The following is a 95,646-nucleotide window of genomic DNA, read 5'->3' as shown; positions in this document are numbered from 1 at the left end:
GAAACCGGCGGTTGAGGTGCGCCGGGCGCGTGGGGGCGCGAGGTTTGGGCATTGTGCACGCGGTTCGTTGTGGTCGGCGGTCGTCCTGTAGACCGGTGATCAGGCGCGGACGCGGCGGCCGTGCGAACGCGAGCCGGGCCGCGAACGGCGCATGCTCGGTCTCGCTTCGCTCGAAACCGGGAGTTGAGGTGCGCCGGGTGCGTTGGTGACGGGCCTCGGGACATAGTGCGCGCGGGGCGGGGCGGCGGCTGCCATGGCCGACCGCGGCGTGGTTTTCACCGCAGGCGTGGCCCGGATGTGAGCGGAGCTGTGGGTCGCTAGATGGCTTGCACGGCGAAGTTGTCGCCGGAAGGCGGGCCGTGTGGCTGGGCGGATATCGAGAGGGTTGCGCCGACCGGGAAGTCGCGCGGCACTGCTCGATCGAGCGGTGGTGTGCCCACTTCAGCCGTCGCCACCGGGTAGATGCCTGTTCATCGAGTTGGGATCGGACGCGCACGGCATCACTGAAACCGCTCGATCCGCACTATCCCAGCCCCGCCCGGGTGCGAGTCTTACGAGCGCCGTTCGCGGCCCGGCTCGTGTCCGGGCAGGCGAAGCGCATGCGACGTAGTCGCGAGTCTCGCCCGCCCGGACACGAGCCATCAAGGGGCCGCGAACACGCAGCGACGAAGTCGCTGCAAATCGAACACAGTCGCTGCGATTCGACTCAGTGACCGCCGGTGTGCTCGGCTTCGGCCGGTCCGGACTTGTCGGACTCGTGGCGCTCGGTGTGCAGGCCCGCATCGACCGGGACCTGGACCTGGACGGTGCCGTTCTGCTTGAAGTTGAACGAGACGTTGTAGGTGAGGCCGGGGGTGACGTCCCTGGTCAGGCCGGTGATCTCGATCAGGATCGGGTTGGCCTCGGGGTCGGTGGCGGCGGGCTGGGAGCCGTGCTCGCCCGCGCCGTGCGAATCGGCGGCGGTGGTCGGCGCGGCGGAGTGCGGCACGGAGGTGGGGGCCGCGGCGCTCGTGGTGGCCGCGGCGCTGCTGCTGGGCGTGGACTCGTGCTTGACCGGCTGGTTCGCCGCGACGACGGTCTGCTGCGGCGCGAGCTCGACGACGGACTTGCCGGAGGCCGGGGTGATCTTGACGGTGCCCAGGTCGGTGGTGATGCTGGTCAGCTCGTCGGGGACGGACTCGCCGTTGTTGATGATGGACAGGGCGATGAGCGCCTTGCCGCCCTTGGCATTGTTGTAGGCGGTGCCTTCGCCCGGGTACACGATGTGCACGTTGCGCAGGGCGATGCGGCCGACGTCGGCGTGGTTGCCGTTCACGGCGGCGACCTGCTCCGCGGTCTGCGAGATCTGGCCCGCGCCGCAGCCGGACAGCGCGATCGCCGCTCCGGCGGCGAGTGCGGCAACCGTCACCATGCGACGTCGCGCCCCCTTCGGGGCGGTCACAGCTTTCAGGGCAGTCACGGGTTGTCCCTCCATGTCGACCGGGCTCTGCTCCGCGCGGGAGCGTAGTAACTAGGCAGCGTAGTAGTTCCCTCGGCGGACCGGGCGCGGGGGCTGGGACAAACGCGGAGTCCGCGCGTCACGCGCACGCGCGGTGTGAAGCGGGCCACGACACGTCCGTGCCGACACTCGGCGCTTCGGTAACGGTTCGATGGAGGTTCGGATGGTTGCCGCGAAGGTGCCGGCGCGCGGGAGGCGAGCGGCGCCGAACGAGCCGGGAGATAACCCCTTCTGGCACAACGTAATGCACACCACCTGGCATCTGTCAAGCCCCACGGTCGCCTCGTTGTGGCCCTGACCTGCACAGTTGATCGCGCCGTTATCGAGTCGCATGTTAAACTGTGAACATCGAAAGGGGCACGGGACACATGATTTTTAAGGTCGGAGACACCGTCGTTTACCCCCACCACGGAGCGGCGTTGATCGAAGCAATCGAGACTCGCACCATCAAGGGTGAGCAAAAAGAGTATCTGGTCCTGAAGGTCGCCCAAGGCGATCTCACTGTTCGGGTTCCCGCGGAGAACGCCGAATACGTCGGCGTGCGTGACGTCGTGGGTCAGGAGGGTCTCGATCGGGTCTTCCAGGTGCTTCGTGCGCCGCATACGGAGGAGCCGACCAACTGGTCCCGCCGCTACAAGGCCAACCTCGAGAAGCTCGCCTCCGGCGATGTGAACAAGGTGGCCGAGGTCGTCCGCGATCTGTGGCGCCGGGAGCAGGACCGCGGGCTGTCCGCGGGTGAGAAGCGCATGCTCGCCAAGGCTCGGCAGATTCTTGTCGGTGAGCTCGCGCTGGCCGAAGGAACCGATGACGGCAAGGCCGAGACCCTGCTCGATGAGGTCCTCGCCGCGGCTTCCTGACCGTGAACACACCTGACAACGGTGTCCGTCCCACCGACGGACCCGTCGTTGCTCTGGTGCCTGCCGCCGGCCGTGGCGTGCGTCTGGGTGAATCGACACCCAAGGCGTTCGTCCCGGTCGGCGGCACACCTATGGTCCGGCTCGCCGTCGAAGGCTTGATCGCCTCCGGCGCGGTCGACCGGATCATCGTGATGGTTCCCACCGAACTCGTCGACAGCGCCGTTGCCCTGCTGCCGCCCACGGGTTCGGTTCAGGTGGTCGTCGGCGGCGCCGAACGCATCGACTCGGTGCGGGCGGGTATCACCGCGGCGCCCGACGCCGCCTACTTCCTGGTCCATGACGCCGCCCGAGCGCTGACGCCGCCCGAGCTCATCGCCCGGGTCACGGCGGAACTGCGCGCGGGCCGTCCCGCCGTGGTTCCCGGACTTCCGGTGACCGACACCATCAAGTCCGTCGACGCGGCGGGCGCGGTGACCGGCACTCCCGAGCGCGCCGGGTTGCGCGCCATCCAGACGCCGCAGGGTTTCGCGGCCGACCTGTTGCGCTCCGCCTACGCCACCGAGGGCATCCAGGCGACCGACGACGCGGGGCTGGTCGAGCGGCTCGGCGTCGGCGTGCACACCATTCCCGGCGATCCGCTGGCGTTCAAGATCACCACTCCGCTCGATCTCCGGCTCGCCGACGCGGTACTCGACGGCGCGGGCATCGGACGGGCGGTGGCGCCGTGACCATGCGCGTCGGCATCGGCAGCGACGTCCATCCGATCGAAGCGGGCAGGCCGTGCTGGATGGCCGGTCTGCTGTTCGACGGTGACGACGGCTGCGCGGGTCACTCCGACGGCGACGTCGCCGCGCACGCGCTGTGCGACGCGCTGCTGTCCGCGGCTGGCCTCGGCGATGTCGGCGCGGTCTTCGGCACCGGACGCCCGGAATGGGCGGGTGTCTCCGGTGCGGCCATGCTGAAGGAAGTGCGCAGGCTGCTGGACGAAGCGGGCTTCGAAGTGGTCAACGCCGCGGTGCAGGTGATCGGCAATCGCCCGAAGATCGGGCCGCGGCGCGCCGAGGCGCAGCAGGTGCTCGGCGAGTTGCTCGACGCCCCCGTGTCGGTGTCCGGCACCACCACCGACGGACTCGGCCTGACCGGTCGCGGCGAGGGAGTCGCCGCCGTGGCGACGGCCTTGCTGCAAGCTTGTCGTTGATCCTGCTCCGGCGGACCCGAGCCGGTCCGTGAACGACCTTATACACCAGCTAGGATCGACTGCCGTGACCCTGCGCCTCTTTGACACCGACACGCGGACCATGCGCGATTTCGCGCCCCTGGTCCCCGGCCGTGCTTCGGTGTACCTCTGTGGCGCCACCGTGCAAGGTGAGCCGCACATCGGCCATGTGCGCAGCGGAGTCGCGTTCGACGTACTGCGACGCTGGTTGCTGGCGCACGACTTCGACGTCTGGTTCATCCGCAACGTCACCGATATCGAGGACAAGATCCTGACCAAGGCCGCCGAGGCGGGCAGGCCGTGGTGGGAGTGGGCCGCCACGCACGAGCGTGCCTTCGACCGCGCCTACGAACGGCTCGGTGTGCTGCCGCCGTCCGCGGAGCCCCGCGCCACCGGCCACATCACCCAGATGGTCGACATGATGCAGCGGTTGATCGACCGCGGTCACGCCTACGCCTCGGCGGGCAACGTCTACTTCGACGTGGTCAGCTATCCCGACTACGGCAAGCTGTCCGGCCACAAGCTCGACGACGTGCACCAGGGTGAGAGCGCGGGCGAGGGCAAACGCGACCCGCGCGACTTCACCCTGTGGAAGGCGGCCAAGCCCGGCGAGCCGACCTGGCCGTCGCCGTGGGGGCCCGGCCGTCCCGGTTGGCACCTGGAGTGCTCGGCGATGGCCGGGTTCTACCTCGGCCCGGAATTCGACATCCATTGCGGCGGTATGGATCTGGTGTTCCCGCACCACGAGAACGAGATCGCCCAGTCGAAGGCGGCCGGTGACGGCTTCGCCAGGTACTGGCTGCACAACGGCTGGGTGACCATGGGCGGGGAGAAGATGTCCAAGTCGCTGGGCAACGTGCTGTCCGTGCCGAACGTCCTCAAACAGGTGCGTGCCGTCGAACTGCGGTTCTACCTGGGCAGCGCGCACTACCGCTCGATGCTGGAGTACTCGGAGAAAGCGCTGCACGACGCGGCGCAGTCCTATCAGCGCATCGAGGCCTTCGTGACCCGGGTGGTGGACCGGGCCGGTGAGATTCCGGTGGGCAAGTGGACCGACGCGTTCGCCGCCGCCCTCGACGACGATCTCGCGGTGCCGAAGGCGCTGGCGGAGATCCACCGGTCGGTGCACGAGGGCAACAAGGCGCTGGAGGTCGGCGCGATCGACTCCGCGCGCGACCTGGCGAGCCAGGTGCGTGCCATGCTCGGTGTGCTCGGCGTCGACCCGCTCGACCCGCACTGGTATGCCCCGAGCGATTCCTCCGCCGCGCTCGGCGCTCTCGACGTGCTGGTGCGTGCCGAACTCGACCGCCGCCAAGAGGCGCGGGCCACGAAGGACTGGGCGACCGCCGACGGCGTGCGCGACCGTCTGCAGGCCGCGGGCATCGAGGTCACCGACACCGCCGATGGTCCCGAATGGGCGCTCGGCGAACCGCAATCCGGAAAGGCCGAGTAATGGCAGGCAATTCGCAGCGTCGGGGTGCGGTTCGCAAGGGCGGCAGCAAGAAGGGCGCCGTCGTCGGCTCGGGCGGCAAGCGCAGGCGCGGGCTCGAGGGTCGCGGCGCGACCCCGCCCGCCGAGATGCGGACCAAGCATCCCGCCGCCAAGCGGGCCGCCGCGAAAGCCAAGGCGGCGCAGGGGCGTTCGTCCTCGTCGGGCCGGCCCGCCGGACGCAAGAGCGACGACGGCCCGGAATTGGTGCTCGGGCGCAATCCGGTGGTCGAGTGTCTGCGTGCGGGTGTGCCGGCGACGGCGCTGTACGTCGCCGTCGGTACCGAGAACGACGACCGGTTGACCGAGAGTGTGCGGATGGCCGCCGACACGGGCATCTCCATCCTCGAGGTACCGCGCACCGACTTGGATCGGTTGAGCGCCAATGGGTTGCACCAGGGTGTCGCCCTCCAGGTGCCGCCGTACCGTTACGCCCATCCCGACGACCTGCTCGACCGGGCACGCGGCGCCGCTGAGCCCGCGCTGCTGGTCGCGCTGGACAACATCTCCGATCCGCGCAATCTGGGCGCGGTCATCCGTTCCGTGGCGGCCTTCGGTGGCCACGGCGTGCTGATCCCGCAGCGGCGCAGCGCGAGCGTCACCGCGGTGGCCTGGCGTACCAGCGCGGGCGCCGCCGCTCGGCTTCCGGTCGCGCGCGCGACGAATCTCACCCGCACGCTGAAGGATTGGGCGTCGCAGGGTGTTCAGATCGTCGGCTTGGATGCCGGGGGCGACACCACGCTCGACGACTTCGACGGCGGTGAGCCGACCGTGATCGTGGTCGGCTCGGAGGGCAAGGGCCTCTCGCGCCTGGTCCGGGAATCCTGTGACGCGATCTTGTCGATCCCGATGGCAGGCCCGGTGGAATCGCTGAACGCGTCGGTCGCCGCCGGCGTGGTGCTCTCCGAAGTCGCCCGGCAGCGCCGCGCCTGAGGAGTCGTTTCCGCCGGTCGCTCGATCACTCGGGCGTCCGCGTGCCGGGGCTGTATCTCGCCGGCCCCGACGCGTACGGCTTTAGAACACGGAGAGGCGGCGCGGCACAGTAGAATTCGGCTGGTGGTGATACCCAATCAGCCCATCGGTCAGCCGGTCGAGCATCCGAACGCGACGGCGGTGTTGTTTCTCGGCGCGGCGAGCGTCCTCTGCTGCGGGGTGCTGGGGCCGGTGGCGTGGGCGCTGGGGCGGCGCGCGCTCGACCAGATCGAGGAATCCGGTGGCGCGTACGGTGGCCGCACCCAGGTGCTGGTCGGCTATGTCCTCGGCGTCGTCGGCACCGTCTTCATGATCATCTTCGCGGTGCTGTTCCTGTTCATCCTGCTCGGCGGTAACGCTTGAGCGGTGCCGCCGGACGGAGCCTGTCCACCTCGCCGGGTATGGGTTGGTACGCAGGCCTGCGGAGCGTCCGAAGCGCTGTCCTCGGCGGACCTAATCCAAACTGGGGCGTTCGCGCCCCGCGGCGTCCCACGCGGGCCATTCCGTGCTGACGCTGCCCGACCAGCTGGGCTGCCTGCGGTCTCGGAACGCGGCCATGGCCTCGCCGCCGTCGATGCTCTTGGTCGCGTGCTGGTTGAGGTCGGTTTCCAGTTGACCGACCACGGCCGGGCTCATCCCGAGCCCTTCCCAGAGCAGCCGCTTGGACAGGGCCACCGGTAGCGGCGCCGAGCCGTTCGCGATGTCGTGCGCGACGGCCAGCGCGGTGGGTAGCACCTCGCCCCCGGGAAGTGAGCTGTTGGCCAGGCCCATCGCCTTCGCCTCGTCACCGTCGAACGTGCGCCCGGTCAGCATGATGTCGGCGGCGTTGGCCATGCCGACCAGCCTGGGTAGTGTCCAGTGCGCGTAGCCGTCGGCCAGGACGCCGCGGCGCACCTGGTTCAGCCCGTACACCGCGTCGCGCGCCATGTACCGCAGGTCGCATTGCAGGGCCAAGGCGAGGCCGATGCCGACCGCGTGACCGTTCACGGCCGCGATCACCGGTTTGCGCACTCGCCACGGCGGCGGATCGATGGTGGCGCTGACCTCGCCCACCCGGTTGGATAGGTCCGCGCCCGCGCAGAACGCGGGCGGGGTGCCGGTGACGATCACGGCACGGATGGCGTCTTCCGAATCGCAGCGCCGCAACGCGGCGCCCAATTCGGCGGCCATCGTGGGGGTGAAGGCATTCTGCTGGGCGGGCCGGTTGAGCGTGAGCACGGCGACGCCCTGAGAGACGTCGACGTGCAGTTCCGAACTCATGCCACAGGATGTTAGCCGACGGACGCGGAGCTGACCCGGGGCCGAAAGTCCTCGGCTATCCGCGCAGCACCTTGCGCCCGATGGCGTACTTGTGCACCTCGGTCGGGCCGTCGTAGAGCCGGAAGGCACGCATGTCCCGGAAGATCATCTCGACCACGGTCTCGTCGCTGATGCCGATGCCGCCGAGCACCTGCACGCACCGGTCGGCGACCTTGAACAGCTCCTCGGACACGAACGACTTCGCGATCGAACTCTCGTGCCGCGCCTTCTCGCCTTTGTCCATCAGCCAGCACGCGTGCCAGATGGTCAGCCTGCACTGGTGCAGCGCGATCTCATTGTCGGCCAGCATGAACGACACGCCCTCGTGTTCGCCGATCGGCTTGCCGAACGCGGTGCGGGTGCGCGCGTGCTCCACCGCGATGCTCTGGGCGCGTTCGGCGGCGCCGAGCCACCGCATGCAATGGGTCAGCCGGGCCGGGGCGAGCCGGAGTTGGGCGTAGCGCAGCGCCTGGCCCGCCTCGCCGAGCAATGCCTCCCTGGGCAGGACCAGGTTGTCGAAGCGGACCACACCGTGCCCGGCGACGTAATTGCGGTCCATCGTGTTCATCGTGCGTTCGATGACGATGCCGGGCTCGTCGCCGTCGGCCAGGAACAGGGTGGGGCCCTCGGGCAGGTGCGGGTTGGAGGCGAGCCGCGCCATGATGATCCAGGTCTTCGCGCCGTTCGCCCCGGTGATCAGCCACTTGCGGCCGTTGATGGTGAAGTTCTCGCCGTCGAAGGTGGCCGCGGTGGACAGCTGGGCCGGGTCGGAGCCCGCCCCGTCGGGCTCGGTCATGGCGAAGACCGAACGCTGGTGGCCCGCGACCACGGGGGCCAGGAAACGCTGGACCTGGTCGGGGTCGGCCACCTTGGACAGCAGGAACATGTTGCCCTCGTCGGGCGCCGCGCAGTTCATCGCGACCGGGCCGAGCGTGGACCAGCCCGCCGCCTCGTAGATCACCGCCTGCTCGATGTGGGTCAGACCGCGCCCGCCGAGCGACTCGGGCGCCTGCACGGTGAGCAACTTCTCGGCACGGGCGAGTTCGACGAGTTCCTGCCGCAGCTCATCGGTCGGACCGTGCGCGGTCAGGCGCGGGTCCCGCTCGTACGGGACGATCTTGTCGATGACGAACCGGCGTACGCGGTCGCGTTCGGCGGCGAGGTCGGCGGGAATCGCGAAGTCGATCATCGTTGGTCACCATTCGTTCGGGGTCGCGGTGCCTCGAGCATACGAAAGCGCCCCGGAACGACTGAAGGCGGTTGCCATCAAGAAAGTTCTCGGTGGTAGTGCTCTGGGCTGCACCGTTGATTGCTGGATCCCGGCGTCGACGCCGCACACGTTCAGCGGCGGGCAGGCGCGGTTTCGCGGTGTCTCAGCGGGCGCGGGCGAGCCTGCGGTCGCGGGCGCCGAGCAGGCGGCAGGCGAGGTAGATCAGAAACGAGATGGTGGTGACGAAGGTGGAGACGGGTACGCCCGGCGCGAGCGACAGCAGGATGCCGCCCACCGCGGCGATCTCCGCGAACAGCACGGCGAGCACCGTCGCCCGGATCGGGTCCGCGGTGAGCTGGGCGGCCGCGGCGGCCGGAGTGATCAGCAGGGCCAGCACCAGCAGCGCACCGACGATCTGCACGCCGAACGCCGCCGTGATGCCGAGCAGCACCGCGAACACGATGGACAGCGCCCGCACCGGAACTCCGCGCGCAACCGCCACCTCCGGATCGGAACTGGCGAACAGCAGCGGCCGGTAGACGAACGCGAGCACCGCGATCACCCCGACGGTGCAGACGGCGAGCAGGCCGAGGCCGTTGTTGCCGACGCTGACCACCTGACCGGTCAGCAGCGAGAACTTCGATCCCGCGCGATCGGGCCCCAGCCACAGGAAAAGCACCGAGAGACCCAGGCCGAACGAAAGCACCACCGCGATCACCGAATCGCGCTCACGCGCCCGGGTGCCGAGCAGGCCGAACAACACCGCCGCGACCACCGACCCCGCGATGGCCCCCAGGCCGACCCCCACACCGGCCAGCAGCGCGGCGGCGGCGCCGGTCAGGGACAGCTCACTGGTGCCGTGCACGGCGAACGACATCTGCCTGCTGATGATCAGCGGGCCGATCACTCCGGACAGCAGGCCGAGCAGGGCCGCGGCGAGCAGCGCCTGCTGGACGAATCCGTAGGACAGCAGGTTCGCCGTGGTGCCGAAGTCCAGCATCTTGCCGAGGACGCTGGACAGCTTGTCGGTCACGAGCGCACTCCACTCTCGTCGGGGTCCGCGACCGACCAGTCGCCGTTGCCGTTCACGAGGTCCGGTGGCACGGAGGGTGCAGAGGACGGAGCGACCGAACTCTTGCCGTTGCCGGAAATGGTGCGGCTGGACGCCGAGTCGTTCGCGTCGTTCGTCGCCGTTGACCCATCTTGCGCGGAGCCGCCGGGTGCGAACTCGTCGCCCGCGGGTCCGTGACAGTGACCGCCCGCGGTGCCCAGCGCGTCCATGGTGTCGCCGGTGCCGACGACCACCAGGCGACCGCGGACCCGCAGCACGTCCACCTGGGTGCGGTACAGCTCCGACAGCACCGGCGAGGTCATCACTTCCTCCGGCGTCCCGATCCGGAACCGTCCGTCGACCAGGTACAGCACCCGGTCCACCAAGGGCAGGATCGGATTGATCTCGTGCGTCACGAAAAGCACCGAGGTGTCGTGGGTGCGCCGACGGCGATCGATCAGCTCGGCGACCAGACGCTGGTTCGCCAGGTCGAGGCTGAGCAACGGCTCGTCGCACAGCAGCACCTTCGGATCACCGACCAGCGCCTGCGCCACCCGCAGGCGCTGCTGCTCACCGCCGGACATGGATTCCAGCGGCGCGTGGGCGAAGTGCTCCGCTCCGACGTCGGCGACGGCCGCGGCCACTTTGCGTCTGCGTTCGGCGCGGGAGCGCAGACCGAGTCCCCAGCGATGCCCGTCGACGCCGAGTCCGACGAGGTCGACGCCGCGCAACTGCACCCCGGCGTCGATCGTCTTCTGTTGCGGCACATAGCCGATGTCGGGGTTGCCGGTACGCGCGGGAGAGCCCGCGATCCGGGCCGTGCCGGAGCTGAGGCCGACCTGGCCCAGCAACACTTTCAGCAGTGAGGTCTTGCCGGAGCCGTTCGGTCCGAGCACCGCGACGAATTCACCCCGTGCGACGGTGAGATCCAGCCCCTCCCAGAGGGTCCGGTCCCCGAACGACAAGCGGGCGGCCTCCAGCCGCACCGCGGCCGAGTCCGCACCGATGTTCGATCGCCGCCGCTCCGCCGCGGCGGTGTGCTCGGTCAGCGCGGCTCCCTCGTTCATCTGCTCAGCCCAGCGCGGCGGCCAGCGCCTGCGCGTTCTTCGTCTGCCACTGAATGTAATCCACGCCCTCGGGCAGGGTCTCGGTCACCTCGACGACGGCGACGCCCGCGTTCCGCGCGGTGCCGCGCAGGTCCTTGGTGATCTTGTCCTCGGTCTGCACGTTGTAGATCAGCGCGCGGACCCGCTTACCGTTGAGCAGGTCCTGGGTCGCCGCGACGGCGGCGGGCGCCGGGTCGGTCTCCTGCTCGATGGCTTCCTGGAACTCGTGCGGTGTCAGGTCATCCGCCCCGGCGGCGGCCACGAGGTAGTGCGCGAGGGGCTCGGTCTGCAACACCGGAGTTCTCGGGTGTTCGGCGGCGAGTTTGCCGGTGATGGCGGTGACCGCCGCGAGCCCGTTCTCGAACGTCCTCGCGCGCTCGGCATAGGCCGCGGCCTTGTCCGGATCCAGTTCGCCGAGCTGGGCGGCGATCCGGTGGGCGACCACGCCGACGGTGCGCACGTCGTACCAGACGTGCTCGTTCTCGTCGCTCTGGTCCACCCGCGAGGCGAACGCGTCCACCGTGCGCTTGTTCGTGCCCGCCACCGCCTTCTCGGCGAACTCGTCGTAGCCGCCGCCGTTGTAGACCACGAGGTCGGCATCGCTGAGTTCGGCCGACTCGACGGCGGAGGTCTCGTGCGAGTGCGGGTCGGCGGACGGATCGGTGATCAGCGACCGGACGGCGGCGTCGGGGCCCGCGATGGCGGCGGCGATATCGCCCCACACGTCGGTGGAGGCTACGACGGACGGCCGTCCGTCGCCGGTCGAGCTACCGCAGGCGGTCAGCGTCAGCGCGGAGGCGACCCCCACGGCGAGGCCTGCGCAGGTGATGGCAAATCCGGTTCTCACGTGGGGGTGCTCCTGGCAGTGCTCTAGATCATAATGGAAATCGTTCCCGTTTAACTCTAGCAGGGATCGCCGCAGGCTAGGATGCGAAGCCCTCGAAAAAGGCGAAATACGAAGGGCCCGTGAACGATTCCTCGTTCGCGGGCCCTCGGCGCGATGCGCGGGTCAGACCAGCGCGGCCTCCACCGGCTGGCCGAGCAGCTGCGCACAGCGCAACAGGCCCAAATGGCTGTACGCCTGCGGGTGGTTACCCAGCGAGCGTTCGGCCACCGGGTCGTACTCCTCGCTGAGCAACCCCGTCGGGCCCGCGACGTCGACCAGCTGGGCGAACAGCGCCTCGGCGTCGGAGCGCTTCCCGATCAGCAGGTACGCCTCGACCAGCCAGGCCGCGCACAGGTGGAAGCCACCCTCGCCGCCGGGCAGGCCGTCGTCGTGGTGGTACCGGTACACGGTCGACCCGCTGCGCAGCTCGGCCTCGGTCGCCACGACGGTCGCCGCGAAGCGCGGGTCGGACGGGTCGATCAGGCCGCTCAACCCGATGTGCAGGGTCGCCGCGTCCAGGTCGGTGCCGTCGTAGGCCGCGGTGTAGGACTGCACCTCGTCGTTCCAGCCCTTCGCCTTCACCTCGTCGGCGATGGTGTCGCGCAGCACCGGCCAGGCCGGGTCGATCTCGCGGTCGAATTTCTGCGCCAGGGTCAGCGCCCGATCGACGGTCAGCCAGCCCATCACCTTCGAGTACACGTGGTGGCGGGGGTTGCCGCGGATCTCCCAGATGCCGTGGTCGGGCTCCTGCCAGCGCCGCTGCACCGCCGCGACCATGGCGCACACCAGGTCCCAGTCGGCGTCCGGCAGCACGTCCGCCGCAGCGGTGACGCCCCGCAGCTCCCTGGCGTGCGCCAGGGTGGCGATGAGGTCGACGATCGGGCCGAAGACGTCCAGCTGCACCTGCATGTTGGCCGCGTTGCCGACGCGCACCGGGCGCGAGCCCGCGTAGCCGGGCAGCTGGTCGATCGAGGCCTCCGGCGGCAGCGTCTCGCCGTAGAGCGTGTACAGCGGATGCAGGCGCTCGGGGCCGGGCAACGTCTCCAGCACCCGGTGCACCCAGCCGAGGTAGCCCTCGGCCTCGGTGAGCGAGCCGAGCGAGACCAGCGCCTGCGCGGTGAGCGCCGCGTCGCGCAGCCAGCAGTAGCGGTAGTCCCAGTTGCGCACGCCGCCGATGTCCTCCGGCAGCGAGGTGGTCGCGGCCGCGAGGATCGAACCGGACGGGGCGTGCACCAGGCCGCGCAGGGTCAGCGCGGAACGCTTCATCAGGTCGGGCTTCAGCGGCGGCAGCGTGAGTTTCGAGGCCCACTCCGACCAGTACCGCTCGGCTTCCCGTCGCCGCTCCGTCTCACCCGCGGCGGCGGGATCGAGATCAGTGGTGCCGCAACGTAGTTCGAGCACGATCGGGCCCTTGGACGGGTCGACCACGGCCCGTGCCGATTCGTGGGTGCCGTCCGAGACGATCTCCCACCGCACGCCGGGGGAGCGCAGCACGATCGGATCGTTCGTGCCGTGCACGCGCAGCCCGCCCTCCTGCGCTTCGAGGTTCACCGGTACCTGGCCGAACTCGGGGCGGGGGGCGAAGGTGACCACAGCCTTCGCGTCGCCGGTGATCACCCGGGTGAGGTCGGTGCGGTTGGACGCCACGTCGTGCGGCAGGTAGTCGGTGACCTGCAACTTCGCCCAGCGGGTTTCGACGGTCATCGTGCCGTCGACGTAGCGCTGCGAGAGCGGCAGGCCGGGGCGCTCGGGCTCGATGGTGAAGTGACCGCCCTGCGGGCCGCCGAGCAGGTGGGCGAACACCGCGGCGGAATCCGGCTCCGGGTGGCAGAACCAGGTGACCGTGGCGTCCGGGGTGAGCAGCGCGACCGAACGCGGGCTGGCCAGCATGGTCAGCCGCTCGATGCGCGGCGCGCTCGCGCCCGCCAGCCAGGTCCGGCGCTCCTCCAGCAGGTAGGCTAGCGCCCAGGCGACGGCCTCGGTGCTGTCCACCCGGAACTTGGCCAGGCTGTCGCCCTCGCCGACCTTGATGCCGACGTCGGGACCCGACAGCACCCGGAACGCCTTCTCGTCGGTGACGTCGTCACCGAAGAACACCGCGGCCGAGGCCCCCGCCTGATGCCGCACCGTGTCCAGCGCCGTGCCCTTGTCGGTCTGCACCACGGCCAGCTCGATCACCGACTTGCCCTCGGTGACCTGCACGCCGAACCAGCACGCCGGACCGAGCCGGACCTGCGACAGCGCGCGATGACCGATCTCCGGGCTGGCGTTGCGCACATGCAACGCGACGCTGGCCGGCTTGATCTCGACGGTGACCCCCGGATTGTCCGAGGCGACCTGGTTCAGCGCCGTCTGCACCTCTTGGAGCAGATGCTTGGCGTCGTTGTCGATCGCGTGCACGAAGCCCACGTCGAATTCCGAGCCGTGGCTGCCGATCAGTTGCACCTCGACGGGCAGTCTGGACAGCGCCGCGAGATCTCGCAGCGCGCGACCGGAGATCACGGCGGCCGTGGTCCCGGTCAGGCCGGCGAGGGCTCGTAACGCGCTCACCGATTCCCGATGGGGAAAGGCTTTGGCCGGGTCGGACACGATGGGCGCGAGTGTCCCGTCGTAGTCCGATGCGACCAGCAGCCGTGGCACGCGCGCGACCGTCGACAGTGCACGGCGAAGTTCCAGTGGCAGATCCTGTGCGCTCACGCATCCAACCTAGTGATCGGAGGATTTTTTCAGGGGGCGGGCAAAACAATACTGTGTTGAATTTGCCGCACAGAAGCGCGCCGGTCCGCGTGCGCACGATAACGCAGGTGCTGAACCGGTGTCCGGTGGATCTGCCCAGCTAACGGCGACGGGATCGGAGCGGGTGAGCTTCGTCCCAGCACAGGGGAGGTCTTCGGGCCCGGCGGGTGGCCGGGGCCGAATTCGCTCGATGTGCGCTGAGAGATCCCGACAGAGCTTACTGGTTGCGTTCGCCGAGCAGGAGGTCGACGGTCAGTTCGAGTCGTTCGGTGACGTCGGTGGCCGAGGCGCGCCGAGTCAGCCAAGCGACCAGATTCGACAACCACACATCGCTGATCACCCGTGCGATGGCCAGCTGCCGTTCGGTGGGCTCGCCGTCGTTCATGGCCCGCGCGAAGACACGGTCCATCACCTTGCCCACGCGGTCCACCTCGGCCGCGGCGGAGGCGTCGGCGAACATGAACGCCCGGGTCATGGCCTCGGTGAGCAGGGGGTCGCGCTGCATCATCCGGGTGATCTGGGTGAGCAGCAGGTGCATGCGCTCCTGCGGGGACTGCCCGGCAAGCGGCTTGCGTTTGCCTTCGATCTGCTCGAATTCGCGCGACAGCGCCGAGACCAGCAGGTGCACCTTGGACGGGAAGTAGCGGTACAGCGTGCCGACGGCGACGTCGGCGCGCTCGGCCACCGCGCGCATCTGGACCGCGTCGTAACCGCCTTTGGACGCGAGTGCCAAGGTCGCGTCCAGGATCCGCTTGCGCCGTTCACGCTGCGCCGCCGAACTCAGCTCGTCCTCGCTGAGCGTGGTGACCGTGGCCGCGGGCCGGGCCGCGCTCGAGTCGGCTGGCTGCGATCGGGACGGACTGGCCATTGATGAAAGTCCTTTCCGGAAACGTCGTTTCGTCGGCTGCGTGCGCGGTGTCGCCGCGGCGTGATGGTCTCTTGACTTCCGCCCGGCTAGGATATTAGAACATGTTCTAGGTGTGGGAGTCACGCCGGAAAGGCGGTATGGAGTGTGACCATCGCCACCACTGACGAGCATAAAGCCGTTCAGGAGTCGATGCGCGGATGGGCGGCATCGGTCCGTCCAATTGCAACAATGCGGACCGGCGCGGCCGACTTCTGGCGCGCCTACTGGCCCGCCCTGGCCGAGATCGGGATCTTCCGGGTCGCGGTGGCCGAGGACGCGGGCGGTGCGGGCGGGTCGGTCTCCGATCTGGCCGTGCTGGTGGAGCAGGCGGCCCACGACCTGGTCGGCGGCCCCGTGCTCGCAACGGCTTTGGCCAATCTGATCACCGCGGGCCGGCTCGACGAGGACCTGCCCTGCGGGGTCGCGCTCGACTTCGTCGTCGGTTCGACGGTGAGCGTACCTGCCGCAAGCGACGGCGTGTTGCTCACGGGTACCTGGGATTCCGTGCTCGGCGCCGCCCCCGGCACCGCCGTGCTGCTGCCGATCGATCAGCCGCAGGGGCAGCGGTGGTGCCTGGTCCGGCCCGATGCCGCCGGCCTGCGCGTGGAGGCGCTCGCGCCGCTGGATCCGAGCACGCCGCTGGCCCGGGTGCACTGCGCCGATCTGCGCGTGCCCGCCGAACACGTGTTCGTCGCGCCACACGCCGCCGGGGATCTGCTGGTCGCGCTGGTCGCCGCCGAACTGTCCGGCCTGGCGGGCTGGTGCCTGGAGACCGCGGTCGAGTACGCCAAGGTGCGCGAGCAGTTCGGCCGCAAGATCGGTTCGTTCCAGGCGGTCAAGCACATCTGCGCCTGGATGCTGTGCCGCACCGAGCTCATCCGCGCCGTAGCGGCCGACACCGCGGCCGCCGTGGACGACGGCGGCGCCGAGCTGCCGATCGCCGCCGCCATCGCGGCCGCGATCGCCCTGGACGCCGCGGTCGAGACCGCCAAGGACTGCATTCAGGTGCTCGGCGGCATCGGCTTCACCTGGGAGCACGACGCGCACCTGTACCTGCGCCGGGCGACGGCACTGCGGCAACTGCTCGGCGGCTCGGCGCGCTGGCGGGCGCGGGTCACCGAGTTGACCCGTCAGGGCCTGCGGCGCACCACCGGCGCCGACCGGGTCTTCGCCGAGGAGGGCGTGGCCGTGGACGGCGACAGCGCGCAGGAGCTGTCCGCCGAAGTCGCGCGGATCGCCGCCCTGCCCGCAGATCGGCAGCGCGACGCATTGGTCGAGGCGGGTCTGGTCATGCCGCATTGGCCGCGGCCGTATGGACGCGCCGCGGACCCGATGACCGGTCTGGTGATCTCCGAGGAGCTGCGCCGCGCCGGGCTCACCGCGCCGGATCTGACCATCGGCGGCTGGGCGATTCCGACGCTGTTGCAGCACGGGACTCCGGAGCAGATCGAGCGCTTCGCCTGGGCGACCTTGCGCGGCGAGGTGGTCTGGTGCCAGCTGTTCAGCGAACCCGAAGCGGGCTCCGATCTGGCGGCGTTGCGCACCACCGCGAAGAAGGCGGACGGCGGCTGGGTGCTGCGCGGCCAAAAGGTGTGGACTTCGCTGGGGGATAAAGCGAACTGGGCGATCTGCTTGGCGCGGACAGATCCGGATGCGCCCAAACACCGTGGCATCACCTACTTCTTGGTCGATATGAACAGCGCCGGACTCGAAGTGCGGCCGCTGGTGCAGATCACCGGGGAGGCGCGTTTCAGTGAGGTGTTCCTCGACGATGTGTTCGTGCCCGATGATTGCGTGGTCGGCGCGTTGAACAATGGATGGAAAATAGCCCGTTCCACCTTGGCGACCGAGCGGGTCGCCATGGGTGGGAACGGAATCGGTCCGGTGCTCGAAGAACTGATCGCGAAATCGCTCGCCACCGGCCCAGGCGCCGAAATGGTGAACGACCGGCTCGGCGGATTCGTCGCCGAAGCCGTCGCCGGGCTTCTGCTCGAACAACGCGCCGCAGTGAAGTTGCTGGTGGGGGGTGACCCCGGTGCGCAAAGTAGTGTTCGCAAATTGGTCGGGGTGCGCCACCGCCAAGCGGTCGCGGAATTCGCTGTCGAGACGACAGGGCCTTCCGGCGCGCAGGATTCCGAAGCAGCGAAGGAATTCCTGCTGACGCGCTGTCTGTCGATCGCTGGTGGAACCGAGCAGATCTTGCTCACCGTGGCTGGTGAGCGGATTCTCGGGCTGCCTCGCGACGTGAACAGCTAGTCGCCGACAACCGGGAGAAAACGTGGATTTCACCAGGGACGAGGGCCAGGACGCGGTGGCCGAGGTCGTCGTGAGTTTGCTGGAGCGGGAAACCGCTCGCGATATGGAACTGTGGCCGAAATTGGTCGACTCCGGACTGCTTGTCGTCGCGGTACCGGAGCGGCACGGCGGTGACGGCATGGGGCTGCTCGAGGTGGCGGCTCTCCTGACCGAGCTGGCGACGGACGCGGTCGCGGTGCCCGCCCTTCCGACGCTGGGCTTCGGCGTGCTGCCGCTGGTGGCGAGCGCGCCGGAGAGCGTCGGGGCGCGGGTGCTGCCCGACATCGCCAAGGGAACGGTGGTCACGGCAGCGCTGAGCGAAGCCGCGGCACCTTTCACCGTCGAACCGAAGACCATCGCGGTCACCAGCGGGAACATCGTGCGCATCAGCGGGCGCAAGGTCGCCGTGCCCTACGCCGAGCAGGCGAGCTGGCTGCTCGTGCCGACCGATTCCGGGATCGCCCTCGTCGACACGCGGGCCGAAGGCCTCACGCTGACGCCGACTCCCGTCTCCGGCGGCATCCCCGAATACACCGTGCAGCTGGACCGAGTGGAGATACCCGCCGAACAGTTGTGGCCGAACGGCCTGGCGGAGCTGCACCGGTTGGCGCTCGCTTCCATCGGCTCGGTGGCCGATGGGTTGCTCAGGGGGGCGATCACGCTCACCGCGGAACATCTGCGCACCCGTCACCAGTTCGGCAGGCCGCTGGCCGAGTTCCAAGCGGTGGCCCAGCAGATCGCGGACCTGTACGTCGTCTCGCGGACCCTGCACGTCGCCGCGGTCTCGGCGAACTGGGCGCTCGCACAGGACGACACGAGCCAGGAGCACCGCGAACGCACCGACGACGACCTGGCGGTCTTGGCCTACACCGTCGCCGAACAACTGCCCGCGGCCATGCAGAAGTGCCATCACCTGCACGGCGGCCTCGGCGTGGACGTGACCCACCCGATGCACCGCTACTACTCACAAGCCAAGGACATCGCCCGCTGGCTGGGCGGCGCGTCGTTCCGGCTGGATCGATTGGGGGCCGGATGTTCATCGACCTGACCAGTGAGCAACGCCGGCTGCGCGACGAACTGCGCGCCTACTTCGCCGATCTCGTGACTCCCGAGGAGGAGGCCGAGATGGCGGTGAACCGGCACGGCGACGCCTACCGCGCCGTGGTGCGCCGGATGGGGAGCGACGGGTGGCTCGGCGTCGGCTGGCCCAAGGAATACGGCGGCCAGGGTTTCGGGCCGGTCGAGCAGCAGATCTTCTTCAACGAGGCGGTCCGGGCCGACGTCCCGCTGCCGCTGGTGACGCTGCTGACCGTCGGACCCACCTTGCAGCAGTTCGGCACGGACGAGCAGAAGCAGCGATTCCTGCCCGGGATCCTGTCCGGCGATATCCATTTCGCGATCGGCTACTCCGAGCCGGAGGCGGGCACCGACCTGGCCTCGCTGCGCACGTCGGCGGTGCGCGACGAGTCCGGGGACTGGGTCGTCAACGGGCAGAAGATCTTCACCACGGGCGCGCACGAGGCCGACTTCGTCTGGCTGGCCTGCCGCACCGGTTCGACCGAGTCACGCCACCGCGGCATCACGATCCTGATCGTGGACACCACCGATCCCGGCTACTCGTGGACGCCCATCATCACCTGCGACGGCGCGCACCACACCAACGCGACCTATTTCGACAATGTGCGCGTCCCAGCGAACATGCTGGTCGGCGAGGAGAACCGGGGCTGGAAGCTGATCACGACGCAGCTCAACCACGAGCGGGTGAGCCTGGGGCCGTCCGGCAAGATCGAGCAGCTCTACGACCGGGTACGCGACTGGGCGCAACCGCGCGGCGTGCTCGGCGAACCGGACGTGCGGCGCGCGCTGGGCCGCATCCACGCCATGGTGCGGCTGAACGAACTGCTGAACTGGCAGGTGGCCGCTGCGTCCGATGGGCGGCGTTCGCGGGGCCCTGCGTGGTCACGCTCCGCTACCGCCTCCGGGCCCGGCGCGACCGCCGCCGGCGTGGATGGTGACCAAGCCCAGGTGATCGCCGACGCGTCCGCCACCAAGATCTACTCGACCGAATCGCTCCAGGAGGCGGGCAGGCTCGCCGAGGAGATCATCGGCCGCTACGGCGACCCGGCCGACCCGGCCACCGGCGAACTGCTGACCTGGCTGGACCGCAGGACCAAGCAGAACCTGGTGGTCACCTTCGGCGGTGGCGTCAACGAGGTGATGCGCGAACTGGTCGCCTCGTCCGGACTGCGGTTGCCGCGAGTACCCCGATAACGAGTGAAGGAGCCGCGCGTGCCGGAAACCACTACTCCGGAAGCGATCATCGCCGCAGCCGAAGCCATTCGGGCGGCGGGTGAGTGCGCGCCCCGTTTCGGGCGTGATCCGGTGAACCAGCCGATGATCAACAACTGGGTCGAGGCGCTCGGCGACGCCAACCCGATCTATGTCGACGAGGAGGCGGCGCGTGCGGCGGGTCATCCCGGCGTCGTCGCGCCGCCCGCCATGGCCCAGGTGTGGACCATGTTCGGACTCAACGGCTCCCGCCCCGCCGACGACCCGATGGGCGCGGCCACCGAGCTGCTCGACGCGGCGGGTTACACCTCCGTGGTCGCCACGGATTGTCAGCAGACCTACCACCGCTACCTCGAAGTCGGCGAGCAGGTCTCGGTCACCAGCACGCTGTCGGATATCCGCGGCCCGAAGCGCACCGCGCTGGGCGAGGGATGGTTCGTCACCTTCCGGACCAGTTGGCGGGTGGGTGACGAGGTGGTCGCCGAGATGCTGTTCCGCCTGCTGAAATTCGCCCCCGGCACCGCGGCGCCGAAACCCGCCGCGGGTGAGCGGGTCAAGCCGCTGGTCTCCTGGGACACCGAATTCTTCTGGGAGGGAACGAAAGCGGGCGAGCTGCGCATCCAGCGGCTGCCGGACGGATCATTGCGGCATCCGCCCATTCCGGCCATCTGGCAGGACAAGTCGAAGCCGACCGACTACGTCGTCGCCTCCGGGCGCGGCACCGTGTTCAGTTACGTCGTGCACCACGCGCCGAAGGTGCCGGGGCGGCAGCTGCCGTTCGTGGTGGCGCTGGTCGAATTGGAGGAAGGCGTGCGCATGCTCGGTGAACTGCGCGGCATCGACCCCGCCGAGGTGCGGGTCGGCCTGCCGGTCGAGGTGGGCTTCGAGAAGCTCGACGACGAGGCGAGCCTGCCGGTCTGGCAGGTGGTCGCATGACCGCCGCCGTGGCACCGGGCGCCGTGCGCGTCGGCACGGTGCTGCCCGAGTCGGTGATCCACGCCGACCCGACGTTCGTGATCAGCACCGCCTTGGCCACCAGGGACTTCCAGGACGTGCACCACGACCGGGACAAGGCTGTCGCTCGCGGCTCGAAGGACATCTTCGTCAACATCCTGACCGACACCGGTTTGGTGCAGCGTTTCGTCACCGACTGGGCGGGCCCGCGCGCCGTCGTCAAGTCGATCGCGCTGCGCCTGGGCGTGCCGTTGTACGCCGGGGACACGCTGACGCTCACCGGCACCGTGACCGCGCTGGAGGGCGACGACATCCATATCGACGTGGTCGGCAAGGACAGTCTCGGCGACCACATCACGGCCACGGCCGTCATCGCGTTGCGGAGGGCCGATGTCTGAGCAGAGCATTTCCGGCCGCGCCGCCATCGTCGGCATCGGGGCCACCGACTTCTCCAAGGACTCCGGCCGCAGCGAACTGCGCCTGGCCGCCGAGGCGGTCACCGCCGCGCTGGCCGACGCGGGCCTGACGCCCGCCGACGTGGACGGCCTGACCACGTTCACCATGGACACCAACACCCAGGCCGCCGTCGCCAGGGCGGTCGGCATTCCGCAGCTGAAGTTCTTCAGCCACATCGGCTACGGCGGCGGCGCGGCCTGCGCCACCATCCAGCAGGCCGCCATGGCGGTGGCCACCGGAATCGCCGATGTGGTGGTGGCCTATCGCGCGTTCAACGAGCGGTCGGTGTCGCGCTTCGGGCAGTTCTCCACGGCGCTGGCCACCGCGCCCACCTCGTCGGGCATCGACGCGGGGTGGTCCTACCCGCAGGGGCTCGGCACGCCGGCCGCGCAGGTCGCGATGGTCGCCCGGCGCTACATGCATGTCTACGGGGCCACCAGCGAGGACTTCGGCCGAGTGGCCGTGGCCGACCGCAAGCATGCCGCGGTGAACCCGGCCGCCTTCTTCTACGGCAAGCCGATCACGCTGGAGGAGCACCAGAATTCCCGCTGGATCGCCGAGCCGCTGCATCTGCTGGACTGCTGCCAGGAGTCCGACGGCGGCGTCGCGATCGTGGTCACCAGCGCCGAGCGGGCCCGCGATCTGCCGCAGCGTCCGGCCGTGATCGCCGCTGCCGCCCAGGGGTCCGGAGCCGACCAATACGTGATGACCAGCTACTACCGCGACGCCATGACCGGTCTTCCGGAGATGGGCCTGGTCGGTGACCAGCTGTGGGCGCAGAGCGGATTGCGCCCGGAGGACATGCAGGCCGCGATCCTCTACGACCACTTCACCCCGTTCGTCCTCATGCAGCTGGAGGAGCTCGGGTTCTGCGGACGGGGCGAGGCGAAGGACTTCATCGCGGGCGGCGCCATCGAGGCAGGCGGCCGCCTGCCGCTCAACACCCACGGTGGCCAGCTCGGCGAGGCGTACATCCACGGTATGAACGGCATCGCCGAGGCCGTGCGCCAGATTCGCGGCACCTCGGTCAACCCGGTCTCCGACCTGACCAACATCGTGGTCACCGCGGGCACCGGCGTCCCCACCTCCGGCCTGGTCCTCACCACCGGCTGAGCCTCGCTTCGCGTACTCGGGTCTCGCTTCGCACCCGCTACGGCGGGTGCGAAGTGCTGACCGAGTGTCGGTACCGCCTCGGGTGAATCGCGGCGCGCGTAGGTTGGGGCCGGTGGTGGTCCGGCATGTAGTGGACGTGCATGTGCTGTTGCTGCGCGACACGGAGTTGTTGCTGAGCAGGCGGCGCAGCGCGGACGAGTTCGACGGGTTGTGGCACCTGCCCGCCGGGAAGTTGGAGGCGGGGGAGTCCGCGCTCGCCGCGGTGGTCCGCGAGGCGAGCGAGGAGGTGGGCGTGCTGATCGACCCGGCGGATCTGCGGCACGTCCATTCCGCGCATGTCGTCGATACCGGGCGAGAAGCCCGGATCGGGTTGTTCTTCGAGACTCGCCGCTGGGCGGGTGAGCCGGTCAACCGCGAGCCCGACAAGTCCTACGAATTGCGGTGGTTTCCGCTCGCGAAGCTGCCGGAGGATCTCATCCCGTATCCGGCCGCCGGTATCCGCGGCTACCTCACCGGCGAGACCTACAGTCAGCGGGGCTGGCCGCGCTGAGCGGCGGCGGTCACGCGCTCAGGTGTGCGGCGAGGATGCGGGCGAGCTGCCGCACGCTTTCCGGTGTGTCCGGGCGCAGGGCGGTGCGGTTGCCCGCGAAGCGGTCGAAGACGGCTCCCTCGACGACGGCGACGAAGTCGTCCGCCCGGGTGTCCGGGTCGGCCGCACCTATCGCGCGGAAGAGGTCTCGGGCCCGGTCGGTGGAGAACAGGCTGCGTACGAGCCGGGGATGCAGGTCCCGATCGTCCAGCAAATCGATGAGCAGAGCGTGCCGGGCGATCAGGTGCGCGCGCCGTTCGGCCAGTAGCCGGTCCAGCCAAGCGGCGATGGCCACGGCGATCGCTTCCGGCGCCATGGCACCGGTCGGCGCCAGTGCGGCCGTGGCGAAATCGTCGTGGGATCGGGTGGTGATCCGGTCCACGATGGCTTCGATGAGCGCGCGTTTGCTGCGGAAGTAGTAGGAAGCCGATCCGGCGGGCAGGCCCAGCTTCACGTCCAGCGCGCGGTGCGTGAGCGCGCGCAGGCCCCTCGCCGCGATCAGTTCGATAGCCGTGTCGACGAGGAGCGCGCGCCGGTCGCCTGTGGACATGATCACCCTTCCTGCCGCGGAGCGGCGTCGTCCTCTACAAATGTAGAGGACGAGGAGGTGTCATGGAACCCGAGATCATCCAGTGGGATTCCGATCAGGCGCGGGCGGCGGCGCGGTTGCGCGAACTTCTGGATCGGCACGGCCGGCCGGTGCGGCGCCGCCGCGGCGTCTATCTCCACGGCAGACCCGGTCGCGGCAAGACCATGCTGATGAATCGGTTCTTCGCCGAGGTCGCCTCGGAACGTAAGCGGCGCTATCACTTTCACCAGTTCTTCGCCGGTCTGCACGCCGCGGCGCACACGTCCGGCTCGATCGACGCCGCGGTGGACGCGCTGCTCGGCGATGCGTTGCTGGTCTGCTTCGACGAATTCCACGTGCACGATATCGGTGACGCGATGCTGATCGCGCGACTGCTCGACGCGCTGTTCGCCCGCCGGATCGCACTGGTGGTGACCTCGAACTATCCGCCGGGCGAGCTGTTGCCGAATCCGCTGTTCCACCACCGGTTCGTGCCGACGATCGAGCGGATCCTCGCGAGCATGGACGTGGTGGCCGTCGACGGCGCGATCGACTATCGCTCCTTGGACTTCCGTGGCTCCCGCACCGGATTCGCCGCCGGTCGATATCTCGTGGATCCGGCGGCTCGGAAGACGCTGTCGACAGTGGCCACCGGCGTCTGGAAACGCGATGTGGCACAACGCGTCGATGAATCACCGGTCGAGATTTCCATCGGCCCGCGGAGATTGCGCGCCATTGCCGTAGCCGGCGGCGCTCTGGTCATCGACTTCGCCGAATTGTGCGGTGTCCCAACATCCGCGGCGGATTATGTGGCGCTGGCCCAACGATTTCCGCACTGGGAAATACGAGATGTACCCCCGCTGCGCGAAGTTCCGCCCGCCTGGTCGATGCGTTTCGTGAACCTCGTCGACGTTCTCTACGACACCGATTGCGAACTCGTCGTCGTCGCGTCTTCGGTGCTCGATGAGCTGGTGCGGGACGTCCGGGAAGTGCCGGATATCTCACGTTTGGCGAGCCGACTTTGTGAATTGTCCCAGTCCTCGACCGAAATCGCCCGGTAGCCGCCGCCACTCCGGAGTGCCCACCGGAGCCCCACACAGGTGCGGTTTAAGAGGAGGGACTCCGAAGTATTCCATTCCATCCCGAGCGGACCGCTCGGCATGTAACTATGTGGCTGTTTTGTGCAGTACTCAGATTTGGTGGTAGCCAGTGGCCCGGGCGCGAGCGCCGATATCGCGCGTGATCGTCCTGATCACGCTGCTGGCTTTTGCCGCCATCGCTCTGCACGGATACATCCCAGGAATTACCGAAGCCGGGCCGCGCAGGCACGTACCGTCCGCTTTGTCGGTCGCGCTCATGCCGGTGCTGCTGAGCGTGTCGATCGTGATCCTGTTGGCGGGGGTGATCGCCAGTCAGCACCGGTTGCCGCTGGCCATGCCCGAGCCGGAACGGGAGGACGAGCGCAGGCAGTGGCGTCTCGGGCGGACCGGCCTGGTGGTGCTAGGCGCGCTCGCGCTGCTCGGGGTGCTGCTCGCGGCGGCGTCGGCGATCTACTTCATCGGCGCGAGCAGGCCGAGCGAGCCCGCGCGCCCGGCGGCGCCCGCCACCACCACGGGCGCCGCCCCGGAGCCGGGGACATCGGCGCCGCCCACCGAATACGACCCGAGGTCGGCGGAGCTGACCGGGACGGCGCTGGTGCTGGCCGGAATCGCGGCGGCGGGCTTGGTGACGGTGGCGATGAGCGGTTTGGTCGTGGTCGCGGTGTCGTCGCGGCGCAAGCCCGCACCCGCGGCCGCGCCCGCTGCTCCGGCGGCGCCCACCGTGGCGGACTCGCTGGCACGCGCGGCCGAGATGGGCCTGGCCGCGATGAACGCCCCGGGCCAGGACCCGCGCACCGCGATCATCGCCTGCTACGTCGCGATGGAGCGTGGCTTGGCCTCCGACCGCTCCGCCGCTCCGCTCGCCTCGGACACCCCGATGGAGGTGCTGGCCCGCGCGTTCGAACGCGGCGCGCTGCACGACGCGTCCGCGCGCGAGCTGGTCGCGCTGTTCGAGGAGGCCAGGTTCAGCCCGCACGCCATGCTCGAATGGCAGCGCATGCGGGCCGAGCAGTTGCTGCGCATCGTGCTCGCCGACCTGCAAGGGGAGGTGCCCGCGTGACCGGCTGGGCGAGGAAGGACATCCCGTGAACCGGATGGGGGTGGTGATCACCGGCGTGATCGTCGTCGCGGTGATCGAGCTGGTGGCTGTCGAGCGCGCCCGCGGGCTGCTGCTGCTCGTCGCCGGGATCCCGGTGGCGGTGGCGCTGGGCTGGTTGGTCTGGTCGCTGTTCGAGCGCTCCGAGGCCGGGGACGACGAGGTCGAGGACATGGAGAACGGTCCGGCGGAGATGCTGCAACGCTGGCACGCCAGGGCGCAGATGCTCGCCGACCGTGCGGACGGCACCCGTGCCGATTGGGACCGGCACCTGCGTCCGCTGCTGGCCAAGGAGTTCGAACTCTCCAGCGGCCAGCGAGTGGCGAAGAACCGCCGAGCGGTCGAGGCCGCGGGCATCCACCAGTTCGGGCCCGAATTGTGGCGCTGGGTGGATCCGGCCAATTCGGCCCTTCGTGATCAGACCAGCAGGGCACCGGGACGTGCGGCGCTGGACGAGATCCTGAGCCGCCTGCAGAGAATGTGAAATGGGTTGAGGCAAGTGCGGGTACACAAATGACCATGCCGATGGACGTGACCATCCAGCGCAGCGAGGCCGTGCTCCGGGAGCTGTCCCGGGTCGTGGTCGGCAAGCAGGACGAGTTGCAGTTGATCATGATCGCCGTGCTGTCCGGTGGGCACGTGCTGATCGAGGACTTACCAGGCCTCGGTAAGACGCTCATCGCGAGATCGTTCGCGGCCGCGCTCGGGCTGCAGTTCAACCGCGTGCAGTTCACCCCCGACCTGCTGCCCGCCGACCTGCTTGGGTCGACGATCTACGACATGTCCACCGGCCGGTTCACCTTCCGCCGCGGGCCGGTGTTCACCAACCTGCTGCTGGCCGACGAGGTGAACCGCACCCCGCCCAAGACGCAGGCCGCGCTGCTGGAGGCGATGGCCGAGGGGCAGGTCAGCATCGACGGCGAGACGTTCCTGCTGCCGCAACCGTTCGTCGTGCTGGCCACCGACAACCCGATCGAATACGAGGGCACCTATCCGCTGCCGGAAGCCCAGCTCGACCGGTTCGCCATCCAGCTGCGGCTGGGGTATCTGTCCGAGCAGGACGAGACCAGGATGATCCGCCGCAGGCTGGAGCGCGGCTCGCAGCAGCCGCAGGTCAACCAGGTCGTGGACGCGAACGGACTGCTGGAGATGCGGCAATCCGTCGAGTACGTGACCGTGCACCCCGACGTGGTGAGCTATGTCGTCGCGCTGGCGTCGGCTACCAGGGGGCACCCGCAGGTCGAAGTCGGCGCGAGCCCGCGCGCGGAACTCGACCTGGTGCAGATGTCCCGGGCGCGGGCATTGCTGCTCGGCCGCGACTACGTGATCCCCGAGGACGTGAAGGCGCTGGCGATACCGGCCATGGCGCACCGGATCACGCTGCGGCCGGAGATGTGGGTGCGCCGCATCCGCGGCGAGGACGTGATCACCGAACTGCTGCGCCGTCTGCCGGTCCCGCGCGCCACCGTGACATGAGGCACCGCGACGCCAGCTCCGCGGTCGACGCCGAATTGCGGTGGCGGCCCGCACCGCTGGTCTTCATGCTCGCCGGGTGCGCTGCGGTGGCCCTGGTGCTCGCGGTGGTCCTCGGCAGATGGCAGCTGCTCGTGTTCGCCGCGCCGTTGCTGGGCGTGCTGGCCACCGCGCGGTTTCAGCAGTCCTCGACGAGGATCCAGGTCGACGGCGGCGGCACGCTGCGCTGTTTCGAGACCGAGGAAGTGCTGCTCACCGTCGCCGCCTTCGTCGAGAAGGGGCACGCGCTGCTGCGCCTGAAACCGCAGAGCTGCACCGGGCTGGCGATGCAGGTCGAGGAGGCCAGCGATTCCGGAATCGCCCCCGCCGGGTTGCGGCTCGCGCTCTCGGCGAGCAGATGGGGGCGCTACCCGGTGTCGGTGCGGGTCTCGGCGCTGAGCCCGGCCGGGCTCGCGGTCGCCACCGTCGTACTGCCCGCGGGCCAGCTGTTCGTGTATCCGATCACCGATCCGCAGCGAATGCGCCTGCCGCGCACCGAACTTCCCGAGCGGCTCGGCACCCACCTGACCCGCAGGCACGGGCCCGGCGTCGAGTACGCCGACATCCGCGCCTACGCGCCCGGCGACCAGTTGCGCATCGTGAACTGGCCGGTGAGCGCGCGGCGCGGGCGGCTGTATGTCACCGAGCGGCTGACCAACCGTTCCGCGGACGTCGTGCTGCTGGTGGACACCTCACAGCAGGCGCCGGGCCCGGCCACCGACTCGCTGGAGCTGTCGGTGCGCGGCGCGGCGCAGGTGGTGCAGTCGACCTTGCAGGCGGGCGACCGGACCGCGGTGGTCTGCCTCGGACAGGCGCCGCGATGGCTGCGCCCGGACATCGGACGCCGCCAGTTCTACCGCATCGTCGACACCGTGCTCGACGTCGGCGACGAGCACATACCGACCACCGGCACCCTCGCGCCGCACGCGGCCGTGCCGCTCGGCGCGATCGTGGTGGCCTTCTCCACGCTGCTGGACACCCAGTTCGCGCTCGCGCTGATCGACCTGCGCAAGCGCGGCCACGTGGTGGTCGTGGTGGACGTGCTGCGCGGCACGCCGTTCCGGGACGACCTCGACCCCATCCTGGCCAAGATGTGGCAGCTCGAGCGCGCGGCCATGTACCGGGACATGGGCACCGTCGGCGTCGACATCGTGGCGTGGCCGGAAGACGCGCGCCTGGACCAGATCATGCGGGCGCTTCCCGAGCACCGCAGGACCGTGCGGGTGCGCCGATGACCAAATTCCTCGCCGTTCTCTCCGGCGTGCTGCTGGCGACGTCGGTGGCGCTGCTGGAGCCGTGGATCGGCGTTCCCGCCTTGGTCGTCGTCGGGCTCGGCTGGTGGCTGCGGCCGCTGGCGGTCTGCGCGGTGCTGCTAGCGCTCGGCGTGCTGGTCCTCGCCGACGCGGGTGTGCTCGCCTCCGCCGCAACGGGATTGGTGGCCACGACCTACCTGCTCAACGCCGCCACGGTGACCGCGCCGCACGGCGTGGTGCCCACCACGATCCCGTCGGTGGCCGGGGCGGTCGGCTTCACGGCGGCCGCCGTCCTCGCCGCCCTCGTCCCCCTGCGCCTGGCCTGGGCGCCGCTGGCCGCGCCGGTGCTCGTGCTGGTGCTGTACGCCCTGGTGATCCAGGGCGTCGCCGCCAGACGCGGGCGTGGCGATCGGGAGCTACGGCCGTCCGGCGAAGCCTGAGGCGCCGGAGGCCGGTGGGCGTTCGTCTATCTCGGCTGAATGTTTCGCGGTCAACCCAGATACGGAGTCGTGCGCTGTTCGGCGTGGTGCTGCAACCGGAGCCGAACAGTCTCGTGTACGGGCAGCGTCTCGAGTTCTTCGAGTCGTAGGAATTCGACAGAGGTCGATTCATCAGACACGGAGATCCTCCCACCGGTCACTTTGCCGTAGTAGACCACTGCGAACTCTTGCCGGACCTCACCGTCCGCGTGTTCGATCACGTGCTCAGGGTCGGTGTAGATACCGAGCAAGCCGGTGATCTCGATGTCCAGTCCGGTCTCTTCGCGGGTCTCCCGAACCGCGCAACCCTCCAGAGTCTCGCCTACCTCCATGATTCCACCGGGTAGAGACCACTTACCCGAGTCGCCACGGCGTTGCATCAGCACACGCCCGTCCTCGTCGGTCACCAGCGCGGAAGCTCCCGGCTTCAGCGAGTTCGGCCGTGGCGCGTTCGGATCTCGGTAGTAGTCACGCCGTGAGCCCATTGGGAAATCCTTGCGTCGTCGAGTACGGGGTGACAGTGCCTCATTACTGTTCGAACTGGTCGTATGCGCTGACGACCTCTGCGGTAGCCGGTGCGCCGGATTGCAGGTCCGGCCGCGCAACAGGCCATAGCGTGGACTCTGGGACCGGGTTCGACGCGACTACTGGGCCGAGATGCTGAACGCTGGAATGCTTCCAGGCGACGAGCGCCCGGCCACGCACGACGCCCCGCGGACGCGCTCACCCACATGTGGCGCGCCGTCGTGCGAGGGAGACTGCTCAGGCGGGGCGGATCCGTAGGGAGACGTCGCCGAGGACAGGTGCGTCGTCGCGTTCTACAACGGTCGCGGCGATGGTGAGTACGTCGTCCTGCCGCCAGATCCGGGTGCGGATCGTCTCGCCCGGGTAGAGCACGCCTGCGAACCGGGCGCGGAATCCGATGACGCGGCTGGCGTCGGAGCCGAGCACGGTGTCGGTCGCGGTCTTGCAGACGATGCCGTAGCTGCACAATCCGTGCAGGATGGGCGCGGGAAACCCGGCCGCGCGGGCGAATTCCGGGTCGGAGTGCAGCGGGTTGCGGTCGCCGGACATCCGGTAGAGCAGCGCCTGCTGCGGGAGCGTCGGCGTGGTGACGTCGAAATCCGGTGCCCGGTCGGGCAATTCCGACTTGGTGCTGGGGCCGCGCTCGCCGCCGAAGCCACCCTCGCCCTTGGCGAAAATCGAGGAGCGCTCGGTCCACAGCGGCGCTCCGTCGGAACCGGTCACCGTGTGCTCCTGAACGATGACTGCCGCCGAGCCCTTGTCCCAGACCTCGGCGATCCGGCTGACCTTGGTCGCCTTGCCCGCGGCCGGGATCGGCCGGTGCACCTCGACCTCCTGGTGACCGTGCACCACCTTCGCCAGGTCGATCTCGACGCCGGGGAAGCTCACCCGCGGCGGCTCGGTCTCGTGCACCGTCGCCGCCACGGTGGCGAAGGTCGGCAGCACCTGCGGTTCCCGATCGTCGAGATAGCGCAGCTCGGCGGGGTCGGTCCAGCGCGTGCCCGCACCGAGGCCCAGCTGGTAGAGCTGCACGTCCGAGGGGGTCCAGGCGAACTCCCGGCTCGGCAGTTGCGCGCCGAGCGCGATCTTCGGGTCGATGGGCATCAGTTCTCCTTGTGCATGATTGTGGATGGATCCGGCCCGCCCGCGCCGCGAGCGAGGCCGCGCCGGAACTCGACGGCGCTCGGGGCCGATCCTGCGCTTCCGGGACACCGGCCCGCCAGTGCGTCGTCCGTTCCGCGGGACCGTTCAGCGGCTACGCATCGGCCTGTGGATGGATCGCGGGGCGGGCCGAGCGCATTTCCGGCGGGCACTGCCTGTGAGCCGTGGTTCGTACCGCGTTCTCGTCTCACGCCCCCGCGGTGGCGGCGGGCTGGCCCTTCTTGCGCTCGACGATATCCAGCACGGCGAGGTAGCCGAAGGCGATCGCGGGGCCGATGGTGGCGCCGGGCCCGGCGTAGGTGTGGCCCATCACCGGTGTGGAGCAGTTGCCGGAGGCGTACAACCCCTCGATGGCGCTGCCGTCCTCGCGCAGCACCCGTCCGGCGGTGTCGGCCACCAGCCCGCCCTTGGTGCCCAGATCGCCCGGCACGATCTTGGCGCCGTAGTACGGGCCCTCCACCAGCGCGGCCAGGCACGGGTTGGGCCGCACGGTCGGATCGCCGTAGTACCGGTCGTAGTGGCTGTCGCCGCGGCCGAAGTCCTCGTCCTTCCCGGTCTCGGCGAAGCCGTTGAACCGGGTGACGGTCGCGGCCAGCTCGTCGGCGGGCACGCCGATCTTGCCTGCCAATTCCTCGATGCTGTCGGCCTTGACGATGAAGTCGTTTTCCATCCACCGGGATGGAAAACGCTGACCGGGCTGTAGCCCGGCGAAGATGTAGCGGTTCCGGTAGCGCTGGTCGAACACCAGCCACGCGGGGATGTTCTCGCCCGGTCCCTCACCCTGCCCGTACTCGCCGCCGTACATGGTGTGCACCGCCTCGACGTAAGGAGCGGACTCATTTCCGAATCGCTTGCCGTCGGCGTTCACCATGATGCTGCCGGGCAGATTCCGTTCGGCCAGCGCGAACCACGGTTTGCCGCCCTTGAAGATGGTCGGCCCCCACCAAGCGTCCTCCATGAAACCGATGGCCGCGCCCGCCGCCATGCCCGCTTGGATGCCGTCGCCGGTATTGGCGGCCGCGCCGGTGGTCCACTCGGTGGTGATGGGCTGGCGCTGGTATTTGGTGCGCATTTCCGCGTTGTGCTCGAAACCGCCGCTGCCGAGGACGACGCCGTAGCGGGCGGTGAAAGTGACCGGCTCGCCCTCGTGCAGCGCGTGGACGCCGGTGACGACGCCATCGGTCACGACGAGGTCGGTCATCGGGGTGTTCAGCAGAAGCGGCACGTTCGCGTCCATGAGCCCCTTGCGCATGCCCGCGATGATGGCCTGCCCCATGCCGACGATGTGCTTGCGGGTGAACTTGGCCCAGTAGGTGCGCGCGCCGACGCGCATCGCCCGCAGCATGCCCTTCGGATGACGCCGGATCAGATTGAGCCGGACGAAGTCGGCCTGCATCACCACGACGTTCAGCGGAGCCTTCGCGTACGGCGGCTCCAGGTTGAACCGCTCGTCGCCCAGGATCTTCGTGTCGAACGGCCTGGGCTCGCACGAGCGCCCCTCGGGCCGCCCGCCCGGCGCCTCCGGATGGTAGTCGGAGTAGCCGGGCACCCATGTCATCTTCAGCGGCGAGTGATCGAGCACGAAGTCCAGCGCTTCGGCGCCGCGATCGATGTAGGTGTCGATCCGTTCGGAGGGCACGACGTCACCGATGATGCTGTGCAGGTAGGTGCGTGCTTCCTCGCGGTCGTCGGGCCGACCGGACGCGCGCAGCGCCTTGTTGCCCGGGATCCACACGCCGCCGCCGGAGCGCGCGGTCGACCCGCCGTAGTGCGCGGCCTTTTCGATGACCACCACGCTCAGGCCGTTGTGGGCCGCGGTGAGGGCGGCGGTCATGCCGGCGGCGCCGCTGCCGACCACCACCACGTCGTATTCCCGATCAGTCATGTAGAACACGTTATAGAATGGACGCGCCATTGGTCTATGTTGTGTGGCAGAAGACTTGCTCGACGTTCCGTTTGTCGAGGAAACTTGTTTCAGTTTCAGACCGGAGTTAAGGACATGGGCCTCGAATGGGACCTGGCCACCGACGTTGTGGTGGTCGGATACGGCGCCGCGGGTGCGGCGGCCGCGCTGGAAGCGACCGCGGCGGGCGCGCAGGTGCTCGTGCTCGAGCGGTTCGCCGGAGGTGGGACGTCGGCGCTGTCCGGCGGCATCATCTACGCGGGCGGCGGCACCTCGGTGCAGCGGGAGGCGGGAGTCGAAGACACCCCGGAGGCGATGTACGCCTACCTCGAGCGCGAGGTCGGCGACGCGGTGACCCCGGAGACGCTGCGCAAGTTCGTCGACGAGAGTCCGCAGCTGATCGAGTGGCTGAAGTCGCACGGCGTCCCGTTCGAAGCCTCGCTGTGCCCGTACAAGACCTCCTATCCCAACGACCGCTACTACCTCTACTACTCCGGCAGCGAGATCTCCGGCGCGTTCCGGGACATCCCGGCCGCCCAGCGCGGCCATCGGGTGAAGGGCAGGGGCACCTCGGGCAAGAAGCTCACCGGACCGCTCGCCGCCGCGGCGTCCCGCGCAGGCGTCCGGGTGGAAACCCTCACCCGGGTGACCCGATTGATCACCGACGCGGCGGGCGCGGTGATCGGCGTCGAGTGCAACACGCTGCGTGACGCGCCCGGCCGGGTCCGCGACCGCTACACCCGCATGGCGAAGGTCGCGGCCAAGCCGGGCATCTACTACCCGCCGCTGCGGCGGGCGCTGGAACAGCGGCTGGACCGGCTGGAACGCCGATACGGCAGCACGATTCGCGTTCTCGCGCGGCGCGGGGTGGTGCTCAGCGCGGGCGGATTCATCGCCAATCGCGACATGGTGCGGCAGTACGCGCCCGCGTTCCACGGTGGTCTCGCGCTGGGCACCACCGCCGATGACGGCAGCGGCATCCTGATGGCCCAGCAGGCCGGCGCGGCGGTGGACCACATGGACAACGTCTCCGCCTGGCGATTCCTGCTCCCGCCCAGTGCCTTCACCGGCGCGCTGCTGGTGGACGCCGCCGGTCGCCGGGTGATCGACGAGACGCGCTACGGCGCCGCGGTGGGCAACGCGCTGATCACCGAGCATGACGGCAAGGGCTGGCTGCTGGCCGACGACCCGCTGATGCGCACCGCGATCGGGCAGATCGGCAAGCAGGGCGCCTGGTTCCAGCGCGGACAGTTCGAAACGATGCGGCGCACCGCGATTCGCGGCGCCACCTTGGAAGAGGCTGCCGCGAAGGCGGGCATCGACCCCGCCGGGCTGCGCGCGACGGTCGAGGCGCACAACACGGCGATCGAGACCGGAGCCCCCGATCCGGTCGGCAAGCCCGCGGAGTTCACCAATCCGGTCCGCACCGGCCCGTTCTGGCTGTTGGATGTGGGCATCAAACCGAGCCTGACCAACCCGTGCCCCATGCTCACCCTCGGCGGCGTCGTCGTGGACGAGCGCACCGGCGCGGTCAAGACGGCCGAGGGCCACGACATCCCAGGGCTCTTCGCGGCCGGACGCACCGCGATCGGTATCTGCTCCAGGTCCTACGTCAGCGGGCTGTCGCTGTCGGACTGCGTCTTCTCCGGCCGCAGGGCAGGCCGGTCCGCCGCCGGCGAGCAGGTCTCGGCGCTCGAAAAAGCAACGGAAGGAAACTAGCGTGCTGTCCGACGCGGTACGAACCGAACTGGCCGACGAACTCGAGCGCGCCGAGCGCGAACGGGTGGCGATCGATCCGCTGATCGCCCGCCACCCCGACATCGATGTGGTCGACGCCTACGAGATCCAGCTGATCAACATCCGGCGCAGGCTCGACGCGGGCGCGCGCGTGGTCGGGCACAAAGTGGGCCTGTCCTCGAAGGCCATGCAGCAGATGATGGGCGTGGACGAGCCCGATTACGGGCATCTTCTCGCGGAAATGGAAGTCTACGAAGACGTTCCGGTCGAGGCGGGCCGCTACCTGTTTCCCCGGGTGGAGGTGGAGGTCGGGTTCGTGCTCGGCGCCGACCTGCCCGGCGCGGAATGCACCGAAGCCGACGTACTCGCCGCCACGGTCGCCTTCGCCCCCGCGATCGAACTGATCGACTCGCGGATCAAGGACTGGAACATCGGCCTGGCCGACACCATCTCCGACAACGCCTCCTCCGCCGGTTTCGTGCTCGGCGCCGCGCGCGTCGCGCCGGAGGACATCGACATCAAGGCCATCGACGCGGTGCTCACCCGCAACGGCGAGGTGGTCGCCGAGGGCCGCAGCGACGCCGTGCTCGGCGACCCGGTGATCGCGGTGGCCTGGCTGGCGCGCAAGGTCGCGAGCTTCGGCGTCCGGTTGAAGGCCGGTGACATCGTGCTGCCCGGCTCGTGCACCCGCGCGATCGACGCCCGTCCGGGCGAGGAGTTCCACGCCGAGTTCGCCGGACTCGGCTCTGTCCGTCTGCAATTCACCTAGGGAGGCTGTCGTGTCCAACGGGACCGTCACCGCCGCGATCGTCGGGTCCGGCAACATCAGCACCGATCTGCTCTACAAACTGCTGCGCTCGGAGAAGATCCAGCCGCGCTGGATGATCGGGATCGACCCGAACAGCGAGGGCCTGAAGCGGGCGCGCGGACTCGGGCTGGAAACCTCGCACGAGGGCGTGGACTGGCTGCTCGGGCAATCCGAGCTGCCGGATCTGATCTTCGAGGCGACCTCGGCGTATGTGCATCGCGCCGCCGCCCCGCGCTACGCCGAAGCCGGGATCCGCGCCGTCGACCTCACTCCCGCCGCCGTCGGCCCCGCCGTCGTGCCGCCGGTGAACCTGGGCGCGAATCTCGACGCGCCGAACGTCAACATGATCACCTGCGGCGGCCAGGCGACGATCCCGATCGTCGCCGCGGTGTCACGCGTCGTCCCGGTGCCGTACGCGGAGATCGTCGCGTCGGTGTCGTCGGTCTCGGCGGGCCCCGGCACGCGGGCGAACATCGACGAGTTCACCAAGACCACCAGCCGCGGCGTCGAGACCATCGGCGGAGCGCAGCGCGGCAAGGCCATCATCATCCTGAATCCGGCCGAGCCGCCGATGATCATGCGCGACACCATCTTCTGCGCCATCCCCGACGACGCCGATACCGAAGCGGTCGCCGACTCGATCCACCGGATGGTCGCCGACATCCAGCGGTACGTCCCCGGCTACCGGCTGCTCAACGAGCCGCAGTTCGACGAGCCCTCGGTGGTCTCCGGCGGGATGGCCAAGGTGTCGGTGTTCGTCGAGGTGGAAGGCGCGGGCGACTTCCTGCCCCCGTACGCGGGCAACCTCGACATCATGACCGCCGCCGCCACGCAGGTCGGCGAGGTCATCGCCGAACAGATCGTCACGGCCCGGGTGTAAGGAGCTTTCGACATGGCCTACTCAGCAGAACTCGACATCCGCGTCACCGACACCTCGCTGCGCGACGGATCCCACCACAAGCGCCACCAGTTCACCGCCACCGAGGTCCGTGACATCGTGGCCGCGCTCGACGGCGCGGGCGTCCCGGTCATCGAGGTGACCCACGGCGACGGCCTCGGCGGCTCGTCGTTCAACTACGGCTTCTCCAAGACGCCGGAGCAGGAACTGGTCACCATCGCGGCCGAGACGGCGAAGCGGGCGAAGATCGCCGTGCTGATGCTGCCCGGCGTCGGGGTGAAGGAAGACATCAAGATCTCGCAGGACAATGGCGCGTCCATCTGCCGCATCGCCACCCACTGCACCGAAGCCGACGTGTCGATCCAGCACTTCGGCCTGGCGCGCGAACTCGGACTGGAGACCGTCGGGTTCCTGATGATGTCGCACACTCAGCCGCCGGAGGTGCTGGCCAAGCAGGCACGCATCATGGCCGACGCCGGATGTCAGTGCGTCTACATCGTCGATTCCGCCGGAGCGCTTGTGCTGGAACAGGTTTCCGACCGGGTCGCGGCCGTGGTCACCGAACTCGGCGACGACGCGCAGGTCGGCTTCCACGGCCACGAGAACCTCGACCTGGCCGTCGCCAACTCGGTCTACGCCATCCGCGCGGGCGCCACCCAGATCGACGGCAGCGCACGCCGTTTCGGCGCGGGTGCGGGCAACACGCCGGTCGAGGCGCTGGTCGGGGTGTGCGACAAGCTGGGCGTCAAGACCGGCATCGATTTCTTCGCGATCGCCGACGCCGCCGAAGACGTCGTCCGCCCCGCCATGCCGCAGGAATGCCTGCTCGACCGTCAAGCCTTGATGATGGGATACGCGGGCGTCTACTCCAGCTTCCTCAAGCACGCCGAACGGCAAGCGGAGCGCTACGGCGTATCGGCCGCCGAAATGCTCGTCCGCGCGGGCAAGCGCAAGCTCGTCGGCGGCCAGGAGGATCAGCTCATCGACATCGCGCTGGAATTGCAGCGAGAGAAGGCGACCGTCACCGCCTGACCGGACGGACGGCGCGGGCCGCGAACGAAACCACCGTTCGCGGCCCGATCTGCCCAGAACGCCCAGTCGTGTGTCGGTAGCACCGTCGGCGTGCGGCTCGGGCTAATCAGTGGAGTGTCCTAGCTGTCCGTATCGGACGAGATACGCCTTGTCCGCGAGACTTTGCCAACCGCGTTCGGTCGGTTCCAGCGACCGCCCACTCGTGGTCGGGTCCTTGGGCCACGGCTCCCGAATATGGATCTGGATATCATCCTGCAGAATTTGAGCCAGTTCCATCGCGAACTCCTCAGCGGTCGCGCTGCCTGGTTCGGTGGGGTCGAGGGCCGCGGCAGTGCCGGCATCGGGCACAGCAATGCGCACCAGCGCCTTCGGCTCTGGCCGCCCGGTCCGCTCGGCGAACCTGCGCCATTTATCGGTACTTCCAGTTTCTACATGCACCGCAAATCCGAGAGAATTTTCGATGTCGGAGGCGAGTAGCCTTGCGCCTCGAACGGCGTCATCTATGTCCACGTGTCGAGACTGTCATCCGCTCAACTCCGCGACGATCCGGCGCAGCTGGGTGGCGCGCTCGGCGGACGTCCGCGCCTTCATCAGCCGCAGGAACACCGCGTACCGCGCGGTGCGGTCGAGCTGATCGAAACGGGCGCGTGCGCGGGTGTTCTCGGTGAGAGCGGCGGTCAGATCACCGGGGCAGGTGGCGGTGCGCTGGGGCGCGTAGGCGGCCTGCCAGCGGCCATCGGACCGGGCGGCGGCGATGGCGGCCGAGCCGGGTGCACGCATGCGGCCCGCCGCGATGAGCGCTTCGGCCTTGGCGACGTTGACTTGCGACCAAGGACTCTTCGAACGCCGCGGCGAGTATCGCTGAAGATAGTGGTCGGCGTCGAGGACGCGGCGGTGACTGTCGATCCAGCCGAAGCAGAGCGCGCCGTCGAGCGCCTCGCCATTGCTGATCGTCCTGCCCGCCGCCCCCTTCTTGGCGATCTTCAACCAGACGTCGGCAGCCCGGTGGTGATTGGCCGCGAGCCACTCCTCCCACTGCGCGACGTCGACGCAAACGAGGATTCCTGCTTCGTCCAACTGACCCACGATGCCCTCCGGAGATGCGGTGCTGTTTCTACACCTCATCCTCCGACCTGAAGTGCTCATCAACTGAGCACTTTTGTGCGCTACACCGCGACGACCTCGAGCATGCTTTCCAGTCCCCGGAAATCAGCGCTATTGCGGGTGTACAGCGGTAGCCCCCGTGCTGACGCGATCGCCGCTATGAGCAAATCCATCCGGCGGGGCCGCGGGTCACGCTTCGCGGCCAGCGTGAGTGCTACCAGGGTGCCGTAGCGGGTCGCGGCGTCTTCATCGAAGGGCAATGGATCGAAATCCACGATGGCGGCGCCGAGTTGCTCGGATCGTGCTGCCCGAGTGGCGGTGTCCTTCGCCATGGCAACGCCCTGGTGCAATTCGGCCAGTGTGATCGCCGTGATCTCGGGTAACTCCGGCAAAGAAGCAGGATCGAGCGCATATAGGTCGATGTAGGTGCAGGTGTCCAACACCCCCGATGCGTGCCGCTCGGTCATGAACGTGAGCCCCAGGCGTCGTCGTCGCCGACTCGATCTTCCGTTCCGAAGAAGTCGTCGGCTTCCTGTCGCATTCGGGCGTAATCGACCCGTGGCAGTTTGCGATGCCGTTCGACGAGTTCTTCTGCGGTACGGCGGCGCTGTCGGCCGACCGGCCGGACCTCGGCAACCTCGACGCCGTTGCGGGTGACGCGGAAGGTTTCCCCGGCCTCGACCGCATTCATCACCGCCGCTGAATTATTGCGGAATTCGCGCTGCGTGATCACCTTCATAACGACATTGTAGCCATATGTAGCACATGGGGCTACATGCTATCGCCGTGGCTACAGGCTGGTGGCCCCCGCTACAACCAGGTGTCGAGCGTCGTCGTCGTGAGGAAGTGCTCCAAGTCCGCGCGCCAGGGGGCCGGGGTGGTCTTCTCCGGTTCGATGGCGGTGTACTGGCCGCGGTAGAACAGCAGGGGGCGGCCGGTGGTGGTCGTTTCGGAGAGGGCCTGGACCCGGCCGATCACGATGTAGTGGTCGCCGCCGTCCACCACGCTGTCGACGGTGCACTCGATGGTGGCGAGGGCCTCGTCCAGGACCGGGAGGTCGCGGTCGGAGGTGTGCCACGCGGCGCCGGCGAACTTGTCGGGTTCGCGGGAGCCGAAGCGGGCGCACAGTTCGCGCTGCTGTTCGGCCAGGACGTTCACGCAGAAACGCCCGGTTTTCTCGATCGCCGCCCAGGACCGGGACGCCTTGGTGGGGCAGAACAGAACCAGGGGCGGTTCGAGGGAGAGGGCGGCGAACGATTGGCAGGCGAAGCCGACCGGGGCCTGATCGCCGTCGAAGGTGGTGATCACGGTGATCCCGGTGCAGAACTGCCCCAGCACATTCCGGAACTGCCGTGGATCGATCCCGGATCCGTCCGCGGTCATCGTTTCGCTCGCCCTCTCGGTCACTGCTGCCGCTGTCCGACGGTGAAGTCGTGGCCCCACAGGCTCACCGCGGTGGATTCCCGCGCGATCCAGTCGTGGTCGTCCACTTCCAGGCCCTCACAACCGAATTCGACGTCGAATCCGCCCGGCGTCTTCATGTAGAAGGAGAGCATCTTGTCGTTGACGTGCCGTCCGAGCGTCGCCGACATCTTGACCTTCTTGCGCAGCGCGCGGTCCAAGGCCAGCCCCACGTCGTCGGCGTTCTCCACCTCGATCATCAGGTGCACGATGCCGCTCGGCGTCGGCATGGGCAGGAAGGCCAGCGAGTGGTGACGCGGGTTGCAGCCGAAGAAACGCAGCCAGGCCGGCTCGCCGTCGGCCGGGCGCCCGACCATCTGCGGTGGCAGCCGCATCGAGTCGCGCAGCCGGAAGCCGAGCACGTCGCGGTAGAACTCCAGCGCCGCCTTGTCGTCCTTGGTGCTGAGCACCACGTGCCCGAGCCCCTGCTCCTCGGTGACGAACTTGTGCCCGTAGGGACTGACCACCCGGCGATGCTCCAGCGCCGCGCCGTGGAACGCCTCCAGCGTGTTGCCGGAGGGGTCGTCGAACCGGATCAGCTCGTACACCCGGCGGTCGGCCAGTTCGGCGGCGGTGCCCTCCTTGAAGGGCACGCCCGCCGCGTCCAGCCGGTTGCGGATGTCTTGCAGCTCTTCGGCGTTGGCGGTTTCCCAGCCCGAGATCTGCAACCGGTCCTTCTCGCCGGGGACGATCACCAGCCGGGCCGGGAACTCGTCCATGCGCAAGTACAGTGCGCCGGGGTGGGTGCCTTTGCCCTCGACCATGCCGAGGACCTTCAGGCCGTACTCCCGCCAGGCGGCCATGTCGGTCGCCTCGATGCGCAGATATCCCAGTGAACGGATGCCCATCACTTCTCCTTGACGCCCGCGAGGAAATCGATCGCGAGCCGGTTGAATTCGTGGAACTTCTCCAGCTGTGCCCAGTGTCCGCATCCGCCGAAAACATGCAACTGCGCTCTGGGGATCACCTTGGTCGCCACCAGTGCCCCGTCGAGCGGGTTGACCCGGTCCTCGCGGCCCCAGATCAGCAACACCGGCTGGCGCAGTTTGTAGGCGTCGCGCCAGAGCATGCCCTTCTCGAAGTCCGCGCTCGCGAACGACTTGCCCATCGCCCGGGTGGCGGCCAGCGCTTCGGGCGTGCTCGCCGAGGCGAACCGCTCGTCGATCAACTCCTCGGTGATCAGCGACTGGTCGAAGACCATGATGCGCAGGAACGCCTCCAGGTTCTGCCTGGTCGGCTCGTAATTGAACTTGGAAAGCAGCTTCACGCCCTCGGTCGGGTCGGGCGCGAACAGATTGGTGCTCAGCCCGCCGGGACCCATCAGGATCAGCTTGCCTGCCCGATCCGGGTAGTCCAGCGCGAACCGGACCGCCGCGCCGCCGCCGAGCGAGTTGCCCAGCAGGTGCACCCGCGTGGTGATCTCCAGGTGGTCGAGCAGATCCTTCAGGGCCGAGGCGCTGTGCACGAAGTACTGCGGATGCTCGGTCGGCTTGTCCGAGCGGCCGTAGCCGGGCTGGTCCACCGCGATCACGTGGAAGTGCTCGGCCAGCACCGGGATGTTGCGCGCGAAGTTCGACCACGAGGACGCGCCGGGCCCGCCGCCGTGCAGCAGGACGATCGTCGGCCCGTTGCCCACGCCCGCTTCGTGATAGTGCAGCCGCAGGTCGGGCCGCACCTGCGCGTAGCGCGAGGTCGATTCGGCGGTGAGTTCCGCGGTAGAGGTCACGCCGTCCTCCTAGACCATGCCGTCGGTGACGGGCAGGCCGAATTCGTGGGTGCCGTACATCAGGTACGCGCGCTCGGGATCGTTGGCCGCGTGCACCCGGCCTGCGTGCGCGTCGCGCCAGAACCGTTGCAACGGGGTCCCGTTCGACAGCGCGGTGGCCCCGGAGCTCTCGAACAGCTTGTCGATCGCCGCGATCGAACGACCGGTCGCGCGCACCTGGTCGCGCCTGGCCCGCACGCGCAGGTCGAACGGAATCTCCTCGCCCGCCACCAGCAGCGCGTACTCGTCGGCGACGTTGCCCGACAGCTGCCGCCACGCGGCGTCGATATCGCTGGCCGCTTCCGCGATGCGCACCTTGGCGAACGGATCCTCCTTGGCCTTCTCGCCCGCGTAGGCCGCGCGCACCCGCTTGCCCTGGTGCTCGACGTGCGCCGCGTAGGCCCCGTAAGCCATGCCGACGATCGGGGTGGAGATGGTGGTGGGATGGATGGTGCCCCACGGCATCTTGTAGACCGGGTCCGGATTCTGTTCCAGGCCGGGCGACTTCAGCTCGCTCATGGCACGGAAGCTGAGGAACCGGTGCGATGGCACGAAGACGTCCTTCACCACGACGGTGTTGGAACCGGTGCCGCGCAGGCCGACGACGTTCCACACGTCATCGATGCGGTAGTCGTCGCGCGGGATGAGGAAGCTGCCGAAATCCACCGGCTTGCCGTCCTTGATCACCGGGCCGCCGAGCACGGCCCAGGTGGCGTGATCGCAGCCCGACGACCAGGCCCACGCGCCGTTGACCAGGTAGCCGCCGTCGACGACCGTGCCGGCGCCCATCGGTGCGTAGGAGGAGGAGATCCGCACTTCGGTGTCCTCGCCCCAGACGTCCTCCTGCGCCTGCTGCGCGAACAGCGCCAGGTGCCAGTTGTGCACGCCCACAATGCCCGCCACCCAGCCGGTGGACCCGCACGCACTGGCGATCTTGCGCACGGTGTCGTAGAAGACCACCGGATCGGCGGCGTGACCGCCCCACTGCTTGGGCTGGAGCAACCGGAAGAAGCCGGTCTCCTGCAACGCCTTCATGCTTTCGTCGGGGATGCGCCGCAGGTCCTCGGCCTCCTGTGCGCGTTCGCGCAACGTCGGCAACAGCGCTTCGACCCGTTCGGTCACTTCTTGCGTCATCTCGGGACCTGCTCCTGCCTGGTCGGTTGATGTCCGAAATCTCATTTGCCTCTGAGACTAGAACAGGTTCCTATTTATGTCGAGAACCGGTGTTCACCCCCACCCGGACATGCGCTCATGCAGGAAGTGAGGTGAATCGCTGGCGTTGAGGGCGTCAGTTTTGTAACGTGTTCTAGTACAGAAGGAGGAGGAATCGCGATGGCAGTTACCCCACCGCCGCCGAGCGACGGGCCCGGAGGCGGCAGCCTGCGTAACCACGGAGGGACCCGCGAGGCGGCCAATCCAATGCCGCAGAGCGGTGCGAAGGTCCGGGAGCTGGATGTCGGCACCGCACCGACCCGGTATGCGCGGGGATGGCATTGCCTGGGTCTGGCCAAGACGTACCGGGACGGCAAGCCGCACGCGGTGAACGTCTTCGGCACCAAGCTCGTCGTCTGGGCCGACAGCAACGGTGAACTGCGGGTGCTCGACGCCTACTGCAGGCACATGGGCGGCGACCTGAGCATGGGCGAGGTCAAAGGCGACGACATCGCCTGTCCGTTCCACGACTGGCGCTGGTCGGGCACCAACGGCAAGTGCACCGCGATTCCGTACGCGCGCCGGGTGCCACCGCTGGCGCGCACCAGGAAGTGGACCACGCTGGAGCGCAACGGCCAGCTGTTCGTCTGGCACGACCACGAGGGCAGCCAGCCGCCGCCGGAGGTCACTATTCCGCACATCGAGGGTCCTTACACCGACGCGGACGGCAACCCCACCGAGCAGCTCGACAGCGGGTGGACCGACTGGACCTGGAACTCGATGCTGATCGAGGGCGCCAACTGCCGCGAGATCATCGACAACGTGGTCGACATGGCCCACTTCTTCTACATCCATTTCGCCTTCCCGACGTACTTCAAGAACGTCTTCGAGGGGCACATCGCCACCCAGTTCCTGGAGACCAAAGGCAGGCCGGACATCGGCATGGCCTCCAAGTACGGGGGTGACACGCTGCTCAAGTCCGAGGCTTCCTACTTCGGACCCTCGTACATGATCAACCCGCTGATCAACATCTACAGCGGTTACGAGGTGAAAAGCGTCCTGATCAACTGCCACTACCCGGTCACCCAGGACTCCTTCGTCCTGCAATGGGGCATCACGCTGGAGAAGCCCAAGGGCGTCGAGGGCGAGATGGCGACCAAGCTGGCGGAGAAGATGACCGAGGGCATCAGCGTCGGCTTCCTGCAGGACGTCGAGATCTGGAAGCACAAGTCCAAGGTCGAGAATCCGCTGCTGTGCGAGGAGGACGGGCCGGTCTACCAGCTGCGTCGCTGGTACGACCAGTTCTACGTCGACCTGGCCGACGTCACCGAGAAGATGACCCGGCGTTTCGAGTTCGAGGTGGACACCACCAAGGCGAACGAGGCGTGGGAGGCCGAGGTCGCCGAGAACCTGCGGCGCAAGCGCGAGTCCGAGGAAGCCGAGGCAAGCGTCTGATGTCGGCCACCTGGGCGAAGGCACCCGATTTCGCCGACCAGCCCGCTCGGCGAGCCGAAGTGCGCGCCCAGACGGTGGTCGACCAGCAGCGCTACCTGGAGGACGGCCTGACCCCGCTGCGGTGTCAGGCCTGCCGGAGTCAGGTGCTGGTGCGCAAGAGCAGCCCGCACCAGACCTCGGTGCAGTGGACCGGCGATCCGGCCGAGCACTGCCCGGTTTTCGCCGAACTCAGTGCGAGCGGTCACGGGCCGGGCCGCCCCGATTCGTGTCCGAACCTCGAGCGCACCATCGCCTGGGCCGTGGACGAGGGCGTGCTCGAAATCCCCGAGTAGGCGGGGTATTCCGGGGCGGTCGGCGCGGATCGGTTTGCCCGCCGATCGCCGTGGCGGTGACCGTGCTGTCGCGGGCGAGTCGTGCTCGGGCTACGTTGACGGGAACAAAGAGGACCTTCGTGCCGGAACGGACCGCATCCGATCCGGCGCCGTAGGAGGGAGTTTCCGCGATGCTGGTGCGGCATCTGGACTGCGCGACCATGTGCCCGGTCGGCGGGCGCGCGCTGCTGGGCAGCGGTGGGCTGCTGACCGGCGGGCTGGTCGGCCATTGCCTGCTCGTCGAATCCGATGACGGGCTGGTGCTGGTGGACACCGGGTTCGGCATGGCCGACGTGCTCGACCGCGGCCGGCTCGGTGCCGGCACCGCGCAACTGCTGCGACCCCGGCTGCGTCCGGAACTCACCGCGCTGCATCAGATCCGCGGGCTCGGCTATCGGCGCGAGGATGTCCGGCACATCGTGCTGACCCATCTCGATATCGATCACGCCGGCGGGCTGTCGGACTTCCCCGACGCGACAGTGCACGTCTTCGCCGACGAACTCGACGCGGCGATCCAGCGTCCCACCCTCGGGGAGAAACTGCGTTACCAGCCGCGCCAGTGGGAGCACGGCCCGCGCTGGCTGGCCCACGAAACCGGCGCGGACACCTGGTTCGGCTTCACCGCCGTCCCGGTGCTCGAGGACATCATGTTGATTCCGCTGGTCGGGCACACCCGCGGGCACAGCGGCGTCGCGGTCCGGCAGAGCGACGGGTGGCTGCTGCACTGCGGTGACGCCTATTTCCACCACCGGCAGCTGGCGGCGGGAAGGTCGCGCCCGCCGGTCGGGCTCGGCGTCTTCGAGATCCTCGCGAGCACGCTGGGCCGCGAGCGGGTGGAGAATCTGGAGCGGCTGCGCACGCTGCGCGCCGACCACGGTGACCGGGTGCGGATGTTCAGTGCCCACGACCCGCACGAACTCGCCCAATTCGCCACCGTGCCGGTGCGCTGAACCCGCTCAGTCCAGCCGGAAGTCCGCGAAGTCGAATCCAGGGGCGACGATACAGCTGACCAGCACGTATTCCGTGCCGGCCGGTCGCGCCGACTGGCTGACGCCACCCGGCACCACGCCCTGGAGCGCCTGGCCGCGCTCCACGTCGGGGCCGAGGATCACCACCTCGCCGCCGATGTCCAGCGCCAGCGGCCCGCCGCGATGCCAGAGCCACAGCTCGTCGGAGCGCACGGTGTGCGGGGCCGACTGCTCGCCCGGCAACAGCAGGAAATGGATCGCCGTGGCGGCGGCGCGCGGGCCCGGGTAGCCCTCCGGGGTGAATTCCACCGGGCTGCGCCAGGTTTCGCGATACCAGCCGCCCTCCGGGTGCGGCGCGAGATCGAGTGCGACGGCGAGCGGCGGCCGGTTGTCGGTCATCGTTCGACTATGCCCGATCACCGGCGCGATCGGTTTCCTCGATACGCCAGGTGATGCCGAAAGGAGCGAGCGCGTCGAGGAAATCGGTCGCGTCGAACGCCTCGGCGGCCGCGAGCGCACCCGGTGCGGCGGCGCCCTCGCTCAGCCGGACGGCTGTCTCCACCGCCATCAGCGCCGAATCGCGGTAGGAGTCGACGCCGCTGAGCACGCCCCGGACGCGATGTCCGTCCGCGCCGAACGCGTCGACGACGAGGTCGTAGCGCAGGTCCGCGCTGGGCGCGTCGGGTAGCGCGTCGATGAGTTCGGCGGTGAACCCGCTGAGCGTGTCGAGGATCGAGGTGGCGAGGACGCCTTCGACGTAGGAGACCTCCGAATGCCGGGGGATGGTGAGGACCGGGGGCTGCGGGAACTTCGCGACCGCGGTCGGTTCGGTGTGGCCGGGGAAGGTGATCTTGTCGTGGCGCGCGGTAGCGCCGGTGCGCAGTTCGCCGTCGGCGTAGTGCCAGCCGCCGCCGCGGAACCAGTCCAAGCTGGCGAAGACCGTCTCGGCGCTGCCTTTCGAACCGTTGCCGCCGCTGTTGCTCAGGTGGCTCAGCACCACCTCGGCCGGGCCGGTCACCCGGCGCGTGGTGAGGTGAGCGAGCAGGTCACCGGGGAGATTGCTGTCGGTGATGCCGGACACCACAGTGACGCCCGCCGCCGCCGCGCGCGGGCCGAACTCATCGAAAACCCGCTTCAGGAACAGTTGCTCGCCGGACATGTCGGTGTAGTGGGCACCGGCCTCGATGGCCGCGGCGAGCACCGCCGAGCCGTGCTCCACGTACGCGGGCAGGCTGCTGATCACCACGTCGGCTCCGGTGAACCCGGTGACGAGGGCCGCGTGGTCGGTCAGATCGGCCACCCGGACATCGGCGCCGGGCAGATCCACCGCATCGGCGGCGGCGCGGATGCGATCGGCATCCCGGCCGACCAGGATCGGAGCGAGGTCGCGGCGGCGCAGTTCCTCGAGCAGGTAGCCGCCGGTGTGTCCGGTGGCGCCGTAGACGGCGATGACGGGGGAGGCTTTGGTTGATGTCATGAGAACGAATCTATTGCCATCCGTCGAGTAGACCAATGCCTGTAAAGCGCAATAGTTTGTCTGAAACGCTCACGGTAAGAGTGTTACGGTTTACAAGTGGACATCCTCAGCGAAGCCATCGCGGCCATCCGCACCGGCAGCCCCGCCTCCGGCCTGTTCATCCGGCACGCCCCGTGGGGCCGCCGGTATCCCGTGGTGCCCGGCGCGGGTTTCCACGTGGTCTTGCAGGGCTCCTGCTGGGTGGTGCCGACCGGCGGCGAGCCGATGGCGCTCGGTGTGGGGGACGTGTTGTTCATGCCGCGCGGGGCCGACCACGACCTGGTGGACAGCATGGACAGCCCGGTCACCGAGACCGCGATGCCCGGCGAGCCGAGGGAGATCGTTGGGCCCGGCGTCCGGACCGCGCTGCTGTGCGGCGCCTATGAACTCGGACGCGGGCGCAGCCACCCCATCCTCGACGAGCTGCCCGAGTTCATTCATCTGCCCGCGCGTCCGGGGCGTCATCCGGCGCTGCGCGGCGCCGTCGACCTGCTCGCCGCGGAGATCGCCGAGCCGCGTCCGGGTAGCGACGCGGCCGTGCCCGCGATCCTCGAGACGTTGCTGCTGTTCATCCTGCGCGCCTGGTTCGACGAGCAGGCCGACGTGCGATCCTCCGGCTGGGCAGGCGCTTTCGCCGACCCCGCGGTGGCCGCGGTGCTGCGCGCCGTGCACGAGCAGCCCGCGCGAGCATGGACCGTGACGGATCTGGGTGACATCGCGGGCGTCTCCCGCGCGACCCTCGCCCGCCGCTTCACCGCGACGGTCGGCGAACCGCCGTTGGCCTACGTCACCCGCTGGCGCATGCTCACCGCCGCTCGCCTGCTCCGCGACACCGACAGCAGTCTCGGCGCCGTGGCTCGCCGGGTCGGTTACACCTCGGAGTTCGCCTTCGCGAAGGCCTTCAAGCGCGAATACGGCCTGGCCCCGGGGCAGTACCGCCGCGCGGGCGACAACACGCCACTGGTCGCGGTCTGATCCGGCGCGCATGCCCCGCAGGGTGCGAACGAGCCGGGCGGGCTGTCGCCGAACTCAGCTGAACGGCGAGCGCGGGCGTTCCTGGAGTTCACCGTCCACGTAGATGTCGACCTTCTCGTTGTAGAAGCAGACCAGTCCGGCGACCTTCTGGCTCTCCGGAAGCGGCGTGCGGTAGCCCCAGACGTAGTCGGGATACTCCTTGCCCTCGACGCGGACGGTCCAGTAGTCGGCGGTGCCCTTGTAAGGGCAGCTGGTGTGGGTGGCCGACGGGTACAGCAAGTCCATGCGGACATCGGTCATCGGCAGGTAATACCGTGCGGGCAAACCGGTTTCGAAGAGGATGCGCGGCGCGCGGGAGTCGGCGACGGTGACGCCGTCGATCTCCACCCGCACATGCCGTGAGCTGGCCAGGATGTCGACGCGCGAGTACGGGTTGCGCGGATGGACGTAGATCGGCTCGTCCTCCTCGAACCACTCGTCCATCGCGTTCCACTCCAACCGCACCAGATCGCGCAATTCGGTGAGCGGCGAGTCGTGATATCGCAGCGCAGCGCCGCCCGCCGTGGTGCCGTCCACCATGACGTCGTAGACGGTCGCGTCGCCACGGCTGGCGGAGTGCTGGGTATGTCCGTTCGGTTCCAGTTTCGCGCGCAGATCCGCGACCGGCAGATAGTAGGCGGGATAGTGCGGGTTCTCCCACACGAGCACCGGCCGCGCGCTGTCGGCCACGAGATGACCGCCCAGATAGACGCGCACCCGCTTCTGACTGGTCTCGACGCTGACGCGGCCCCGCTTCGCTTCGGTCATATTTCTCGACCGTACTCCTCGCGCCGGCAGGCGCCAGGGGTGGAAACGCCGAAGGCAGCCACGCTGGTGGCTGCCTCCGGCGGGGTATCGGGTCAGTCGTCGCCGACCGTGATGGCCTGGGCTTCCTCGACGCTGTGCGGTGCGGGATCGTGGTCATCGAGGTGGGCCAAGGCGGTGCGCCCTGCCATCAGCACGACCACCGCGGCGGCGGTGCATGCCGCGCCCACCCAGAACGGCAGTGCGATGCTGTGTTCGCCGAGCTTGCCCGCGAGGTAGGGCGCGGCGGCGCCGCCCGCGAAGCGCACGAAGCTATAGGCCGCCGAAGCGGTGGACCGCTCGACCGGCGCCGAGATCATCACGGCCTCGGTGATCAGCGTGTTGTTCACGCCGAGGAACAGGCCCGCCAGCACGGTGCCGATGATCAGCACCGGCTTGTGCTCGGCGAAGACGGCCATCATCGCCAGATCCGCCGCGAACAGCCCCAGCGAGAGTCCCATCATCGGCAGCGAACCGAACCGGCGCTGCAACCGGGGAGCCAGGAACACCGAGGCGATCGCCAGCAGCACTCCCCAGCCGCAGAAGATGAAGCCGATCGCGTAGGTGCCCATGTCCAGCGGGAACGGGGTGTAGGCGAGCAGCGTGAAGAAGCCGAAGTTGTACAGCAGGGCGGTGATGCTCACGATCAGCAGACCGCGGTGACGCAACGCGCGGAACGGCGCGGCGATCGAGGTGCGGTGGGCAGGCTTCGGGCCTTCCGGAAGCAGGACGACGATGCTGACCAGCGCGACGGCCATCAGCGCCGAGACACCGAAGAACGGTCCGCGCCAGCTGATTCCGCCGAGCACGCCGCCGACCAGGGGGCCGGTCGCGATGCCGATGCCCAGCGCCGCCTCGTACAGGATGATCGCGCGGGCCACGCCGCCGCTGGCCGCGCCGACGATGGTGGCCAGCGCCGTGGCGATGAACAGCGCGTTGCCCAGACCCCAGCCCGCGCGGAAGCCGACGATCTGCGCCACCGTGTCGGACATGCCGGCCAGCGCGGCGAACACGATGATGATCGCCAGGCCCGCCAGCAGCGTCTTCTTGGCGCCGAAGCGACTCGACACCACACCGGTGATCAGCATGGCCACGCCCGTGACCAGCATGTAGCTGGTGAACAGCAGCGACACCTGGGAAGGTGAGGCGTGTAGTTGTTCGCCGATCGGTTTGAGAATCGGATCGACCAGGCCGATGCCCATGAACGCGATCACGCTCGCGAACGCGACCGCCCAGACGGCTTTCGGTTGCTTGGTGTCGTCCGCGGCAGGTGCCGCGGCGCGGGTGGGAGCCAATGTGCTCATCAATGTTCCCTCGAGATCGGATCATGCTGTCGCGTAGCCGTTTTCAAGGCCTCCAGCAAGTCGTGTAATTCGGTGTCCAGCCGCGCCAGGCGTTCGGCGTCGAAGCCGGGAAGATGTCCGCCGATCGCGGCGGCGAATGCTCGGCGGAATTCGGCCAGACGGGCCCGCCCGGCCGGGGTGAGTTCGACGATCACGGCCCGGAAGTCCTCCGGGTCCTTGCGCCGGCTCGCGAGACCTTCCGCGACCAGCTTGCCGATCAGCGCCGTTGCCGCCGGCTGTGAACATCGGTCGATCCTGGCGAATTCGCTGACCCGCAGCGCTCCGTGTTCGTCGAGCACCGCCAGTGCCCGCAACATCGCGCGCGGCAGGTCGTCGCCGCTGATCACCCCGGCCAGCCGAGTGAGCCTGCCCGCGGTGACGAGAAGGTCGACGACGATGTCATCCGCTGTGTTCACCTGAGCTTGCTGCACAGGCAATATTATTACATAGGCTAACTATCTATTGGCGGTGAAGTCGGCCACATGATCCGAAGCGGGATGCCCCCGATGGAGACCGGCTCCATTCGGGGGCTAACCAGATCGGCGTCAAAGCTGTTGTCCGACAGGCTCGATCGAACGGATCAAACCGTTTCCTCGTAGCGGATGTCGTATTTCGCCGCGATCGGATTGATCTTCACCGGGTCCAGCGCTCCGTCGGTCAGCACCGACGCACCGGCTTCGAAGAGGTCCTCGAGATAGCACTCCCAGCCGCCGGGTGAGGAGATCTGGAGTACCCGTGGCGGTGGCTGTGACCCGCAGCGCAGGGCGTGGGGCACGCCGTGCGGCAGCAGTACGAACATGCCTCGGGTCGCGGAGAGCGTCCGATCGTCGAATTCGACGTCGAGTGTGCCTTCGAGTACGTAGACGCACTCGTCGGCGACGTGATGGGTATGCCGGGGAATATCGCGCGCGAGGGTCACCTCCAGCAAGGAGAACCTGCCTTCGGTGTCGGCGGTGGTGGCTTTCACTGCGAAGGCGGGCGGCAACGGCACCCGGCCGGTCCGTGCCTCGCCTGGGTCCAGGACGCGGAAACGATTGTGGGACATGAACTGCTACCCTTCGATGGCATGAAACGGAATCGGATTCCGCTTCCGATTGAAGGGTAAACATGGAGGGATCGCCGGTGTCAAGGCCACCATCGCCCCGTCCGCGGCGCGCGGACGCCGCGCTCAACCGCGTCCGCATCCTGGCCGCGGCTCGCGCGCTGTTCGCCGAGCGCGGCAGTGCGGTGCAACTGCCCGAGATCGCTCGCGCCGCGGGAGTCGGTATCGGTACCGTCTACCGTCATTTCCCCACCCAGGCCGACCTCATCGAGGCAGCGGCCGCGCAGCGCTTCGCCGAAATCGAGGATTTCGCCCGCACCGAATGCCTGCGTGCCGAGCCGGGGGAAGGGCTCGCCCGCTACCTGCGCCACGTAGGCGAGGTGCTGACCGCCGACCGGGGCTTGTCGGCGGCCATCGAGGCGGCGCGGCAATCGGCGGGCAGCGCGCCGCGCGGCGAATCGCGCAGCAGGCTCGAGGAGGTGATCGGCGAGCTCGTCGAGCGGGATCGGGCGGCCGGGATGGTGCGCGAGGACTGCACGGTGACCGACGTCTACATGATCGTCGGCGCGATGTCCGCGACCATCGGCAGCGGGAGCGGTGATTGGCGGCGGCTCGTGGAGATCGTTCTGGACGGCCTGCGCCCCGGCGCGGCCGGTAGACGCTCGAACGAGTGAGTCAGCCGGGGGCTATGTTCGCGTTGCGGTGGAAGACGTTGCACGGGTCGTAGGCGGCCTTGATTCGGGCCAGCTTGGCGTATTTGACGCTTCCGTAGGATTCGCGGACCCGGTCGCGGTCCGTGTCCGCCATGAAGTTCACATACCCGCCGCGGTTGGAAGCCATCGGGCGCAACGCTTCCCACGTCCTGCGCACCCAGTCCCGGTCGAGGGCCAGCGTCTCGGCGTCGGGAGCCATCGCGGTGATATTGCACCCGTAGTGTGGGCTGCGCGCGCCGCCGAATGCCGTGTCGTCCTCGCCGATTGTGCTGAACGCGCCGCTGAGCGGAAAGATCGGCATGAACGACAGCGGCGCGGTCTTCTCGGCGGCTTTCGCGGTCAGGACCGCGATCACGTCGTTCGAGAAATCGCCGAGGTCGAGTGCCTTCTCGTACCCGCGCAAGCCCCACGGCGCCCCACCGTCGAGCATCCGTTGCAGCCCGGCGTACGGGACGGGGCCGAGGAATTCGAACAGCGGCGGCAGTGCTTCGCGGATCGGCGCCACCGCGGCGGTGTGCTCCTCGGCTGTGCCGAAACCCGCGACGATCAGGGCATGCCCCGCTCGGCCGTGGTATCGCTCCGGAACGAACGGCGCCGGCGGCGCCGACATCGCCAGCGCTATCAACGCGCCCGACCGACGCGGCAGAGTGGGAATGAACTCCCGGATCAGGCGCAGAGCATCCGTCCCGTCCGGCATGTCCCAGAAGAACAGGCCGAGGTGCACTTCCGGCCCGACGTGATGCAGGCGGTATTCGAATTCGGTGACGACCCCGAAATTGCCGCCGCCCCCGCGCAATGCCCAGAACAAATCCGCGTTCTCGTTCTCGGACGCTCGCAGCACCTGGCCGTCGGCGAGAACCACCTGCGCCGAGACGAGGTTGTCGATGGCCAGTCCGGCCATGCGGGTCAGCCAGCCCATGCCGCCGCCGAGGGTGAGGCCGCCGACGCCGGTGTCACTGACCACCCCGCCGGTCACCGCCTGCCCGTATGCCTGGGTCGCTGCGTCCAGATCCGCCATCGTCGCTCCGCCGCCGACCCGGGCTCGCTCGGCCTCCGGATTCACCACGACGCCCTTCAGCGCGCTTAGGTTGATCATCAGGCCGCCCTCGCCGACCGCGGTCCCGCTGTAGGAGTGGGCGCCGCCGCGAACGGATATCTCCAGCCCGCGATCCCGGCCGAAGGCCAGCGCCGCGGCCACGTCACCGGGCGACACGCACTGGGCTATCACCGCGGGGTGCCGGTCGATGTCGGCGTTCCAGATGGCGCGAGCCCGGTCGTACCCGGTCTCGCCGGGGCCGAACACCGGCCCGTCCATCGTGGAACGTAGTACCTCGAGATCGGAATTCACTGTTCGCGTCATGGCATCCTCCCAGCTGGTGGGCCCCGACGACTTGTTGGGTGACGAGTCGGCAGTTCGACTCGTGACGGCACCGATCCCGACCTGCGGTGCCACTGGAAAACGCATCCCCGCCTATGCGCATGTGGCGCGTGTCACATCTTAGTTCATCGGCTCAGCCGCCGACAGCTACTCGAGACAGGGCGCGCCGTCGCCCCGGCGCGCCCCTGCCCCGGCTCGAGCGGGCTGCGCCACCGGACGGTGCGCGGCGCCGAACAGTTGCGCGTCCCCGTGGGCGCGCTTGAAGAACAGATGCGCGTCGTGTTCCCAGGTGATCGCGATGCCGCCGTGCAGCTGAACGGTCTCGGCCGCGATGGCGGTGAGCGCCTCCGAGCAGTGCACGCGGGCGGCCCAGACGTCTTCGGCGGCCGACGGGCTGTCCGCCGCCACCGCCGCGGTCGCCGCGATGGACGCGGACCGGGCCGATTCCAGCAGCACGTACATGTCCGCCATCCGGTGCTTGAGCGCCTGGAAGCTGCCGATCACCCGGCCGAACTGCACCCGGGACTTGGCGTATTCCACCGTCATCTCGAGGCAGCGGTCGGCGGCCCCGACCTGCTCGGCGGCCAGCGCCGCCCACGCGATGCGGCGCAGCCGGGCGACGGCCGCCGCCTGGTCGCCCGAGCCGAGCCGTCGGGCGCGCACGTCGGCGAAATCGACTTCGGCCAGCTTGCGGGTGGGGTCCATGGTGGGCGCGGATCGCCGGGTGACACCCGGCGCGTCGGGCTCGACCTCGAACAGGCCGGTCCGGGTGACGACGACGAGGGTGTCCGCCGACATCCCGTCGAGCACGTAGTGCGCGGTGCCGTTGAGGGCGCCGTCCGTCTCACGCACGCCCGGTTCGTCCCAGCCGCGCTCGTCCGCCCAGCAGACCGCGATCGTGCGCGTGCCCTCCGCCGCCTCGGGCAGCAGCCGCGCGCAGGCTTCGGCGTCACCCGACAGCAGCACGGCCTGCGCGCCCAGCACGGCCGAGCCGAGCATCGGCACCCCGGCGAGCGTGCGGCCCAATTCGCCCACCACCAGCGAGGATTCGACCAAGCCCGCGCCGAAGCCGCCGTACTCCTCGGGGATCGCCAGCGCGGCGACGCCGATCTGCTCGCACAGCAGCCGCCATAGGGCCGGGTCGTAGCCGAGTTCGGTGTCCATCGCGGCGCGCACCGCCGCCGACCCGGCGTGCTTGGTCAGCAGCGCCCGCACCGAGGCGAGGAATTCCTGGTGTTCGGCGGTGCTCATCGGTGTCCTTTCGCGCATGAGCGGGAGCGCTGCGTGGTGACGCTTCGCTGCCGCCTCCGGGCCTGACCGCTCATCGGTGTCCTTTCGCGCATGAGCGGGAGCCCTGCGTGGTTACGCTTCGCTGCCGCCTCCGGGCCTGACCGCTCATCGGTGTCCTTTCGCGCATGAGCGGGAGCCCTGCGTGGTTACGCTTCGCTGCCGCCTCCGGGCCTGACCGCTCATGCGATGCCTCGCGCGGCGCGATCGGAATCGGTGTCCTCCCGAAGCGCCCGTGCGATCCGGGCACGGTGCAGATCCGGTGTGCCCCAGGCCGAACGCAGTGCGGTCACCTTGGTCAGCCACAGGGAGAGGTCGTACTCGGCGGTATAACCGATCGCGCCGTGCACCTGGAGGGCGGCGCGAGCCGCGCGGTAGGCGGCATCGCCACAGGCGATCACGGCGGCCGACACATCCCGGCTCCGGGTGGTTCCGGCCATGGTCAGCGCGGCCCGGTGGAGCAGTGGCTCGGCCAAGTCCAGCGCGATCAGCACATCCGCGAGCTTCTGCTTCACGGCCTGGAACTCGCCGATCGGCTTACCGAACTGCTTGCGCTGCTTGGAGTATTCGGTCGACGCGTGCAGCAGCGCCTTTCCGGCGCCGAGCAGCTGGGCCGCGCAGGCCAGCGCGCCGGTGTCGAAGCCCGCGGCGGCGGCCGCGCGGACCTGATCGCCCTCGGCGACGGTCTCGGTCGCGGCGACCGTGAACAAGCGGCGGGCGGGATCGACCGATCGCACCAGGCCGGTGCGGTTCCCGGTGGACAGCTGATTCTCGCCGGCCAGCAGGACCACTTCGGCGGTGTCGGCGTCCAGGGCGACGCCGGGGCCGGGCGGCGCGAAGGCGACGGTGCCGAGCGCCGCGCCCTCGGCGAAGCCGGGCAACCACCGTGCCGCCAGATCCTGGTCGGGAAGCGCTTGCAGCAGCGCGGGAATCGCCGCGGCGGTCTCCACCAGCGGTCCGGGCACGGCTGCGCGCCCGAGTTCCTGGAACGCCACAACCAGATCGATCGGCTCGGCGCCGATGCCGCCGTGCTGCTCCGCGACGGCCAGTCCGAGCACACCGGCATCGGCCAGCTGCCGGATCAGCGCGCGACCCGGCCCGCTATCGCCCGATGCCCACGCGCGCACGGCGGCGGGCGCGCGGCCCGCCTCCAGCAGTTTGCGCAGGCTGGCGCCGAAATCGAGTTGTTCGGGGCTGAGCGCGAATCTCATCGGCTGCTTCCTCTCGGTAGTCCGAGCAGCCGCTCGGCGATGATGTTGCGCTGGATCTCGTTGGTGCCCGCGTAGATCGGGCCGGACAGCGCGAACAGGTATCCGTCGGTCCACGGCCCGGAACGTTCCGCGGACGCGCCGAGCACGTCGAGCGCGGTCTCGTGCATGGCGATGTCCAGCTCGGACCAGAAGACCTTCGTGATCGAGGATTCCGCGCCCAGCTTGCCGCCCTCGTCGAGGCGGGTGACCGTGCCGAAGGTGTGCAGCCGGTAGGCCTCGCTACCGATCCAGGCGTCCACCACGGCGTCGCGTTGTGCGGTGTTGTCCTCGTCGCCCGCCTCGCGCCACAGATCGATCAGCCGCTGGGCGGTGGCGCTGAACCGGCCGGGGCTGCGCAGCGAGAGGCCGCGTTCGTTGCTGGAGGTGCTCATCGCCACCCGCCAGCCCTCGCCGGGTGCGCCGATCACGTCGCGGTCGGGCACGAACACGTCGTCGAGGAAAATCTCCGCGAAGCCGGGTTCGCCGTCCAACTGCGGGATCGGGCGCACCGACACGCCGTCGGCGGTCAGCGGGAACATCACGTAGGTGAGTCCCTTGTGCCGCTCGGCCTCGGGATCGCTGCGGAACAGCCCGAACGCCCAGTCCGCGAAGGAGGCGCGCGAACTCCAGGTCTTCTGGCCGCTCAGCAGCCAGCCGCCGCTGGTGCGCCGGGCCGTCGAGCGGATACCGGCCAGGTCGCTGCCCGCTTCCGGCTCCGACCAGGCCTGCGCCCAGATGTCGTCGCCGCGCGCCATACGCGGCATGATCCGCTCCAGCTGTTCGGGCGTGCCGTGTTCGAACAGCGTCGGGGCCAGCAGGAATATGCCGTTCTGGCTGACCCGCCCCGGCGCGCCCGCCGCGTAGTACTCCTGCTCGAACAGCACCCATTCCAGCAGCGAGGCGTCGCGCCCGCCGAACTCCTCCGGCCAGGCGACCACCGAGAGCCGGGCGTCGGCGAGGGTGCGCTCCCAGGCGCGGTGCGCCTCGAATCCGGCCTTCGTGTCCATCGAGGCCAGCGGTTTCGCGGGTTTGTTCGCGGCGAGGAATTCGCGGACCTCCCGCTGGAATTCCTGGGTCGCCTGGTCGAGATCCAGATCCACTACGTCGTTCCGTTCTGTTCTGCGGTGCCCGCCGACGCCTTCATCGACTTGGCGTTCATGCCGCCGAGGGAGTCGGCGCCGACTTCGGCGTTGTGCGCGTGCGCGAAGTGGTGCAGCCCGAAGACCGAGTCCATGCCCGACCGCATGCCCATCAGGTCCTCGGCCTGGTTGACCGCCTTCTTCGTCAGCGCGAGACCGAACTGCGGCATCATGGCGATCTTCTCGGCCAGCGCCAGCGTCTCGGTCTCCAGCTCGGCGCGGGGCACCACCCGGTTGACCATGCCCCATTCCTTGGCCTGCGCGGCGCCGAACCGGTCGCCGGTGAACAGGAATTCCTTGGCCGCGCGCGGACCCATCACCCACGGGTGCGCGAAGTACTCGACGCCCGGAATGCCCATGCGGACTACGGGATCGGAGAAGAACGCGTCGTCGGAGGCGATGATCAGATCGCACACCCAGGCCAGCATGAGCCCGCCCGCGATGCAGGCGCCCTGCACCATGGCGATGGTCGGCTTCGGAATCTCCCGCCAGCGCCTGCACATGCCGAGGTAGACCTCGAGTTCCCGGGCGAAGCGCTGATCGCCACCGGCCCGGTCCACGTGGTCCCACCACAGCGCCGCTTTGTTCTGGTACCGCACATGGTGATCGCGGCCCGGCGTGCCGATGTCGTGCCCGGCGCTGAAGTGTTTACCGTTGCCCGCCAGCACGATCACGCCGACCTCGGGGTCCTCCACGGCGCGCTCGAAGGCGGCGTCGATGGCGTAGGTCATCACCGAGTTCTGCGCGTTGCGGTAGTCCGGCCGGTTCAGCGTGACGATCGCGACGCGACCGCGCCGCTCATAGGTGACGACTTCACCTTCGTCCGGGATCGCCGGACCCTCGTTCGGGGTTGCCGGTTCCGACATTACGACTTCTCCTCACGTAGTTGACGCTTGAGCACTTTCCCGGCGGCGCTGTAGGGCAGCTGGTCGCGGAATTCGACGATTCGCGGCACCTTGAAGTTGGCCAGCACGGTCGCCGCGTGGGCGCGCACCTGCTCCTCGGTGAGCGCCGAGCCGGGTTTGCGCACCACGTACGCCTTGCCCACCTCGCCCATCCTCGTGTCGGGCACGCCCACCACCGCCGACTCGGCCACGCCGTCCAGCCGGGCCAGCGCCTGTTCGATCTCGGCGGGATAGACGTTGAAGCCGCCGGAGATGTACATGTCCTTGAGCCGGTCGGTGATCTTCAGGTACCCGCGCTCGTCGATCGTGCCGATGTCGCCGGTGTGCAGCCAGCCGTCGGCGTCGATCGTCTGCGCGGTGCTGTCCGGGTCGTCCAGGTAACCGAGCATCACGTTCGGCCCGCGCAGCAGGACCTCGCCCGCCTCGCCGAGGCGCAGCTCGAAATCCGCGATCGGCCTGCCGCAGGTGTTCGCGATGGTCTCGGCGTCGTCATCGTCCCGGCACATGGTGCCGAAGCCCGCGCTCTCGGACAGGCCGTAGGCGGTGATGACGACGTCGAAGGCCAGCTCCGAGCGCATCCGCTCGATCAGCACCACCGGCACCGTCGCCGCGCCGGTGACGGCCACCCGCAGCGAGCTCAGGTCGAATTCGGAGCGGCGCGGGAAATCCAGGATCGTCTGGTAGATCGTCGGCGGGCCGGGCAACACGGTGACCCGCTCCGCGCCGATCAGCCGCATCGTCTCCGGCACGTCGAAGGTGGCCTGCGGAATGATCGTGGCCCCGGTGACCAAGCAGGCGAGAATGCCCGCCTTGTATCCGAAGTTGTGGAAGAACGGGTTCACCACCAGATACCGGTCGTCGCCGCGCAAGGTGGCGCACTCGGCCCAGGCCCGCACCACCGACAGCGCCTGCCGGTGGGCGACCAGGGTGCCCTTGCTGCGGCCGGTGGTGCCCGAGGTGAACAGGATGTCGGAGATGTCGTCGGGACGCACCGACTCGGCGCGCTGCTCGGCTTCGACCAGCGTCACCGGCGCGGCGACGGTCGCGAGTTCCGACCAGTCCAGCGCGGCGATGTCGGTGTTCTCGGTGCCCGGTTCGACCGGGATCACCACCACGGTATCGATGGCCAGGTCGGGCGCGGTCGTGCGCAGTTCGGCGAGCCGGTCGCGGCCGAGGAACGGCCCCGCGATGAACAGCGCCTTCGCGTCCACTCGTCCGAGCACGTCGGCGGCCTCGTCGGCCACGTAGCGGGTGTTCAGCGGTACCAGTGCCGCTCCGGCGTAGTGCGCTGCCAGCGCGGCGACCACCCAGTGGTGCGTATTGGGCGCCCACATGGCCACGCGGTCGCCCACCCGCACGCCACGCGCGATCAGCGCCCGCGCCACTTCCTGGACCGCCTCCAGCAATTGGGTCCAGTCCAGCCGGACCTCGCCGTCGGCGATCGCCGGGGCGTCGCCGAAGGTCCGAGCGGCGTGGTGCAGTGCCATCGGTGTCGTCTGTGCAGGGGTTGTCACGGTTGTCCTCACCGTCCGCGAGTCACTTATGCGAGTGCTCTACAAAGCAAGTGCTTGGTAGGTTATCCTACCGGCGTGGGTGCGATCCAGACCTCAGAATCCGACACTGCCGCTCCGGACGGGCGGTTTTCCGCTGCGCAGGACGAGCGATTCGCCGCCGAAGTGCGCGAGTGGCTGGAGGAGAACCTCAACGGGGACTTCCGCGAGCTGCGTGGCCTCGGCGGTCCCGGCCGCGAACACGAGGCGTTCGACGAACGCCTCGCCTGGGACCGGCACCTGGCCGCGGCCGGGTGGACCTGCCTGGGCTGGCCGAAGGAGTACGGCGGCCGCGAGGCCACGGTGCGCCAGCAGGTGATCTTCCACGAGGAGTACGCCAAGGCGAACGCGCCCGCGCGGGTGTCGCACGTCGGCGAGGAACTGCTCGGCCCGACCCTGCTCGCGTTCGGCACCCAGGCGCAGAAGGACCGGTTCCTGCCGGGCATCCGCGATGTCGGAGAACTGTGGTGCCAGGGCTATTCGGAACCGGGCGCGGGCTCCGACCTGGCCGCGATCACCACCGCAGCGCACCTGGACGGCGACGAGTGGTCGATCAACGGGCAGAAGATCTGGACCTCGCTCGCGCACGTCGCGGACTGGTGCTTCGTCGTCGCCCGCACCGAGCGCGGGTCCGTCAGGCACAAGGGCCTGTCCTACCTGCTGGTCCCGATGAAGCAGCCGGGCATCGACGTGCGCCCGATCATCCAGCTGACCGGCACGTCGGAATTCAACGAAGTTTTCTTCGACAACGCCCGCACCGCGGCCGACCTGGTGGTCGGCGAGCCGGGTGACGGGTGGCGCATCGCCATGGGCACGCTCACCTTCGAGCGCGGCATCTCCACCTTGGGCCAGCAGATCCGGTTCGCCCGGGAGCTGGCCGACATCGAGGCATTGGCCCGCCGCACCGGCGCGGCCGACGACCCGCTGATCGCCGACCGGATCGATCGGGCCTGGGTCGGGCTGCGAGTGCTGCGCGCGCACGCCATGCGCACGATGGAAGGCGCGGGCGTGGACGACGGCGCGGGCCAGGCCTCGGTGGCGAAACTGCTCTGGGCCAATTGGCATCGCGGCCTCGGCGAGCTGGCGATGGCCGTGCTCGGCGCCCGCGGCCTGGTGGCGGGCGAGGACGATCTCGACGAATGGCAGCGGCTGTATCTGTTCACCCGCGCCGACACCATCTACGGAGGTTCGAACGAAGTGCAGCGCAACATCATCGCCGAGCGCGTGCTCGGCCTGCCCCGCGAGGCGCGTCCGTGACCGGCCCGCTGTCGGTCGCCCCCGCGCCCGTGGCCGGGCACGGCCTGCTGACCGGGCGCGCCGCCGTGATCACGGCGGCCGCGGGTACCGGCATCGGCTCGGCCACCGCGCGCAGGCTGCTGGCCGAGGGCGCGGACGTGGTGGTCTCCGACTGGCACGAGCGGCGTCTGACAGAGACCGCGGCCGAGCTGGCCGGCGAGTTCCCGGACCGGCGGGTCGCCTCGATCCCGTGTGACGTGCAGAGCACCGAACAGGTGAACGCGCTGGTCCGCGGTGCCGCCGAAGCGCTCGGCCGGATCGACGTCATGGTCAACAACGCCGGGCTCGGCGGGGAGACGCCCGTGGTCGACATGACCGACGAGCAGTGGGACCGAGTCCTCGACATCACCCTCAACGGCACCTTTCGCTGCACCCGCGCCGCGCTCGGCTACTTCCGCGACGCGGGCCACGGCGGCGTCATCGTGAACAACGCCAGCGTGCTGGGCTGGCGCGCGCAGCACGGTCAGGCGCACTACGCCGCGGCGAAGGCGGGCGTCATGGCGTTGACCCGATGCAGCGCGGTCGAGGCCGCCGAACTCGGTGTGCGGATCAACGCGGTGGCCCCGAGCATCGCCAGGCACGCTTTCCTGGACAAGGTCAGCTCCACCGAGCTGCTCGACCACCTGTCGGAGCGGGAGGCGTTCGGCCGCGCGGCCGAGCCGTGGGAGGTCGCCGCGACGATCGCCATGCTGGCCAGCGACTACACCACCTACCTGACCGGCGAGGTGGTCTCGATCAGCAGCCAACGCGCCTGAGCCGCAGCGGTTCCCGGGCTCGTCCGCGCCGCGCCGGGCGGACGAGCCTGCCCGGCGACCACCGAGCAGCCGGTTGTCCGCCGTCGCGGGCGAGTCCTCGCGCGCCGTATTGCGATCGCCTTCTCGCATCGCGCACGCCACCCGAAACGAGCGGCTGATCAGGTAGAAAAGGGCAAGCCGCGAGGGGTCGGGGTGTGCCATGCTGGATGAGATCGGATCCGCGCTCGACAAGGGGGCGATGGCTATGGGCCTGGATCGCCCACCTGCCCGCGAACAACTGGAACTCGATGTGGTGCGCGAAGTCGTGCTGGCCAGGCGACGGCTCGACAGCCTCGTCCTCTCGGCGCTCACCCTCGGCGCCGAACTCATCGAGCACACTTCCGCGAGGGCCGTCGCCACGGCCGCCGTGCGCATTCTCGCGCAGCACGCCGTCGACGAGGGGGAGGTCGCCCGCGACCCGCGCCGCGCGCTGCGCGCCGATCTGGCGCGCGATCGCGAGCGTGCCCGGCGCATCGGCCTCAGCGCCGACGGTACGGAGACCGAGCAGGAGCGGCGCAGGCAGCGCCAGACCGACCTGCTGTGCGAGGTGCGCTCGGATCTGCTCGCGGTGGTCGCGAAATGCCGGAAATTCCGCTTCGACCAGGTGACTTTCGCCGACGAGATCGCGCAGGGCCTGTGCGCGGCCACCGACAAGCTGGTGGTCGAGGCCGACATGGTTGCCTACCACGCCTGGCAGCGCGGCATGGTGCTCAAGCTGAGCGAGGAACCCGTGCGCGGCGGCCCGCCACGGGTGATGGCCACGGTGGACGCCGGTCCGGACCGCGGTCAGCTCACCGTGGAATGGGACAGTTGCGAACGCCGTCTCGCGCTCGTCGCGCGAATGGCGCGGGCGGGCGTCTCGCCCGTGATCATCTGCGATCGCCTGCTGGCCGATCTGTCGGTCTCCTCGCCCCTGCGCTACTCGGAGCGCTGAGCAGTACCTCTCGACCAAGCAAATGCTTGGTTGTATGATGGCCGTGTGCCCGCAACAGACGCCTCTAAATCAGCTCGGCGCAGTGAGTTGCTCGCCTTGGCGGCCGAATTGTTCGCCGAGCGGGGATTGCGCGCCACCACCGTGCGCGACATCGCCGACGCGGCCGGAATCCTCTCGGGGAGTCTCTATCACCACTTCGATTCCAAGGAGTCGATGGTGGACGAGATCCTGCGCGGGTTCCTCGACGAACTGTTCGGCCGCTATCGCGAGATCGTCGCCTCCGGCCTGAGCGCGCGAGACACCTTGGAAGCCTTGGTGCTCGCCTCCTACGAGTCGTTCGACCGCTGGCACGCCGCGGTGGCGATCTACCAGACCGAGGCGAAGCGACTGCGCGACTCGGAGCGGTTCACCTACATCGCCGACTACAACCGCGAATTCCGCGAGCTGTGGCACCGGGTGCTCACCAACGGCGTGCGGGACGGCGCCTTCCGGCCGGAACTCGACGTCGAACTGGCCTACCGCTTCCTGCGTGACACGGTCTGGGTCGCGGTGCGGTGGTACCGGCCGGGTGGGCCGATCACCGTCGAGAACCTCGCAAAGCAGTACCTGACCATCGTGCTCGACGGACTCACCGTCCCCGAGCGCACCACGTAGGAGTCCTTACATGTCAGCACCTTCCGCGTCCCGTCGTCCGTATGCCCCGCTGCGGGACGCCTACGTGATCGATGCGGTACGCACCCCGGTCGGCAAGCGCGGCGGCGCGTTGGCGAGCGTGCATCCGGCCGATCTGGGTGCGGCCGCGCTGCGCGGCCTGCTGGACCGCACCCCGATCGACCCGGGCGTCGTGGACGACGTCATCGTCGGTTGCGTCGACAATGTCGGCCCGCAGGCGGGCAACATCGGCCGCACCATGTGGTTGGCCGCCGGATATCCCGAAGAGGTTCCCGGCGTCACCGTGGACCGGCAGTGCGGATCCAGCCAGCAGGCCATCAATTTCGGCGCGCAGGCCATCATGAGCGGCACGGCCGAGGTGATCGTCGCGGGCGGCGTGCAGAACATGAGCGCGATCCCGATCTCCGCGGCCATGCTGGCGGGCAAGGAGTACGGTTTCGACACCCCGTTCGTCGGCGCGCAGGGCTGGGACCACCGCTACGGCACCGGTGAGGTGACCCAGTTCCGCGCCGCCCAGTTGATCGCCGAGAAGTGGGGCATCAGCAGGGAAGAGATGGAGCGCTGGGCGCTGCGCAGCCACGAGCGGGCCCGCGACGCGATCAAGAACGGCCGCTTCGACAACGAGATCGTGCCGGTCGGCGACTTCTGGATCGACCAGGGTCCGCGCGAGACCAGCCTGGAGAAGATGGCTTCGCTGCCGCCCCTGGCCGAGGGCAGCCCGCTCACCGCCGCGGTGGCCAGCCAGATCTCCGACGGCGCCAGCGCCACCCTGCTCGCTTCGGAGTGGGCGGTGCAGGAGTACGGCTTGACCCCGCGAGCGCGCATCCACCATGTGAGCGCGCGCGGCGCGGACCCGATCTTCATGCTCACCGCCCCGATTCCGGCGACCAAGTGGGCGCTGGAGAAGACCGGCCTCACCATCGACGACATCGACGTGATCGAGATCAACGAGGCGTTCGCGCCGGTGGTGCTGTCCTGGTTGAAGGAGACCGGGGCGGACCCCGAGAAGGTGAACGTCAACGGCGGCGCCATCGCGCTGGGCCACCCGCTCGGTGCGACCGGTGCGAAACTGTTCGCCACGCTGCTCAACGAACTCGAACGGATCGAGGGCCGCTACGGCCTGCTCACCATCTGTGAGGGCGGCGGCACCGCCAACGCGACGATCATCGAGCGCCTGCCCCGCTGACCGGCACCGAGCGGCACGTCGGCGAATTCGCGTCGCCCGACGTGCCGCTCAGCCTGCGCATCGTGGGTGCCAGGGGCTCAGTCGGATTGCGCCTCGTGATCCGAGTGTCCTTGTGACGAAACGTCGTTCATGACGCGCTGCTCGTAGAACCGTTAGCGGATTCGCCGCCTCCGTCCCTGCGAGCGTCCGGTTTCGCGGATGAGTCGGTCTCGTCGTCGCGGGCGGTGGGTGCTGTTGACGAGTCGGTCGGTTCGTCGTTGCGGGCGTCGGGTTCCGCGGACAAGTCCGGCTCGTTGTCGCCGGCGGTCGGCTTGCCCTCGCTGCCCTTACCCTTGCCTTTTCCCTTGCCCTTCCCCTCGGACTTGCCTTTTCCTTTGCCCTTCCCCTTGCCTGCGCCTTCGTCGACGTCACTCGCCTCGGAGGGTTGACCCTGCTGTTCGTCCTGCGCCAGGTAGGCGACCGGATCGCCGCCGATCGTCTCGCTCGTCGCGGGCTGCGCGACGAGACCCATCGTCAACGTGCCCGCGGCGACCGCCGCTGCTGTCACGATGGCCTGAACGGTTGTCTTTCCCACTACCAAACCTCCCTGGTGATCGGTTTCGTCGGTGGAGCAGCGCGAAGTTAGCACCGGGAACGAGCCGCGCCTCCGGGCTCGCCGCGCCCGAACGCCCTCGTGACGAGGCCGACATCCCGCTGTGACGTAGTCCCGGGATGCCCGGATGGTCCGCTATCGCTGTGACCGCAGGTATTCGTCGTGTTCGCGATCTTCGCGGTAATAGCGCTGGGTCAGAGCGGTGAGCCGGTTGATCTCGGCCGCCATCGCGGAAGGTTCCAGCGGTTTGGCGACGATGGGGTCGCCGGTCTTGACGTAGTAGCGGCCGTCCGCGTAATCCATCCACCAGAAACCGCGTCCGAAGCTCGGGCGCGCGTCGAGGGCCGGACCGGCGAGCACCGTGATCTCACCGAGGCCGAGGCGTTCGCGTTTGAAGATTCGGTCCAGTTGCGCGACGACGCCGACCTCATACGGCTTGCGCACCGGCCGATCCCGGTCGGCGCTCACTTCTTCCCGCCGCGCTTCGATCGGCGGATGGGTGCCCGCAGGCATCTTGGGCAGCGCGGCGACCGCTTTCGCGGCCACTCGTTGCGCGGCGCAGAAACTCACGATGACGTCACCGCCGGTGTCCGGCGCGGTACCCGGAAGCTGGACCAAGGTGGCGCCGATCTGCCCGCGTACGGCCCCGTGGAAACGAAAGACGATCGACATGTCCGGGCCACCCATCCCTTTGGACTCGACGCGGACCTCCGGTTCCAGCAATACGTCGAGCGCCCGTTCCAGTTCGACGGCGTATCGCCCGAGTAGCGCGTCCACCGCTGCCTCGCGTTGACGCTTCAGGTCGGCGAAATCCATCTCCTCCGGCCGGTATTGCAGCGGGTAGGGCAGGCGGTCGCGACCGTAGGCTGCCCAGAGGATTTCGAATTCCTGCCCGGTGAAGCGCCAGTCAGCCATTCGGGTTGTCTCCGATGACCGGAGGGACGGACTTCGGCAAGGAGTCCAGACCGGTGAGTTCCGCACCGTTGTGCTGGTTGATCAGGTAGTCCTTGACGCCGGAGGTCTCGCGCTCGTCGTCCTTGCCGCGAGCCCCCATTCCGGGGGCCATGCCGGTCGTGCCTACCGCGCCGGATCGAGCCGCCTGGCTGCCGGTTGCCGAAGCCGTCGGAAGGGCGTTCGGCTGCTGTGGACCGGCGGGAACGTTGCGGCCCGGTGCCGGAGTGGCGGTGGAATTCGGCGTGCCGGGACTGCTCGGGCTGCCGGATCGCCGGGGAGTGCTCGGGCTCGTGGTACCGGGTCGACCCGGTGTGACGGTAGTGATGTTCGGGCTCGGTGTGGTGGTGCTGCTCGGGGTCGTCGACGGGGTGGTTGGTTGCACGCTGGCCGGCTGGTCCACCCCCGCCGGGGTGACCGACTGGGGCGTGGTGGCTGCGGGGTCGGTCCCGGGCGATTCCCGCGGGTCACCGTCGGTCGGTTCGGTGGATTCCGGCTCCGCGCCTGCGGGATCGGCCGAGTCGGAATTCTCCTGTGGCGCGGCGGAATTCGAGGTACCAGGTGACGACGGACCTGGCTGCCCGCTATCCGCCACGATCTGCGGAGCGGTCGGCAGGACAGGTACGCCGTGGTCGGTTTGAGTGGCGACCTGCCCGTACACCGTGCGAAGGATCCGCCGCGCTTCCTGCGTGGCCTCCTCCTCGGTGTAATCACCCGCCTTCATGACGCCGTCCTGCGGCAACGTCTTCCCCACCAGGTCCGGGCGTTCGGTGGCCTGCGGCATCAGCGCCTGCGTCTGCTCGAGACCGGTATGCATCTCCGACAGCTTGAAACTCACCAGACAAGCGGCATCGGCCAGGTTCCCCGACTGATTGCGGTAGTTCGTGACCGCATCGGCCGCCGCCTTGCCGGATTGCCCCGCCCACCCCGGATTCGTGCCGTCACCGGTCACGGTGCGGCCGAACTGCTCGTTGAACGCCTGAATCGCCCCGGTCAGGTTCATCCCGATGTTCAGCCAAGCCTCGGACGCCTCCCGCACCGTCCCCGGCCGCATCGCGTTCACGGCATCGACCATCTGCGCCAACGTCATACTGTCGTAGTTGTCCGGCCCGGGAATCCGCGGCGGCTCGTATTCCCCCTGAAACGACGTGCCCAACCGACCTGTGAAGTCGTAGATCGTGTCGCGCTCCCGATTCCACTGCTCCTGCGCGGCGATGATCCGGTTCCGGTACTCGTCGTAGGTCATGGTTGGGCATCCAGACCGGTAAGTTGGTCGGCCCTGGACCGATCCAGCTCCACGAAGTTCGCAATAGCCTTGGCCACAACCTCTTTCGCGATCTTCACCGCGTCGATGTGCTGCATGAGGACGGCGTCCAGGGATTGCTCGGAACCAGCAGCCTTACCGGTGAACTTCTCCTGTAGAGCCTGTCCTGAGGGAAAGGGACCGAACCCGTCGATGATCTTGACCCGGTCCGCCATTTGCAAGATAGCGTCCAGCCGGTCCAAATAGTCGTCGCAGATCTTGTCCAGTCCCTTGCCGATCTCGGGATGCAGCGATACCTCACCCGAATTCGCCAGTTCGAGAACCCTCCGCCAGTCCATTGGGTCGACGCCGACAGACACGTACCCTCCTTAGTTCCTCGGCAGATACTGCGCCAGCTCGGAGGCATGGCGACGGACCTCTACGCACGGATCGCCTTGCTTGCCAATGGAGTAGCGGGTGACAACCCGGAACAACACGGTGCCTTGTGCCACCTCGACCGCGATGCTGCACTTGAGCTGCTTGCTGTCGCCTACATCGAGGAACTCGACGGCATTACGGGTTCCCACCGACTGTGGTGTGAAGGACTCGAAATCACGACGTTTTTGGACGTCCTGCAGAGTGGGCGTACCTGAGAAGACCGTCAAGTCGTACCAACGAGAGTTGGCTCGCCACCCGCATACCTTCCATCCGGTGAAGTCGACGCCGGCCGCGTCCTTGTTCTTGCTGGCAGGATCCAGCCCAGTAGCCGATATCGCTGAATCCGATAGGTCGCACGGGTTCCAAAGTGCGGCATCGGGATCGGTTGACCTCGTAGGGGCGGAGGTCGACGTGGCCGCCACCGATGTGGAAGGCGGAGTGTCCCCGGTGCCGTCCTCACATCCGGCCAACACCACCACCGCACCCATCGCGAGCGCGGCACCACGCAGAAACTTCCCCCAGCTCGTCATCGGTTCCTCACCGCCGGTGCCGTAACGCATCGACGGGGGCCGGACCGGCTTATCCGCCCCCTGCAAGCTGGGATCGACGCTACTGGCCGGTCCCCACGGGTGCAACCAGGTCGGTGCTGATTAGGAGCCGTACCGCGCTACGGCCCGCCCGGCAGGCGGCGTTGTCCCGTCCCCACTTCGTCCTTCAAGTCTTCGTAGCCGACCGCCAGTTCCGCCAGGCGTTCCCAAGCGTCGCCGAGGACCCGATTCGAGCTGCTTGCCAACGCCGCGTAGGCGAGTGCGGTGTACTCGGCGAGGCGGTCTAGCACCGAGCCGACCGTCTCGGTGTGGACGCGGGCCGCGCCGAGAGATGGTCGTAGCTGCGCGGTGACCCAGCGGTCGATGTCGCGGACCAGGCGGGCGCGGCATTGATCGATCGACTCGGCCTGGGCCAGTCCGGCGGAAAGGCGGCTTTCGTGTAGCGCCGTGAGGTCTCGAGCTGCGGTCAAGAGGGGATGGTCGTCTCGAGCGTCGCCGCGACAGGCGGCCAACAGGCGGTGTTTGGGGGGTAAAGGTTCCGGTGTCATCGCGCGCCGCCGGGGGAGGGCCGGTCCATCTGCGGATCGGCGATATGGCGAAGCGGGAAGGTCACGCGCTCAAACCCTTTCCGGATTCGCCGTTCGCCACCGAGTGCCGGTTTCGCGGGTGTCGAGTGGACGCTCCGAGTGCCAGGTGCCGGATCGCCGCCAAGACCAACTGGCCGGACGGACGGTACGCGGAGCGCGGAGGTTCGATCCAATGGCGGAACAAGGCACATCGGTCGGTGGGGGAAGGGAGCGCGATCTCACCGCCCGCGCGCACTATGGAGACGTCGAGACGGAACATCTCCGCGAACAGGCTGTCGTCGTTCGGCAGATCGGGACGCACCAAGTAGCTCCACCGTTGTGAACGCGGGTGGGACATGATCGGGCCGATATCGTGCCCACGGCGCTGTAGGTCGATCTTCACGAGTTGCCCCAGGTGGGCGGGCATCATCAGCGCCCAGACGATTCCGGCCCGAATCACGATGCGGCCCAACTCGGGTGGGTCGACGATCGCGGGCAGGCCGCACACCTGCCGGTAATACCGGCAGCGGGACACAGGCGTGTCCCCGAACTCCGATTGGTTCATTTCCAGACCTCTGCGCGAGTCGGTGAGCTAGGGTGCGCCCAGCCCTGGAAATCGGCAGAACCCAGGGGCGGGGGCGTGGTGGGAGATCGGGGTGGCCCCCTACTGGGCGCGAAGTCAGCAAAACACCTTTGACCTGCGCGGAGTTCGAAGTCTGGGTTCCCCAGCCGAACTCGGCCGAAGGTCCAGAGCAAATCCCGTGCCGGGTCGTAGTCGTCACCCGGTACGGGTCGAATTCGCACTAGAGAGGGGACCCATGGACGAGCACAGCACCGGCTCGACTCTGCCGAGGCGTCAGCTCGGGTATTACCTGCGTGACGCCCGGACAGCGTTGAACTTGTCGTTGGAAAGGCTTGCCGAGCTGACGGATTTGAGTTCGTCGGTATTGCAGCGACTGGAGAAGGGGGCGGCAACGCGGTTGAAGGTGCGTGATATCGAGGCGCTTTGTGATGTGCTGGGGATGTCCCGTGAGGTGACGGCTGCCATGGTCGGGCTACACCAGCAAGGCGCTGCGAAGAGTTGGTGGCACGAGTACGGGACGGTGATACCTGCGGATTTCGACGTGTACGTCGGGTTGGAGACGGCGGCGCGGCGGCTGGCCGTGTACCAGCCATCACTGGTGCATGGCTTACTTCAGACCTCCGACTACGCTCGCGCTCTCATACGAGTGGGAAGGCCGACGGAGAGCAGGGTCGACCATGACCGCCGTGTCGAGTTGCGGACGAAGCGCCAGAAGATGATCACCAGGAAGTATCAACCTCTCACGCTCGATGTGGTGCTGCACGAGTCAGCGCTGCGAAGTACCGTGGGAGGGCCAGAAGTCATGACACCTCAACTGCACCACCTGGCTGAGGTCGGGAAACTGCCCAATGTGACAATCCGAATCCTGCCGTTCTCGGCTGGAGCGCCAGTCGGTGATCCTGTGGGGCAGTTTGCGATTCTGGAGTTCGAAGAGAACCTTCAAGGGGTGTCGGTGTCACCTCCGGTTGCCTATCTGGAAACCTTCACGGGCTGCATGTATTTGGAAAAACCAGATGATGTGCAGCGGTACGATCGAGTGCATGACAGTCTCCGACGGGCGGCGCTTGATGAAGCGGCCAGCAGGAGTCTGCTCCGCCAGATAGCGAAGGAGTTCTCAGCATGACTGCCGATCTATCCAAGGCCGACTGGTTCAAGAGCAGCTACAGCGCGACTCATTCAGATTGCGTCGAAGCCGCGTTCTTGGACGGTGGCCAAGTCGGCGTGCGGGACTCGAAGAACCCGACCGGTCCAGCGCTTGTGTTTCAGCCTCACGCATGGGATGTGTTCACCGCTAGCTTCATCGCTAGTGACCTGCATCGGCGATAGTCGTCACGTTCTGCCGTTCAGTGAGTCGAGTCAAGGCGGTTTGGCGTGGTAGTCGGAGATGTCGGGGCCCAATGGTTCAAGAGCAGCTACAGCGGGACGCAGGCTGATTGCGTCGAAGTCGCTTTCTTGGTCGGAGACCCGGTCGGCGTGCGGGACTCCAAGAATCCGAGCGGCTCTGCGCTCGTTTTCGGGCCTACCGAGTGGGACGTCTTCACTGTGGCGGTCCGGTCTGGGGAGTCCGCTTCATAGCAGGCTCGAACGCATAGACCTGGATCGACTTTGGTCAAGGGCGCAATGCCCCAGAATCATGACGGGTTCTGGGGCATTGGCTTCTGCGGGCGCGCGGCTCACAGCACGGCAGTGAACAACTCACAACTGTGTCCGTCGACCAGCGGACGTAGGTCCTCGTCCTCCGCCGAGGTGGTTGATCCGCCATCCCCAGCTGTTCTCTTGGCGGATTGCGGCGAAGGTACAGGTTTGGTCTGGAGTCCTGATGGCGGTGCTATAGATCTTCGCGGACGTGCAGTGCGTTCCGCCGCCCGCCTGTGCCCCTTTGTGCGATGCGACCAGGCCGAACATGGTGTCAGTGGTCGTGTCAGGTCAGTATCAGCCCGGTATCAGCCGGTCTGGCGACAGTATTCACATGAACAGCGCAGCCAACATCAGCAGCACGGCGAACAACTCGACCTGGACCGGCATGGTGCCGGTGGACGACACGGCCCTTGCCGTGACCGACACCGGCGGCCCCGGCCGCCCCATCGTCTACCTGAACGGCGCCTACGCCAGCCAGCGGCCCTGGCGGCCCGTGATCGCCGAACTCGGCAGCGGCTACCGGCACATCACCTTCGACGAGCGGGCTCGCGGCAAGTCGAAGCGGTCGGCGGATTACTCCTTCGAGGCGTCCCTGCGGGATGTCGATGCCGTGCTCGCGGCGCGGGGCGTGGACCGGCCGCTGCTCGTGGGCTGGTCCTACGGCGGGATCCTCGCGTGGCACTGGGCCGACCGGAACCCGGATCGCGTCCTGGGCGTGGTGACCGTGGACTCCGCGCCATACGGCTTGACCGGCGAGGAGGGCCGGGAGCGGATCCGGAAGCTTTTCCACAAGATGCGGTTCGTGCTGCCGCTGGCGCGCCCGTTCGGCTTGGCCGCGCGGATGACCGCGGCCCAGCACGCCGAGATCGGCATCGATGCCAACGAGGTCGCCGCCGCCAGCGTGCCGGTTCTCGAGCGCCTGACCTGCCCGGTGCGCTTCGTCCTGGCCACGGGCAACAGCCTCGGGAGCGAGGACGGGGAGATGGAGCGGGTGCGGGCCTCACTCGATCCGGTGCTCGCGCACAACCCGAACGTGAAGGTGAGCGCGAAGGTCGCGAGCAACCACTCGCACATCCTGCGCAAGGACTTCCGAGCCGTCGCTCGAGCCGTGCGCGAGACCGCGTCCGCCCATGCTCAGCAGGTCCAATGAACCGATGACCGCCGAGCGTACGATCCGGCCGGGCGGCGGCGTCAAGGCGCAGCCGCCACCATCCATCCGCCGATCAACAATTTCGCAGGTGTCACGCGAGCCGGATGCAGTCGAACCGGAGGATCGACCGCCTGCTGTAGCAGCGGCCTCGTTGCCATCACACCGACCATCCACACATCCCGGCAGATTCGACCGCCTGCTCGAGAAACGCGGGGAGCTCGATGACGCCTAATTCGAAGTTCTACTAATTCGAAGATGTTCCGTAACGTTCGACAGTTCAATTATTAGTGATCAGTCTTTTCTGTACAGTTCGGGTGTGGCGAACATCGTTGCGCTCGAACTGCTTTGGCTCGATGGTGCTGCCCTGGATCCGATCGGTGGCAGTGGAGCGCTGATCCGATGAGGGGTCCCGGGGCCAATGCTGTCAGGGAGTTGTTCAGGCGACTCCGTGACGATCTGCGCGGAATGCTGCGCCGCCAGGCCGAGGGCCACAATGCCTGGATACACGGCAAAGCCGAAGGCGTCAGAGAAACCGATCGCGTCATCCGGAGAAGCGACCAGGACGGACACGACCGGATCGCGGCCACCCGAAAACCAAGCGATACCGTGGGCGGTTCGGCTCCTGTCGCTGCACCCTCCGGGCGGACACCGCTCACCGATTTGTCGCATATGCGGCCGCTGGGTGACCTCTTCGACGGCGCTCGGCGCGGCGATCTCGACGACTACGACCTGACCCGGGAGCTGGGAGGATTACAGCGCCGGTACGGCCCCTATCACCTCGAGGATCTCGACGCCTGGTACGAACGGTCTTGGGAACGCGAGGACGGAAGCATTCACCCGGACAACGTGGGGTTCACCGCGAAGATCTCCGGCCCCGGCGGAGAAGACGCCGGATCGCTGCTCTACAGCTTCACGCGCGACAACGACGGGAGGCTCGTAGTCACCCATGATCTCACCGAACTGAACGAAGGCTTCACCGGCAAAGGATTCTCCACTGCCTTCGCCGCATCCATAGAGGACTACTTCCGCCGATCGGGCGTGGACAGAATAGAGCTGACCGCCACGCGGCTGCGGGAAGGCGACTCACTCGACGGCGCGGTCGCCTGGGCCAAGGCCGGCTACGACTGGAACCCGGATCCGGGGAAACTGGCGAAGTCCGTCAACAGCATGAGATCCAGGATCGACTCACTGCTCGACGGGGAAATAGGCACGCTGAGCCCCGCCGACACAGCGCTACTTCAGGACATGCGCACACGATTCGACGGACCGCCGGTGGGATTCCCCTCACCTCAGGAACTGGTCATGCTCACCGGTGACAACCTGAAACTCGGCGAGGAACTGATGAAAGGATCGTCATGGCACGGGATGAAGAAACTGTGACTCCCACCCCGGAAGAACGTGAGTTCATCGAGGCACGCGGCAAAGCGACCTCCACCCACTTCATGCGGTTCGTCACCGAACGCGGCCTCGACACCGATCCCGATACCTGGCCGGCGGCCGACCGGGAAGAATTCGACCGCCAAGCACGCCGACTCATCGAGGAATGGAAAAACCGCGCACGCGAAACCTTCGGCCTGTGAACGTCACCCGGATCTGATGCTCCGGTTCACAGCGCACACATAGACACGGCCCAGCGCGCACACAAGTTTCTCTTCGAGGATTCTCTCGCCGGTCCGGAAGCCGCGAGTCCGGACCGGCATCCACCGAAGAGAGGATACGAATTGAGCATCAAGTCGACGCTGGCCAGGACCGTTGTCGCCGCCGGCGTTGTGGTCGGCCTGGTAGGCATCGGCGCGGGTATGGCGAGCGCCGATCCGGCCCCGGAACAGCGGTCCCCCGCTCCCGCGCAACCGCAGGATCCGCATTGTCCCCCGCCGGGGCATCCGCAGGGTCCCGACCAGCCGCCCTGCCCGCCGCAGTAGCGGACGGATTCATCACGACGTTCGACCGACGGGAGAGTTGCGCATGTTCCACTGGTTGCCGCCCACGGGCAGCTGGCTGCCCCCGACAGGCAGCTGGCTGCCCCTGCTGATATCGATCTGGCCACCGCGTTCGATCTGACCTGAGGCGATAGTGGCCGGTAAGCGGCCGAATCCGAGTTCCGGAGCAGCGCCCGGCGCGGTCTGCTTCGAAAGCGCTCCGTGTCAGGTGTTGTCGACGGCCAATGGGTGTCGGAACCGGGATGCGGGCTGCTACCCGTCGACGGTGTAGGTACCGATGAGTCGGCCGTCTCCCATGCTGGCGTCGACGATGGCGGATCTGGCGTCGGCCGCTGAGGTCTGGGAGTCGACCCGTACGGGGTGGGAGAGGGCGTACACGATGAAGCGGTAGTGGTGGGTGCCGGTTCCCGCGGGTGGGCACGGCCCGAAGTATTCGGCTCGGTCGGCGCTGTTCAGGCTGACCACCCCGCCCGCGGGCGTCTGCCCCTCTTCCGCCGACGTGGTGGCCGGTGGGATATTGCTGACCACCCAGTGGGTGAACAGGCCGCTGGGGGCGTCGGGATCGTCCACGATGAGGGCGAGACCGGTGGCCTGCGGGGGAGCTGTCCAGGCCAGCGGGGGCGACTCGTTTCTGCCCTCGCAGGTGTAGACCGTGGGGATCGGATCGCCATGGTTGAAAGCGGTACTACGCACCGAGATCTCGGTCGTCGCGGGCATCGCGGCCTCCGCTCGGGTCGAGGATGGGAGTCGAGTCCTGCGATTCGCCTGTCCCTGTCCGTGCGGACGAGCCCGGCGCGCGACGGCGGCGGATACCAGGCGAACCCGGTATGTCGTTGTCAGTCCAGCGTAAGCCGATGAGGCCCGACCGACCAGGCTCGGTCGCAAACACGCCGTTACTGGCGGGCTTCGCGGGCCGTCGCCTGTTCCGGCACCTCTGGCCCTATGCCGATAGGTGACGGCGGCCGCTATCCGTCAGTCGGACCCCGTCGCTGCCCCTTGTTTCGTTCCGGCGAGCGCCGCGATCGTCTCGATCCGCTCCACCGCGTCGGTGACGATCCTGTCGATCAACTCCTTGCACGTCGGCAGGTCGTCGATGATCCCGGTGACCTGACCCGCGGCGAGCACGCCCGCCTGGGTGTTGCCCTCGACCAATCCGGCACGCAGCAGCATCGGCGTGTTCGCGGCCATCACGACCTGGGACCAGCTGAGATCCTTGGTCTTTCGCATGGCCAGGCCGTCGCGAATCATGGTCGACCACTTCATGCCGGTCATGCTCTTGAAGCGGGCCGCGTTGCCCACGGCCGCGGTGAGCCCGCGCCAGCGGCCCGAATGCTCCAGCCGCTGCACCAATTCGGTGTTCAGCACGCGGTGCGGCATGCCGTCGACCTTGAGTGACACCACCGTGTCCTGGAGCTGTCGCCGCAGGTACTCCTGCTTGACCGCGTCGGGAACGGTGCTCTCCTGGGTGAGCAGGAACCGGGTGCCCATCGCGACACCCGCCGCGCCGTAGGCCAGGGCGGCGGCCAGGCCGCGCCCGTCGAAGAACCCGCCCGCCGCGACAACGGGGATGTCCACCGCGTCCAGCACGGAGGGCAGCAGCAGGGTGGTGGCGACCGGGCCGGTGTGCCCGCCGCCTTCTCCGCCCTGCACGATCACCGCGTCCGCGCCCCAGGACGCCACTTTGACCGCGTGCTTGGCCGCGCCGATGGACGGGATGACCACCACGCCCGCGTCTTTCAACTTCGCGATCAGGTCCTGCTTGGGCGCGAGCGCGAACGACGCGACCGCCACCTTCTCCCGGATCAGCAGATCGATCCGCTCGGGCGCGTCCGCCGCGTCGGCGCGGATGTTCACGCCGAACGGCTTCGCGGTGTGCGATTTGGTCTTCGCGATGGCCGCCTCGAGCTCGGCGAAGGTCATGGTGGCGGAGGCGAGGATGCCGAGCCCGCCCGCTTCGGCGGTGGCCGACACCAGACTCGGGCCCGCGACCCAGCCCATGCCGGTCTGCACGATCGGGTGTTCGATGCCGACCAGATCGGTCAGCGCGGTGCGCAGGCGCGGGCTCATGACGGGACCTCGGTTTCGCGAATCTTCTTGGGGTCGAGCACCTCCCGGATCAGCCGCAGCTCCTCGGCGCTGGGCTGCCGGGTCTCGCCCGCCTCGGCGAGACCGGCGATCTCGAACGAGGTGTTCTCGGCGACCTCGTCGGCGGTGACGCCGGGATGCAGGCTGCGGGCGCGCATGGTGTGGCCGGGGCCCTCGAAATCGAAGACGCCGAGATTGGTCACCACGCGGTGCAGGTGATGGAAGCGGTAGGCCGGGTCGGCGGCGTCGACCTTGTCGTAGCCCACACCGGAGACGATGTCGACACCGTCTGTGAAGACGCGATTCGTGTGCCGCGCGACCCAGTAGCTGGTGGCGTGGTTGATCGTGTTGCCCGGCGCGCCGCGCACACCGAACATCTGCCGGGTCGGCCGCTGGAGCGAGCCGAACGCCGAGAGGTTCTGGTTGCCGAACCGGTCGATCTGGTTGGCGCCCATCACCACGTGCCGCCGGCCGGAGGCCACCACGTCGAAGACCCTCCGGAACGGAATCCAGCCTTCGATCGGTGCCTTTCCGCCCAGCGGGGGCGTGTCGGCGAACAGCAGCGCCTCGCCGTCGGACAGCAGCAGATCCGGTTCGGTGGTGAGTTTGGCCAGGCGCGCGCCGATGATCGACATCGGCGACATCGGGCTGGCCATGATCTCCCCGGCGCCGCTGAAGATCTCGGCGCAGGCGACGGCGCAGATCTCGGCGCGGGTGACGGTTTCGATGCTGGTCATCACGCCTCCTCGGCGAATCGGCGGACGGCGGCCTGGTACTGCTCCTCGGAGCCGGCCAGGTAGGTGTCGACGAACCGCTGCCACGCCTCCGGCGTCTTCGCGGATTCGACGTAGTGTTTCTGGAACTTCTCGTCCCGGCCGTAGTCGTCTCCGGCCAGGGTGAAGTGCGCGCCACCCGGCGCCTCGACCACGCCGTCCACCATCATGCGGTTGAGCAGCAGCGCTTGCAGCGGAACGGTTTTCACCAGCTCCTCGGTCTCCACCACGCGCTCGACCGATACGTAGCGGCGCTGCGCGGCCAGGCAGAACAGGTCGTCGAAGTATGGGTCGACGCCGGTGTAGGCGGCGTTGCCGTGCGCGTCGCCCAGGTTCAGGTGCACCAGCGCGGCATCGAGATTCAGCGCGGGCATGGCGATCAGAGTCTCGGGCGCGCCGTCGACGGGGTAGGGCGATTCGACCGTCTTCAGCTCGCCCTCCCAGAAGTTCGGCACATCGGAGCCAAGCCCGGCGCGGATCGGCAGGAACGGCAGTCGCGCCGCGGCCGCCTCCAGCCCGCACTTGAGCATGCCCTCGTCCATCTCGCGGGCGGTCAACGCGCCGGAGGTGCGCGCCTTGGCGAACCACGGGTCGTAGAACGGCGGCGAATCCAGCGACACGAAGCCGTAGTACGCCTTGCGAACCTTCCCCGCCGAGCACAGCAGCCCCAGGTCGGGCCCACCGTAGCCGACCACGGTCAGATCCGTGATGTCCGAACGCAGGATGGCTCGCACCAGCGCCATCGGCTTGCGCCGTGACCCCCAGCCGCCGATGCCGATGGTCATCCCGCTGCGCAGCTCGCCGACGACCTCGTCGAGCGACATCCGCTTGTCTCGCATGGAAATTCCTCTCTACTGCCCGCTCTTGCGCGCCGCGAGATCGTCGTCGAACCGGGCGCGGATCTCGTCGGCGACGCCGGCGAGGTTGAGTTCGAAGGTGAATCCCTGCTCGTACCGGTAACTGCGGTGCACGTCCTGCACGTCGATGCCGTTCAGGGCCCGCTTGGCCGCCCGGATCACCCGGCCGTCCTTGGCCGCGATGTTCTTGGCCAGCTCCAAGGCGGCGGCGTCGAGTTCGGCGCGCGGCACCACCTGGTAGACCGAGCCGTAGTGGTGCAACTGCTGTGCGGTGATGGTGCTCGCGGTGTAGAACAGCGCCCGCATCAGGTGCTGGGGTACCAGCCGTGCGAGGTGGGTCGCAGCGCCGAGGGCGCCGCGGTCGACCTCGGGCAGCCCGAAGGTGGCGTCGTCGGAGGCGATCACCACATCCGCGTTGCCCACCAGTCCGATGCCGCCGCCGAGGCAGAAGCCCTGGACCACCGCGATCACCGGCACCTGGCACTCGTACACCGCGGCGAACGCCTCGAAGCAGCCGTGATTGGCGTCGATCAGCGCCTGGTGGCCCGGCTTGCTCTGGATCTCCTTGATGTCCACGCCCGCGTTGAACCCGCGGTTCTCCGCGCGCAGCACCACCACCTTGGTGTCCGGATCCCGGCCCGCCGCGCGCACTTCGTCGGCGATGGCGAACCAGCCGTCGGTAGGGATGGCGTTGACCGGCGGATAGTCCACCGTGACCACGCTGATGCCGGTCGATTCGGAGTGGCGGTTGATCCCCATGGCACTTCCCGTCGTGTGTGAACGCATTGGCAAAGCAAGCAGTTGCTTGGTAGGTTAGCACGGTGGCACTCGAAATCGATCTGGCCGAGCGCGTCGTTCTGGTGACCGGCGGCGTGCGCGGCGTCGGCGCGGGCGTGAGCAAGGCGTTCCTGGCCGCGGGCGCGATCGTCGTGGCGTGCGCGCGACGACCGGCGGACGCGCCCGTCGCAGTCGACGGGCGCGCGATCGAGTACATGCCTTGCGATGTGCGGGACGCGGACGCGGTGCGCGCGCTGGTCGAGGGGATTGTCGAGCGCCACGGCCGCCTCGACCATCTGGTCAACAACGCCGGTGGCGCTCCCTTCGCGCTCGCCGCCGACGCGAGCAAGAACTTCCACACCAAGATCGTCGAGCTGAACCTGCTCGCTCCGCTGCTGATGGCGCAGGCCGCCAACGCGGTGATGCAGCGGCAGGACGAGGGCGGCTCGATCGTGAACGTGTCGAGCGTCAGCGGGCACCGTCCGTCGCCGGGCACCGCCGCCTACGGCGCGGCCAAGGCGGGCATGGACAGCCTCACCGGTTCGCTCGCCGTCGAGTGGGCCCCGAAAGTGCGGGTGAACTCGCTGGTGGTGGGCCCGGTGAACACCGAACTGAGTCAGCTGCACTATGGCGATCAGGACGGCGTCGACGCGGTGGGCCGAACCATCCCGCTGGGCCGCATGGCCCGCCCCGACGACGTCGGCCGCTGCGCGGTGTTCCTGGCCTCGCCGCTGGCCGCCTACGTCAGCGGCGCGACTCTGCTGGTGCACGGCGGGGGTGAGCGGCCCGCCTTCCTCGCCGCCTCCACCGCCGACCAGCAGTCCTGAATACCCCGGAGAGGGAGCGGTGCGGGCGCGGCGGCGGAGCGTGACCATGGCGGGCCTCGCTCATATCGGAAAGGGAGACCGGGCATGAACATCACGCCCGGAGGCGGCAGCGGAGCGTGACCACCAAAGGCCCGCTCACATCGGAAAGGGACAAAGTATGGACACCGAGCAGATCTGCGCGGGGCGCGTCGTCATCGTCACCGGCGCGGGCCGGGGCATCGGCCGGGCGCACGCCCTCGCCTTCGCCGCGGCGGGCGCCCGCGTGGTGGTCAACGACATCGGTTCGACGCTGGACGGCGCGGCTACCGCGGAAACGCCCGCCGCTCAGGTGGTCGCGGAGATCGAGGCGCTCGGCGGCCGGGCCGTGGCCAACGGAGACGACGTCGCCGACTGGGAAGGCGCCCGCAATCTCGTCCGCCAGGCCGTCGACACCTTCGGCAGGCTGGATGTGCTGGTCAACAACGCCGGTTTCGTGCGCGACCGGATGTTGGTCAACCTGAGCGAGGACGAGTGGGACGCGGTGGTCCGCGTGCACTTGAAGGGGCATTTCGCCACCATGCGGCACGCGATCGAGTACTGGCGCGCGGAGGCCAAGGCGGGCCGTCCGGTCGACGGCCGGATCATCAACACCAGCTCCGGAGCGGGTCTGCAAGGCAGTGTCGGGCAGAGCAATTACGGCGCCGCCAAGGCGGGCATCGCGGGCCTGACGCTGACCGCGGCGGCCGAATTCGCGCGCTATGGCGTGACGGTGAACGCGATCGCCCCGTCCGCGCGCACCAGGATGACCGAGACGGTGTTCGCGGACATGATGGCCAGACCGGAGGACGGCTTCGACGCGATGGCGCCGGAGAACGTGTCTCCGCTGGTGGTGTGGCTGGGCAGCACCCAGTCGGCGGCGGTGACGGGGCGGGTGTTCGAGGTCGAGGGCGGCAAGGTGGCGCTGGCCGACGGCTGGCGGCACGGGGTGGCCGTGGATCGCGGCGCGCGCTGGGATCCGGCCGAACTCGGCCCCGTCGTGGCCGATCTGATCGCCAAGGCGACTCCGCCGGAGCCGGTGTACGGGGCCTGATCGGCTTCGCCCTTCCGAGGCGCGTTCGCGGGACGGGGTCTAATATGGGCACCCATCCGTTCGGAAAGTCCCGTGTGAGAGTGGCGACCGGGCACAGAACTGCGCTTCGACTGATGAGGGGAAGGCTCGGCGCATGGCAGGAGGTCGCGCATTCCGTGCGCTGGCAGCAGCCTGCGCCGTCGCGGGTTGCGCCCTGCTCGGCGGCCCGGCCGTCGCCGCCGCGCAACCTTCCTGCCCCTCGTGCGTAGCGGACCCCGCCCCGCCGCCCTATGACAGCGGTGATCCCTGGTATTCGCTGACCGTGCCCGGGCAGGAGGCGCAGATCAGCGCGGCTCCCGACCAGCCAACCGCCGGAACCGGTTCGGTCACAGCGGGTTCGGCGGCGGCTGGCGCCGCCGCCGGTTCCACCGGGCTGGGTGTGGTGCTGGGTTCCGGCTCGGCCGGTCTCGGGGTGGTACCGGGTCCCGGTTCCGCCGGTCTCGCCCTCGCCCTCGCCCTCGGTACCGGTTCGGCCGGTCTCGGAGTAGTGCTCGGCACCGGGTCTGCGGCTCTCGGTTCCGCTGCGGCCGGTTCGGGCTCCGCGATCCTCGGTACCGGTTCGGCCGCACTGGCGACGGGCTCCGCCGCACTGGGTGCCGGTTCCGTCTTGCTGGGCGGTACAGGTTCCGCCGCGTTGGGTGCGGGCTCGGCGGTTGTGGGTGGTACCGGTTCGGCTGTGCTGGGTACGGGTTCCGCCGCGTTGGGTACGGGCTCGGCGGTTGTGGGTGGTACCGGTTCGGCTGTATTGGGTACGGGCTCCGCCGCGTTGGGTACGGGCTCCGCCGCGTTGGGTACGGGTTCCGCCGTCCTCGGCAGCACCGGTTCCGCCGCGGTCGGCTCGGCAGGCCTCGGGTCCGCAGGTGTCGGTTCCGCCGCGACCGGTTCGGCCGCAACGGGTTCCGCCGCGCTGGGTTCTGCTGCCGCCGGATCCGCGAGTCCCCTACTGCTGTTGTTGATTCCGCTCCCACAGGTGACCGCTCCGCCCGTCCCCGCGCTGCCGCCGGTGACCGTTCCTCCGGCGCCCGCCCCGGTGACACCGGGGACCTCGCCGATTCCGATCGGCGTGTCGACACTTCCGCCGCTCGCCGCGCGGGCACCCGATCTCGCCGCCCCGGCACCCGATCTCGCCGCGCCGCCGCAGGCGCAGCAGCCCGCGACTCCGGCGGTCCTCCCGACCGGCTCCACCGACGCCCTTCCCGCGACGAAACTGTGGCCGGTGATCGGCGGCCTGATCGCGCTCGGCCTCGCGGGAGCGGGCTCCGGCGTGATCAGCTTCCAGAGCGCGGTAGCGGCGCAAGCCAGGATCGACGCCGCCCGCGCCCAGTTCTTCCCGAGGCCGTGAGGGGGGCAGCCGATGAGCGTGAGCCGCATACGCGGTGACCTGCGGTCCTACCGCCGAGTCGCCGCCGCCGTCGACGCGGTGTGCGCGGTGGCGGCCGACTTCGACGCGACCACCCTCGACGAAGTCGTGCACGCGATCGCGGGCGAGCGGCGTCGTGAGATCGAGATCGCCAGTGCGCGACTGGGTCCCGGCGTCTGCGGGCAGCGCCGTCTCTATCCCGACCGCGACGTGATCGTGCTCGCCGAGACACTGCCGAGCCGCGAGCACACCCTCGCGCACGAACTGGGTCACATCGTCTTCGACCACGAAGGCGCGCCCGCGCCGGAAGTGACGCTGGAGGCGAGTGACGACCTGATCGCCTACATGCTCAGCCAGCGCGCGCATCAGCGGATCGTCGACGACGGCGCCGACGAGCGCGCCGAATGGGAGGCCGAGACGTTCGCCGCCATGCTGATGACCCGATTGCGCGTGTTCAACAGCCGGGGCACGGGCGTCTCGGTTCTCCGATTCGACGAGGCGCTCGGATGATCCTGTGGTCGACGGCTCTGCTGGTCTGGATGGCCGCCGGCGCTCGGGTGGGTCGCGTCCTGGTCAAGCCCGCGACCACGGCCCGGGTGGCCATCGTCGTCGCGGTCGCCGCCGTCGCGCTCGCCGCGACCGTCGCGGTGCCCGAGATCGCCGTCGCGCTGGACAATCTCGCCCCGGGCGGCGTGCCCGCGGGCCGGCTGTCGGACGGCGTCGTCACCGCGAGCTGGATCGCCTTCACCACGGCCACCTCGGTGGTCGCCTCGGCCGCCTGGCCGGTGGTGTCGCGGCGCAACCTGCGGCAGGTCGCCCTGGTCGTCTACGGCGTCGGCCTTTGCGCGGTGTTGGTCACGGTGACCTGGTCGTACACCTTCGGGTGGTCGGCGGTGGCCGCGGGCAGCGTGTTCGTCGTCGTCACCGGTCTGCGCACTCTGGACTGGACCGCGCTGGGTCGCGGTATCGCGTTCTACACGGCGGGCACGGCGGTGGTCGCGCTGCTCGCGGCAGGTCGGGTCCGGCGCGCGTTCCAGCACGCGCCCCCGGCCGCGCCCGGTACTCCCTCGTGGGCATGGCCGCTCTGGGGGCTCGCGAGCCTGCTCATCGCGCTCGGCGCGGTGTGGATCGTGGTGGAACTCTGGGTGCGCGCGCGGGTGCTGCTGCGCCGGATCCGCTCGCTGCACCGGACCATGGTCGGACGCTTCCCCGAGGTGGTCGCCCACGAACAGAGCGGATTCTCCACGCAGCTCAAAGCTTCCGACCAGGTGGCGCAGATCATCGACGCGTTGTATCTACAGTCCGGCGGCGGTCTCGTGCTGGCGGAACTGGCGTCGCCGCCTGCCTCGGTGGCGGACCGGGCCGCCCGGGTGGCGCGGTGGGCGCACGACCCGGCGGGGGAGATCGTTGTAGACGCACGGTGGATTGCTCCGCCCGAAGGCATTAGTCCCCGCGGCTGGGTCCAGGCCGTAGCACGGGCCTATCGGGCGAGCGCATCCGCACCCGCGCGAAATTGATCAACTTCGCGCGAATCCGATCAATCTGACGCAAATGTGCGCGACCGATCGGACTATTCGGACAGACCGGTTGGATCGGAATGCCCTTCAGGGCGAAGCGCGGCCGACGAACCACCCCCGAATGTACTTATCCGACGCCCGATCCGAACCGCAGCACTAACCGACGCGCGTCCGTGCCCCAATTTCTCGGGGCACGGACGCGCGCCGGTTGTGTGCTGTGCCCGCTTACGCGCGCATAACACAGCACAGTGCGACCCTGGGGGCCGCACTGTGCTGCCGTGCAGGAGAACCTATTCGGTGCCGTCCGGAGGAATTTCGGGCAAGCCCTCGCTTGCCCGCAACTTCTCCGCCATAGACGTGAGCAGATTCTGTGATTCTTCGGACAAGTCGAACGCTCTACTCGACAGCCGTCGCAGTCCATAGCCCTGCAGCTGGGACAGCAGCTCCAGATCGTGATCGATCTTGGCGGCATAGATGTCGTTGAAGAAGTAGTCCGGCTTGACTTTGAAGAACTTCGCCAGGGCGGCCACCGTCTCATCCGACGGGTTCGTCCGTTGTCCCGACCGCAACTGCGACAGGTACGGTTTCGAGATCGGATGTCCGGAGGCCGTCAGCGCCGCCGCAACCTCCGCGTTGGTGTGCGGCTTACGCCCCGGGGGATGCACGGTTTCGAACAGCTTGTTCAGCCGCGCCGCGAAATCAGCCATTGTGAGCCGCCCAATTCCCTTCGCTGTACTAACAGTCGTTATCTCGGATACGTATCATTGATATTAGCGGCTCAGTAACTGAAAACCTACGCCTGATTCCGGATTTCCTTGAAGCTTCTAGGTCGGACGGCGGCGAAGGGGCTGGGACGGTCGGGTTTGCGGGTCACCCCAAGGCCTCTCGAGAACCCGCGGTACGAACCGGTTCTGGCCCGTCGCTGCGGTCTCAGGAGAGGGGGTCTTGATAGCCGCAAGATAGCTGACATCTCATGAACTGGGCGGTACATGGGTTTGTGTGGCGTACGACACGTTTGCGCCCGTGGGGGATGAACGTTCAACCAACGCACGCGAAATGGTTGAAGTCACAAACGTTCGATGATCGTTCCTGTCGCGAGTGCGCCACCGGCACACATGAGAACCATTGCGGTACTGCGATCGGAGCGCTCCAGTTCGTGCAAAGCCGTTGTGATGAGACGCGATCCGGTGGAGCCGACCGGATGTCCGAGGGCGATGGCACCGCCGTTGACATTAACCCGGTCCATGTCGGGCTGGTGTACAGAGGCCCACGAAAGTGCGACCGACGCGAACGCTTCATTGATCTCGAAAAGGTCGATGTCGCCGATATTCATGCCGGACCGCTCCAGCAGCCTGCTGCACGCCTGCACGGGGCCGTCGAGGTGGAACTCCGGCTCCGCGCCGACCACCGCTTGGGTGACGATCCGCGCTCGCGGCCGCAATCCGGCTCGCTGCGCGGCCTTTTCGTCCATCAGCAGGACGGCGGCGGCGCCGTCGGAGATCTGCGAGGACGATCCGGCGGTGTGCACGCCGCCCTCCAGCACCGGCTTCAGCTTCGCCAGGCCCTCGACGGTGGTCTCGCGCAGGCCCTGATCTCGCGACACATCGAGCTTTTCGCCGGTGGGGTTGCCTTCCTTGTCGACGGCGGGCGCGGTGACGGTGAGCACCTCGCGATCGAACCGGCCTTCTGCCCATGCCTGCCCGGCCAGGCGCTGCGAACGCGCGCCGAACGCGTCCACATCCGCGCGAGTGATACCGCGCCGCTTGGCGATTCGTTCGGCTGCCTCGAACTGGTTGGGCAGGTCGATGTTCCACGAGGCGGGCCTGCGCGGCCCGGCGTTCTCGCCGACGTTGGCGCCCAGCGGAACCCGGCTCATCGCCTCCACGCCGCAGGCCATGCCGATCTCGATGGCGTCGGCCGCGATCAGGCCCGCGATCAGATGGTTGGCCTGCTGGGCCGATCCGCACTGGGTGTCGATCGTGGTGGCGCCGACCTGCCACGGCAGGCCCGCGTGCAGCCAGGCGACCCGGGTGACGTTGTTGGACTGCTCGCCGGCCTGGGTGACGCAGCCGCCGATGACCTGTTCGACCAGTGCCGGGTCCAGATGTGCGCGCTCGAGCAGCCCGCGCTGGGCCGCGCCCAGCAGTTCGGCCGCGTGCAGCCCTGACAGCCAGCCGCCGCGCTTGCCGATCGGGGTGCGTGCGGCCTCGACGATCACGGGTGTGCCCATGTCCAACCTCTCTTTACGGGACAGAAAACTGAAACGCGTTCATAGCACTTGCAAGGGGCGGATCTGTCCGGTTTCTTTCCTCATTCTCGCTCCTGTGCTTCAATGATTATAGAACGTGTTTCAGTTTGTCGAAGGAGACATCTGGTGGTAGACACTCGGAACGCCCGGCCGAATCTCCCGGACGGGTTCGACGTTACGGACCCGGACATCTACGCCGAGCGTGTTCCGGTCCAAGAGTTCGCCGAACTGCGCCGGACGGCGCCGATCTGGTGGAACCCGCAGTCGCCGGACGTCAGCGGCTTCCACGACGAGGGCTTCTGGGTGGTGAGCAAGCACGCCGACGTCAAGGAGGTCTCGCGGCGCAGCGATGTGTTCTCCAGCTACGAGAACACGGCGATCCCGCGCTTCAACGACGACATCGCCCGGGAGCAGATCGAACTGCAGCGGATCGTCCTGTTGAACATGGACGCGCCCGAGCACACCAAGCTGCGCAAGATCATCTCGCGCGGCTTCACCCCGCGCGCCATCAACGGCCTGCGCGCGGAGCTGTCGGCCCGCGCGGAATCCATCGTGAAGGCGGCCGCCGAGGCGGGCTCCGGTGACTTCGTCACCCAGATCGCGTGCGAACTGCCGCTACAGGCCATCGCCGAGCTGATCGGCGTCCCGCAGGAAGACCGGATGAAGGTCTTCACCTGGTCGAACGACATGACCGGCTACGACGACCCGGAGAGCACCGCCGACCCGGTCGCGGCGTCCGCCGAGATCCTGGGTTACGCCTACCAGATGGCGGCCTCCCGCAAGCAGTGCCCGGCCGACGACCTCGTCACCACGCTGATCGAGGCCGATGTCGACGGTGACAAGCTCAGCGAGGAGGAGTTCGGCTTCTTCGTGATCATGCTCGCGGTCGCGGGCAACGAGACCACCCGCAACGCCATCTCGCACGGCATGATGGCGTTCCTGGAGAACCCCGACCAGTGGGAGCTGTTCAAGAAGGAGCGCCCGGCCACGGCCGCCGACGAGATCATCCGGTGGGCCACGCCGGTCACCTCGTTCCAGCGGACCGCGCTGGAGGACACCGAGCTCGGCGGCGTGCAGATCAAGAAGGGCCAGCGGGTGGTCATGCTCTACCGCTCGGCCAACTTCGACGAGGACGTCTTCGACCGCCCGGAGAAGTTCGACATCATGCGCACGGACAACCCGCACCTGGCCTTCGGCGGCACCGGCGCGCACTTCTGCATCGGGGCGAACCTCGCCCGGCTGGAGATCGATCTGATCTTCAACGCCATCGCCGATCATCTCCCCGATATCAGCAAGGTCGCCGACGCGAAGCGGCTGCGTTCGGGCTGGCTGAACGGCATCAAGGAGTTTCCGGTCGAGTACAAGACCTGCCCGGTCGCGCACTGAGACACGAGAAGGGCCCTCGCACCAGTTCGGTGCGAGGGCCCTTTCGTATGACCTCAGCCGACCGGACGCGCGGTCTTCATGGCGCGATCGACCTCCCAGAACGCGCGCAGCGCGGTGATCTTGCCGTCGTCGTCCACCCGGTAGGTGAACACGCCGTCGGCGTCGATCAGGTGACCGCCGATGGTGCTGCGGATGGTGCCGGTGAAGGCGACTTCGTTGCCGCAGGCGAACGAGTCGCCGAACAGGAACTCGATCAGCTCGGTCTTCGCGATCGCCATGTCCCAGAACGCGGCGATGGCGTCGGTGCCGCGGTGGCCCTTGCCCTCCGGATCGAAGCCGGACGGGCCGATCGGGTCCTCCACGATGCCATCGGCGGCGAACAGCGCGACCCAGGCCTGCTTGTCCCGTGCTCGCACGGCGGCCTGTGAGGCCAGGCCGGCAGCCCTGGCCGGATGCTCGGTTTCGGTGGTCATACGGCCTCCCTCGGCCAGCGAGTCGTCATCCTTCGGCGAGGACGGGTTGGGCGATGTACTGTTCGGCGAATTTGCGCAGCGAGCCCTGCTTGGCGGACAGTTCGCCGTCGAATCCGATGCCGTCGGCCAGCCAGGGCACCACGATCGCGTCGGTGACGCCCGCGTCGGCCAGGTCCTGATAGCCGGAGCGGCCGAACCGGTCGACGCACACCGCTTGGATCTCGAACGGCTCGCCGGATCGGCCGAACTCGGCGCGCAGCGCGTCGAGCTTGCCGATGGTGCCGCGCAGTTCCTCGTAGGTCATCATCGCCGAGGTCCAGCCGTCGCCCACCCGCGCCGCGCGCCGCAGCGCCGCGTCGGTGTGCCCGCCGATGTAGAACGGCACCGGCTCGCTCGGCGCCGGGCTGATCTGCAACGGATCGAAGTCGAAGAACTCGCCGTGGAACTCGGCCATGCCGCCGGCCAGTACCAGTTTGATGACCTCGATCATCTCGTCCACCCGGGCGCCGCGCCGAGCGAAGGGCACCCCGCACCACTCGAATTCCTCTGGTGCCCAGCCGATTCCGACTCCGAAGCCGAAGCGGTTACCCGACAGGTTGGCCACCGAGCCGACCTGCCGGGCCAGCAGCAGCGGATTGCGGGAACCCAGCTTGAGCACGTTCGTGTAGAAGCGGATGCGGCTGGTGACGGCCGCCATGGCGGTCGCGCCGATGAGCGGGTCGACCCACGGCGTGTCCGGGCCCCAGAACCTGCTGCCGTCGGCGGTGTAGGGATACTTCGCCGCCGCCGACTTCATGTAGAACAGCGAGTCCGGTAGCGCGATCGACGAGAACCCGCACTCCTCTGCGGTTTTCGCGAGTTCGGTCAGCTGGTCCAATGGACTCAGCGCGATACCGACGGTGAACTTCAGCGGCGTCACCGACGCTCCGATCCGACCACCCACATCGAGAAGTACTGCGACCCGCCGCCGTAGGCGTGGCCGAGCGCTTTACGCGCGCCCTCGACCTGATAGTCCCCGGCCCGCTGCATGACCTGCTTGGCGGCCTCGGCGAACCGGATCAGTCCGGAGGCGCCGATCGGGTTGGACGAGAGCACGCCGCCGGACGGATTGACCGGAAGAGCGCCGCCGATCTCGGTCTCGCCCTTGTCGGTGAGCTTCCACCCGTCGCCCTGCGGCGCGAAGCCGAGGTTCTCCAGCCACATCGGCTCGAACCAGGAGAACGGGACGTAGATCTCGGCCACGTCGATCTCTTCGAGCGGATTGGTGATACCCGCCGTCTCCCACAGCGCGGCGGCCGCGTCCCGGCCCGCCTGGGGATTGACCTGGTCGCGCCCGGCGAAGGTGGTCGGCTCGGTGCGCATCGCGGTGGCGTGCACCCAGGCGACCTTGCGGCCGGTGGCCTCGACCGCTTCGGCGGCCTCCGCGTCGCCGAGCACGATCGCGCACGCGCCGTCGGAGGAGGGGCAGGTCTCGTCGAAGCGGATCGGATCCCACAGCATCTGCGAGGCGAGCACCGATTCCATGGTGATGTCGGGCTGCTTCAGGTGCGCGAGCGGATTCTTGGCGCCGTTGCGGCGATCCTTCGCCGCGACCATGGCGCCGATATGGCCCGGTGCGTTGGAGCGCCGGATGTAGGAGCGCACGTGCGGAGCGAAATACCCGCCAGCCCCCGCGCCGACCGGCATGGTGAACGGGACCGGAATCGACAACGCCCACATGGCGTTCGACTCCGACTGCTTCTCCCACGCCACCGCGAGCACGCGCTTGTGCACGCCCGCCTGCACCAGATTGGTCGCCACGATGCCGGTGGAGCCGCCCACCGAACCGGCGGTGTGCACCCGCAGCAGCGGCTTTCCGGTGGCGCCGAGCGCGTCCGCCATGAACAGCTCGGGCATCATGACGCCCTCGAATCCGTCCGGCGCCTTGCCGACCACGACCGCGTCGATATCGGCGATGGTGAGACCGGCGTCGGCGAGCGCACGATCGATGGCCTCGCGGCACATCCCCGCCATGGACACGTCGGTCCGTTTCGTCACGTGATGGGTTTGTCCGGTGCCGAGCACCGCCGTTGGCAAGGTCATCGAGTCTCCAAGACGGTCACAAGGTTCTGCTGAAGCGCGGGGCCGCTGGTGGCATGGGCCAACGCGCGATTCGCCGAGCCCGCGATGATCGCCTCGGCGGCGAAGCCGATGCGCTCCAGGCCCGCGGCGAACATCGGGTGGGCCGCGAGCGCGCCGCCGGACGGATTCACCTTCGTGCCGTTCTTCAGCCCGATCGCCTCGGCGAGGATCAGCTGCTGATGACTGAACGGCGCGTGCAACTCGGCGATGTCGAAATCGCTGACGTCACCGCCGGTGACCGCCTTGGCCGCGGCCGCCGTCGACGGCGAGACGGTGAGGTCGCGCGCACCGAGCACGGGAGTGTCGATTCGATGCGCCATGCCGGTGATCCACGCCGGGCGCTCGCACAGTTCGCGAGCGCGGTCGCCGACGGCGAGCACGATCGCGGCCGCGCCGTCGGTGATCGGCGCGATGTCGTGCGCGCGCAGCGGATCGGCGACATAGGGCTGGTCGAGCAGGCTGTCGGCGTCACCGGACGCCCCGGCGGCCACGGCCGCCATGTCCCGTTCGGTCCAGCGTCCCGCGTCGAGGCCGGCGCGCGCCTGCAGGCCCGCGATGGACCATGCGTCCGGCCACAGCGGCGCGACGACGTACGGGTCCAGCTGCATGGTGAGCACCTGGCGCAGCGTGCCCGCGGAGGACTTGCCGAAGCCGTACACCAGCGCCGTCTTCGCCTGTCCCGAACGCAGTTTCACCCACGCCTCGTACAGCGCCCAAGCCGCGTCCATCTCCACGTGCGATTCGTTGATCGGCGGCACCGCGCCGATGGCGTCGATCGCGGAGATGAACGAGAAGGCCCGTCCGGCAAGGTAATCGGACGAGCCCGAGCACCAGAAGTCGATATCGGACTTGGTGATGCCGAGCCGGTCGTAGAGCTGCTGGAAGCAGGGCACCAGCATCTCGACACCGTTGGTGGTGCCGAAGGTCTCCGGCACGTGCGGCGCGTGGGCGAAACCCACGACCGCGATGTCGGTGGCGTTGTCAGTCAACGTGCGCCTCTCTCAGAGGTGATGGGAGTAGGTCTCGTAATCGGCGTCCGGCTCGCCGGTGGGACGGAAGTGGTCCACGTTCTCCAGGCCGTAGCCCCACTCCTCGCGCGGCTTCCACACCGCCTCCACCCGCATGCCCATGCGCACCTCGCTCGCGTCGCAGCCGAGCACCAGGTGCAGCACCGGGATGTCCGCGCCGTCCAGCAGCACGTAGGCCGCGACGTACGGCGGCTTGATCCGCTGCCCGAGGAACGGCACGTTGACGATGCAGAAGGTGGTTACCGTGCCGCGGTCGGACAACTCGATGTACTCGTCGGTCGGCCTGCCGTCGGTCGGGTTCGCGCCGCGCGGCGGGAAGTAGACCTTGCCTTCGGCGTCGGTGCGCGCGCCGATCAACTTGCCTTCGGCGAGTCCGCGCAGGTAGACGGTCTCCTGGGGCGAGGCGGTGTGCTTGTAGGACAGATCGACCGGCGTGACGAGCATGGTGACCGGATCGGCCCCGGCGGATGCCACCGGCGCGGCGGGCTTCTCGCCCGGCTCGAAGCAGACGATGTCGCGAATGCTGCCCTCGGTCTGCTCGGCCCACCGGGCGGTGACCCGCAAGCCTTTCCGAATGTCCTCGGGCCCGGCCACGTCGACCGCGTGCAGCAGCGTCGTGTCCGCGCCGTCCAATCGGATCAGCGCCCAGGCGAAGGGGCGGTCGAACGGCTGGCCGGGCAGCGGCTCACGCACCCAGGTCCAGGATTCGACGGTGCCGGTGTCGGCGACGTCGACGAATTCGGTCAGCGGTTCGGCGGTGATCGGATCGTATTCCGGCGGTGGCACGATCACCCGTCCGTCCGAGCCGCGCGCGCCGACGATCTTGTGATCGCGCAACCGGGTCAAGAATGTCCCGATGGTGGAGCCGACGGAGCGGGTGTAGTCGAAACGCACCTGTAGGGGCGCGCTGAGTACATCGGGCACGGCCGCTGTGTTCAATGCCGTGCCGCTACCACCAGCGATTGCCGTGGATGCAGTATTCCCCTGAGTCACGATATCGAGTAGAACAGGTTCTAACTCTGGTGGCAAGCAGTTGACTGGAAAGGGGTCCGGCGTGAAGTTCGGATTGCAACTCGGGTACTGGATGGCCCAGCCGCCCGCGAACGCGGGGGAGTTGGTGGCGGCGGCCGAGGAAGCCGGGTTCGACGCCGTGTTCGCCGCCGAGTCGTGGGGGTCGGACGCCTTCGGCCCGCTCACCTGGTGGGGCTCGTCGACGCGGCGGGTGCGCCTCGGCACTTCGGTGGTGCAGATGTCGGCGCGCACGCCCGCGGCGACGGCCATGCACGCGCTCACCCTCGATCATCTCAGCGGTGGCCGCGCGATCCTTGGCCTGGGCGTCTCGGGTCCGCAGGTGGTGGAAGGCTGGTACGGCCAGCCGTTCGCCAAGCCATTGCAGCGCACCCGCGAGTATGTCGGGATCGTGCGTCAGGTGCTGGCCCGGCAGGGGCCGGTCACCAGCGACGGCCCGCATTACCCGCTGCCCTACACCGGGCCGGGTTCGATGGGGCTCGGTAAGCCGCTGAAGCCGATCGTGCATCCGCTACGTGCGGATCTGCCGATCTGGCTGGGTGCAGAGGGGCCGAAGAACGTCGCGCTCACCGCGGAGATCGCCGACGGCTGGCTGGCCATCTATTACGCGCCACGGCTGGCCGGAATGTACAACGACTGGCTCGACGAGGGCTTCGCGCGGGCGGGGGCGCGGCGTAGCCGGGACGATTTCGAGATCGCCGCCAGTTGTCAGGTGGTGATCACCGACGACCCGGCGAGTGAGCTGGAGCGGATGCGCTGGATCATGGCGCTCTACATCGGCGGCATGGGCGCGCCCGAGCTGAACTTCCACGCCCAGGTGTACCGGCGGATGGGATACGAGCGCGAGGTCGACGAGATCGGCCGGCTGTTCCAGTCCGGCAAGAAGGCCGAGGCGGCGGCGGTGGTGCCGGACGAGCTGATTCTGGACACCGCGATCATCGGCGACGAGGAGCATGTCCGCAAGCAGCTGCGGGTCTGGGAGTCCGCGGGCGTCACCATGATGCTGGTGTCGGTTCCCGATGTCGCGCAATTGCATCGGCTTGCCCCCCTTGTCGAACAGTAGAACACGTTCTAGATTCAATGGGGTGACTGCCTCACCCGCCCCGTCGGCTCCGCCTCCTCACCATCCCCCCGCGCAGGAGTCAGTGAAAATTCTCGGTCTGTGGAACATCGCCGAAGCCGAGCCCGATCGGATCGCGATGGTCGATCCCTGGGGCCGGGAGGTGACGTATCGCGAATTGGCCACGCTCGCCAATCGCTACGCCACCGGCCTGCGTGGGCTCGGCCTGAAAACCGGTGACGTGCTGGTGAGCATGGTGCACAACTGCGTGGAGGCGATCGCGGCGTATTTCGCGGCCTACCAGTCCGGGTTGTACATCGTCGCGGTGAACTGGCATCTCACCGGTCCGGAGGTCGCCTACATCCTGGCCGACAGCGAGGCGAAGGCGTTCATCGCCAGCGATCGCTTCGCCGCCGCCGCCCGGGCCGCCGCCGACGAGGCGGGGCTGCCCGCGACGGCGCGCTTCGCGGTGGGTGAGATCGAGGGTTTCAAGTCGGTGGCCTGGCTCGGCGCCGCGGATACCGGGCGTCCGTCCGACCGCAGCACGGGCGCCCCCATGCTCTACACCTCCGGAACCACCGGGCGGCCCAAGGGAGTACGGCGGCCGCTCACCGGCGCGGACCCCGATGTCGTTCCGCCGCACACCACCGCGTTCTTCGGCCTGTTCGAGCTCGCGCCCTACGACGACCACGTGCACATCTGCGGCTCGCCGCTATACCACACGGCGGTGCTGAACTTCGCCACCATCTCGATCCAGCTGGGCCACAAGCTCGTTCTGATGGATCGCTGGGACGCCGAGGACATGCTGCGGCTGATCGACAAGCACCGCGTGACGCACAGCCACATGGTGCCCACCCAGTTCCACCGCCTGCTGGCCCTGCCGGAGGAGGTGCGCGCCAAGTACGACGTGTCCTCGCTGCGCAGCATGGTGCACGGCGCGGCGCCCTGCCCGCAGGAGACCAAGCGGCAGATGCTCGAGTGGTGGGGTCCGACGGTCACCGAGTACTACGCGGCCACCGAGGGCGGCGGCACGGTGATCAACGGCACCGAGTGGCTGCGCAAGCCGGGCTCGGTCGGCAAGGCGTGGCCGTGGTCGGTGATCAAGGTGCTCAGCGAGGAAGACGGCTCCGAGGTTCCTGCCGGCGAGACCGGCCTGGTGTACATGCGGATGGGCGCTTCGAGTTTCGAATACCACCACGACAAGGCCAAGACCGACGACTCGCGCGTAGGTGACCTGTTCACCGTCGGGGATATCGGGCACCTCGACGAGGACGGCTACCTCTACCTGCACGACCGGCGCTCGGACCTCATCCTGTCCGGCGGCGTGAACATCTACCCGGCGGAGGTCGAGAACGTCTTGATCACCCACCCGAAGGTCGTCGACGTGGCGGTTTTCGGTGTGCCGCATCCGGATTGGGGCCAGGAGGTGAAGGCGGTCGTGCAACCGGCCGACGGAGCGGAGGGCGGCGACGCGCTCACCGAGGAACTGCTGGCCTTCGCCGCCACGCAATTGGCGAAGTACAAGATGCCCAAGTCGATCGACTATCTGCCGGAACTGCCGCGCGACCCGAACGGGAAGCTCTACAAGCGCAAGCTGCGTGAACGGTACATCCCCGCGTCCTGAGGGGTGCCGCCGGACGGACGGCTGCCGGGCAGCGCCCGGCCCACGTCCGGCAGACGGTAGGCGCGCCGCGCAGCCGGGCCGCTGGGGCTGTGACCCGGCCGCGCCGACGCCGAAAGCGAATCCGTCCTTTCACGATTACCGTGAAGGGCGCATTCGCGTCCCCGCGAAAAGGGGCTGTCCTGCCGCTGTAGCGGCTGTCACCGCCGAAGTCGAGTATTTCGCGTGGTGGTGTACCGGTGCCCCCAGATCGGACACTGGGGCTCCGTCGTCTCGATTCCGCTCCGGCTCACTCGTCCGGCGTGTAGTCGGCGTACTGCCCCGACTTGGGGAAGGTGGCTAGGGCCAACTCCCGTGCAGCTTGGATCAGTGCGGCTATGGCCCGGTGCTCCGGACCGAGGTACCGGCCCGCTTCCTCTGTGATCTGTTGGAGCTGGTCTCTCAGCCGCACCGAAGTTTCCTTGTCCAGTGCGCCCGGGGGTTCCGTGGTAGACATACCGCTCCTCTGGTCAGAACCGGTTAGAGCACTTGGAGGCCGGTACCTCCACCGTGCCGGATGCGTTGTTGTAGGTGAACTGGTGCCCCTGAATCTTGCCGCGTATACCGACGCTGACACGCCACTTCCCGGCATAGCACGCGGCAGACACCGCGTACGAGTGTCCACCGCCCCGGAACGGTGGGGGGATGGTCGAATCGGTTCGGGTAGAGACAACCTCCCACCGACCGCCCTCCTTGTGCTGCAACGCCAAGACAACTATGTGTTCGTCCGGCGGGACATCACACGCGGCAATACCGTCGCCCGTGATCTGGGGCGGTAGCACTGTTGGCACCGAGTGCGTGAACTCGAAATCGCAACTGCGGGCGGCGTGGGCCGTGCCGGTAGCCGCTGGACTCACGCCGATCAGCACGGCCGCAGCGATCAGCCCGGTAATGGCTTTCAACGATTATCCCCCCATTTCGATGTCAGGCCGGACACAACTCGCTCCAGAAGATCGGGCGTTGGAGGTTCCCACTCATCGAACGCGGAGAGAAGAAACAGACCCAACCCCGTACCGGGCTCGCGTTCCGGAAGACCCTCGCCGGTCATCTAACTACCGCCTTGCTGACGACGCGTCTCTTCGCGTTCGATCCGTTCCCGCCCCTGTTTCGGGGTCCGCTGAGGCCAGAACACCACCGCGAAGAACGCGACCAGCGGGACAGCGAAGGCTATGAACAACCCCATCACGCGGGCTCCGTCTCCTCGTCCACCGAACCGAGTCGTTCCGGTTCACCAGGGCCGAACGCCCGAGCGTCGTTACACGACTGCCGGGGGTGATGGAACTCGACAAACACCCCCGGCTCCGGGCCGTCGGCGTCACCCCACCGTTCGAACACACCACCAGGGAACGAGTAAAGCTCTGTGCGCCTGCGTCGTTGGTCTCCGCCTGCGGTCATTTCAACCCCCTCTAGTAGGCCAGTGGTAGGCACCCCGTGACCGGATCGCGGCACATGTCACGGGGGCCAGCTCAGACGCTAGAAGCGGCTGCCGCCAAGGTCTAGGAACTTGGCAAAACTTGGCAGACATCGTTCAGCCAGCTGTAGAGGCCGTCAGCCTGCGGAATAATTGGTGACGCACACGCCAAGCTGTGCCAAGT

Annotated in this window: 100 protein-coding genes and 1 pseudogene; 48 read left to right on the top strand and 53 right to left on the bottom strand. The window is 68.5% G+C overall.

Going from position 1 to position 95,646, the window contains the following annotated elements; translation table 11 throughout:
* Positions 1 to 706 precede the first annotated feature (706 nt).
* Complete coding sequence (locus NG1_RS06325) at positions 707 to 1,459, bottom strand: copper chaperone PCu(A)C domain-containing protein (RefSeq protein ID WP_245659802.1); 753 nt, start codon at positions 1,457 to 1,459, stop codon at positions 707 to 709.
* Between the two features lie 407 nt (positions 1,460 to 1,866).
* Here NG1_RS06325 and carD point away from each other — a divergent pair, with 407 nt between their 5' ends.
* From carD to NG1_RS06295, 6 genes are all read left to right on the top strand, one after another.
* Positions 1,867 to 2,355, top strand: a complete 489-nt coding sequence (gene carD, locus NG1_RS06320; RefSeq protein WP_011206964.1) for an RNA polymerase-binding transcription factor CarD — start codon at positions 1,867 to 1,869, stop codon at positions 2,353 to 2,355.
* Between the two features lie 2 nt (positions 2,356 to 2,357).
* Positions 2,358 to 3,083, top strand: a complete 726-nt coding sequence (gene ispD / locus NG1_RS06315; RefSeq protein ID WP_084498725.1) for a 2-C-methyl-D-erythritol 4-phosphate cytidylyltransferase — start codon at positions 2,358 to 2,360, stop codon at positions 3,081 to 3,083.
* 2 nt (positions 3,084 to 3,085) lie between these two features.
* Positions 3,086 to 3,553 carry a 2-C-methyl-D-erythritol 2,4-cyclodiphosphate synthase gene (ispF, locus tag NG1_RS06310; protein WP_062968866.1) on the top strand — a complete coding sequence of 156 codons (468 nt, stop codon included), beginning with the start codon at positions 3,086 to 3,088 and terminating at the stop codon, positions 3,551 to 3,553.
* A gap of 64 nt (positions 3,554 to 3,617) precedes the next feature.
* A complete protein-coding gene (gene cysS / locus NG1_RS06305) occupies positions 3,618 to 5,024 on the top strand; it encodes a cysteine--tRNA ligase (protein WP_062968864.1) in 1,407 nt (468 codons plus the stop codon).
* Positions 5,024 to 5,992, top strand: coding sequence for a 23S rRNA (guanosine(2251)-2'-O)-methyltransferase RlmB (gene rlmB / locus NG1_RS06300; protein ID WP_062968862.1), 969 nt, complete (start codon positions 5,024 to 5,026; stop codon positions 5,990 to 5,992). The genes cysS and rlmB overlap by 1 nt, the downstream gene beginning before the upstream one ends.
* 123 nt (positions 5,993 to 6,115) lie before the next feature.
* A complete protein-coding gene (locus NG1_RS06295) occupies positions 6,116 to 6,394 on the top strand; it encodes a hypothetical protein (RefSeq protein ID WP_062968859.1) in 279 nt (92 codons plus the stop codon).
* A 90-nt stretch (positions 6,395 to 6,484) separates the two neighbouring features.
* On the opposite strand, the gene NG1_RS06290 is transcribed toward NG1_RS06295, so the two are convergent.
* From NG1_RS06290 to kstR, 7 genes and pseudogenes are all read right to left on the bottom strand, one after another.
* Positions 6,485 to 7,291, bottom strand: a complete 807-nt coding sequence (locus NG1_RS06290) for an enoyl-CoA hydratase/isomerase family protein (RefSeq protein WP_062968857.1) — start codon at positions 7,289 to 7,291, stop codon at positions 6,485 to 6,487.
* Positions 7,292 to 7,346: 55 nt separating this feature from the next.
* Complete coding sequence (locus NG1_RS06285) at positions 7,347 to 8,519, bottom strand: acyl-CoA dehydrogenase family protein (RefSeq protein WP_062968855.1); 1,173 nt, start codon at positions 8,517 to 8,519, stop codon at positions 7,347 to 7,349.
* A 184-nt stretch (positions 8,520 to 8,703) separates the two neighbouring features.
* Complete coding sequence (locus NG1_RS06280) at positions 8,704 to 9,540, bottom strand: metal ABC transporter permease (protein ID WP_210750623.1); 837 nt, start codon at positions 9,538 to 9,540, stop codon at positions 8,704 to 8,706.
* 254 nt (positions 9,541 to 9,794) lie between these two features.
* A pseudogene (locus NG1_RS06275) lies at positions 9,795 to 10,658 on the bottom strand (metal ABC transporter ATP-binding protein); the annotation flags it as partial.
* Positions 10,659 to 10,662: 4 nt separating this feature from the next.
* On the bottom strand, positions 10,663 to 11,544 hold the full coding sequence (locus tag NG1_RS06270; RefSeq protein WP_062968851.1) for a metal ABC transporter solute-binding protein, Zn/Mn family: 882 nt from the start codon (positions 11,542 to 11,544) through the stop codon (positions 10,663 to 10,665).
* Positions 11,545 to 11,706: 162 nt separating this feature from the next.
* On the bottom strand, positions 11,707 to 14,280 hold the full coding sequence (gene otsB / locus NG1_RS06265) for a trehalose-phosphatase (protein WP_062968849.1): 2,574 nt from the start codon (positions 14,278 to 14,280) through the stop codon (positions 11,707 to 11,709).
* Between the two features lie 256 nt (positions 14,281 to 14,536).
* Entirely contained in the window at positions 14,537 to 15,187 is a 651-nt protein-coding gene (kstR, locus tag NG1_RS06260) for a cholesterol catabolism transcriptional regulator KstR (protein WP_040864563.1), read from the bottom strand.
* 189 nt (positions 15,188 to 15,376) lie between these two features.
* Here kstR and NG1_RS06255 point away from each other — a divergent pair, with 189 nt between their 5' ends.
* The 7 genes from NG1_RS06255 (at position 15,377) to NG1_RS06225 (ending at position 22,883) form a co-directional block, all read left to right on the top strand.
* Entirely contained in the window at positions 15,377 to 17,482 is a 2,106-nt protein-coding gene (locus NG1_RS06255; RefSeq protein WP_210750591.1) for an acyl-CoA dehydrogenase family protein, read from the top strand.
* 22 nt (positions 17,483 to 17,504) lie between these two features.
* Positions 17,505 to 18,569, top strand: a complete 1,065-nt coding sequence (locus NG1_RS06250; protein ID WP_062968844.1) for an acyl-CoA dehydrogenase family protein — start codon at positions 17,505 to 17,507, stop codon at positions 18,567 to 18,569.
* Positions 18,554 to 19,792 carry an acyl-CoA dehydrogenase family protein gene (locus NG1_RS06245; RefSeq protein ID WP_062968842.1) on the top strand — a complete coding sequence of 413 codons (1,239 nt, stop codon included), beginning with the start codon at positions 18,554 to 18,556 and terminating at the stop codon, positions 19,790 to 19,792. Before NG1_RS06250 ends, NG1_RS06245 begins: the two co-directional genes overlap by 16 nt.
* Before the next feature lie 18 nt (positions 19,793 to 19,810).
* Positions 19,811 to 20,746, top strand: coding sequence for a bifunctional MaoC family dehydratase N-terminal/OB-fold nucleic acid binding domain-containing protein (locus NG1_RS06240; RefSeq protein WP_062968927.1), 936 nt, complete (start codon positions 19,811 to 19,813; stop codon positions 20,744 to 20,746).
* Positions 20,743 to 21,162, top strand: coding sequence for a MaoC family dehydratase (locus NG1_RS06235; RefSeq protein ID WP_062968840.1), 420 nt, complete (start codon positions 20,743 to 20,745; stop codon positions 21,160 to 21,162). The genes NG1_RS06240 and NG1_RS06235 overlap by 4 nt, the downstream gene beginning before the upstream one ends.
* On the top strand, positions 21,155 to 22,333 hold the full coding sequence (locus NG1_RS06230; protein WP_062968838.1) for a lipid-transfer protein: 1,179 nt from the start codon (positions 21,155 to 21,157) through the stop codon (positions 22,331 to 22,333). Before NG1_RS06235 ends, NG1_RS06230 begins: the two co-directional genes overlap by 8 nt.
* Before the next feature lie 112 nt (positions 22,334 to 22,445).
* Positions 22,446 to 22,883, top strand: coding sequence for an NUDIX hydrolase (locus NG1_RS06225; protein ID WP_062968925.1), 438 nt, complete (start codon positions 22,446 to 22,448; stop codon positions 22,881 to 22,883).
* Positions 22,884 to 22,893: 10 nt separating this feature from the next.
* Here NG1_RS06225 and NG1_RS06220 read toward each other — a convergent pair whose 3' ends face one another.
* Positions 22,894 to 23,472, bottom strand: a complete 579-nt coding sequence (locus NG1_RS06220; protein WP_062968923.1) for a TetR/AcrR family transcriptional regulator — start codon at positions 23,470 to 23,472, stop codon at positions 22,894 to 22,896.
* A gap of 62 nt (positions 23,473 to 23,534) precedes the next feature.
* On the opposite strand from NG1_RS06220, the gene zapE reads away from it, so the two are divergent.
* From zapE to NG1_RS06190, 6 genes are all read left to right on the top strand, one after another.
* A complete protein-coding gene (zapE, locus tag NG1_RS06215) occupies positions 23,535 to 24,551 on the top strand; it encodes a cell division protein ZapE (RefSeq protein ID WP_062968836.1) in 1,017 nt (338 codons plus the stop codon).
* Between the two features lie 178 nt (positions 24,552 to 24,729).
* On the top strand, positions 24,730 to 25,650 hold the full coding sequence (locus NG1_RS06210) for a DUF4129 domain-containing protein (protein ID WP_062968834.1): 921 nt from the start codon (positions 24,730 to 24,732) through the stop codon (positions 25,648 to 25,650).
* A gap of 34 nt (positions 25,651 to 25,684) precedes the next feature.
* Positions 25,685 to 26,170 carry a hypothetical protein gene (locus NG1_RS06205; protein ID WP_062968832.1) on the top strand — a complete coding sequence of 162 codons (486 nt, stop codon included), beginning with the start codon at positions 25,685 to 25,687 and terminating at the stop codon, positions 26,168 to 26,170.
* A 29-nt stretch (positions 26,171 to 26,199) separates the two neighbouring features.
* Complete coding sequence (locus NG1_RS06200) at positions 26,200 to 27,162, top strand: AAA family ATPase (protein ID WP_040864571.1); 963 nt, start codon at positions 26,200 to 26,202, stop codon at positions 27,160 to 27,162.
* The gene (locus NG1_RS06195) at positions 27,159 to 28,433 is read left to right on the top strand and encodes a DUF58 domain-containing protein (RefSeq protein WP_062968830.1); all 1,275 of its coding nucleotides are present in this window, start codon (positions 27,159 to 27,161) and stop codon (positions 28,431 to 28,433) included. The genes NG1_RS06200 and NG1_RS06195 overlap by 4 nt, the downstream gene beginning before the upstream one ends.
* Positions 28,430 to 28,891 carry a hypothetical protein gene (locus NG1_RS06190; protein WP_062968827.1) on the top strand — a complete coding sequence of 154 codons (462 nt, stop codon included), beginning with the start codon at positions 28,430 to 28,432 and terminating at the stop codon, positions 28,889 to 28,891. The genes NG1_RS06195 and NG1_RS06190 overlap by 4 nt, the downstream gene beginning before the upstream one ends.
* A gap of 50 nt (positions 28,892 to 28,941) precedes the next feature.
* On the opposite strand, the gene NG1_RS06185 is transcribed toward NG1_RS06190, so the two are convergent.
* The 3 genes from NG1_RS06185 to kstD form a co-directional block, all read right to left on the bottom strand.
* Entirely contained in the window at positions 28,942 to 29,415 is a 474-nt protein-coding gene (locus tag NG1_RS06185; RefSeq protein WP_062968825.1) for an NUDIX hydrolase, read from the bottom strand.
* Positions 29,416 to 29,692: 277 nt separating this feature from the next.
* Complete coding sequence (gene chsH3 / locus NG1_RS06180) at positions 29,693 to 30,559, bottom strand: enoyl-CoA hydratase ChsH3 (protein ID WP_062968823.1); 867 nt, start codon at positions 30,557 to 30,559, stop codon at positions 29,693 to 29,695.
* A 244-nt stretch (positions 30,560 to 30,803) separates the two neighbouring features.
* Entirely contained in the window at positions 30,804 to 32,501 is a 1,698-nt protein-coding gene (gene kstD / locus NG1_RS06175; protein WP_084498733.1) for a 3-oxosteroid 1-dehydrogenase, read from the bottom strand.
* Between the two features lie 114 nt (positions 32,502 to 32,615).
* On the opposite strand from kstD, the gene NG1_RS06170 reads away from it, so the two are divergent.
* From NG1_RS06170 to dmpG, 4 genes are read left to right on the top strand one after another with little or no spacing between them, the layout of a single operon-like run.
* A complete protein-coding gene (locus tag NG1_RS06170; protein WP_062968821.1) occupies positions 32,616 to 34,238 on the top strand; it encodes an FAD-binding protein in 1,623 nt (540 codons plus the stop codon).
* Position 34,239: 1 nt separating this feature from the next.
* A complete protein-coding gene (locus NG1_RS06165; protein WP_062968819.1) occupies positions 34,240 to 35,025 on the top strand; it encodes a 2-keto-4-pentenoate hydratase in 786 nt (261 codons plus the stop codon).
* Between the two features lie 10 nt (positions 35,026 to 35,035).
* The gene (locus NG1_RS06160; protein ID WP_062968817.1) at positions 35,036 to 35,944 is read left to right on the top strand and encodes an acetaldehyde dehydrogenase (acetylating); all 909 of its coding nucleotides are present in this window, start codon (positions 35,036 to 35,038) and stop codon (positions 35,942 to 35,944) included.
* A gap of 12 nt (positions 35,945 to 35,956) precedes the next feature.
* Entirely contained in the window at positions 35,957 to 36,994 is a 1,038-nt protein-coding gene (gene dmpG, locus NG1_RS06155) for a 4-hydroxy-2-oxovalerate aldolase (protein ID WP_062968815.1), read from the top strand.
* 102 nt (positions 36,995 to 37,096) lie between these two features.
* Here dmpG and NG1_RS36415 read toward each other — a convergent pair whose 3' ends face one another.
* The 8 genes from NG1_RS36415 to hsaA all read right to left on the bottom strand — a co-directional run bounded on the left by NG1_RS36415 (position 37,097) and on the right by hsaA (position 42,458).
* Positions 37,097 to 37,504: a hypothetical protein gene (locus NG1_RS36415; protein WP_157113878.1), complete on the bottom strand. Its 408-nt coding sequence runs from the start codon at positions 37,502 to 37,504 to the stop codon at positions 37,097 to 37,099.
* A 12-nt stretch (positions 37,505 to 37,516) separates the two neighbouring features.
* Positions 37,517 to 38,071 (bottom strand): YdeI/OmpD-associated family protein, encoded by a 555-nt coding sequence (locus tag NG1_RS06145; protein WP_062968811.1) that lies wholly within the window; start codon positions 38,069 to 38,071, stop codon positions 37,517 to 37,519.
* A gap of 89 nt (positions 38,072 to 38,160) precedes the next feature.
* On the bottom strand, positions 38,161 to 38,565 hold the full coding sequence (locus NG1_RS06140; protein ID WP_062968809.1) for a type II toxin-antitoxin system VapC family toxin: 405 nt from the start codon (positions 38,563 to 38,565) through the stop codon (positions 38,161 to 38,163).
* Complete coding sequence (locus NG1_RS06135; RefSeq protein WP_062968807.1) at positions 38,562 to 38,837, bottom strand: type II toxin-antitoxin system Phd/YefM family antitoxin; 276 nt, start codon at positions 38,835 to 38,837, stop codon at positions 38,562 to 38,564. Before NG1_RS06135 ends, NG1_RS06140 begins: the two co-directional genes overlap by 4 nt.
* A 71-nt stretch (positions 38,838 to 38,908) precedes the next feature.
* Positions 38,909 to 39,481: a 3-hydroxy-9,10-secoandrosta-1,3,5(10)-triene-9,17-dione monooxygenase reductase subunit gene (gene hsaB, locus NG1_RS06130; RefSeq protein WP_040864689.1), complete on the bottom strand. Its 573-nt coding sequence runs from the start codon at positions 39,479 to 39,481 to the stop codon at positions 38,909 to 38,911.
* Between the two features lie 20 nt (positions 39,482 to 39,501).
* On the bottom strand, positions 39,502 to 40,407 hold the full coding sequence (gene hsaC / locus NG1_RS06125; protein WP_040864583.1) for an iron-dependent extradiol dioxygenase HsaC: 906 nt from the start codon (positions 40,405 to 40,407) through the stop codon (positions 39,502 to 39,504).
* Positions 40,407 to 41,285: a 4,5:9,10-diseco-3-hydroxy-5,9,17-trioxoandrosta-1(10),2-diene-4-oate hydrolase gene (gene hsaD, locus NG1_RS06120; protein ID WP_062968805.1), complete on the bottom strand. Its 879-nt coding sequence runs from the start codon at positions 41,283 to 41,285 to the stop codon at positions 40,407 to 40,409. Before hsaD ends, hsaC begins: the two co-directional genes overlap by 1 nt.
* Positions 41,286 to 41,294: 9 nt before the next feature.
* On the bottom strand, positions 41,295 to 42,458 hold the full coding sequence (gene hsaA / locus NG1_RS06115) for a 3-hydroxy-9,10-secoandrosta-1,3,5(10)-triene-9,17-dione monooxygenase oxygenase subunit (protein ID WP_040864585.1): 1,164 nt from the start codon (positions 42,456 to 42,458) through the stop codon (positions 41,295 to 41,297).
* 285 nt (positions 42,459 to 42,743) lie between these two features.
* Between hsaA and NG1_RS06110 the strand changes: the two genes are divergently transcribed.
* The 3 genes from NG1_RS06110 to NG1_RS06100 all read left to right on the top strand — a co-directional run bounded on the left by NG1_RS06110 (position 42,744) and on the right by NG1_RS06100 (position 45,252).
* A complete protein-coding gene (locus NG1_RS06110) occupies positions 42,744 to 43,931 on the top strand; it encodes a 3-ketosteroid-9-alpha-monooxygenase, oxygenase component (protein ID WP_062968803.1) in 1,188 nt (395 codons plus the stop codon).
* A complete protein-coding gene (locus NG1_RS06105; protein WP_062968801.1) occupies positions 43,931 to 44,263 on the top strand; it encodes a hypothetical protein in 333 nt (110 codons plus the stop codon). The genes NG1_RS06110 and NG1_RS06105 overlap by 1 nt, the downstream gene beginning before the upstream one ends.
* A 170-nt stretch (positions 44,264 to 44,433) precedes the next feature.
* Positions 44,434 to 45,252, top strand: a complete 819-nt coding sequence (locus NG1_RS06100; protein ID WP_062968799.1) for an MBL fold metallo-hydrolase — start codon at positions 44,434 to 44,436, stop codon at positions 45,250 to 45,252.
* A 6-nt stretch (positions 45,253 to 45,258) separates the two neighbouring features.
* On the opposite strand, the gene NG1_RS06095 is transcribed toward NG1_RS06100, so the two are convergent.
* Entirely contained in the window at positions 45,259 to 45,669 is a 411-nt protein-coding gene (locus NG1_RS06095; RefSeq protein WP_062968796.1) for a cupin domain-containing protein, read from the bottom strand.
* Positions 45,670 to 45,676: 7 nt separating this feature from the next.
* Positions 45,677 to 46,747, bottom strand: a complete 1,071-nt coding sequence (locus NG1_RS06090) for a saccharopine dehydrogenase NADP-binding domain-containing protein (RefSeq protein ID WP_062968794.1) — start codon at positions 46,745 to 46,747, stop codon at positions 45,677 to 45,679.
* Between the two features lie 96 nt (positions 46,748 to 46,843).
* Between NG1_RS06090 and NG1_RS06085 the strand changes: the two genes are divergently transcribed.
* Positions 46,844 to 47,761 (top strand): AraC family transcriptional regulator, encoded by a 918-nt coding sequence (locus tag NG1_RS06085; RefSeq protein WP_062968792.1) that lies wholly within the window; start codon positions 46,844 to 46,846, stop codon positions 47,759 to 47,761.
* Between the two features lie 54 nt (positions 47,762 to 47,815).
* Here NG1_RS06085 and NG1_RS06080 read toward each other — a convergent pair whose 3' ends face one another.
* From NG1_RS06080 to NG1_RS06065, 4 genes are all read right to left on the bottom strand, one after another.
* Complete coding sequence (locus NG1_RS06080; RefSeq protein ID WP_062968790.1) at positions 47,816 to 48,568, bottom strand: DUF427 domain-containing protein; 753 nt, start codon at positions 48,566 to 48,568, stop codon at positions 47,816 to 47,818.
* A 92-nt stretch (positions 48,569 to 48,660) separates the two neighbouring features.
* Positions 48,661 to 49,908 carry an MFS transporter gene (locus NG1_RS06075; protein WP_062968788.1) on the bottom strand — a complete coding sequence of 416 codons (1,248 nt, stop codon included), beginning with the start codon at positions 49,906 to 49,908 and terminating at the stop codon, positions 48,661 to 48,663.
* Positions 49,908 to 50,363: a MarR family winged helix-turn-helix transcriptional regulator gene (locus NG1_RS06070; protein WP_063910269.1), complete on the bottom strand. Its 456-nt coding sequence runs from the start codon at positions 50,361 to 50,363 to the stop codon at positions 49,908 to 49,910. The genes NG1_RS06075 and NG1_RS06070 overlap by 1 nt, the downstream gene beginning before the upstream one ends.
* A 164-nt stretch (positions 50,364 to 50,527) precedes the next feature.
* A complete protein-coding gene (locus NG1_RS06065; RefSeq protein WP_062968783.1) occupies positions 50,528 to 50,992 on the bottom strand; it encodes a cupin domain-containing protein in 465 nt (154 codons plus the stop codon).
* Between the two features lie 77 nt (positions 50,993 to 51,069).
* Here NG1_RS06065 and NG1_RS06060 point away from each other — a divergent pair, with 77 nt between their 5' ends.
* Positions 51,070 to 51,663, top strand: a complete 594-nt coding sequence (locus NG1_RS06060; protein ID WP_210750589.1) for a TetR/AcrR family transcriptional regulator — start codon at positions 51,070 to 51,072, stop codon at positions 51,661 to 51,663.
* A 1-nt stretch (position 51,664) separates the two neighbouring features.
* On the opposite strand, the gene NG1_RS06055 is transcribed toward NG1_RS06060, so the two are convergent.
* From NG1_RS06055 to NG1_RS06030, 6 genes are all read right to left on the bottom strand, one after another.
* Complete coding sequence (locus NG1_RS06055) at positions 51,665 to 53,062, bottom strand: FAD-binding oxidoreductase (RefSeq protein ID WP_062968779.1); 1,398 nt, start codon at positions 53,060 to 53,062, stop codon at positions 51,665 to 51,667.
* A 165-nt stretch (positions 53,063 to 53,227) separates the two neighbouring features.
* A complete protein-coding gene (locus NG1_RS06050; RefSeq protein ID WP_062968777.1) occupies positions 53,228 to 54,331 on the bottom strand; it encodes an acyl-CoA dehydrogenase family protein in 1,104 nt (367 codons plus the stop codon).
* Between the two features lie 218 nt (positions 54,332 to 54,549).
* The gene (locus tag NG1_RS06045; protein WP_062968776.1) at positions 54,550 to 55,578 is read right to left on the bottom strand and encodes an acyl-CoA dehydrogenase family protein; all 1,029 of its coding nucleotides are present in this window, start codon (positions 55,576 to 55,578) and stop codon (positions 54,550 to 54,552) included.
* Positions 55,575 to 56,717: an acyl-CoA dehydrogenase family protein gene (locus tag NG1_RS06040; protein WP_040864598.1), complete on the bottom strand. Its 1,143-nt coding sequence runs from the start codon at positions 56,715 to 56,717 to the stop codon at positions 55,575 to 55,577. The genes NG1_RS06045 and NG1_RS06040 overlap by 4 nt, the downstream gene beginning before the upstream one ends.
* On the bottom strand, positions 56,717 to 57,622 hold the full coding sequence (locus NG1_RS06035; RefSeq protein WP_062968774.1) for an enoyl-CoA hydratase: 906 nt from the start codon (positions 57,620 to 57,622) through the stop codon (positions 56,717 to 56,719). The genes NG1_RS06040 and NG1_RS06035 overlap by 1 nt, the downstream gene beginning before the upstream one ends.
* Positions 57,622 to 59,175: a FadD3 family acyl-CoA ligase gene (locus NG1_RS06030; RefSeq protein ID WP_281218106.1), complete on the bottom strand. Its 1,554-nt coding sequence runs from the start codon at positions 59,173 to 59,175 to the stop codon at positions 57,622 to 57,624. The genes NG1_RS06035 and NG1_RS06030 overlap by 1 nt, the downstream gene beginning before the upstream one ends.
* Positions 59,176 to 59,250: 75 nt before the next feature.
* Between NG1_RS06030 and NG1_RS06025 the strand changes: the two genes are divergently transcribed.
* From NG1_RS06025 to NG1_RS06005, 5 genes are all read left to right on the top strand, one after another.
* Positions 59,251 to 60,468 (top strand): acyl-CoA dehydrogenase family protein, encoded by a 1,218-nt coding sequence (locus NG1_RS06025; RefSeq protein ID WP_062968770.1) that lies wholly within the window; start codon positions 59,251 to 59,253, stop codon positions 60,466 to 60,468.
* Positions 60,465 to 61,262, top strand: coding sequence for an SDR family oxidoreductase (locus NG1_RS06020; protein ID WP_062968768.1), 798 nt, complete (start codon positions 60,465 to 60,467; stop codon positions 61,260 to 61,262). Before NG1_RS06025 ends, NG1_RS06020 begins: the two co-directional genes overlap by 4 nt.
* A gap of 199 nt (positions 61,263 to 61,461) precedes the next feature.
* Positions 61,462 to 62,235 (top strand): hypothetical protein, encoded by a 774-nt coding sequence (locus tag NG1_RS06015; protein WP_245659801.1) that lies wholly within the window; start codon positions 61,462 to 61,464, stop codon positions 62,233 to 62,235.
* Positions 62,236 to 62,280: 45 nt separating this feature from the next.
* Positions 62,281 to 62,889 carry a TetR/AcrR family transcriptional regulator gene (locus NG1_RS06010; RefSeq protein WP_040864602.1) on the top strand — a complete coding sequence of 203 codons (609 nt, stop codon included), beginning with the start codon at positions 62,281 to 62,283 and terminating at the stop codon, positions 62,887 to 62,889.
* 10 nt (positions 62,890 to 62,899) lie between these two features.
* A complete protein-coding gene (locus NG1_RS06005) occupies positions 62,900 to 64,093 on the top strand; it encodes an acetyl-CoA C-acetyltransferase (RefSeq protein ID WP_373283843.1) in 1,194 nt (397 codons plus the stop codon).
* 127 nt (positions 64,094 to 64,220) lie between these two features.
* On the opposite strand, the gene NG1_RS06000 is transcribed toward NG1_RS06005, so the two are convergent.
* The 7 genes from NG1_RS06000 to NG1_RS05970 form a co-directional block, all read right to left on the bottom strand.
* Positions 64,221 to 64,667, bottom strand: coding sequence for a hypothetical protein (locus tag NG1_RS06000; RefSeq protein ID WP_062968766.1), 447 nt, complete (start codon positions 64,665 to 64,667; stop codon positions 64,221 to 64,223).
* A gap of 153 nt (positions 64,668 to 64,820) precedes the next feature.
* The gene (locus NG1_RS05995) at positions 64,821 to 65,600 is read right to left on the bottom strand and encodes an ESX secretion-associated protein EspG (RefSeq protein WP_062968764.1); all 780 of its coding nucleotides are present in this window, start codon (positions 65,598 to 65,600) and stop codon (positions 64,821 to 64,823) included.
* A complete protein-coding gene (locus NG1_RS05990; RefSeq protein ID WP_062968762.1) occupies positions 65,593 to 66,882 on the bottom strand; it encodes a hypothetical protein in 1,290 nt (429 codons plus the stop codon). The genes NG1_RS05995 and NG1_RS05990 overlap by 8 nt, the downstream gene beginning before the upstream one ends.
* Positions 66,879 to 67,259 (bottom strand): hypothetical protein, encoded by a 381-nt coding sequence (locus NG1_RS05985; protein WP_084498722.1) that lies wholly within the window; start codon positions 67,257 to 67,259, stop codon positions 66,879 to 66,881. Before NG1_RS05985 ends, NG1_RS05990 begins: the two co-directional genes overlap by 4 nt.
* 9 nt (positions 67,260 to 67,268) lie before the next feature.
* A complete protein-coding gene (locus tag NG1_RS35225) occupies positions 67,269 to 67,877 on the bottom strand; it encodes a DUF3558 domain-containing protein (protein ID WP_157113877.1) in 609 nt (202 codons plus the stop codon).
* A gap of 107 nt (positions 67,878 to 67,984) precedes the next feature.
* Positions 67,985 to 68,335 carry a DUF4254 domain-containing protein gene (locus NG1_RS05975; RefSeq protein ID WP_245659800.1) on the bottom strand — a complete coding sequence of 117 codons (351 nt, stop codon included), beginning with the start codon at positions 68,333 to 68,335 and terminating at the stop codon, positions 67,985 to 67,987.
* 139 nt (positions 68,336 to 68,474) lie between these two features.
* Complete coding sequence (locus tag NG1_RS05970; RefSeq protein WP_063910262.1) at positions 68,475 to 68,996, bottom strand: hypothetical protein; 522 nt, start codon at positions 68,994 to 68,996, stop codon at positions 68,475 to 68,477.
* A gap of 253 nt (positions 68,997 to 69,249) precedes the next feature.
* Between NG1_RS05970 and NG1_RS05965 the strand changes: the two genes are divergently transcribed.
* The 7 genes from NG1_RS05965 to NG1_RS36410 all read left to right on the top strand — a co-directional run bounded on the left by NG1_RS05965 (position 69,250) and on the right by NG1_RS36410 (position 73,724).
* Positions 69,250 to 70,137, top strand: a complete 888-nt coding sequence (locus NG1_RS05965; protein WP_062968754.1) for a helix-turn-helix domain-containing protein — start codon at positions 69,250 to 69,252, stop codon at positions 70,135 to 70,137.
* A complete protein-coding gene (locus tag NG1_RS35220; RefSeq protein ID WP_084498720.1) occupies positions 70,134 to 70,340 on the top strand; it encodes a DUF397 domain-containing protein in 207 nt (68 codons plus the stop codon). Before NG1_RS05965 ends, NG1_RS35220 begins: the two co-directional genes overlap by 4 nt.
* Positions 70,341 to 70,385: 45 nt before the next feature.
* Positions 70,386 to 70,589: a DUF397 domain-containing protein gene (locus NG1_RS05960; protein ID WP_062968752.1), complete on the top strand. Its 204-nt coding sequence runs from the start codon at positions 70,386 to 70,388 to the stop codon at positions 70,587 to 70,589.
* A 394-nt stretch (positions 70,590 to 70,983) separates the two neighbouring features.
* The gene (locus tag NG1_RS05955; protein WP_062968750.1) at positions 70,984 to 71,802 is read left to right on the top strand and encodes an alpha/beta fold hydrolase; all 819 of its coding nucleotides are present in this window, start codon (positions 70,984 to 70,986) and stop codon (positions 71,800 to 71,802) included.
* 432 nt (positions 71,803 to 72,234) lie between these two features.
* The gene (locus NG1_RS05950) at positions 72,235 to 73,182 is read left to right on the top strand and encodes a hypothetical protein (RefSeq protein WP_062968748.1); all 948 of its coding nucleotides are present in this window, start codon (positions 72,235 to 72,237) and stop codon (positions 73,180 to 73,182) included.
* Positions 73,158 to 73,382: a hypothetical protein gene (locus NG1_RS05945; protein ID WP_157106555.1), complete on the top strand. Its 225-nt coding sequence runs from the start codon at positions 73,158 to 73,160 to the stop codon at positions 73,380 to 73,382. The genes NG1_RS05950 and NG1_RS05945 overlap by 25 nt, the downstream gene beginning before the upstream one ends.
* A 141-nt stretch (positions 73,383 to 73,523) precedes the next feature.
* Positions 73,524 to 73,724 carry a hypothetical protein gene (locus NG1_RS36410; protein WP_157113876.1) on the top strand — a complete coding sequence of 67 codons (201 nt, stop codon included), beginning with the start codon at positions 73,524 to 73,526 and terminating at the stop codon, positions 73,722 to 73,724.
* A 270-nt stretch (positions 73,725 to 73,994) separates the two neighbouring features.
* On the opposite strand, the gene NG1_RS05940 is transcribed toward NG1_RS36410, so the two are convergent.
* From NG1_RS05940 to NG1_RS05920, 5 genes are all read right to left on the bottom strand, one after another.
* Complete coding sequence (locus NG1_RS05940) at positions 73,995 to 74,459, bottom strand: YbhB/YbcL family Raf kinase inhibitor-like protein (protein ID WP_062968746.1); 465 nt, start codon at positions 74,457 to 74,459, stop codon at positions 73,995 to 73,997.
* Between the two features lie 255 nt (positions 74,460 to 74,714).
* Positions 74,715 to 75,809 (bottom strand): NAD(P)H-dependent flavin oxidoreductase, encoded by a 1,095-nt coding sequence (locus NG1_RS05935; protein ID WP_062968744.1) that lies wholly within the window; start codon positions 75,807 to 75,809, stop codon positions 74,715 to 74,717.
* Entirely contained in the window at positions 75,806 to 76,564 is a 759-nt protein-coding gene (locus NG1_RS05930; protein WP_062968742.1) for a CoA-transferase subunit beta, read from the bottom strand. The genes NG1_RS05935 and NG1_RS05930 overlap by 4 nt, the downstream gene beginning before the upstream one ends.
* On the bottom strand, positions 76,564 to 77,439 hold the full coding sequence (locus NG1_RS05925) for a CoA transferase subunit A (RefSeq protein WP_157113875.1): 876 nt from the start codon (positions 77,437 to 77,439) through the stop codon (positions 76,564 to 76,566). The genes NG1_RS05930 and NG1_RS05925 overlap by 1 nt, the downstream gene beginning before the upstream one ends.
* 12 nt (positions 77,440 to 77,451) lie before the next feature.
* Positions 77,452 to 78,216, bottom strand: a complete 765-nt coding sequence (locus NG1_RS05920; RefSeq protein ID WP_039794869.1) for an enoyl-CoA hydratase family protein — start codon at positions 78,214 to 78,216, stop codon at positions 77,452 to 77,454.
* A 62-nt stretch (positions 78,217 to 78,278) separates the two neighbouring features.
* Between NG1_RS05920 and NG1_RS05915 the strand changes: the two genes are divergently transcribed.
* The 5 genes from NG1_RS05915 to NG1_RS05895 all read left to right on the top strand — a co-directional run bounded on the left by NG1_RS05915 (position 78,279) and on the right by NG1_RS05895 (position 83,046).
* Positions 78,279 to 79,061: an SDR family oxidoreductase gene (locus tag NG1_RS05915; RefSeq protein WP_062968738.1), complete on the top strand. Its 783-nt coding sequence runs from the start codon at positions 78,279 to 78,281 to the stop codon at positions 79,059 to 79,061.
* A gap of 157 nt (positions 79,062 to 79,218) precedes the next feature.
* Complete coding sequence (locus tag NG1_RS05910) at positions 79,219 to 80,130, top strand: SDR family oxidoreductase (protein ID WP_062968736.1); 912 nt, start codon at positions 79,219 to 79,221, stop codon at positions 80,128 to 80,130.
* A gap of 133 nt (positions 80,131 to 80,263) precedes the next feature.
* On the top strand, positions 80,264 to 81,511 hold the full coding sequence (locus NG1_RS05905; RefSeq protein WP_062968734.1) for a hypothetical protein: 1,248 nt from the start codon (positions 80,264 to 80,266) through the stop codon (positions 81,509 to 81,511).
* Positions 81,512 to 81,523: 12 nt separating this feature from the next.
* Positions 81,524 to 82,039 carry an ImmA/IrrE family metallo-endopeptidase gene (locus NG1_RS05900; protein ID WP_062968732.1) on the top strand — a complete coding sequence of 172 codons (516 nt, stop codon included), beginning with the start codon at positions 81,524 to 81,526 and terminating at the stop codon, positions 82,037 to 82,039.
* Positions 82,036 to 83,046: a hypothetical protein gene (locus NG1_RS05895; protein ID WP_063910261.1), complete on the top strand. Its 1,011-nt coding sequence runs from the start codon at positions 82,036 to 82,038 to the stop codon at positions 83,044 to 83,046. The genes NG1_RS05900 and NG1_RS05895 overlap by 4 nt, the downstream gene beginning before the upstream one ends.
* Positions 83,047 to 83,336: 290 nt before the next feature.
* Here the strand turns inward: NG1_RS05895 and NG1_RS05890 are convergent, their stop codons facing one another.
* Positions 83,337 to 83,753 carry a helix-turn-helix domain-containing protein gene (locus NG1_RS05890; RefSeq protein WP_011207048.1) on the bottom strand — a complete coding sequence of 139 codons (417 nt, stop codon included), beginning with the start codon at positions 83,751 to 83,753 and terminating at the stop codon, positions 83,337 to 83,339.
* 359 nt (positions 83,754 to 84,112) lie between these two features.
* A complete protein-coding gene (locus tag NG1_RS05885) occupies positions 84,113 to 85,276 on the bottom strand; it encodes a steroid 3-ketoacyl-CoA thiolase (protein WP_062968730.1) in 1,164 nt (387 codons plus the stop codon).
* A 102-nt stretch (positions 85,277 to 85,378) separates the two neighbouring features.
* Between NG1_RS05885 and NG1_RS05880 the strand changes: the two genes are divergently transcribed.
* A complete protein-coding gene (locus tag NG1_RS05880; protein WP_062968728.1) occupies positions 85,379 to 86,680 on the top strand; it encodes a cytochrome P450 in 1,302 nt (433 codons plus the stop codon).
* 53 nt (positions 86,681 to 86,733) lie between these two features.
* On the opposite strand, the gene NG1_RS05875 is transcribed toward NG1_RS05880, so the two are convergent.
* From NG1_RS05875 to NG1_RS05855, 5 genes are read right to left on the bottom strand one after another with little or no spacing between them, the layout of a single operon-like run.
* Positions 86,734 to 87,153, bottom strand: a complete 420-nt coding sequence (locus NG1_RS05875; protein WP_062968726.1) for a nuclear transport factor 2 family protein — start codon at positions 87,151 to 87,153, stop codon at positions 86,734 to 86,736.
* Positions 87,154 to 87,178: 25 nt separating this feature from the next.
* Entirely contained in the window at positions 87,179 to 88,063 is an 885-nt protein-coding gene (locus tag NG1_RS05870; protein WP_062968914.1) for a TIGR03619 family F420-dependent LLM class oxidoreductase, read from the bottom strand.
* A gap of 5 nt (positions 88,064 to 88,068) precedes the next feature.
* Positions 88,069 to 89,235, bottom strand: coding sequence for a thiolase family protein (locus NG1_RS05865; protein WP_062968724.1), 1,167 nt, complete (start codon positions 89,233 to 89,235; stop codon positions 88,069 to 88,071).
* A complete protein-coding gene (locus NG1_RS05860) occupies positions 89,232 to 90,263 on the bottom strand; it encodes a thiolase family protein (protein WP_062968722.1) in 1,032 nt (343 codons plus the stop codon). Before NG1_RS05860 ends, NG1_RS05865 begins: the two co-directional genes overlap by 4 nt.
* Positions 90,264 to 90,275: 12 nt before the next feature.
* On the bottom strand, positions 90,276 to 91,226 hold the full coding sequence (locus tag NG1_RS05855; protein WP_245659799.1) for a Zn-ribbon domain-containing OB-fold protein: 951 nt from the start codon (positions 91,224 to 91,226) through the stop codon (positions 90,276 to 90,278).
* 130 nt (positions 91,227 to 91,356) lie between these two features.
* On the opposite strand from NG1_RS05855, the gene NG1_RS05850 reads away from it, so the two are divergent.
* Positions 91,357 to 92,394 (top strand): LLM class F420-dependent oxidoreductase, encoded by a 1,038-nt coding sequence (locus NG1_RS05850; protein ID WP_062968718.1) that lies wholly within the window; start codon positions 91,357 to 91,359, stop codon positions 92,392 to 92,394.
* A gap of 82 nt (positions 92,395 to 92,476) precedes the next feature.
* Complete coding sequence (locus NG1_RS05845; protein WP_062968716.1) at positions 92,477 to 94,015, top strand: acyl-CoA synthetase; 1,539 nt, start codon at positions 92,477 to 92,479, stop codon at positions 94,013 to 94,015.
* Between the two features lie 286 nt (positions 94,016 to 94,301).
* On the opposite strand, the gene NG1_RS05840 is transcribed toward NG1_RS05845, so the two are convergent.
* A complete protein-coding gene (locus NG1_RS05840; RefSeq protein ID WP_062968714.1) occupies positions 94,302 to 94,508 on the bottom strand; it encodes a hypothetical protein in 207 nt (68 codons plus the stop codon).
* 13 nt (positions 94,509 to 94,521) lie between these two features.
* Positions 94,522 to 94,953 carry a hypothetical protein gene (locus tag NG1_RS05835; protein ID WP_062968712.1) on the bottom strand — a complete coding sequence of 144 codons (432 nt, stop codon included), beginning with the start codon at positions 94,951 to 94,953 and terminating at the stop codon, positions 94,522 to 94,524.
* Positions 94,954 to 95,646 lie beyond the last annotated feature (693 nt).

The organism is Nocardia gamkensis NBRC 108242, assembly GCF_001612985.1.
Classification (GTDB): domain Bacteria; phylum Actinomycetota; class Actinomycetes; order Mycobacteriales; family Mycobacteriaceae; genus Nocardia; species Nocardia gamkensis.
The sequence above is the reverse complement of the archived record's forward strand: the minus strand, read 5'-3'. Positions and strand labels throughout refer to the sequence as shown.

Coding starts and splice junctions, on each gene's coding strand:
- carD (WP_011206964.1), top strand. CDS start 1,867: ATGATTTTTAAGGTCGGAGACACCGTCGTTTACCCCCACCACGGAGCG.
- ispF (WP_062968866.1), top strand. CDS start 3,086: ATGCGCGTCGGCATCGGCAGCGACGTCCATCCGATCGAAGCGGGCAGG.
- rlmB (WP_062968862.1), top strand. CDS start 5,024: ATGGCAGGCAATTCGCAGCGTCGGGGTGCGGTTCGCAAGGGCGGCAGC.
- NG1_RS06290 (WP_062968857.1), bottom strand. CDS start 7,291: ATGAGTTCGGAACTGCACGTCGACGTCTCTCAGGGCGTCGCCGTGCTC.
- NG1_RS06285 (WP_062968855.1), bottom strand. CDS start 8,519: ATGATCGACTTCGCGATTCCCGCCGACCTCGCCGCCGAACGCGACCGC.
- NG1_RS06280 (WP_210750623.1), bottom strand. CDS start 9,540: ATGCTGGACTTCGGCACCACGGCGAACCTGCTGTCCTACGGATTCGTC.
- kstR (WP_040864563.1), bottom strand. CDS start 15,187: ATGGCCAGTCCGTCCCGATCGCAGCCAGCCGACTCGAGCGCGGCCCGG.
- NG1_RS06255 (WP_210750591.1), top strand. CDS start 15,377: ATGCGCGGATGGGCGGCATCGGTCCGTCCAATTGCAACAATGCGGACC.
- NG1_RS06245 (WP_062968842.1), top strand. CDS start 18,554: ATGTTCATCGACCTGACCAGTGAGCAACGCCGGCTGCGCGACGAACTG.
- NG1_RS06235 (WP_062968840.1), top strand. CDS start 20,743: ATGACCGCCGCCGTGGCACCGGGCGCCGTGCGCGTCGGCACGGTGCTG.
- NG1_RS06230 (WP_062968838.1), top strand. CDS start 21,155: ATGTCTGAGCAGAGCATTTCCGGCCGCGCCGCCATCGTCGGCATCGGG.
- NG1_RS06220 (WP_062968923.1), bottom strand. CDS start 23,472: ATGTCCACAGGCGACCGGCGCGCGCTCCTCGTCGACACGGCTATCGAA.
- zapE (WP_062968836.1), top strand. CDS start 23,535: ATGGAACCCGAGATCATCCAGTGGGATTCCGATCAGGCGCGGGCGGCG.
- NG1_RS06205 (WP_062968832.1), top strand. CDS start 25,685: ATGGGGGTGGTGATCACCGGCGTGATCGTCGTCGCGGTGATCGAGCTG.
- NG1_RS06200 (WP_040864571.1), top strand. CDS start 26,200: ATGACCATGCCGATGGACGTGACCATCCAGCGCAGCGAGGCCGTGCTC.
- NG1_RS06195 (WP_062968830.1), top strand. CDS start 27,159: ATGAGGCACCGCGACGCCAGCTCCGCGGTCGACGCCGAATTGCGGTGG.
- NG1_RS06190 (WP_062968827.1), top strand. CDS start 28,430: ATGACCAAATTCCTCGCCGTTCTCTCCGGCGTGCTGCTGGCGACGTCG.
- NG1_RS06185 (WP_062968825.1), bottom strand. CDS start 29,415: ATGGGCTCACGGCGTGACTACTACCGAGATCCGAACGCGCCACGGCCG.
- chsH3 (WP_062968823.1), bottom strand. CDS start 30,559: ATGCCCATCGACCCGAAGATCGCGCTCGGCGCGCAACTGCCGAGCCGG.
- kstD (WP_084498733.1), bottom strand. CDS start 32,501: ATGACTGATCGGGAATACGACGTGGTGGTGGTCGGCAGCGGCGCCGCC.
- NG1_RS06170 (WP_062968821.1), top strand. CDS start 32,616: ATGGGCCTCGAATGGGACCTGGCCACCGACGTTGTGGTGGTCGGATAC.
- dmpG (WP_062968815.1), top strand. CDS start 35,957: ATGGCCTACTCAGCAGAACTCGACATCCGCGTCACCGACACCTCGCTG.
- NG1_RS06140 (WP_062968809.1), bottom strand. CDS start 38,565: ATGACCGAGCGGCACGCATCGGGGGTGTTGGACACCTGCACCTACATC.
- NG1_RS06135 (WP_062968807.1), bottom strand. CDS start 38,837: ATGAAGGTGATCACGCAGCGCGAATTCCGCAATAATTCAGCGGCGGTG.
- hsaB (WP_040864689.1), bottom strand. CDS start 39,481: ATGACCGCGGACGGATCCGGGATCGATCCACGGCAGTTCCGGAATGTG.
- hsaC (WP_040864583.1), bottom strand. CDS start 40,407: ATGGGCATCCGTTCACTGGGATATCTGCGCATCGAGGCGACCGACATG.
- hsaA (WP_040864585.1), bottom strand. CDS start 42,458: ATGACGCAAGAAGTGACCGAACGGGTCGAAGCGCTGTTGCCGACGTTG.
- NG1_RS06110 (WP_062968803.1), top strand. CDS start 42,744: ATGCCGCAGAGCGGTGCGAAGGTCCGGGAGCTGGATGTCGGCACCGCA.
- NG1_RS06105 (WP_062968801.1), top strand. CDS start 43,931: ATGTCGGCCACCTGGGCGAAGGCACCCGATTTCGCCGACCAGCCCGCT.
- NG1_RS06100 (WP_062968799.1), top strand. CDS start 44,434: ATGCTGGTGCGGCATCTGGACTGCGCGACCATGTGCCCGGTCGGCGGG.
- NG1_RS06095 (WP_062968796.1), bottom strand. CDS start 45,669: ATGACCGACAACCGGCCGCCGCTCGCCGTCGCACTCGATCTCGCGCCG.
- NG1_RS06090 (WP_062968794.1), bottom strand. CDS start 46,747: ATGACATCAACCAAAGCCTCCCCCGTCATCGCCGTCTACGGCGCCACC.
- NG1_RS06080 (WP_062968790.1), bottom strand. CDS start 48,568: ATGACCGAAGCGAAGCGGGGCCGCGTCAGCGTCGAGACCAGTCAGAAG.
- NG1_RS06075 (WP_062968788.1), bottom strand. CDS start 49,908: ATGAGCACATTGGCTCCCACCCGCGCCGCGGCACCTGCCGCGGACGAC.
- NG1_RS06065 (WP_062968783.1), bottom strand. CDS start 50,992: ATGTCCCACAATCGTTTCCGCGTCCTGGACCCAGGCGAGGCACGGACC.
- NG1_RS06055 (WP_062968779.1), bottom strand. CDS start 53,062: ATGACGCGAACAGTGAATTCCGATCTCGAGGTACTACGTTCCACGATG.
- NG1_RS06050 (WP_062968777.1), bottom strand. CDS start 54,331: ATGAGCACCGCCGAACACCAGGAATTCCTCGCCTCGGTGCGGGCGCTG.
- NG1_RS06045 (WP_062968776.1), bottom strand. CDS start 55,578: ATGAGATTCGCGCTCAGCCCCGAACAACTCGATTTCGGCGCCAGCCTG.
- NG1_RS06035 (WP_062968774.1), bottom strand. CDS start 57,622: ATGTCGGAACCGGCAACCCCGAACGAGGGTCCGGCGATCCCGGACGAA.
- NG1_RS06015 (WP_245659801.1), top strand. CDS start 61,462: ATGCTGGATGAGATCGGATCCGCGCTCGACAAGGGGGCGATGGCTATG.
- NG1_RS06005 (WP_373283843.1), top strand. CDS start 62,900: ATGTCAGCACCTTCCGCGTCCCGTCGTCCGTATGCCCCGCTGCGGGAC.
- NG1_RS05995 (WP_062968764.1), bottom strand. CDS start 65,600: ATGGCTGACTGGCGCTTCACCGGGCAGGAATTCGAAATCCTCTGGGCA.
- NG1_RS05990 (WP_062968762.1), bottom strand. CDS start 66,882: ATGACCTACGACGAGTACCGGAACCGGATCATCGCCGCGCAGGAGCAG.
- NG1_RS35225 (WP_157113877.1), bottom strand. CDS start 67,877: ATGCGTTACGGCACCGGCGGTGAGGAACCGATGACGAGCTGGGGGAAG.
- NG1_RS05970 (WP_063910262.1), bottom strand. CDS start 68,996: ATGAACCAATCGGAGTTCGGGGACACGCCTGTGTCCCGCTGCCGGTAT.
- NG1_RS05965 (WP_062968754.1), top strand. CDS start 69,250: ATGGACGAGCACAGCACCGGCTCGACTCTGCCGAGGCGTCAGCTCGGG.
- NG1_RS35220 (WP_084498720.1), top strand. CDS start 70,134: ATGACTGCCGATCTATCCAAGGCCGACTGGTTCAAGAGCAGCTACAGC.
- NG1_RS05955 (WP_062968750.1), top strand. CDS start 70,984: ATGAACAGCGCAGCCAACATCAGCAGCACGGCGAACAACTCGACCTGG.
- NG1_RS05945 (WP_157106555.1), top strand. CDS start 73,158: ATGGCACGGGATGAAGAAACTGTGACTCCCACCCCGGAAGAACGTGAG.
- NG1_RS05940 (WP_062968746.1), bottom strand. CDS start 74,459: ATGCCCGCGACGACCGAGATCTCGGTGCGTAGTACCGCTTTCAACCAT.
- NG1_RS05935 (WP_062968744.1), bottom strand. CDS start 75,809: ATGAGCCCGCGCCTGCGCACCGCGCTGACCGATCTGGTCGGCATCGAA.
- NG1_RS05930 (WP_062968742.1), bottom strand. CDS start 76,564: ATGACCAGCATCGAAACCGTCACCCGCGCCGAGATCTGCGCCGTCGCC.
- NG1_RS05925 (WP_157113875.1), bottom strand. CDS start 77,439: ATGCGAGACAAGCGGATGTCGCTCGACGAGGTCGTCGGCGAGCTGCGC.
- NG1_RS05920 (WP_039794869.1), bottom strand. CDS start 78,216: ATGGGGATCAACCGCCACTCCGAATCGACCGGCATCAGCGTGGTCACG.
- NG1_RS05910 (WP_062968736.1), top strand. CDS start 79,219: ATGGACACCGAGCAGATCTGCGCGGGGCGCGTCGTCATCGTCACCGGC.
- NG1_RS05905 (WP_062968734.1), top strand. CDS start 80,264: ATGGCAGGAGGTCGCGCATTCCGTGCGCTGGCAGCAGCCTGCGCCGTC.
- NG1_RS05900 (WP_062968732.1), top strand. CDS start 81,524: ATGAGCGTGAGCCGCATACGCGGTGACCTGCGGTCCTACCGCCGAGTC.
- NG1_RS05895 (WP_063910261.1), top strand. CDS start 82,036: ATGATCCTGTGGTCGACGGCTCTGCTGGTCTGGATGGCCGCCGGCGCT.
- NG1_RS05890 (WP_011207048.1), bottom strand. CDS start 83,753: ATGGCTGATTTCGCGGCGCGGCTGAACAAGCTGTTCGAAACCGTGCAT.
- NG1_RS05885 (WP_062968730.1), bottom strand. CDS start 85,276: ATGGGCACACCCGTGATCGTCGAGGCCGCACGCACCCCGATCGGCAAG.
- NG1_RS05880 (WP_062968728.1), top strand. CDS start 85,379: ATGATTATAGAACGTGTTTCAGTTTGTCGAAGGAGACATCTGGTGGTA.
- NG1_RS05875 (WP_062968726.1), bottom strand. CDS start 87,153: ATGACCACCGAAACCGAGCATCCGGCCAGGGCTGCCGGCCTGGCCTCA.
- NG1_RS05865 (WP_062968724.1), bottom strand. CDS start 89,235: ATGACCTTGCCAACGGCGGTGCTCGGCACCGGACAAACCCATCACGTG.
- NG1_RS05840 (WP_062968714.1), bottom strand. CDS start 94,508: ATGTCTACCACGGAACCCCCGGGCGCACTGGACAAGGAAACTTCGGTG.